Annotated in this window: 100 protein-coding genes and 11 tRNA genes (2 of these 111 only partly in view); 37 read left to right on the top strand and 74 right to left on the bottom strand. The window is 66.8% G+C overall.

The window, feature by feature from the left end; genetic code table 11:
• On the bottom strand, positions 1-2024 hold the 5' portion of the coding sequence (rnr, locus tag QLQ85_RS18175) for a ribonuclease R (protein ID WP_282740285.1). Its footprint begins 379 nt before the window's first position; the window shows 2024 of its 2403 coding nt (coding positions 1-2024); its start codon is at positions 2022-2024; the stop codon falls past the left edge of the window.
• Between the two features lie 236 nt (positions 2025-2260).
• On the opposite strand from rnr, the gene QLQ85_RS18170 reads away from it, so the two are divergent.
• From QLQ85_RS18170 to QLQ85_RS18160, 3 genes are all read left to right on the top strand, one after another.
• A tRNA-Leu gene (locus tag QLQ85_RS18170) sits at positions 2261-2347 on the top strand.
• A 67-nt stretch (positions 2348-2414) separates the two neighbouring features.
• Positions 2415-2501, top strand: a tRNA-Leu gene (locus QLQ85_RS18165).
• A 60-nt stretch (positions 2502-2561) separates the two neighbouring features.
• Positions 2562-2648 (top strand) — tRNA-Leu (locus tag QLQ85_RS18160).
• A 132-nt stretch (positions 2649-2780) separates the two neighbouring features.
• On the opposite strand, the gene QLQ85_RS18155 is transcribed toward QLQ85_RS18160, so the two are convergent.
• The 3 genes from QLQ85_RS18155 to QLQ85_RS18145 form a co-directional block, all read right to left on the bottom strand.
• A complete protein-coding gene (locus QLQ85_RS18155; RefSeq protein WP_282722990.1) occupies positions 2781-3650 on the bottom strand; it encodes a DNA/RNA non-specific endonuclease in 870 nt (289 codons plus the stop codon).
• Positions 3651-3735: 85 nt separating this feature from the next.
• The gene (locus QLQ85_RS18150) at positions 3736-4011 is read right to left on the bottom strand and encodes an Lrp/AsnC family transcriptional regulator (protein WP_102627374.1); all 276 of its coding nucleotides are present in this window, start codon (positions 4009-4011) and stop codon (positions 3736-3738) included.
• Positions 4012-4111: 100 nt separating this feature from the next.
• Positions 4112-4573, bottom strand: coding sequence for a methylated-DNA--[protein]-cysteine S-methyltransferase (locus QLQ85_RS18145; protein ID WP_282740284.1), 462 nt, complete (start codon positions 4571-4573; stop codon positions 4112-4114).
• A gap of 233 nt (positions 4574-4806) precedes the next feature.
• Between QLQ85_RS18145 and QLQ85_RS18140 the strand changes: the two genes are divergently transcribed.
• On the top strand, positions 4807-5121 hold the full coding sequence (locus QLQ85_RS18140) for a high-potential iron-sulfur protein (protein WP_282722992.1): 315 nt from the start codon (positions 4807-4809) through the stop codon (positions 5119-5121).
• A gap of 90 nt (positions 5122-5211) precedes the next feature.
• On the opposite strand, the gene QLQ85_RS18135 is transcribed toward QLQ85_RS18140, so the two are convergent.
• The 4 genes from QLQ85_RS18135 to QLQ85_RS18120 all read right to left on the bottom strand — a co-directional run bounded on the left by QLQ85_RS18135 (position 5212) and on the right by QLQ85_RS18120 (position 12304).
• Positions 5212-6771: a SpoVR family protein gene (locus tag QLQ85_RS18135; RefSeq protein WP_282740283.1), complete on the bottom strand. Its 1560-nt coding sequence runs from the start codon at positions 6769-6771 to the stop codon at positions 5212-5214.
• 18 nt (positions 6772-6789) lie between these two features.
• Complete coding sequence (locus QLQ85_RS18130; RefSeq protein ID WP_282740282.1) at positions 6790-8073, bottom strand: YeaH/YhbH family protein; 1284 nt, start codon at positions 8071-8073, stop codon at positions 6790-6792.
• A gap of 30 nt (positions 8074-8103) precedes the next feature.
• A complete protein-coding gene (locus QLQ85_RS18125) occupies positions 8104-10026 on the bottom strand; it encodes a PrkA family serine protein kinase (RefSeq protein ID WP_282722995.1) in 1923 nt (640 codons plus the stop codon).
• A gap of 265 nt (positions 10027-10291) precedes the next feature.
• A complete protein-coding gene (locus QLQ85_RS18120; protein WP_282740281.1) occupies positions 10292-12304 on the bottom strand; it encodes an NADPH-dependent 2,4-dienoyl-CoA reductase in 2013 nt (670 codons plus the stop codon).
• Positions 12305-12410: 106 nt separating this feature from the next.
• On the opposite strand from QLQ85_RS18120, the gene QLQ85_RS18115 reads away from it, so the two are divergent.
• A complete protein-coding gene (locus QLQ85_RS18115) occupies positions 12411-13340 on the top strand; it encodes an alpha/beta fold hydrolase (RefSeq protein ID WP_282740280.1) in 930 nt (309 codons plus the stop codon).
• Between the two features lie 46 nt (positions 13341-13386).
• On the opposite strand, the gene QLQ85_RS18110 is transcribed toward QLQ85_RS18115, so the two are convergent.
• The 6 genes from QLQ85_RS18110 to QLQ85_RS18085 all read right to left on the bottom strand — a co-directional run bounded on the left by QLQ85_RS18110 (position 13387) and on the right by QLQ85_RS18085 (position 14744).
• Positions 13387-13463: transfer RNA gene (locus tag QLQ85_RS18110), tRNA-Asp, on the bottom strand.
• Positions 13464-13466: 3 nt separating this feature from the next.
• A tRNA-Val gene (locus QLQ85_RS18105) sits at positions 13467-13543 on the bottom strand.
• Positions 13544-13583: 40 nt separating this feature from the next.
• Positions 13584-13660 (bottom strand) — tRNA-Asp (locus tag QLQ85_RS18100).
• Between the two features lie 28 nt (positions 13661-13688).
• Positions 13689-13765 (bottom strand) — tRNA-Asp (locus QLQ85_RS18095).
• A 41-nt stretch (positions 13766-13806) separates the two neighbouring features.
• A tRNA-Val gene (locus QLQ85_RS18090) sits at positions 13807-13882 on the bottom strand.
• Between the two features lie 139 nt (positions 13883-14021).
• Positions 14022-14744 (bottom strand): alpha/beta family hydrolase, encoded by a 723-nt coding sequence (locus QLQ85_RS18085; RefSeq protein WP_282740279.1) that lies wholly within the window; start codon positions 14742-14744, stop codon positions 14022-14024.
• Between the two features lie 164 nt (positions 14745-14908).
• Between QLQ85_RS18085 and ccoN the strand changes: the two genes are divergently transcribed.
• The 11 genes from ccoN (at position 14909) to fnr (ending at position 25989) form a co-directional block, all read left to right on the top strand.
• Positions 14909-16333: a cytochrome-c oxidase, cbb3-type subunit I gene (gene ccoN / locus QLQ85_RS18080; RefSeq protein ID WP_282740278.1), complete on the top strand. Its 1425-nt coding sequence runs from the start codon at positions 14909-14911 to the stop codon at positions 16331-16333.
• Between the two features lie 22 nt (positions 16334-16355).
• Positions 16356-16964: a cytochrome-c oxidase, cbb3-type subunit II gene (gene ccoO, locus QLQ85_RS18075; protein WP_240568677.1), complete on the top strand. Its 609-nt coding sequence runs from the start codon at positions 16356-16358 to the stop codon at positions 16962-16964.
• A 1-nt stretch (position 16965) separates the two neighbouring features.
• Positions 16966-17193: a cbb3-type cytochrome oxidase subunit 3 gene (locus QLQ85_RS18070; RefSeq protein ID WP_282723000.1), complete on the top strand. Its 228-nt coding sequence runs from the start codon at positions 16966-16968 to the stop codon at positions 17191-17193.
• Positions 17190-18119 (top strand): cytochrome-c oxidase, cbb3-type subunit III, encoded by a 930-nt coding sequence (ccoP, locus tag QLQ85_RS18065; RefSeq protein ID WP_282723001.1) that lies wholly within the window; start codon positions 17190-17192, stop codon positions 18117-18119. The genes QLQ85_RS18070 and ccoP overlap by 4 nt, the downstream gene beginning before the upstream one ends.
• Before the next feature lie 126 nt (positions 18120-18245).
• Positions 18246-19685, top strand: coding sequence for a cytochrome c oxidase accessory protein CcoG (gene ccoG, locus QLQ85_RS18060; protein WP_282740277.1), 1440 nt, complete (start codon positions 18246-18248; stop codon positions 19683-19685).
• Between the two features lie 2 nt (positions 19686-19687).
• Entirely contained in the window at positions 19688-20203 is a 516-nt protein-coding gene (locus tag QLQ85_RS18055; protein ID WP_282740276.1) for a FixH family protein, read from the top strand.
• A gap of 37 nt (positions 20204-20240) precedes the next feature.
• Complete coding sequence (locus QLQ85_RS18050) at positions 20241-22703, top strand: heavy metal translocating P-type ATPase (protein WP_282740275.1); 2463 nt, start codon at positions 20241-20243, stop codon at positions 22701-22703.
• A complete protein-coding gene (gene ccoS / locus QLQ85_RS18045) occupies positions 22700-22933 on the top strand; it encodes a cbb3-type cytochrome oxidase assembly protein CcoS (protein WP_282740274.1) in 234 nt (77 codons plus the stop codon). Before QLQ85_RS18050 ends, ccoS begins: the two co-directional genes overlap by 4 nt.
• Positions 22933-23631 carry a sulfite exporter TauE/SafE family protein gene (locus tag QLQ85_RS18040; RefSeq protein ID WP_282723006.1) on the top strand — a complete coding sequence of 233 codons (699 nt, stop codon included), beginning with the start codon at positions 22933-22935 and terminating at the stop codon, positions 23629-23631. The genes ccoS and QLQ85_RS18040 overlap by 1 nt, the downstream gene beginning before the upstream one ends.
• Positions 23632-23728: 97 nt before the next feature.
• Complete coding sequence (gene hemN / locus QLQ85_RS18035) at positions 23729-25144, top strand: oxygen-independent coproporphyrinogen III oxidase (protein WP_282740273.1); 1416 nt, start codon at positions 23729-23731, stop codon at positions 25142-25144.
• Between the two features lie 101 nt (positions 25145-25245).
• Positions 25246-25989 (top strand): fumarate/nitrate reduction transcriptional regulator Fnr, encoded by a 744-nt coding sequence (gene fnr / locus QLQ85_RS18030; RefSeq protein ID WP_282740272.1) that lies wholly within the window; start codon positions 25246-25248, stop codon positions 25987-25989.
• A gap of 339 nt (positions 25990-26328) precedes the next feature.
• Here fnr and ttcA read toward each other — a convergent pair whose 3' ends face one another.
• From ttcA to QLQ85_RS18015, 3 genes are all read right to left on the bottom strand, one after another.
• Positions 26329-27231: a tRNA 2-thiocytidine(32) synthetase TtcA gene (gene ttcA / locus QLQ85_RS18025; protein WP_282740271.1), complete on the bottom strand. Its 903-nt coding sequence runs from the start codon at positions 27229-27231 to the stop codon at positions 26329-26331.
• 138 nt (positions 27232-27369) lie between these two features.
• Positions 27370-27996 (bottom strand): 3'-5' exonuclease, encoded by a 627-nt coding sequence (locus tag QLQ85_RS18020; RefSeq protein ID WP_282740270.1) that lies wholly within the window; start codon positions 27994-27996, stop codon positions 27370-27372.
• Between the two features lie 48 nt (positions 27997-28044).
• Entirely contained in the window at positions 28045-29868 is a 1824-nt protein-coding gene (locus tag QLQ85_RS18015) for a DUF294 nucleotidyltransferase-like domain-containing protein (protein ID WP_282740269.1), read from the bottom strand.
• A 523-nt stretch (positions 29869-30391) separates the two neighbouring features.
• Between QLQ85_RS18015 and QLQ85_RS18010 the strand changes: the two genes are divergently transcribed.
• The 4 genes from QLQ85_RS18010 (at position 30392) to QLQ85_RS17995 (ending at position 37162) form a co-directional block, all read left to right on the top strand.
• Positions 30392-30652: a DUF4212 domain-containing protein gene (locus tag QLQ85_RS18010; protein WP_282723012.1), complete on the top strand. Its 261-nt coding sequence runs from the start codon at positions 30392-30394 to the stop codon at positions 30650-30652.
• 6 nt (positions 30653-30658) lie between these two features.
• Entirely contained in the window at positions 30659-32455 is a 1797-nt protein-coding gene (locus QLQ85_RS18005; RefSeq protein WP_282740268.1) for a sodium:solute symporter family protein, read from the top strand.
• Positions 32456-32552: 97 nt separating this feature from the next.
• Positions 32553-33068 carry a hypothetical protein gene (locus QLQ85_RS18000; RefSeq protein ID WP_282723014.1) on the top strand — a complete coding sequence of 172 codons (516 nt, stop codon included), beginning with the start codon at positions 32553-32555 and terminating at the stop codon, positions 33066-33068.
• A 143-nt stretch (positions 33069-33211) separates the two neighbouring features.
• Positions 33212-37162 (top strand): hybrid sensor histidine kinase/response regulator, encoded by a 3951-nt coding sequence (locus QLQ85_RS17995; protein WP_282740267.1) that lies wholly within the window; start codon positions 33212-33214, stop codon positions 37160-37162.
• A gap of 314 nt (positions 37163-37476) precedes the next feature.
• Here the strand turns inward: QLQ85_RS17995 and QLQ85_RS17990 are convergent, their stop codons facing one another.
• From QLQ85_RS17990 to QLQ85_RS17980, 3 genes are all read right to left on the bottom strand, one after another.
• Positions 37477-38139, bottom strand: a complete 663-nt coding sequence (locus QLQ85_RS17990; RefSeq protein WP_102627400.1) for a LuxR C-terminal-related transcriptional regulator — start codon at positions 38137-38139, stop codon at positions 37477-37479.
• A gap of 225 nt (positions 38140-38364) precedes the next feature.
• Entirely contained in the window at positions 38365-40314 is a 1950-nt protein-coding gene (acs, locus tag QLQ85_RS17985) for an acetate--CoA ligase (protein ID WP_282740266.1), read from the bottom strand.
• 154 nt (positions 40315-40468) lie between these two features.
• Positions 40469-41029: a SprT family zinc-dependent metalloprotease gene (locus tag QLQ85_RS17980; RefSeq protein ID WP_282740265.1), complete on the bottom strand. Its 561-nt coding sequence runs from the start codon at positions 41027-41029 to the stop codon at positions 40469-40471.
• 73 nt (positions 41030-41102) lie between these two features.
• Here QLQ85_RS17980 and QLQ85_RS17975 point away from each other — a divergent pair, with 73 nt between their 5' ends.
• Entirely contained in the window at positions 41103-41750 is a 648-nt protein-coding gene (locus tag QLQ85_RS17975) for a YecA/YgfB family protein (RefSeq protein WP_282740264.1), read from the top strand.
• Between the two features lie 23 nt (positions 41751-41773).
• Here the strand turns inward: QLQ85_RS17975 and QLQ85_RS17970 are convergent, their stop codons facing one another.
• The gene (locus tag QLQ85_RS17970) at positions 41774-42895 is read right to left on the bottom strand and encodes a phospholipase D-like domain-containing protein (RefSeq protein WP_282723019.1); all 1122 of its coding nucleotides are present in this window, start codon (positions 42893-42895) and stop codon (positions 41774-41776) included.
• Positions 42896-43023: 128 nt separating this feature from the next.
• On the opposite strand from QLQ85_RS17970, the gene plsB reads away from it, so the two are divergent.
• Positions 43024-45480, top strand: a complete 2457-nt coding sequence (gene plsB / locus QLQ85_RS17965; protein WP_282740263.1) for a glycerol-3-phosphate 1-O-acyltransferase PlsB — start codon at positions 43024-43026, stop codon at positions 45478-45480.
• 1 nt (position 45481) lies between these two features.
• On the opposite strand, the gene QLQ85_RS17960 is transcribed toward plsB, so the two are convergent.
• The 6 genes from QLQ85_RS17960 to ampD all read right to left on the bottom strand — a co-directional run bounded on the left by QLQ85_RS17960 (position 45482) and on the right by ampD (position 53605).
• Entirely contained in the window at positions 45482-46252 is a 771-nt protein-coding gene (locus QLQ85_RS17960; protein WP_282740262.1) for a class I SAM-dependent methyltransferase, read from the bottom strand.
• On the bottom strand, positions 46249-46953 hold the full coding sequence (gene tsaB / locus QLQ85_RS17955) for a tRNA (adenosine(37)-N6)-threonylcarbamoyltransferase complex dimerization subunit type 1 TsaB (RefSeq protein ID WP_282740261.1): 705 nt from the start codon (positions 46951-46953) through the stop codon (positions 46249-46251). The genes QLQ85_RS17960 and tsaB overlap by 4 nt, the downstream gene beginning before the upstream one ends.
• A gap of 107 nt (positions 46954-47060) precedes the next feature.
• Positions 47061-47717, bottom strand: coding sequence for an adenylate kinase (adk, locus tag QLQ85_RS17950; RefSeq protein WP_282740260.1), 657 nt, complete (start codon positions 47715-47717; stop codon positions 47061-47063).
• A gap of 249 nt (positions 47718-47966) precedes the next feature.
• Positions 47967-49943, bottom strand: coding sequence for a pyruvate dehydrogenase complex dihydrolipoyllysine-residue acetyltransferase (gene aceF, locus QLQ85_RS17945; protein WP_282740259.1), 1977 nt, complete (start codon positions 49941-49943; stop codon positions 47967-47969).
• 61 nt (positions 49944-50004) lie between these two features.
• Complete coding sequence (aceE, locus tag QLQ85_RS17940) at positions 50005-52677, bottom strand: pyruvate dehydrogenase (acetyl-transferring), homodimeric type (RefSeq protein ID WP_282740258.1); 2673 nt, start codon at positions 52675-52677, stop codon at positions 50005-50007.
• Positions 52678-53008: 331 nt separating this feature from the next.
• Complete coding sequence (gene ampD, locus QLQ85_RS17935; protein ID WP_282740257.1) at positions 53009-53605, bottom strand: 1,6-anhydro-N-acetylmuramyl-L-alanine amidase AmpD; 597 nt, start codon at positions 53603-53605, stop codon at positions 53009-53011.
• 87 nt (positions 53606-53692) lie between these two features.
• On the opposite strand from ampD, the gene nadC reads away from it, so the two are divergent.
• Complete coding sequence (nadC, locus tag QLQ85_RS17930) at positions 53693-54568, top strand: carboxylating nicotinate-nucleotide diphosphorylase (protein WP_282740256.1); 876 nt, start codon at positions 53693-53695, stop codon at positions 54566-54568.
• A 2-nt stretch (positions 54569-54570) separates the two neighbouring features.
• Here the strand turns inward: nadC and QLQ85_RS17925 are convergent, their stop codons facing one another.
• A complete protein-coding gene (locus QLQ85_RS17925; RefSeq protein WP_282740255.1) occupies positions 54571-55116 on the bottom strand; it encodes a GNAT family N-acetyltransferase in 546 nt (181 codons plus the stop codon).
• Positions 55117-55244: 128 nt separating this feature from the next.
• Between QLQ85_RS17925 and tsaA the strand changes: the two genes are divergently transcribed.
• Positions 55245-55991, top strand: coding sequence for a tRNA (N6-threonylcarbamoyladenosine(37)-N6)-methyltransferase TrmO (gene tsaA / locus QLQ85_RS17920; protein ID WP_282740254.1), 747 nt, complete (start codon positions 55245-55247; stop codon positions 55989-55991).
• 60 nt (positions 55992-56051) lie between these two features.
• Here the strand turns inward: tsaA and purC are convergent, their stop codons facing one another.
• Genes purC through dapA form a run of 4 tightly spaced genes read right to left on the bottom strand, consistent with a single transcriptional unit; the run spans position 56052 to position 59511 of the window.
• Positions 56052-56765, bottom strand: coding sequence for a phosphoribosylaminoimidazolesuccinocarboxamide synthase (purC, locus tag QLQ85_RS17915; RefSeq protein ID WP_282740253.1), 714 nt, complete (start codon positions 56763-56765; stop codon positions 56052-56054).
• Between the two features lie 41 nt (positions 56766-56806).
• On the bottom strand, positions 56807-57610 hold the full coding sequence (locus tag QLQ85_RS17910) for an MBL fold metallo-hydrolase (protein ID WP_407650409.1): 804 nt from the start codon (positions 57608-57610) through the stop codon (positions 56807-56809).
• Positions 57610-58578, bottom strand: coding sequence for a lipoprotein, NlpB (locus QLQ85_RS17905; RefSeq protein ID WP_282740251.1), 969 nt, complete (start codon positions 58576-58578; stop codon positions 57610-57612). Before QLQ85_RS17905 ends, QLQ85_RS17910 begins: the two co-directional genes overlap by 1 nt.
• Before the next feature lie 48 nt (positions 58579-58626).
• The gene (dapA, locus tag QLQ85_RS17900; RefSeq protein WP_102627416.1) at positions 58627-59511 is read right to left on the bottom strand and encodes a 4-hydroxy-tetrahydrodipicolinate synthase; all 885 of its coding nucleotides are present in this window, start codon (positions 59509-59511) and stop codon (positions 58627-58629) included.
• A 206-nt stretch (positions 59512-59717) separates the two neighbouring features.
• On the opposite strand from dapA, the gene QLQ85_RS17895 reads away from it, so the two are divergent.
• Positions 59718-60194: a peroxiredoxin gene (locus QLQ85_RS17895; RefSeq protein WP_282740250.1), complete on the top strand. Its 477-nt coding sequence runs from the start codon at positions 59718-59720 to the stop codon at positions 60192-60194.
• A 36-nt stretch (positions 60195-60230) separates the two neighbouring features.
• Here QLQ85_RS17895 and QLQ85_RS17890 read toward each other — a convergent pair whose 3' ends face one another.
• Entirely contained in the window at positions 60231-61331 is a 1101-nt protein-coding gene (locus tag QLQ85_RS17890; RefSeq protein WP_282740249.1) for an AI-2E family transporter, read from the bottom strand.
• On the bottom strand, positions 61328-61576 hold the full coding sequence (locus QLQ85_RS17885; protein ID WP_282740248.1) for a sulfurtransferase TusA family protein: 249 nt from the start codon (positions 61574-61576) through the stop codon (positions 61328-61330). Before QLQ85_RS17885 ends, QLQ85_RS17890 begins: the two co-directional genes overlap by 4 nt.
• Positions 61577-61728: 152 nt before the next feature.
• Between QLQ85_RS17885 and QLQ85_RS17880 the strand changes: the two genes are divergently transcribed.
• Positions 61729-63195 carry a M48 family metalloprotease gene (locus QLQ85_RS17880; RefSeq protein WP_407650407.1) on the top strand — a complete coding sequence of 489 codons (1467 nt, stop codon included), beginning with the start codon at positions 61729-61731 and terminating at the stop codon, positions 63193-63195.
• Positions 63196-63353: 158 nt separating this feature from the next.
• Here QLQ85_RS17880 and nadA read toward each other — a convergent pair whose 3' ends face one another.
• Positions 63354-64382 carry a quinolinate synthase NadA gene (gene nadA / locus QLQ85_RS17875; RefSeq protein ID WP_407650406.1) on the bottom strand — a complete coding sequence of 343 codons (1029 nt, stop codon included), beginning with the start codon at positions 64380-64382 and terminating at the stop codon, positions 63354-63356.
• Positions 64383-64968: 586 nt separating this feature from the next.
• On the opposite strand from nadA, the gene QLQ85_RS17870 reads away from it, so the two are divergent.
• Both QLQ85_RS17870 and QLQ85_RS17865 read left to right on the top strand, forming a co-directional pair.
• Positions 64969-65187 carry a glycine zipper 2TM domain-containing protein gene (locus QLQ85_RS17870; protein WP_282740244.1) on the top strand — a complete coding sequence of 73 codons (219 nt, stop codon included), beginning with the start codon at positions 64969-64971 and terminating at the stop codon, positions 65185-65187.
• A 196-nt stretch (positions 65188-65383) separates the two neighbouring features.
• Entirely contained in the window at positions 65384-65629 is a 246-nt protein-coding gene (locus QLQ85_RS17865; RefSeq protein ID WP_282740243.1) for a hypothetical protein, read from the top strand.
• Positions 65630-65671: 42 nt separating this feature from the next.
• Here the strand turns inward: QLQ85_RS17865 and QLQ85_RS17860 are convergent, their stop codons facing one another.
• Entirely contained in the window at positions 65672-66394 is a 723-nt protein-coding gene (locus QLQ85_RS17860; RefSeq protein ID WP_282740242.1) for a Crp/Fnr family transcriptional regulator, read from the bottom strand.
• A gap of 213 nt (positions 66395-66607) precedes the next feature.
• A complete protein-coding gene (locus QLQ85_RS17855) occupies positions 66608-67327 on the bottom strand; it encodes a Crp/Fnr family transcriptional regulator (RefSeq protein ID WP_282740241.1) in 720 nt (239 codons plus the stop codon).
• Between the two features lie 385 nt (positions 67328-67712).
• Here QLQ85_RS17855 and QLQ85_RS17850 point away from each other — a divergent pair, with 385 nt between their 5' ends.
• Together QLQ85_RS17850 and QLQ85_RS17845 are read left to right on the top strand one after the other, a co-directional pair.
• Positions 67713-68828 (top strand): diguanylate cyclase domain-containing protein, encoded by a 1116-nt coding sequence (locus QLQ85_RS17850; protein ID WP_282740240.1) that lies wholly within the window; start codon positions 67713-67715, stop codon positions 68826-68828.
• A gap of 370 nt (positions 68829-69198) precedes the next feature.
• Positions 69199-70530 (top strand): peptidoglycan-binding protein, encoded by a 1332-nt coding sequence (locus tag QLQ85_RS17845; RefSeq protein ID WP_282740239.1) that lies wholly within the window; start codon positions 69199-69201, stop codon positions 70528-70530.
• 72 nt (positions 70531-70602) lie between these two features.
• Here the strand turns inward: QLQ85_RS17845 and QLQ85_RS17840 are convergent.
• The 6 genes from QLQ85_RS17840 to QLQ85_RS17815 all read right to left on the bottom strand — a co-directional run bounded on the left by QLQ85_RS17840 (position 70603) and on the right by QLQ85_RS17815 (position 75396).
• Positions 70603-70678, bottom strand: a tRNA-Lys gene (locus QLQ85_RS17840).
• A gap of 30 nt (positions 70679-70708) precedes the next feature.
• Positions 70709-70784, bottom strand: a tRNA-Lys gene (locus QLQ85_RS17835).
• Positions 70785-70862: 78 nt separating this feature from the next.
• A complete protein-coding gene (gene rluB / locus QLQ85_RS17830) occupies positions 70863-71720 on the bottom strand; it encodes a 23S rRNA pseudouridine(2605) synthase RluB (RefSeq protein ID WP_282740238.1) in 858 nt (285 codons plus the stop codon).
• Complete coding sequence (gene scpB / locus QLQ85_RS17825) at positions 71717-72580, bottom strand: SMC-Scp complex subunit ScpB (RefSeq protein ID WP_282740237.1); 864 nt, start codon at positions 72578-72580, stop codon at positions 71717-71719. Before scpB ends, rluB begins: the two co-directional genes overlap by 4 nt.
• The gene (locus tag QLQ85_RS17820) at positions 72577-73506 is read right to left on the bottom strand and encodes a segregation and condensation protein A (RefSeq protein WP_407650405.1); all 930 of its coding nucleotides are present in this window, start codon (positions 73504-73506) and stop codon (positions 72577-72579) included. The genes scpB and QLQ85_RS17820 overlap by 4 nt, the downstream gene beginning before the upstream one ends.
• Before the next feature lie 75 nt (positions 73507-73581).
• On the bottom strand, positions 73582-75396 hold the full coding sequence (locus tag QLQ85_RS17815) for a DEAD/DEAH box helicase (RefSeq protein ID WP_282740481.1): 1815 nt from the start codon (positions 75394-75396) through the stop codon (positions 73582-73584).
• A 371-nt stretch (positions 75397-75767) separates the two neighbouring features.
• On the opposite strand from QLQ85_RS17815, the gene QLQ85_RS17810 reads away from it, so the two are divergent.
• Positions 75768-76313: a hypothetical protein gene (locus QLQ85_RS17810; RefSeq protein WP_282723065.1), complete on the top strand. Its 546-nt coding sequence runs from the start codon at positions 75768-75770 to the stop codon at positions 76311-76313.
• 84 nt (positions 76314-76397) lie between these two features.
• Here the strand turns inward: QLQ85_RS17810 and purL are convergent, their stop codons facing one another.
• Positions 76398-80375 (bottom strand): phosphoribosylformylglycinamidine synthase, encoded by a 3978-nt coding sequence (gene purL / locus QLQ85_RS17805; protein WP_282740235.1) that lies wholly within the window; start codon positions 80373-80375, stop codon positions 76398-76400.
• Positions 80376-80534: 159 nt separating this feature from the next.
• On the opposite strand from purL, the gene mltF reads away from it, so the two are divergent.
• Positions 80535-81998, top strand: coding sequence for a membrane-bound lytic murein transglycosylase MltF (mltF, locus tag QLQ85_RS17800; protein WP_282740234.1), 1464 nt, complete (start codon positions 80535-80537; stop codon positions 81996-81998).
• A gap of 6 nt (positions 81999-82004) precedes the next feature.
• Here the strand turns inward: mltF and tadA are convergent, their stop codons facing one another.
• On the bottom strand, positions 82005-82475 hold the full coding sequence (tadA, locus tag QLQ85_RS17795; protein ID WP_102627447.1) for a tRNA adenosine(34) deaminase TadA: 471 nt from the start codon (positions 82473-82475) through the stop codon (positions 82005-82007).
• 92 nt (positions 82476-82567) lie between these two features.
• Between tadA and QLQ85_RS17790 the strand changes: the two genes are divergently transcribed.
• Both QLQ85_RS17790 and QLQ85_RS17785 read left to right on the top strand, forming a co-directional pair.
• The gene (locus QLQ85_RS17790; protein ID WP_282740233.1) at positions 82568-83377 is read left to right on the top strand and encodes an acyl-CoA thioesterase; all 810 of its coding nucleotides are present in this window, start codon (positions 82568-82570) and stop codon (positions 83375-83377) included.
• A gap of 62 nt (positions 83378-83439) precedes the next feature.
• Positions 83440-83515, top strand: a tRNA-Thr gene (locus QLQ85_RS17785).
• Between the two features lie 65 nt (positions 83516-83580).
• Here QLQ85_RS17785 and QLQ85_RS17780 read toward each other — a convergent pair.
• The 3 genes from QLQ85_RS17780 to QLQ85_RS17770 form a co-directional block, all read right to left on the bottom strand.
• Complete coding sequence (locus QLQ85_RS17780; RefSeq protein ID WP_282740232.1) at positions 83581-84456, bottom strand: bifunctional nuclease domain-containing protein; 876 nt, start codon at positions 84454-84456, stop codon at positions 83581-83583.
• A 178-nt stretch (positions 84457-84634) separates the two neighbouring features.
• Positions 84635-85912 carry a Y-family DNA polymerase gene (locus QLQ85_RS17775; protein ID WP_282740231.1) on the bottom strand — a complete coding sequence of 426 codons (1278 nt, stop codon included), beginning with the start codon at positions 85910-85912 and terminating at the stop codon, positions 84635-84637.
• Complete coding sequence (locus QLQ85_RS17770) at positions 85909-86361, bottom strand: LexA family protein (protein ID WP_326521387.1); 453 nt, start codon at positions 86359-86361, stop codon at positions 85909-85911. Before QLQ85_RS17770 ends, QLQ85_RS17775 begins: the two co-directional genes overlap by 4 nt.
• Before the next feature lie 157 nt (positions 86362-86518).
• Between QLQ85_RS17770 and QLQ85_RS17765 the strand changes: the two genes are divergently transcribed.
• Positions 86519-87799 carry an MgtC/SapB family protein gene (locus QLQ85_RS17765; protein WP_282740230.1) on the top strand — a complete coding sequence of 427 codons (1281 nt, stop codon included), beginning with the start codon at positions 86519-86521 and terminating at the stop codon, positions 87797-87799.
• 14 nt (positions 87800-87813) lie between these two features.
• Here QLQ85_RS17765 and QLQ85_RS17760 read toward each other — a convergent pair whose 3' ends face one another.
• On the bottom strand, positions 87814-89067 hold the full coding sequence (locus QLQ85_RS17760; protein WP_282740229.1) for an RNA polymerase sigma factor: 1254 nt from the start codon (positions 89065-89067) through the stop codon (positions 87814-87816).
• Complete coding sequence (locus QLQ85_RS17755) at positions 89067-89426, bottom strand: YciI family protein (protein ID WP_102627456.1); 360 nt, start codon at positions 89424-89426, stop codon at positions 89067-89069. Before QLQ85_RS17755 ends, QLQ85_RS17760 begins: the two co-directional genes overlap by 1 nt.
• A gap of 172 nt (positions 89427-89598) precedes the next feature.
• Between QLQ85_RS17755 and QLQ85_RS17750 the strand changes: the two genes are divergently transcribed.
• Positions 89599-90006: a YciI family protein gene (locus QLQ85_RS17750; RefSeq protein ID WP_282740228.1), complete on the top strand. Its 408-nt coding sequence runs from the start codon at positions 89599-89601 to the stop codon at positions 90004-90006.
• A gap of 21 nt (positions 90007-90027) precedes the next feature.
• On the opposite strand, the gene QLQ85_RS17745 is transcribed toward QLQ85_RS17750, so the two are convergent.
• The 15 genes from QLQ85_RS17745 to QLQ85_RS17675 form a co-directional block, all read right to left on the bottom strand.
• Positions 90028-90507 (bottom strand): SRPBCC family protein, encoded by a 480-nt coding sequence (locus tag QLQ85_RS17745; RefSeq protein ID WP_282740226.1) that lies wholly within the window; start codon positions 90505-90507, stop codon positions 90028-90030.
• 34 nt (positions 90508-90541) lie between these two features.
• A complete protein-coding gene (locus tag QLQ85_RS17740) occupies positions 90542-91165 on the bottom strand; it encodes a LolA family protein (protein WP_282740225.1) in 624 nt (207 codons plus the stop codon).
• Between the two features lie 78 nt (positions 91166-91243).
• Positions 91244-92293: an EscU/YscU/HrcU family type III secretion system export apparatus switch protein gene (locus tag QLQ85_RS17735; protein ID WP_282740224.1), complete on the bottom strand. Its 1050-nt coding sequence runs from the start codon at positions 92291-92293 to the stop codon at positions 91244-91246.
• A 27-nt stretch (positions 92294-92320) separates the two neighbouring features.
• Entirely contained in the window at positions 92321-93139 is an 819-nt protein-coding gene (gene sctT, locus QLQ85_RS17730; RefSeq protein WP_282740223.1) for a type III secretion system export apparatus subunit SctT, read from the bottom strand.
• A gap of 7 nt (positions 93140-93146) precedes the next feature.
• Positions 93147-93416, bottom strand: a complete 270-nt coding sequence (gene sctS / locus QLQ85_RS17725; protein ID WP_282723076.1) for a type III secretion system export apparatus subunit SctS — start codon at positions 93414-93416, stop codon at positions 93147-93149.
• Between the two features lie 9 nt (positions 93417-93425).
• On the bottom strand, positions 93426-94082 hold the full coding sequence (gene sctR / locus QLQ85_RS17720) for a type III secretion system export apparatus subunit SctR (protein WP_282740222.1): 657 nt from the start codon (positions 94080-94082) through the stop codon (positions 93426-93428).
• Entirely contained in the window at positions 94075-95187 is a 1113-nt protein-coding gene (gene sctQ, locus QLQ85_RS17715; RefSeq protein WP_282740221.1) for a type III secretion system cytoplasmic ring protein SctQ, read from the bottom strand. Before sctQ ends, sctR begins: the two co-directional genes overlap by 8 nt.
• On the bottom strand, positions 95187-95663 hold the full coding sequence (locus QLQ85_RS17710) for a hypothetical protein (RefSeq protein WP_282740220.1): 477 nt from the start codon (positions 95661-95663) through the stop codon (positions 95187-95189). Before QLQ85_RS17710 ends, sctQ begins: the two co-directional genes overlap by 1 nt.
• Entirely contained in the window at positions 95660-96997 is a 1338-nt protein-coding gene (locus QLQ85_RS17705) for a FliI/YscN family ATPase (RefSeq protein ID WP_282740219.1), read from the bottom strand. The genes QLQ85_RS17710 and QLQ85_RS17705 overlap by 4 nt, the downstream gene beginning before the upstream one ends.
• Positions 96994-97590 (bottom strand): type III secretion system stator protein SctL, encoded by a 597-nt coding sequence (sctL, locus tag QLQ85_RS17700; protein WP_282723081.1) that lies wholly within the window; start codon positions 97588-97590, stop codon positions 96994-96996. The genes QLQ85_RS17705 and sctL overlap by 4 nt, the downstream gene beginning before the upstream one ends.
• Positions 97547-98266, bottom strand: a complete 720-nt coding sequence (locus QLQ85_RS17695; RefSeq protein ID WP_282740218.1) for a hypothetical protein — start codon at positions 98264-98266, stop codon at positions 97547-97549. The genes sctL and QLQ85_RS17695 overlap by 44 nt, the downstream gene beginning before the upstream one ends.
• The gene (gene sctJ, locus QLQ85_RS17690) at positions 98263-99063 is read right to left on the bottom strand and encodes a type III secretion system inner membrane ring lipoprotein SctJ (protein WP_282740217.1); all 801 of its coding nucleotides are present in this window, start codon (positions 99061-99063) and stop codon (positions 98263-98265) included. Before sctJ ends, QLQ85_RS17695 begins: the two co-directional genes overlap by 4 nt.
• 3 nt (positions 99064-99066) lie before the next feature.
• Positions 99067-99483 carry a hypothetical protein gene (locus QLQ85_RS17685; protein WP_282740215.1) on the bottom strand — a complete coding sequence of 139 codons (417 nt, stop codon included), beginning with the start codon at positions 99481-99483 and terminating at the stop codon, positions 99067-99069.
• 78 nt (positions 99484-99561) lie between these two features.
• Complete coding sequence (locus tag QLQ85_RS17680) at positions 99562-99744, bottom strand: hypothetical protein (protein WP_282740214.1); 183 nt, start codon at positions 99742-99744, stop codon at positions 99562-99564.
• Between the two features lie 24 nt (positions 99745-99768).
• Positions 99769-100386, bottom strand: a complete 618-nt coding sequence (locus tag QLQ85_RS17675) for a hypothetical protein (protein ID WP_282740212.1) — start codon at positions 100384-100386, stop codon at positions 99769-99771.
• Positions 100387-100750: 364 nt separating this feature from the next.
• Here QLQ85_RS17675 and QLQ85_RS17670 point away from each other — a divergent pair, with 364 nt between their 5' ends.
• Positions 100751-101437 (top strand): tetratricopeptide repeat protein, encoded by a 687-nt coding sequence (locus QLQ85_RS17670; protein WP_282740211.1) that lies wholly within the window; start codon positions 100751-100753, stop codon positions 101435-101437.
• Positions 101438-101492: 55 nt separating this feature from the next.
• On the opposite strand, the gene QLQ85_RS17665 is transcribed toward QLQ85_RS17670, so the two are convergent.
• The 9 genes from QLQ85_RS17665 to QLQ85_RS17625 all read right to left on the bottom strand — a co-directional run.
• Positions 101493-101921: a hypothetical protein gene (locus QLQ85_RS17665; protein ID WP_282740210.1), complete on the bottom strand. Its 429-nt coding sequence runs from the start codon at positions 101919-101921 to the stop codon at positions 101493-101495.
• A gap of 17 nt (positions 101922-101938) precedes the next feature.
• The gene (locus tag QLQ85_RS17660; RefSeq protein ID WP_282740209.1) at positions 101939-103300 is read right to left on the bottom strand and encodes a type II and III secretion system protein family protein; all 1362 of its coding nucleotides are present in this window, start codon (positions 103298-103300) and stop codon (positions 101939-101941) included.
• 47 nt (positions 103301-103347) lie between these two features.
• Complete coding sequence (gene sctV, locus QLQ85_RS17655) at positions 103348-105528, bottom strand: type III secretion system export apparatus subunit SctV (RefSeq protein ID WP_282740208.1); 2181 nt, start codon at positions 105526-105528, stop codon at positions 103348-103350.
• A complete protein-coding gene (locus QLQ85_RS17650) occupies positions 105525-105857 on the bottom strand; it encodes a tetratricopeptide repeat protein (protein WP_282740207.1) in 333 nt (110 codons plus the stop codon). The genes sctV and QLQ85_RS17650 overlap by 4 nt, the downstream gene beginning before the upstream one ends.
• Positions 105857-106252, bottom strand: coding sequence for a hypothetical protein (locus QLQ85_RS17645; protein WP_282740206.1), 396 nt, complete (start codon positions 106250-106252; stop codon positions 105857-105859). The genes QLQ85_RS17650 and QLQ85_RS17645 overlap by 1 nt, the downstream gene beginning before the upstream one ends.
• 13 nt (positions 106253-106265) lie before the next feature.
• On the bottom strand, positions 106266-107504 hold the full coding sequence (locus tag QLQ85_RS17640; protein WP_282740205.1) for a SctD/MshK family protein: 1239 nt from the start codon (positions 107502-107504) through the stop codon (positions 106266-106268).
• A 169-nt stretch (positions 107505-107673) separates the two neighbouring features.
• Positions 107674-107871, bottom strand: coding sequence for a hypothetical protein (locus tag QLQ85_RS17635; protein WP_282723094.1), 198 nt, complete (start codon positions 107869-107871; stop codon positions 107674-107676).
• Between the two features lie 420 nt (positions 107872-108291).
• Complete coding sequence (locus QLQ85_RS17630) at positions 108292-109860, bottom strand: SAM-dependent methyltransferase (RefSeq protein WP_282740203.1); 1569 nt, start codon at positions 109858-109860, stop codon at positions 108292-108294.
• A 30-nt stretch (positions 109861-109890) separates the two neighbouring features.
• Positions 109891-113641 carry the 3' end of a scabin-related ADP-ribosyltransferase gene (locus QLQ85_RS17625; RefSeq protein WP_282740202.1) on the bottom strand. The gene runs 4139 nt beyond the window's last position, so only the last 3751 of its 7890 coding nucleotides appear in the window; its start codon lies off the right edge, out of view; its stop codon occupies positions 109891-109893.

Genomic DNA, 113641 nt, shown 5'->3' with positions numbered 1-113641 from the left:
TGAGTCACCGAGGCGATGGTGCCATCGTAGACCTCACCCAGCTTGTCGGACATGAACTCGCACTTGAGCCAGTCCTCGACGTCGCGGGTGGCGTCGTCGGCGCGCCGCTCAGTCATCGAGCTGTGTTCGCCGAGTTCGAGCATCTGCTCGAAGGTGTAGGGGCACCACTTGCTGGGCGGCTCGACCTTGGCACCCTCGGCTCGCAGCACCGTATTGGTCTGGCGCGGGCCGCGGATCACCGAACGGATCGCCCGGTGCACCAGCAGGTCCGGGTAGCGACGGATCGGCGAGGTGAAGTGGGCGTAGGCCGGATAGGCCAGGCCGAAGTGCCCCTCGTTGTGGGGCGAATAGACCGCCTGGCTCATGGAACGCAGCATCACCGTCTGGATGATGTCGGCATCCGGGCGCCCCTTGATGGTCTCGGCCAGCGCCTGGTAGTCCTGCGGCGTCGGCTCGTCGCCCCCGCCCACCGACAGCCCCAGCTCGGCGAGAAACAGCCGCAGCTTGTCGAGGCGCTCCGGCGAGGGGCGCTCGTGGATGCGATAGAGCGCCGGCAGGTCGTGCTTGTCGAGGAAGCGGGCGGTGGCCACGTTGGCCGCCAGCATGCACTCCTCGATGATCTTGTGGGCGTCGTTGCGCGAGCGCGGCACGATCTTCTCGATCTTGCGCTCGTCGTTGAAGACGATCGCCGTCTCGGTGGTCTCGAAGTCGATGGCACCGCGTGCGACACGCGCCTCGCGCAGCAGCCGGTAGAGGGCATGCAGGTTCTGCAGTGACGGCACCAGTTCGCGATACTCCTCGCGCAGGGCCGCCCCCGCTTCGCCGTCATCGTCGAGGATGGCGGCGACCTTGTTGTAGGTCAGCCGCGCCTGGGAGCGGAACACCCCCTCGTAGAAACGGTAGCGGCTGATGGTGCCGGTCTGGGAGATGTTCATCTCGCAGACCAGCGCCAGGCGATCGACGTCGGGATTGAGCGAACAGAGCCCGTTGGAGAGCAGCTCCGGCAGCATCGGCACCACCTGTCCCGGGAAGTAGACCGAGTTGCCGCGGGTGATCGCCTCCTGGTCGAGAGCGCTGCCGGGGCGCACATAATGGGAGACGTCGGCAATGGCCACCAGCAGCTTCCAGCTGCCCGACTTGGTCTTCCAGGCGCAGACGGCATCGTCGAAGTCCTTGGCGGTCTCGTCGTCGATGGTCACCAGCGGGACATCGCGCAGGTCGATGCGGTGCTGCTTGTCGCCCTCGGCGACCTCGGCGGACATGCTGGCGATCTGGTCATGGACCTCCGGCGGGAACTCCGCGGGAATCTCGTAGCTGCGGATGGCGATATCGATCTCCATCCCCGGATCCATGCGCTCGCCGAGCACCTCGACCACCTCGCCCACCGGCTGCACCCGGGTCTCGGGCTGCTGGACGATCTTCGCCGAGATCACCTGGCCGTCCTTCGCCCCGCCGCAGGCGCTGTGGGGGATGATCACCTCCTGGGTGATGCGCGGGTTCTCGGGAATCAGCACCCCGAACTCCGGGGTGTTCTCTCGATAGACGCCGACGATGGTCTGGGTGTTGTGCGAGAGCACCTCGGCGATGGTCGCCTCGTCGCGACCACGGCGGTCACGTCCACTGATGCGCGCCAGCACGTAGTCACCGTGGAAGACCCGTCGCATCTGCCGGGGCGGCAGCACCAGGTCGGGCTTCTTGCCGTCCTCGCGCAGCAGGAAGCCGAAGCCGTCGCGGTGCCCCAGCACCTTGCCCTTGACCAGGTCGAGCTTGTCGATCAGCGCGTAGGCCCCTCGGCGGTTACGCAGCACCTGGCCGTCGCGCTCCATCGCCGCCAGCCGCCGTCGCACCGCCTCCTGAAGGTCCTCGTCGTCGAGGCCCAGCAGGCGGCTCATGTTCTCGTGGGTGATCGGCTTGCCGTACTCCTCCAGCCGGGCGAGCAGATACTGGCGGCTGGGGGCGGGGTTGTCGTACTTGTGGGCCTCGCGGCTGGCGTGGGGGTCGTCGCTGAGCGTCCAGTGGGTCATGCAGAAGGCATCCTTGACAGCATCGGGAGCAGCGTCCTCGAGAAGGCGCTGGAGAAGCGCCGCGGGCATGAGGTCTTGCGATTGAGGTCTATTGTCATGGCCGCAGTATAGCGCCGCCGGCGACACGACCCAACCTCGGCCGCACATTCGCGCCCGTCCCGGCTGCCTGTATTTCGTCGGCGGCGGTCCTGGCGCTATTGCATTGGCCGAGAAATCCGGTACCATACGCCTCGCCTGCCCAGATGGCGGAATTGGTAGACGCGCTAGCTTCAGGTGCTAGTGTCCTTACGGACGTGGAGGTTCAAGTCCTCTTCTGGGCACCATCGATACCCTGCGGGGTATCCGGGAGTTCGCTCCCAGGCTCTTTGTCAGCTCGAGACGCTCGTGTTCGCCCAGGTGGCGGAATTGGTAGACGCGCTAGCTTCAGGTGCTAGTGTCCTTACGGACGTGGAGGTTCAAGTCCTCTCCTGGGCACCATCACCCGATGCGCCGATAGGCGTACAGTGATGGCCGCGAACACGACGTGATGCATGATGCGCCCAGGTGGCGGAATTGGTAGACGCGCTAGCTTCAGGTGCTAGTATCCTTACGGATGTGGAGGTTCAAGTCCTCTCCTGGGCACCACTTCTTCAGTGCCCGCGTCGTGCAGAGCAGCGAAGTCGCATCCCTAGCGGATGCCATGAGATGCAACGAAGAGAACCGCGACCCGATCGCGGTTTTTTTGTGCCCGCTCCCCGGGCGCTTGCCGGCAGACACTCACTGGAACCTGCCCGGCAACCTCGCCACCTCGTCGAGCCCCCACCCCTCGGTCACCACCTCGCCCTCCAGTGCGTCGGCGGCCTCTTCGGACAAACGGGGAAAGAAGTTCAGCCCGGTGCGCGCCTCCACCTCGTCGATACTCACCAGATAGTCGTCGAGCGGCTCATTGCCGCCCACCTCCTGGGGCATGATGAAGGCCAGCGCCCTGGGCGACTCGGCCGGCACCACGATGATCTTGTAGAAGGCCTCGGGAATCTCCACCAGCCCCGCCCGGTTGAAGACGTTGTCGAGAAAGCGCTCGGGAAACACCGGCCCGGTGATCACCTGCACCACCCCGAAGCGCGGCACGAAGTGATCGATCACCACCTCCTCGAGGCGTTGCCACAGGCGACGGTTGAGGTCCGGGCGCTGGGGCGACATGTTGCTCATGTAGAAGGTGTCACGCTGCGCCTCGCGGCCATGCACCACGGCGATGGCATAGTTCGGCGCCAGGTGGCCTCGATCGTAGCCGCTGCCGAAATAGCTGTCGGTGGTGATGGGCCAGAGGGCGCGCCAGTCGCCCCGGAAGTCGGGACGCGATCCGGCCCGCGGTTCCTCCACCGCATGCAGCAGATAGCTGACCCACAGCGGGTTGACCCGCACGTCGGACCAGCCGACCAGGAAGCCCTCGTTGCGCAGCACGCGATGCAGGGTCAATGGCGAGGGAGTCTCCCAGCTCGGCACCCCCATCCAACTGAGCCGGTCGCGGTAGTCACGCTCCTGGGCATACCAGAGGCCGCTGCCGACCACCACGAACAGCAGGCTGATGCCAAAGCGACGCACCTGGCGGCGCCAGCGGGAACGAACGGGAATTCGGCGGCGAGTCATCCTTGAGCGTGTCGCATCCAGTCGGTGAGCGTCGGGCGCGCGCCCCGACATCACACCGGGGAGCGGGAGTGCATGACAACGGAGACTACCAGCCCAGCGAGAACATGGTCTCCAGATCGTGGCGCGAGTGCACCTGCATGGCATTGAGGGTCTCGGTATCGCGGATCCCCTCGACGGCATTGAGGCGCTCGGTGACCAGCTCGGCGAGGCTCTCGAAATCACGGGTACGGGCGATCGCCACCAGGTCATAGCGGCCACAGGTGGAATAGACCTCGCTGATCCCCTCGACATCGGCCAGCCGCTCGGCCACCGACTTGACCTGCCCCTTCTCGGTGTTGATCAGAATCACGGCATTCTGCATCGGGCACTCCCCTGCTCAAGAATGGCTTTCCCGACGACCGGGACGCCGCCGGAACTGGCGCGAGTATAGCAGGGCGGCACAGCGGGCAGCACCCACCCTCTCACGCCACCCCCTCCAGGGTCAGCAACCGGCGCTTGAGGGCCGGCCCGCCGCTATAGCCACCGAGCCCGTCGGCGGCCACCACCCGGTGACACGGGATCAGCAGTGGCAGCGGGTTGGCGCCACTGGCCGCCCCGATGGCGCGCGCCGCCCCCTCGCGACCGAGTCGTCGGGCCAGGTCGCCGTAGGTGCGGGTCTCGCCGTAGGGAATGCGCAGCAGCGCCGCCCAGACCTGGCGCTGGAACTCGCTGCCGCCCGGCGCCAGGGTCAGGCTGAAGTGGCGACGCCGGCCAGCCAGATAGGCCAGCAGCTGTTCGCGTGCCTCCATGAGGGCGGCATCGCCGCAGTCTGCCTCCGCCGGATCGGGGGTCTCCTCGGCGGCCAGCACCAGCCGGTGCAGGCCGTCGTCATCACCGCACAGCAGGATCTCGCCGAGCGGGGAGTCAAAGCGGGTAAAGATCATGGCGGCTCCTCCGAATGGGCAGTGGCGCGACCGAGTGCCGCACTGACCCGGCTCGGTTCGCGTCGCGTCTGGCACTCCCCTACCATAGAACAGTCGAACTCCGGCGTGCAGTTTCTGTCGGAGCTAGGGGTAACCAATACCCGCAACAGAGGTGGCCAACCACCCGCAAGGACACGGGCAGCGCCAAGCCGCCCGATCGTGACGACCCTCTACCGTGATGACAAGGAGATACCATGGCCAAGCATAGCCGCCGTGATTTCATGCGCCACAGCCTGCTGGGTATAGCCGCCCTGCCGCTGGGTGCCGGAATCCTGTCCAGATCCGCCTTCGCCCAGGACCTGCCGCGTCTCGACCCCGCCTCCGATCAGGCCCAGGCCCTGAACTACGTAGAGGACGCCAGCGAAGCCAGCGATCACCCGGCCTACGAGGAGGGCGAGACCTGCGACAACTGCATGTTCTTCCAGGCCGACAACGAGGGCTGCCAACTGTTCCCGCAGAACAGCGTCGAACCCGGCGGCTGGTGTCAATCCTGGACCGCCCAGGGCTGATCCCCCGCAGGGCGCCGCCCTGCCTGCCGAGACGAGACCCGCGCCAGGAGCGCGGGTCTCGTCGTTCCCGACGCCGGATTCTGGCGGCGTCTACTCCTGACGCGCCTCGTCGGGCAAGGGCCACTGGTAGCGACGGACCACTTCATCGCCCTCCACCGACTCAAGCTTCACCGGAAAGCCCCACAGCTGGTGCAGGTGGCGGATCACCGGATAGACGCTGCGGGCCAGCGGCCGGCGGCTATCCTGGACATGGCGCAGGGTCAGCGAGCGGTCGCCACGGATATCCGCCGAATAGATCTGGATGTTGGGTTCACGCACCGAGAGCGCATACTGGGTGGCCAGGGAGTCGCGAATCCGTCGATAGCCCCGCTCGTCATGGATCGCCGCCACCTCCAGCATCTCCTCCTGATCGTCGTCCACCACCATGAACAGCTTGAGGTCACGAATCACCTTGGGCGACAGGAACTGCTGGATGAAGGACTCGTCCTTGAAGTTGCGCATGGCGAAATCCAGGGTCTCGCGCCAGTCACTGCCCGCCGTGTCGGGGAACCACTCGCGATCCTCGGCGGTAGGGGCCTCGCAGAGTCGCTTGAGGTCGGAGAAGATGGCAAAGCCCAGCGCGTAGGGATTGATGCCGCCATAGTAGGGGCTGTCGAAGGCAGGCTGACTGACCACCGCGGTATGGGACTGCAGGAACTCCAGGATCAGCCCCTCATCCACCAGGCCCTCTTCATAGAGCCGGTTCATCAGGGTGTAGTGCCAGAAGGTCGCCCAGCCCTCGTTCATCACCTGGGTCTGGCGCTGGGGATAGAAGTACTGGGCCAGCTTGCGCACGATGCGTACCACCTCCCGCTGCCATGGCGCCAGCAGCGGGGCATTCTTCTCGATGAAGTAGAGCAGGTTCTCCTGGGGCTCGGCAGGATACCGCCCCCCCTCATGCAGCCCCAGGGGGTCATCCTCCTCATCGGCACCGCCGGCCAGCGCCTCGGGCATCTCCCGTCCGGGGATGGTCCGCCACAGGGTATTGACCTGGGCCTGCAGGTACTCCTCGCGCTCCTTCTGTCGCTGCGCCTCCTCGGCGGCGGAGATCGGCGAAGGACGCTTGTAGCGATCGACCCCGTAGTTCTGCAGCGCATGGCAGGCATCGAGCAACTGCTCGACCGCGGTCACCCCGTGGCGCTCCTCGCACTCGGCGATGTATTTCCGGGCGAATACCAGGTAGTCGATGATCGAGGAGGCGTCGGTCCAGGTGCGGAACAGGTAGTTGCCCTTGAAGAAGGAGTTGTGGCCGTAGCAGGCGTGGGCCATCACCAGCACCTGCATCATCAGGGTGTTCTCCTCCATCAGGTAGGCGATGCAGGGGTCGGAATTGATCACCAGTTCGTAGGCCAGCCCCATCTGGCCACGCCGGTAGGCCTGCTCAACCGCCAGGAACTGCTTGCCGAACGACCAGTGGTGATAGCCCACCGGCATGCCCACGCTGGCATAGGCATCCATCATCTGCTCGGTGGTGATGATCTCGATCTGGTTGGGATAGGTGTCGAGCCGGTACTCGTCGGCCAGTCGTGCGATCTCGTGCTCGAAATCGGTCAGGATCTCGAAGCTCCAGTCGGAGCCGGTGGCGATCGGCTTGCGTCGGGTCAGGGTCATGGTGCCTCCTTGGCCGTCTCACTGAACGACACGGCGCCGAAACAGCTCGCGGAACACCGGGTAGATGTCGCCGGCCTCGACGATCTGCCGCATGGCGAAACGCTCGGGGAACTCGTCGGCCACGCTCTCGTACTCCTCCCATAACGCCTGATGGGCGTGGGGAGTGATCTCCACGTAAGTGAAGTACTGCAGCCGCGGCATCAGGGTCTTCATCAGCAGGTCACGGCAGGTGACCGAGTCGTCGTCCCAGTTGTCACCGTCCGAGGCCTGGGCCACGTAGAGGTTCCACTGCCCGGGGGGGTAGCGCTTGGCAATGATCTCGTCGACCAGGGTCAGGGCACTGGAGACGATGGTGCCGCCGGTCTCCCGGGAATAGAAGAACTCCTCCTCGTCGACCTCCTTGGCGGCGGTATGGTGGCGCACGAAGACCAGCTCGACCTTCTCGTAGTTGCGCTCGAGAAACAGGTAGAGCAGCAGGAAGAAACGCTTGGCGATGTCCTTGTGGGCCTGGGTCATGGAACCCGAGACGTCCATCACACAGAACATGACCGCCTTGCTCGAGGGCTGCGGCTGATTGATCAGGTTGTTGTAGCGCAGGTCGTAGGTATCGATGAAGGGCACCGACTCCAGGCGCTTCTCGAGGCGCTCGATCTCGGTCTTGAGTTCATTGATCCGCGCCGGGTTGCGCAGCACCGGATCCTTGGACTCCTCCTCTTCCAGCGCCTCCCGGGCTTCGCGCAGGGCACGCCGAATGGGCGCCCGCATGGCGATGCGCCGGGCATACGCCTCGCGCATGGAGCGCACGATATTGATCCTCGCAGGAACGCCATCGCGTGACACGCCCGCCCGTACCGGCCGCACCTCGTCGAGATCCACCAGGGACTTGCGCTCCAGATGCGGCAGTTCGAGGCCGTCGAAGACGAAGTCGAGGAACTCCTCGCGCGAGAGGGTAAAGGCGAACTCGTCCATGCCCTCGCCCTGGTTCGAGGCGCCCCCCTCGCCGGCGCCGCCGCCTCCACCGCCCCCGCCGGGACGGCGCAGCCGGTCACCCTCGACGAACTCCTTGTTCCCGGGCGTGACGATGGTGCGCTTGCCCCCCGGGCCGTGCTGGAACACCGGCTCGGAGATGTCCCGGGCGGGAATCGATACCTTCTCGCCACGCTCCATGTCGGTGATCGAGCGGCGGTTCACCGCCTCCTCCACCGAGCGCTTGATATGGGTACGATAGCGATCGAGGAAGCGCTGTCGGTTGACCGCGCTCTTGTGCTTGGCATTGGCACGGCGATCGATGAAATAGGTCATGTGACCTCCCGGCTTGTGGCCGTCACCTCGTCATTGCGACTTGCGCACCCGCAGGTACCACTCGGAGAGCAGGCGCACCTGCTTCTCGGTGTAACCGCGGTCGACCATCCGCGCCACGAAATCCTCGTGCTTCTTCTGATCCGCTGTCGAGGCCTTGGCGTTGAAGGAGATCACCGGCAGCAGTTCCTCGGTATTGGCGAACATCTTCTGCTCGATCACCCCCTTGAGCTTCTCGTAGGACTGCCAGCTGGGGTTCATGCCGTTGTTCTGGGCGCGCGCCCGCAGCACGAAGTTCACCACCTCGTGGCGGAAGTCCTTGGGATTGGAGATGCCGGCCGGCTTTTCGATCTTCTCCAACTCCTCGTTGAGGGACTGGCGGTTGAGGAACTCGCCGGTCTCGGGATCGCGGTACTCCTGATCCTGGATCCAGAAGTCGGCATAGGTGACGTAGCGATCGAAGATGTTCTGGCCGTACTCGGAGTAGGACTCCAGGTAGGCAGTCTGGATCTCCTTGCCGATGAAGTCCACATAGCGCGGCGCCAGGAACTCCTTGATGAAGCGCAGGTAGCGCTCGAAGGTCTCCTTGGGCAACTGCTCCTGCTCCAGGCGCTGCTCGAGGACGTAGAGCAGGTGCACCGGGTTCGCGGCGATCTCGTGGTTGTCGAAGTTGAACACCTTGGAGAGGATCTTGAAGGCGAAGCGCGTCGACAGGCCGTCCATGCCCTCATCGACCCCGGCGGCGTCGCGGTACTCCTGGATCGACTTGGCCTTGGGATCGGTGTCCTTGAGGTTCTCGCCGTCGTAGACGCGCATCTTGGAGTAGATGCTGGAGTTCTCCGGCTCCTTGAGCCTCGACAGCACCGAGAACTGCGCCAGCATGCGCAGCGTGTCAGGCGCGCAGGGCGCCTCGGCCAGCGAGGAGTGCTCGAGGAGCTTCCTGTAGATGTTGATCTCCTCGGTGACCCGCAGGCAGTAGGGCACCTTGACGATGTACACCCGGTCGAGGAAGGCCTCGTTGTTGCGGTTGTTGCGGAAGGCCTGCCACTCGCTCTCGTTGGAGTGGGCCAGCACGATACCCTCGAAGGGGATCGCCCCCATGCCCTCGGTGGGGTTGTAGTTGCCCTCCTGGGTAGCGGTGAGCAGCGGATGCAGCACCTTGATCGGCGCCTTGAACATCTCGATGAACTCCATCAGCCCCTGGTTGGCCTTGCACAAGCCGCCGGAGAAGCTGTAGGCATCCGGGTCGTCCTGGGAATGGAGCTCGAGCTGGCGGATGTCCACCTTGCCGACCAGCGAGGAGATGTCCTGGTTGTTCTCGTCACCCGGCTCGGTCTTGGAGATGGCGATCTGGTTGAGGCGCGAGGGGTAGAGGCGCACCACCCGGAACTGGGAGATGTCACCGCCGTACTCCTTGAGGCGCTTGGCCGCCCAGGGCGACATCACGCTCTTGAGGTAGCGCGGCGGGATGCCGTACTCCTTCTCGAGCAGCTCACCATCCTCCTCCGGCGAGAACAGTCCCAGCGGCGACTCATAGACCGGCGAACCCTTGATGGCATAGAAAGGCACCTTCTCCATCAGCAGCTTGAGCCTCTCGGCCAACGACGACTTGCCGCCCCCCACCGGCCCCAGCAGGTAGAGGATCTGCTTGCGCTCCTCCAGCCCCTGGGCGGCGTGGCGGAAGTAGGCCACGATCTGCTCGATGGCCTCCTCCATGCCGTAGAACTCGGAAAACGCCGGATAGCGGCGGATCACCTTGTTGGAGAAGATCCTCGAGAGCCGCGAATCCTTGGCGGTGTCGATCACCTCTGGCTCGCCGATGGCCTCCAGCATCCGTTCCGCCGCACTGGCATAGGCCACAGGCTCCTGGCGACAGAGTTCCAGATACTCCTGCAGGGACAGCTCTTCCTGCTGGACACGAGAGAAGCGATTCTGCACATGATCGAAGATACTCATCGATGCCTCCTGTATGCCCGGTTCCCCGGCCGCTCGATTGGGTGAGCCCGCCGGAGTGGGTATCCATCAGCGTAGACACCATCAGCGGATAACGGTTTGCCGATCAAATCAACGCACGGAGCCCTATCCCTTATGAACCCGGCAGAAGTGCCCGGTTCGCGAAAGAAATGTGCAGTTTTAAACGTTGAGAGAACGCTACCCGCCGGCAGGCCTCGGCGGGCAGTGCAGAGGATAGGCGATCAGGCCCGAGGTAGTCCGACGATGATCACAACCGGGCCGCCAGCCGTGTCCCCTGATCGATGGCACGCTTGGCATCGAGTTCGGCAGCCTCATCGGCACCACCGATCACGTGCGCCTCCACCCCCGCCGCCTGCAACGGGTCGACCAGCTCTCGCACCGACTCCTGGCCGGCACAGACCACGATGCTGTCCACCTCGAGACACCGTGGCTCGCCATCGATGCGGATGTGCAACCCCTCGTCGTCGATGCCGACGTACTCGCAGCCGGCCAGCGCCTCGACACCACGGTGGCGCAGCGACGCCCGGTGCACCCAGCCGGTGGACTTGCCGAGCCCCTTGCCGGGCTTGGAGGCCTTGCGCTGCAGCAGGATGACCTGGCGTGGTGTCTCGGGCCGGCTCGGCGCCTTGAGCCCGCCACGGCTACCCACCGCCAGGTCCACCCCCCACTCGTCGCACCAGGCATCGCGGTCGAGCGCGGGATGGCCCACATGGGTCAGCAGCTCCGCCACGTCGAAACCGATGCCCCCGGCACCGATGACCGCCACCCGCCGTCCGACCCGCTCCGGGTGGGTGATCGCCACGGGGTAGCTCATCACCCTGGGGTGGTCGATGCCCGGCAACTCGAGGCGCCGCGGGCGCACGCCGGTGGCCAGCACCACCACATCGAACTCACGCAGGGCATAGAGATCCGCCTCGCTGTTCAGGCGCACCCGCACACCGTGCTTCTCCAGCATTACCTTATAATAGCGCAGGGTCTCGTCGAACTCCTCCTTGCCGGGGATGCGGCGCGCATGGTTGAACTGGCCGCCCAGCTCGGCGTCGCGCTCGAACAGGGTGACCCGGTGGCCGCGGCTCGCCGCGGTGACCGCCGTGGCCAGGCCCGCCGGCCCCCCACCCACCACGGCGATCTCCCTCGGCGACTCGGCCGGCGAGATGACCAGCTCGGTCTCGTGGCAGGCCCGTGGATTGACCAGGCAGGAGGAGATCCGGCCCTGGAAGGTGTGATCCAGGCAGGCCTGGTTGCAGGCGATGCAGGTATTGATCTCTTCGGCGCGCCCGGCGGCGGCCTTGGTCAGCCAGGCCGGGTCGGCGAGGAAGGGCCGCGCCATGGAGACCATGTCGGCATGCCCCTCGGCCAGCACCCGCTCGGCTACCTCCGGCATGTTGATGCGGTTGGTGGTGATCAGCGGAATCGACAGCTCGGCCTTCATGCGCCGGGTCACCTCGGTGAAGGCGGCCCGGGGCACGCTGGTGACGATGGTCGGCACCCGCGCCTCGTGCCAGCCGATGCCGGTGTTGATCAGGTCGGCGCCGGCGGCCTCGATGGCACGCCCCAGGGCGACGACCTCGTCGAAGGTGCTGCCCTCCTCCACCAGGTCGAGCATCGACAGGCGAAAGATGATCAGGAAGTCGTCCCCCATCGCCGCACGCAGGCGGCGCACGATCTCGACCGGAAAGCGGATGCGGTTCGCGAAACCGCCACCCCAATCGTCGTCGCGATGGTTGGTGCGCGGGCAGACGAACTGGTTGATCAGATAGCCTTCGGAGCCCATCACCTCGACCCCGTCGTAACCGGCCTCGCGGGCCAGGGTGGCGCAGCGCACATAGTCGTCGATCTGGGCCTCGACCTCCGCGGAGGAGAGCGCCCGGGGCATGAAGGGGTTGATCGGCGCCTGGATCGCCGAGGGGGCCACCAGCTTCGGGGTATAGGCATAGCGGCCGGCATGCAGGATCTGCAGGCAGAGCCGTCCACCCTCTCGGTGCACGGCCTCCACCACCTCGCGGTGCTCCGCCACCTGCTCGGGGTGCTGCAGGGTCGACGCTCCCTCGAAGACCGCCCCCTCGGGATTGGGCGCGATGCCGCCGGTGACGATCAGGCCGACGCCCTCCCGGGCGCGCTCGGCATAGAAGGCCGCCAACCGCGCGAAGCCGCCAGGCGCCTCCTCGAGGTTGGTGTGCATGGAGCCCATCAGCACCCGATTGGGCAGCGTCAGGTGGCCGACCTCGAGCGGTCGGAACAGGTAGGGGTAGGATGTCACGGTCTCGGGCCTCGCTTGCGGCAAGATTCAAACAACTGTATGACTGTCGCCATCAGAGTGCAACGACAGCGCCCAACAGACAATCCCGACCAAGGCCCAAGACCCCATGTCCGCGACACCCGAACGCCGGGAGGTACCGCTCTCCCGCGGCGCCATCCACCTGACCCGCTTCCGCTCCCTCGGCGCGACCCGCGGCGCCGTGCTCTGCTGGCACGGCGCCATCGAGTCGGGGCGCATCTTCCACAGCCGCTCGGGCAGGGGCCTCGCCCCCTGGCTGGCTCGACAGGGCTTCGATGTCTTCGTCGCCGACCAGCGTGGGCGGGGCCAGGCACCGCCGCGACCCACACGGGGTATCGACCTCGACCAGACCGATGTCATCGTCGAGGAATTTCCCGCTGCCGTCGAGGCCTGTCTCGCACTGGCCGGCACGTCCCGCCTGCATCTGGTCACCCACTCCTGGGGCGGGGTGCTGGCGGCGTCGAGCCTGGCGCGCTTTCCGGCGCTGCGCGAGCGCATCGACCGCCAGGCCTTCTTCGGCACCAAGCGCAGCGTGCGCAGCTGGTCGCTCCAGCGGCTGCTCTACGTGGACCTGATCTGGAAGGGGCTGGCGCCGGTGGCCTGTCGGCTGTGGGGGTACCTGCCGGCCCGGGCCCTGCACTGGGGCAGCGACGACGAATACGCCGGCAGCCATCGCCAGGGGGCCGACTGGGTGCGCCCCCGTCCCTGGGTCGACACCCGGGACGGCTTCGACTACGCCGCGGCGCTGGCCAATGGTGGCCTGCCGCCCACCCTGCACCTGGCCGGCCGGGCCGATCGGGCCCTGGGGCATCCGGACGACGTCGCCCGCTTCGCCACCGAGTGCGGCCCTCACGAGCAGCGCCTGGTGCTGCTGGGCCAGGGCCGGGGGGCCTCCCGCGGCCTGTCGCGCGACTATGGCCACCTGGACATGCTGACCCACCCCGCGGCGGCCCGGGAGGTCTTCCCGCTGGTCGTCGAGTGGTTCGAGCAGGGACGGGGAGGACCGGCGAAGGCCTGAAACGAAAGAACCCCGAGCCTCTGGCTCAGGGTTCGGGAATTCGTGATGGCGGACCGGACGGGACTCGAACCCGCGACCTCCGGCGTGACAGGCCGGCATTCTAACCGACTGAACTACCGGTCCGCATGGTGGGTGATACCGGACTCGAACCAGTGACCCCCAGCATGTGAGGCTGGTGCTCTAACCAACTGAGCTAATCACCCACGAACATCGATACTGCTTGTTGCGACTGCCAGGCCATCGTGGCGGACCGGACGGGACTCGAACCCGCGACCTCCGGCGTGACAGGCCGGCATTCTAACCGACTGAACTACCGGTCCACAAGATGACTCGCAGCTCGGAAGACGATGGCGGACCGGACGGGACTCGAACCCGCGACCTCCGGCGTGACAGGCCGGCATTCTAACCGACTGAACTACCGGTCCGCAGCGTACTTCCAACGTGATCGGGCCATTACCCGGGGCAATGGTGGGTGGTACAGGGTTCGAACCTGTGACCCCCAGCTTGTAAGGCTGGTGCTCTCCCGGCTGAGCTAACCACCCCCGGTCACGTGGCGCTGCATTCTACAGGGGCACCGCCCAATGTCAACGCTTTTTGCATCCCCGTGGCACCGCCCCGTTCACCACATAACCGCCGCCCTTTCATCGACTTGCCGGCATCGCCCGCGCCCCGGGGGGAGGGTCATGCCTGCCCGGCCATGAAGGCGGCGATCACCCCGGCCGCCTCGGCGATCAGCTGCCCCTGATCCCGCCCCGATGCGCGCCGCGGCTTCCAGTCGTGATCGCCATCCTCGAGCCAGTGCACCCTGGCCACCTCGGGCAGGGCATGACCGGCAAGCTCCTTTCGGGTACCGAAGGGGTCACGACTGCCCTGCACCACCAGGGTCGGACAGGCGAGCAGCGGCCAGTGGGCCAGGCGCAGGCTCTCGGGTCGGCGGGGGGGATGGAAGGGATAGCCGCAGAGCACCAGCCCGACCGCCTGGTCGCGCGCCGCGAACAGGCTAGCGGCCCGCCCGCCCATGGACTTGCCGCCGAGCCAGAGGGGAGCGAGTTCCGGATGCGACACGGTGTCGCACCAGTGGGCCAGCTCGTCGACCAGGAGGTCGATGCGGGGAGGGGGACGGCGGCGCGCCTCGCGGCGCATGCGCTGCATGTAACCGAACTCGATGGCCAGGGTCTGGACGCCCTCCTCGGCCAGTGCCTCGCGCAGCGCCACCATCAGGGCCGAGTCCTGCCCAGCCCCCGCCCCATGGGCGATCAACAGGCGCCCAACGCGAGCCTCGCCACGGACTTCGAGGGGGCCGAGCCCCTCGACCAGCCAGCCTCCACGATCACCCGACAGCAGGCGATCACGAAGCCGGCTCGGGGAGATACTGGCTTCGACTTGACAAAAATAATTCGACACTCGAGACCCTCGCGAGTTCATGAATTGGCACGTGCATGTGTTCAGGTTGATGCGGGCCTGCGCTAGAATTCCGGCTGGATCTTGACCTGCATCATCCTGCGGGAGGCCGACCCGGGGCAGAATGCCGCGGGGCAACCCAATACCGCATTCGATGGGAACCTGACATGAGCACAGCACTTGAACACCCGACCTACAACTACAAGGTAGTTCGGCAGTTCGCGATCATGACGGTGGTGTGGGGCATCGTGGGCATGACCCTCGGTGTCATCCTCGCCGCACAGCTGGTATGGCCGCAACTCAACCTGGGACTGCCGTGGACGAGCTTCGGCCGCCTGCGCCCCCTCCACACCAACGCCGTGATCTTCGCGTTCGGCGGTTCGGCACTGTTCGCCACCTCCTACTACGTGGTGCAGCGCACCTGCCAGACGCGGCTGTTCTCGGACAAGCTCGCGGCCTTCACCTTCTGGGGCTGGCAAGCGGTGATCCTGGCGGCCGTGGTGACCCTGCCCATGGGCTACACCGAGGTCAAGGAGTACGCCGAGCTCGAGTGGCCGATCGATATCCTGATCGCGGTGGTGTGGATCAGCTATGCCATCGTCTTCCTCGGCACCATCAAGCTGCGCAGGACCTCGCATATCTACGTGGCCAACTGGTTCTTCGCCGCCTTCATCCTCACCGTGGCGGTGCTGCACATCGTCAACAGTGCGGCCATTCCCGTCTCCGCGATGTACTCCATCTCCCTCTATTCCGGGGCCATCGATGCCATGGTGCAGTGGTGGTACGGCCACAACGCGGTGGGCTTCTTCCTGACCGCCGGCTTCCTGGGGATGATGTACTACTTCGTGCCCAAGCAGGCCGAGCGCCCTGTCTACTCCTACCGTCTGTCCATCGTCCACTTCTGGGCGCTGATCATGGTCTACATGTGGGCCGGCCCGCACCACCTGCACTACACCGCGCTGCCCAACTGGGCCCAGTCGCTGGGCATGATCATGTCGATCATCCTGCTGGCCCCCTCCTGGGGCGGCATGATCAACGGCATGATGACCCTCTCCGGGGCCTGGCACAAACTGCGCACCGACCCGACCCTGCGCTTCCTGGTGGTCGCCCTCTCCTTCTACGGCATGTCGACCTTCGAGGGCCCGATGATGGCGGTGAAGACCGTCAACGCCCTCTCCCACTATACCGACTGGACCATCGGCCATGTGCATGCCGGGGCACTCGGCTGGGTGGCGATGATCACCATCGGCTCCTTGTACCACCTGATTCCGCGCCTGTTCGGCCGCACCGAGATGTACTCCGTGGGCATGATCGCCGTGCACTTCTGGCTGGCGACCATCGGCACCGTGCTCTACATCGCCGCCATGTGGGTCAACGGCATCCTGCAGGGCCTGATGTGGCGTGCCGTCAACCCCGACGGCACCCTGATGTACACCTTCGTCGAGTCTGTCGAGGCCAGCGGCCCCGGCTACATCGTGCGCCTGATCGGCGGCCTGTGCTGGGTCACCGGTATGCTGATCATGGCCTACAACGTCACCATGACGGTCAAGCGCAGCGACACCGCGCGTCAGCCGATTCCGCAGACCGCCTGAGCCAACAGGGAAACCGTCACCAATGAGACACGAGATCGTCGAAAAGAACGTCGGCCTGCTCGCCGTACTGGTCCTGGTGGTGATCAGTTTCGGCGGCCTCGCCGAGGTCGTGCCGCTGTTCTTCCAGAAGCAGACGACCGAACCCGTCGAGGGGCTGCGCCCGCTCTCCGCCCTGGAACTGGAGGGGCGCGACATCTATCGCCGCGAGGGCTGCGTCGGCTGCCACTCGCAGATGATCCGCCCCTTCCGTGCCGAGACCGAGCGCTACGGCCACTACAGCGTGGCCGGCGAGTCGGTCTACGAGCACAACTTCCTGTGGGGTTCCAAGCGCACCGGGCCGGACCTGGCACGCGTCGGCGGCCGCTACAGCGATGACTGGCACCGCGCCCACATGTACAACCCGCGTGACGTCGTGCCGGAATCGATCATGCCGGCCTACCCCTGGCTGTTCGAGAACACCCTCGATGGGCGCGCCACGCCGCGCAAGATGGAGACCCTGCGCAGCCTCGGCGTCCCCTACACCGACGAGCAGATCGAGAACGCTACCAGCGAAGTCCGCGGCCAGCAGGAGATCACCGCCCTGGTCGCCTACCTGCAGCAGCTGGGCACCGTGCTCGAGGGCACGCGCTGACATGGATACCGGGACCTTTCGCGGCATCATCACCGGGCTGCTGATCCTGGCCTTCATCGGCATCACCGTCTGGGCCTACTCCAGGCGCCGCAAGCCGGATTTCGACGAGGCGGCCAACCTGCCCTTCGCCGACGATGATGAACAACCGACCCGTGACAAGCGCCTCTCGCCGGAACAGCGGACGAACGAGGCCGATTCCCGAGAAGACAAGGGAGACAGGAACGCATGAACAATCTTTGGGATGACTCCCTTTCAGGCTTCTGGAGCGCCTGGATCATCGTCATCACGCTGGGCTCCATCGGGCTGGCCTTCTGGCTGCTCTATGCCAACCGCCGCACCGACAAGACTCCCGACGCCGAGGGCAATGTCGAGACCACCGGCCACGCCGCCGACGGCATCGAGGAGTACGACAACCCGCTGCCACGTTGGTGGTTCCAGCTCTATGTCGGCACCGTGATCTTCGCGCTGGGCTACCTGTTGCTCTACCCGGGGCTGGGCAACTTCGCCGGCGTCCTGGGCTGGACCCAGGAAGGCCAGTGGGAGGAGGAAGTGGCACGTGCCGAGGAGCGCTTCACGCCGATCTTCGCCCAGTACGAGGAAGTCCCGATTCCCGAACTGGCCGAAGACGCCGAGGCGATGCAGGTGGCCGAGCGCATCTTCCTGAACAACTGCGCGGTGTGTCACGGGTCCAATGCCCGGGGCGGCTACGGCTTCCCCAACCTGACCGACGACGACTGGCTCTACGGCGGGGAACCAGAGCAGATCCTGACCACCCTGCACCAGGGACGCAACGGCCTGATGCCGTCCTGGCAGCAGCTCGGCGAGGAGAACATCGAGAACCTCACCCAGCATGTGCTGTCACTCTCTGGACTGGAGCATGATGCCGAGCGCGCCGAGAGCGGTGCGGCGACCTTCGCCTCGGTGTGCGCCGCCTGCCACATGCCCGACGGCACCGGCAACCAGGCCCTGGGGGCGCCCAACCTGACCAACGACACCTGGCTCTACCAGGCCCCGGGGCAGAGTGTGGCCGACGCGGTGCGTCAGACCCTGCGCAACGGCCGCAACGGCCACATGCCGGCCCAGGCGGCCTATATCGGCGAGGAGCGGGTCCACCTGGTCGCCGCCTATGTCTACAGCCTGCGCCTCCAGGACTGAGGCGGCCCGCACTGGACGGACAGGGTGCGGCCGCGGGTCGCACCCTGTCTCGTTGGGTCGAGGGATCGATACAATGAACCGCGCTCGTTCCTGCCCTCCTCCCGTCGAGCCCTCCGTGAGCCTGCCATGAGCGACAAGATACCGACGACAGACGTCACCCCGACCCCGGTCGGCCATCATGCGCCCGGGGAAACCGTCACCCAGGAGATGTACGCCAGCCGGCGCCACATCTACGTGCGCGAGATCAAGGGGCTCTTCCAGCGCCTCCGTCGCGGTGCCAACTGGGGGCTGATGCTGCTCTTCTTCGGCCTGCCCTGGCTGCAGTGGGGGGATCGCCCGGCGGTCTGGTTCGACCTGCCGGGGCGCGAATTCCATATCTTCGCCGCCACCTTCTACCCCCAGGAGTTCATGCTGCTCTCCTGGCTGCTGATCATCTGCGCCTTCGGCCTGTTCCTCATCACCGTCTTCGCCGGCCGCGTCTGGTGCGGTTACACCTGCCCCCAGAGCGTCTGGACCTTCCTGTTCATCTGGTTCGAGCATCGCCTGGAGGGGCCGCGCAACCGACGCATCAAGCTCGACAAGGCAGCGATGACCCTCGACAAGGCCTGGCGCAAGGGGACCAAACACGCCATCTGGCTGGCCATCGCCCTGGCGACCGGGATCACCTTCGTCGGCTACTTCACGCCGATCCGCGATCTGGTGATCGAGTTGCCGACCCTCGAGGCCCATGGCTGGTCCTACTTCTGGGTCGGCTTCTTCCTGGTCTTCACCTACCTCAACGCCGGCTGGCTGCGCGAGCAGGTGTGCATCTACATGTGCCCCTACGCCCGCTTCCAGTCGGTGATGTTCGACGCCGACACCCTGATCGTCTCCTACGACGAGGCCCGCGGCGAGCCCCGCGGCTCACGCAAGAAGAGCCTCAGCCATCAGCAGGCGCGGGAAGCCGGTCACGGCGACTGCATCGACTGCGACCTCTGCGTACAGGTCTGCCCCACCGGCATCGACATCCGTGACGGCCTGCAGTACGAGTGCATCACCTGTGCCGCCTGCATCGACGCCTGCGACAGCGTGATGGACAAGATGGGCTACCCGCGCGGCCTGATCCGCTACACCACCGAGAACGCCCTGGAGGGCAAGCCGAGTCGTATCCTGCGGCCGCGCCTGCTCGGCTACCTGGCGGCACTGCTGGTGATGGTCGGAGCCTTCGCCTGGGCACTGTCCGAGCGCATGCCGCTGGACTTCGAGGTCGAGCGCGAGCGCAACCAGCTGTTCCAGATGACCCGCGAGGGGCGGGTCAGCAATACCTACACGCTGACCATCCGCAACCTCGACCGTGAGGATCATGCCTATCGCCTGGAGGTCAGCGGCCTGCCCGGCCTCGAGCTGGATACCGACAGTATCCGCGTGCCCGCCGGCGAATCGCGCCAGGCCGTGGCGAGCATCACCGCCGCCCCGGACGTCATCGAGCTGCCGAGCCACGATATCCAGCTGCACCTCGAAGCCGAGGGCGACGAGCGCATCCGCCTGACGCGCGACACACGCTTCATCGGACAGATCCGGAGATAACCGTGCAAGCCCATCCCGTGACCCCCTGGTACAAGCAGTTCTGGCCCTGGTTCCTGATCGGCCTGCTGCTGTCGGCGATCACCGTCAGCACCACCTTTGCGGTGCTCTCGGTGCGCTCCTTCGACGGCATGGTGCAGGAGGACTACTACGAACACGGCAAGGCCATCAACATGGTACTGGCCAAGCAGCAGCGCGCCGCCGACCTGGGTCTGGAGGCCCGGCTGCGCATCGACCCCCTCACCAGCGACGTGGTGCTCGACCTGGAGGGCGACACCCGACCCGAGCGGCTGGTGCTCAAGCTGATCTTCCCCACCGAGGACGATCGCGACCAGGAGTTCATGCTCGAGCACGTGCGTGAGGGCCGCTACCTGGCTCAGGCGCCGGACAACCTGCGCTATCGCTGGTACCTGCAGCTACAGCCTGCCGGAGACGACCCGGAGTGGCGCCTGGTCGGTGAGGCACGCTTCCCCGACGAGGGGAGCATCGCCCTGACCCCGGGACGCCCGGCGGCCGAATGACCGCTACCCAGCCCGGGGCCACCACCCCGACCGCCCCATGACCGTAGAAGCCACCGCCGGCCGCGACTGCTACCACTGCGGCAACCAGGTACCCGCCGGGGCCCCCTGGTCGATCACCCTCGACGACCGGGCTCGGTCACTGTGCTGCCCCGGCTGCGAGGCGGTGGCCCATGCCATCGTCGACGGCGGACTCGCAAGCTACTACCGCTTCCGCACCGAACTCCCGGAGCGCCCCGATGACCGCCAGGCGATCAGGGCCGAGACCTGGGCGGTGTTCGATGATCCCGGCCTGCAACGCCAGTTCGTGCACCCCGAGGCCGACGGCGGGCGCGTCCACGCCACCCTGGCGGTGGACGGCATCACCTGTGCCGCCTGTGCCTGGCTGATCGAGCACCGGCTCAACGCCCTGGAGGGCATCGACACCAGCGCGGTGAACCTCACCCACCACCGGGTCCGGGTGAGCTGGGACCCGCAGCGGGTCAAGCTGTCGCGGATCCTCGCCGAGATGGCCGCGATCGGCTATCAGGCCCAGCCCTACGAGCCCGACGAGGCCCAGAGCCGCCTGCAGCGGGAAGAGCGCATGAACGTGCGCCGGCTGATCGTCGCCGCCGTGGGCATGGCCCAGGTGATGATGTTCTCGATCCCCATCTACGTGTCCGCGCCCGGCGAGATCAGTGACGACTTCCTCGCCCTCTTCCACTGGCTCTCCTTCGCCCTGGCCACCCCGGTGGTGTTCTTCTCGGCGCGTCCCTTCTTCCGCAATGCCGCGCGCGACCTGCGCACCCGGGTGCTCGGCATGGACGTGCCGGTGTCGATCGCCATCGGCGGCGCCTACCTCGCCAGCGGCTATGCGGTGCTCTCCGGCACCGGCGAGGTGTACTTCGATTCGGTGGCCATGTTCACCTGTTTCCTGCTCTTCGGCCGCTACGTGGAGGCCCGCGCCCGGCGCCGCAGCGGCCACAGCGGCAATGCCATGTCCGGCGCCCTGCCGCTCTCGGCGATTCGCCTCACCGACGGGGGCGAGGAGCGCATCCTGCCGGCCAGCGAGCTCGCCCCCGGCGACCGGGTACTGGTCAAGCCCGGCCATGGTGTGCCCGCCGACGGCGTGATCGAGGACGGCGAGTCGAGCCTCGACGAATCGATGCTCACCGGCGAGTACCTGCCGGTGACGCGCCGCCCGGGGGAGACCGTCACCGGCGGTAGCCAGAACATCGAGAGCCCGCTGGTGGTACGCGTCACCCACGCCGGGCGCGAGACCCGAGTCGCCGGCATCGTCGACCTCACCGACCGCGCCTTCGCCAGCCGTCCACGGCTCGCCCAGATGGCCGCCCGCATGTCGCACCTCTTCGTGCTGCGGCTGCTGCTGGTGACCGCCGGTGTCGCCACCGTCTGGTGGTTCATCGATCCGTCGCGGATGCTCTGGGTCACGCTCTCGGTGCTGGTGGTGACCTGTCCATGCGCCCTGGCGCTCGCCACCCCCACGGCGCTGACCGCCGGCCACGGCCAGCTGCGCCGCCGCGGTGTGCTGGTGACCCGCGCCAATGCCATCGAGGCGCTCTCCCAACTCGACCGGGTGATCCTCGACAAGACCGGCACCCTGACCACCGGCCGCATGGCGCTGGTGGAGACCCGCCCGCTCGGGGACCTCGACGAGGCACGCGCCCGGGCGCTGGCCGCGGCCCTGGAGGCGAGCTCGGAGCACCCTATCGCCCGCGCCTTCCATCCGCACCGCGACGCCACGGTGCGCGCCCGGAACGTGGTCAGCCGCACCGGCCAGGGCCTGGAGGGCGAGATCGAGGAACGCCCCTGGCGGCTCGGCAAACCCGATTTCGCCGCGCCGACACAGGCTCCGGGCCCGCCGGGCGAGGGGCAGTGGCTGCTGCTCGCCGAGGCGGGCGAGCCACGCGCCTGGTTCATGCTGCAGGATCACGTGCGCGAGGATGCGGCCGACACCGTCACCGCCCTTCAGGCGCTGGGGCTGCAGGTGGAGCTGCTCTCCGGCGATACCCCCGAGGCGGTGGGCCGGCTCGCCGCGCGGCTCGGCATCGCCACCTGGCAGGCCTCGGCCAGCCCGGAGGACAAGCTCGCGCGCATCCGCGCCCTGCAGGCCGGGGGCGAGCAGGTGGCCATGGTCGGCGACGGCATCAACGACGTGCCGGTGCTGGCCGGGGCCGACGTGGCCATCGCCATGAACGGCGCCACCGACCTGGCCCGCACCAGCGCCGACGCCGTCTTGCTCAGCCCGCGGCTGACGCGTATCGTCGAGGCGATCGAGATCAGTCGGGCCACCCGCCGGATCATGCGCCAGAACATGATCTGGTCGGTGTGCTACAACGTCTCGGCGCTGCCACTGGCGGCCATCGGCATCGTGCCGCCCTGGGTCGCCGCACTCGGCATGTCGGCCAGCTCCCTGGTGGTGGTGGGCAATGCCCTGCGACTCAACCGCTTCCGCTCGGCCGTCACGCCATTCGTCCCGACGCCCCGGCTGGTGAACGCATGAGCATCCTCTACCTGCTGATTCCACTGTCGCTGATCCTGCTGGGGCTGGCCGTGTGGGCCTTCTTCTGGGCGGTCAAGCATGACCAGTTCGAGGATCTCGAGGGCCCCGCCCATCGCATCCTCTTCGACGAGGACGAGAACGATCTTCTCCCCGAAGAACGCGAGCGCCGGCGACGGTCGCGTGGCGAGGTCGACGACGTTCCCGCTGACCGGGAGGAGCCGCCGCGCTGATGGATCCCACCGGCCTGGGTCTACCGCCCCTGCTGGCGGCCTTCGTCTTCGGCCTGCTCGGCGGCGCCCACTGCATCGGCATGTGCGGCGGTATCATGAGTGCCCTGACCTTCGCCGTCCCCCCCAGCATGCGCTCCCCGGCCCGACTCTCCGGGCTACTGCTCGGCTACAACCTCGGGCGCATCGCCAGCTACATGGTCGCCGGTGCACTGGCGGCCGGGCTCGGCACCCTGGTCGCGATCACCCCGGTCACCCGCCTGGTGCTGCAGGGGCTGGCCGCCGTGATGTTGATCCTGATGGCGCTCTATATCGCCGACTGGTGGAAGGGGCTGCTCAGGGTGGAGGCCGTGGGCAAGCGGCTGTGGCGCCACCTGGAACCCGTGGGGCGGCGGCTGATGCCGGTGGTGAGGGTCCCCCAGGCGGTGGCACTGGGGGCCGTCTGGGGCTGGCTGCCGTGCGGGCTGGTCTACTCGATGCTCGCCTGGAGCCTGGCGACCGCGGCCCCGCACCATGGCGCCCTGCTGATGGGCGCCTTCGGCCTGGGTACCCTGCCGGCGCTGCTGGCCACCGGGCTGGCGGCACGCCAGCTCGGCGGCCTGATCCGCCACCGCGCCACCCGCACCCTGGCCGCGGCATCGATCATCGCCTTCGCCCTGTGGCAGCTCTGGATGCTGCTGCCCGCTGGCGGCCACGCCTGACCCCGCCCGACGAATTCGCCCCCGCTTGACGCAGCTCAACACGGCCCCGGGCCGGCCCCACTACCATCGAAGCATATCCATCATCCGGAGTGTCGCCATGACCGCTCACGTGAAGCGCGAAGGCCCAGAGGATTCCGCCCGGCTCGCCTGGGACATGGCACTGCTGCGCCGCTACGACACCCGCGGCCCACGTTACACCTCCTACCCCACGGCTCGCGGCTTCCATGAGGGCTTCGGGCCCGACGACTTCAGCGCGGCTCTCGCGCGCAGCAACGACCAGGGCCAACCGCTGTCGCTCTACATTCATGTACCGTTCTGCCGCAACGGCTGTTTCTATTGCACCCGCAACAAGATCGTCACCAGGGACACACGGCGGGCCGAAGCCTATCTGTCGCGCCTCGATCGGGAGATGGTACTCAGCTCCCGCCACCTCGATGCCTCGCGGGAGATCCAGCAGCTGTACTGGGGCGGCGGCACCCCGACCTTCCTCGCCCTCGACCAGATGAGCGACCTCATCGACCGCCTCGATGCCCGCTTCGGGCTCTCGGGCTCGAGGGAGCGTGACTATGCCATCGAGATCGATCCACGGGAGGCCAATGTCTTCACCCTGCGCCATCTGCAGGCCCTTGGCTTCAACCGCCTGAGCCTCGGTGTCCAGGACCTGGACCTCAGGGTGCAGCGGGCCATCAACCGGGTTCAGCCCCGGGTGCTCACCGAATCGTTGATCGACGAAGCCGACCGTCTCGGCTTTCGCTCGCTCAACCTCGACCTGATCGTCGGCCTGCCGCTGCAGACCCGCGACAGCTTCGCCGAGACCCTGGCGCAGGTGATCGCCATGGCCCCGGCCCGACTCTCGGTCTTCAACTACGTCCACCGGCCCGAGCGCTTCACGTCCCAGCGCCGCATCCATGTCGAGGACCTGCCCGATTCCGAGGAGACGCTGGCGATGCTGCAAGCCACCCTCGAGATGCTGTCCTCGGCAGGCTATGTGCACATCGGCATGGACCACTTCGCCCGCCCCGACGACAGCCTGGCGATAGCCCAACGCCAGGGCACCCTCACGCGCACCTTCCAGGGCTACTCCAGCCATGCCCCGTGTGACCTGGTCGGACTCGGCGTCTCGGCGATCAGCCGGGTCGATGACGTCTATGCCCAGAATCCCGCGGCACTCGCCGCCTACGAGAGGGCGCTGGACGCCGGCCACCTGGCCACCGCCCGAGGGCGGCGCCTGACGTTCGACGACCGCCTCCGGCGACACGCCATCGAACGACTGGTGTGCGACATGGCGCTCGACCTCGAGGCACTGGGCCGCACCTTCGGGGTCGATGCCGAGACCTACCTGGCCGACACCTTGATCCGGCTCGAGGTGGCCGAACGCGACGGCCTGGTGACCCGGGTGGGCCCCCGGCTCCTCGTCACGCCGATCGGCCGGCTACTGATCCAGCACCTCGCCATGGCCTTCGACGCCCACGCGCCGCCGCCCCTGGCGACGAGCGACTCCCGTATCGCGTGAGGGACTACCTCCAATGGCGGGAGGCTACCTCCAAAGGGATGCTTTGCCGGCCTGGGGTAATCCTCCATAATGGCGACAGAGTCACCATCATGGAGGAGAGCATGCCTGATACCGCGACCGGCGGGCGGCGTTCCCTGCTGCACGAGACCCGCTGCCAGACCTGCAGCCTCAGCTCGCTCTGCCTGCCGCTGGCGCTCGAGCTCCAGGACATGGACCAGTTCGATGCCATCATCCGGCGCCGCGCCCCCCTGAAGAAGGGCGAGACACTGTTCCGCCAGGACAGCGCCTTCACCAGTGTCTACGCCGTGCGCTCGGGCAGCCTCAAGCAGGTCACCACCGAGGGCAGCGGCGAGGACCAGCTGACCAACTTCTACCTGCCCAGCGAACTGGTGGGCCTCGATGGCATCGACGAGGAGCGCTATCCCGGCACGGTGGTGGCGCTCGAGACCACCACCGTGTGCGAGATTCCCTTCGACCGCCTCGACGCCCTCTCCGAGGAGCTTCCGGAGCTGCGCGCCCAGCTCTACCGCAGCATGAGCAAGGAGATGCGCGACGATCGCCGCATGATGCGGCTGCTGTCGCGCAAGACCGCCGACCAGCGACTGGCGACCTTCTTCGCCGGCCTCTCGGATCGTTTCCGCCGCCGCGGCTATTCGCCCTACAGCTTCCGACTCTCCATGTCCCGGGCCGACATCGGCAACTACCTGGGGCTGGCGGTGGAGACGGTGAGCCGCATCCTCGGCCGCTTCCAGACGCAGGGCCTGGTGGCCGTCTCCGGCCGCGAGGTCAATATCCTCGACCTGGCGGCGCTGACCAAGGTCGCCGAGGAGGAAGGCGCCCGCTAGCGCCGAGCCATAAGCAGCCCCCCCCGCTGGAATACCACATCCAGCGGAGGTTTCTGTTGGACAGCAGGGGCAAAGAGTCGCGGCTTACCCGGCGACAGGCCTGCGCGGAGGCGCTGTGAACCCTTCCCTGGGCGCTACATTTGCCCTGCTGCGCTCTCGCATCCTGCTCCGCTTGCAGGACCGGTGTTGGCCATCCATGGCCAACCCGTTCGGCGGGAAGAACATCCACTGGATGTTCTTCGTATTTCCGCCTCACCCCTGGCAAATGACCTCCGCGTCGGCCTGTCCCCGGCGCCGCTCGCGTGGTGGGAACGGGTCCGCCATCCCTTCTTTCGGCACCTACAACTCGTTGAGGATATCGATGCGGTCGGCCTGCCGCCGGGCCTGTTTCTCCTCCAGGCCGGCGAAGTCGAACAGCTCGCGGTCGGCGAGCTGCGAGGGCGCCACGTTGGTCACCGCCTTGAACATGCTCTCGAGCCGGCCGGAGTGCCTGGCCTCCCATTCGGCGAGCATCTCCTTGACCACCTGGCGCTGCAGGTTGGGCTGCGAGCCGCAGAGATTGCAGGGGATGATCGGGAAGTCCATCAGCCGCGCGAACTCGGCGATGTCCGCCTCCCGGCAATAGGCCAGCGGACGGATGACGATGTTCCGGCCATCGTCGGAGAGCAGCTTGGGCGGCATCGCCTTGAGGCTGCCGCCGAAGAACAGGTTGAGGAACAGCGTCTCGAGGATGTCCTCGCGATGGTGGCCCAGGGCGATCTTGGTGGCACCGATCTCCTCGGCGAAGCCGTAGAGCGAGCCGCGACGCAGCCGCGAACAGAGCGCACAGGTGGTCTTGCCCTCGGGGGTCTTCTCCTTGACCACCGAATAGGTGTCGCGCTCGAGGATGTGGTACTCCACCCCGATGCCGTCCAGGTACTCGGGCAATACATGCTCGGGAAAACCGGGTTGCTTCTGGTCGAGGTTGACCGCCACCAGCGAGAAGTTGACCGGGGCATTGCGCTGCAGGCTGCGCAGGACCTCGAGCATGGTGTAGCTGTCCTTGCCGCCGGACAGGCAGACCATCACCCGATCGCCTTCGCGGATCATCTCGAAATCGATGATGGCATTGCCCACCTGGCGTCGCAGGCGCTTCTGCAGCTTGTTGAACTCGCGCTTGCCCTTCCCATCGAGGGGTGTGGCGTCGTCTTCCGTGACAGGAACGTCAGCGGGGCTAGGGTCGAAGATCACGGCATCTTGCATGGTCGGGGCACTGCCAGAGCGGCTGGAAATGACGGGTGCCTATCCTACCACCGCCGCCGCCAGCTGGCGACGGGACGGTATGGCGTCGACGGCCCGGGGGAAGCACATACCCTGGGTGACCCTGGAAACGAGCCGGCCTCACGAGCTCCGCTTCGCCAGCATGGCACCCCGCTCCAGGCGCAGGTACATGAGTGCCGTGGTCACCGCATCGCCCAGGGCGGTGTGGCGCCCCATCACCGGCACCCCCAGGGCGCCGGCCACCTGCTCGAAGCGCAGGCCGGGCTCGATCTCGGGGTGGCTGCGGCGTAGCTGCCGGACATAGGTATGCGCCACGTCGATGCCGGCATTGGGCAGGTCGAAACCGAAGCGTGGTCGCAGCTCCCGGTTGATGATCGACAGGTCGAAGTCCAGGCACCAGCCCACCAGCGGCCGGTTGCCGATGAATTCCAGGAAGCGGCTCAGCGCCGTCTCGATGCTCTCGCCACCTTCCAGGTCGATGCCACGCAGGCCATGGATGCATATCGAGTCTCCGCTCAACGAGGCGGGACGCTGCAGGCGCAGGTCCAGCGATTCGCTGGCCAGCACCCGGTCGCCGCGGATCTTCACCGCGGCCAGCGATACCAGCTCGGCACTGCGGGTATCGAGCCCGGTGGTCTCGCTGTCGATGGCCACCAGCTCGTCACCGGTGTAGGGCTGGAACAGCCAGGCGTAGTAGCCGTCGGCCTGGCGGCGCCGATCGGCGGCCCGGCGCAGTACCTTGAGCATGGGTTGACCTCCTGTAGGTAGTGTCGATCCCTGAAAGAACGCCCCGTATCACGAATATTCCAGGTGAAAGCGGTGCGACAGACGCTGCTTGAAATCCTTGACGATATGCAGCGCCTCGCGAAGCAGGTCGCGCTCCAGCGACGAGAGCTCCTGGACCACCACCCGGTCGGGCTTCTTGCCCTTGTCGCCCTCACCGCCCAGGCGTGCCAGTTGCTGCTCGAGGCGCAACTGGGTGAACAGCGACAGCGCCTCGCCCAGGTCCTCGGCGAAGCGAGCCTCCAGGCGGCCGTCCTCGGCCAGCGCCTCCAGGCGCTCCAGGGTCGAGGTGACGTGGATGCCTCGTTCCAGCGCCATGGCGCGCACCCCGTGGACGATGGGAAAGATGCCGCCCTTCTTGATGTCGATGCCGTGCTGGGGCTTCTTCAACGAGCCGAACAGGGTCAGCGGGGTGGAGAAACGCAACGCCGGGCGGGCAAAGTAGGAGAGCAGGATCTCGTCCCGGGAGCAGCGTTCGAACAACTCCTCGCGGACCTGTTCGAGCAACACCGGATTGCCCGCCACCGCGTGGGAGTCGAGCATGATGGCGAGCTTCATCAGGCTGTCGCCATCACGACTGGTCGCCCAACGGGCGATGCGGCCGCGCCACTGGGTCACGCTGCCGACCCACTCCGGGTTGGAGACCATGATATTGCCCGGGCAGGGCGGATAGCCGAGCTCGATCAGGGTCTCGGTGAACCGCTGCATCTGCTCGGCGCAGTCGGGCCAATCGAGGTCATCGGCCAGGATCAGGCCATTGTCCTGGTCGGTCTTGAGAATCTGCTCCCCGCGCCCCTCGCTGCCCATCACCATCAGGCAGCTGTCGCGGCGATGGGGCTCGTCGATCAAAAAGCCCCAGGCCTTGTTCATGATGCGACCGTTCAGGGCCGCCAGCAGGCCCATGGCGAAGCGCAGCTTGACCCCCTGGGCCATCAGCGCCCTCACCAGCTCCGGGGTGCGCCGGCTGGCCGCGGCCAACGCCTCGAGGCTGTCCGCCTGTTCCACCTGCAGGCTGACGACATAGCTGCGGCTGGAGAAGTAGCTGAGCACGTCGGTCAGCTCCACCACGCCGCAGGGCACGTCCTGCTCCATGACGACCACCCGCTCGACCTGGTGGCGGGTCATCACCACCAGCACCTCGAACAGGTACTGGTCAGGGGTCACCGTCACCAGCTCGAAGTGGGCGACCGCCTGCACCGGACTGTCCTGCGCGCGACCTTCCAGCACCAGGGCGTTGAGCAGATCGGTCTTGGTGACCATGCCCGCCCCCTGGTCGCCGTTGACCAGCAGGCTGTCGGCGTGACTGTCATGCAGGGTGGCCACCGCCTCGGCGATGGTCGAGGCCGGCCCCACGCAGAGCGGCTCGCGCATGCACTCGCTGACCCTGGCCAGCATGAAGCCGGCCATGGTCACGCCGCCCTCGGCGCGCTGCTCGGTCAACAGGCGAGCCTTGTGGGCCAGGGTCTGGCGAAAGAACTCGGCGAACGGCGGGTAGTCGTCGCACAGTTGCAGGAACAGCGCCTTCGGCAGCAGGTAACAGAGGCTCTCCTGCTCGGCACGGAAGCGATAGCGGCTCTTGCCGTTGAGGATGCTGATGGCGCCGAACAGGTCGCCTTGGGTGTAGTGGCCGATGCGCTCACGCGCGCTGGGGAGGGTCGTGTCCAGTTCCGCGACCTCGCCCTTGTGGATGATGAAGACGAACTCTCCGGGCTGACCGGTTTCGAGAATGATCTCGTCACGGTCGAAGTAGGCCAGGTCGACGCCACTGCGAACGCGCTCGCGTCCTTCATCATCCAGAAAGGTGAATGGCGGTTGAGAGAGATCGACATCGACCATGGGGCTGTCCTCGTTAGGCGGCTGTCTCACCCCGCAGGTTCATAAGCACATGACAGCCACGGTGGCTTCAAGATAGCAAAGTGGCGATTCAAGAAAGAACCTAGACAATCGTCCTATCCTTACCGACTTAGACCAACGTCATAACGGACACATGATTAGACTATCGTCCCATGCATGACCGGCTAGACCATCGTCCTATGCTCGCCTTGCGGGATTCGAAAACAACAGAGCGATTACAACGTAACTACTTGTTTTATAATTAAAAAAAACGACACCCTTCCATCGGTATTTTTTCATGATACCAAAGTCTGGGATTTATTTTTCCCACTCATTGCCCAGTATCAACCATGAGTCATGCAGGGTAATCGCACGTCGACAATCCTTGCCGTCCACAGGCAGGCAACGTCCTCGCACGGGACAACCTTCCGATGGATAGTCGTTGTATACGTGCGATTGACCTGATGGGTCTTGGGATCGATCGGTGCAACTTCTCACCCCCCAATAACAAGTGGAGAGCAACACCATGGCAGATGAGAAATCCAATGCCGCGACTTACTGGAAGGCGAATGTCCGCCTGATTACCGGTTGCCTGATTGTCTGGGCGCTGGTGTCCTACGGCTTCGCGATCCTGCTGCGCCCCCTGTTGTCGGGCATCCCCATCGGTGGTACGGACCTGGGGTTCTGGTTCGCCCAGCAGGGATCCATCCTGACCTTCATCGGCCTCATTTTCTTCTATGCCTGGAGAATGAACCGGCTGGATAAACAGTTTGGCCTCGGGGAGTAAGCCAGCATGAGTCAGTTTGCCATCAACCTGCTGTTCGTGGGCGCCTCCTTCGCCCTCTATATCGGTATCGCGGTCTGGGCCCGTGCCGGTTCGACCAAGGACTTCTACGTCGCCGGTGGCGGCGTGCACCCGATCACCAACGGCATGGCGACCGCCGCTGACTGGATGTCCGCGGCCTCCTTCATCTCCATGGCGGGCCTGCTCGCCTCGGGTGGTTACGCCAACTCCTCCTTCCTCATGGGTTGGACGGGCGGCTACGTCATCCTGGCGATGCTGCTGGCACCCTACCTGCGCAAGTTCGGCAAGTTCACCGTGCCCGACTTCATCGGTGACCGCTTCTACAGCAATACCGCCCGCCTGGTGGCCGTGGTCTGCCTGGTGGTGGCCTCCGTCACCTACGTCATCGGCCAGATGACCGGCGCCGGCGTGGCCTTCTCCCGCTTCCTGGAAGTCAGCAACACCTGGGGCATCTGGATCGCCGCCTTCATCGTCTTCCTCTACGCGGTATTCGGTGGCATGAAGGGCATCACCTACACCCAGGTGGCCCAGTACGTGGTGCTGATCATCGCCTACACCATCCCCGCCGTCTTCATCGCCCTGCAGCTGACCGGCAACCCCATCCCCATGTTCGGCATGTTCAGCGTGCACAACGAATCCGGCATGCCGCTGCTGGCCAAGCTCAGTGAAGTGCTGGTCGAACTGGGCTTCCGGGACTACGCCGCCGACGTGGACAACAAGCTCAACATGGTGCTGTTCACCCTGTCGCTGATGGTGGGTACCGCGGGCCTGCCCCACGTGATCATCCGCTTCTTCACCGTGCCCCGGGTGGCCGATGCGCGCTGGTCCGCCGGCTGGGCCCTGGTGTTCATCGCCCTGCTCTACCTGACCGCGCCGGCGGTGGCCTCCATGGCACGCCTGAACCTGCTGACCACCGTCTATCCGGAGGCGAGTGGCCAGGTGGAGAACTACGAGGAGGCGATGGGCGACGCCCTGCTCTACGCGGAGCGGCCCGAGTGGGTGCGGACCTGGGAAGAGACCGGGCTGATCACCTTCGACGACCTCAACGACGACGGCCGCATCCAGCTCTACAACGACGGCAACGAGGCCTTCGCGCCAACCGCCGCAGAGCGTGGCTGGGAAGGCAACGAACTGACCGTCAACAACGACATCCTGGTATTGGCCAATCCGGAAATCGCCAACCTGCCCGGATGGGTCATCGGCCTGATCGCCGCCGGGGGCATCGCCGCGGCACTCTCCACCGCTGCGGGGCTGTTGCTGGCGATCTCCTCGGCCATCAGCCATGACCTGATCAAGACCACCATCAACCCCAACATCACCGAGAAGGGCGAGATGCTGGCGGCCCGCATCTCCATGGGCGGGGCCATCCTGCTGGCCACCTACCTGGGCCTGAACCCGCCCGGCTTCGCGGCCCAGACGGTGGCCCTGGCCTTCGGTATCGCGGGTGCCTCGCTGTTCCCGGCCCTGATGATGGGTATCTTCTCCAAGCGGGTGAACAACAAGGGCGCGGTTGCCGGCATGCTGGCCGGCCTGATCGCCACCCTGCTGTATATCTTCACCTACCTTGGCTGGTTGTTCATTCCCGACACCAACATGCTGCCGAACACGCCGGACAACTGGATCCTCGGCATCTCGCCGCTCTCCTTCGGTGCGATCGGCGCGATGATCAACTTCGCCGTGGCCTTCGCCGTCTCCAGTGCGACCGAAGAACCTCCGCAGGAGATCCAGGACCTGGTCGAGAGCGTTCGCTTCCCGAAAGGCGCTGGCGCTGCGATTGACCACTAAGCCATAATGGGTTCCTGACGCAGCGAGCCTGCGTCATGGAACCAAACCGGATCGGGCTTCCATGGGGAAGCCCGATTTCTTTGAGGAAGGTCGATTTATGTTATGGCATTTGATTGGCGCGATCTTTGCTGGTTTGGGCGCTGCGGGGATCGGCCTGATATTACGCTTCATCAGCGGCAAGCGACTGCCGCGCTGGATCATTCCCGTCTGTGCCGGCCTCGGCATGCTGGGGTACCAGATCCACTACGAGTACTCCTGGTTCAGCCAGAAACAGGGCCAGCTGCCCGAGTCGGCCCGGGTCGTCTCCATCGAGAAGGGCGGGGCCTTCTGGCGGCCCTGGACCTACGCCTTCCCCATGACCACGGCGTTCAGTGTCGTGGACCGGGACAACCTGGTGCCGAGGCAGGTGGAAGACCACCGACTGGTCGAATTCATCCTCTATCGCTTCGAGAGACAGTACGTGGACCAGGTGACACACCAGGCCTGGCTGATGAACTGCACCACCCGGTCCCAACTGCCCCTGGTCGGTGAGGAGCGCCGGCCACGCTTCGCCGAACTGAGCAGCGTCGACGCCGACGCCCCGCTGTTCCAGGCGGTATGCGCCGACGCCTGATGCCGGCCCCTCACCGTTTCGGCTGCCGAGCGGAGACTACGCTTAGCCACCGCTAGCCATGCGGCTTGGGGCTCCAGCAGCTCCCGGCTGCCCTCCCGGGCGGCATTGCCCTAGAATGGGCGCACAGAGAGGGGAGAGTGCGCATGTTCGCTGGCTGGCTGCTGATCGCCGTTTCGTTGCTCTATATCGCCGTGCTGTTCGCCATCGCCTGGCGGGGCGATCGGCATGCCCGCGAGCACGGCGCCAGCCGGCGCCGCCCGGTAGTCTACAGCCTGGCGCTGGCCATCTACTGCACCTCCTGGACCTTCTACGGCGCCGTCGGCCAGGCGGCCACCGCCGGCTGGTCCTTCGCCAGCATCTACGTCGGGCCGATCCTGACGTTCCTGCTGTTCTGGCCGGTGCTGGCCAAGATGATCCGCGTCGCCAAGCACCAGAACGTCACCTCGATCGCCGACTTCATCGCCTCGCGCTACGGCAAGACCCAATCCCTGGCGGCCTTCGCCAGCCTGGTGGCGCTGATCGGCACCCTGCCCTACATCGCCCTGCAGTTGAAGGCGGTATCCACCTCCTTCGCCGTGCTCACCGATGCCGCCGACATCACCCGCACCCCGCTGTTCGGTGACACCGCCTTCTACGTAGCGCTGGTGATGGCGGCCTTCGCCATCCTCTTCGGCACTCGCCACACCGATGCCACCGAGCACCACGAGGGGCTGATCCACGCCGTGGCCTTCGAGTCGCTGGTCAAGCTGATCGCCTTCCTGGTGCTCGGGGCCTACGTCACCTGGGGCATGTTCGATGGCCTCGGCGACCTGCTGGGACGGGCCGAGACCCAACTCGAGCTGCAGCGTCAGCTCGCCCAGCAGGACTTCGGCCAGAGCTTCTGGGCCCAGACCCTGCTCGCCATGCTGGCCATCCTCTGCCTGCCCCGCCAGTTCCACGTGGCGGTGGTGGAGAATACCCACCGCGACGATGCCACCAAGGCGCGCTGGCTCTTCCCGCTCTACCTGGTGGCCTTCGCCTTCTTCGTGTTGCCGCTGGCCGCCGCCGGCCTGACGATGTTCGCCGACAGCGGCATCGAGCCGGATACCTATGTACTGGCGCTGCCCATGGCCGCCAACAACGAGTGGCTGACCCTGCTCACCTTCATCGGCGGCTTCTCGGCGGCCACCGGCATGGTGATCGTCGCCGCCGTGGCGGTGTCGATCATGATCTCCAACGAGATCGTGATCCCGGCGCTGTTCCGTCTGCGCTGGTTCGACACCAAGGCACGCGACTACGGCCGCCTGGTGCTGCGCGCGCGGCGCATCACCATCGCCGCGATCCTGGCCATGGCCTACGGCTTCTACCAGTTGATCGGCGAATTCACCTCGCTCGCCTCCATCGGCATGCTCTCGTTCGCGGCTGCCGCCCAGTTCGCCCCGGCGCTGATCGGCGGGCTCTACTGGAAGCGCGGCAACCGCCTCGGGGTGATCGTCGGCATGAACGTCGGCTTCGCCATCTGGGCCTACAGCCTGCTGATGCCGGCGATGATCTCCGCCGGCGTGCTGCCGGCGCACTGGCTCGCCGGCGGACCGCTCGGCATCGCCTGGCTCACGCCCACCTCGCTGTTCGGCCTCAACGTCGGCGACAGCTTCACCCACGGCGTCATGCTCTCGCTCGGCATCAACCTGTTCTGCTACATCTTCGTCTCGCAGATGACGCCCCAGCGGGTAGTCGAGCGCATCCAGGCCTCGCTGTTCGTCGACAGCGTCGAGACCCGCCAGACCTCGGTGAATCGCCCCTGGACCGGCGCCACCACCGTCGGCGACCTCAAGGTGCTGTGCGAGCGCTTTCTCGGGGCCGGCCAGGTGAGCCGTGCCTTCGACGACTACGCCCGGCGCACCGGCAAGACGCTGGACGACAGCACCCGCGCCTCCATCGACGTGATCCAGTTCACCGAGCGCTTCCTGGCCTCGGTGCTCGGTGCCTCCTCGGCGCGCATCGTGGTCAACTCGGCGCTGCAGGGCCGCGGCATCGGCATCTCGGACGTGATCTCCATCGTCGACGAGGCCTCCCAGGTACTGGAGTTCAACCGCGCCCTGCTGCAGGCCACCATCGAGAACATCAATCAGGGCATCAGCGTGGTCGACCAGAACCTGCGGCTGGTGGTGTGGAACCAGCGTTACCTGGAGCTGTTCCGCTTCCCCGACCACCTGATCCGGGTCGGCGCCCCCATCGACCGTATCTTTCGCTACAACGCCCACAACGGCGAGTACGGCCCCGGCGACCCGGAGGAGCACGTGCAGCTGTTGCTCGACAACATCCGCGAGGGCCAGCCCCATCGCTACGTGCGCTATCGCCAGGACGGCAGCGTGCTCGAGGTCCAGGGTAACCCCATGCCCGGTGGCGGCTTCGTCTATACCTACCAGGACATCACCCAGCAGAAGCGCATCGAGGAGGCGCTGATCCGCTCGGAGAACAACATCCGCATCTACACCGACAACGTGCCGGCGCTGATCGCCTACTTCGACAAGGAGTGCCGCTATCTCTTCACCAACCGCGCCTACGAGCAGGCCTTCGGCATCGACCGCAATGCGGTGATCGGCAAGCACATCGAGCAGGTGATCTCCCCGGAGATGGCCCGCGATCGGGCCCCCTGGATCGAACGCGCCCTGGCCGGCGAGCGGGTCAGTTTCGAGGTCTCGCTGGCCCTGCCCGAGGGAACCCGCCACATGCTGGTCACCTACACGCCGCACTTCGGCGACAGCGGCGCGATCCTCGGCTTCTTCTCGCTCTACCAGGACATCACCGAGCGGCGCCTCGCGGAGATCGCCCTCAAGGAGACCAACGAGACCCTGGAGGAGCGGGTCCGCGAGCGGACCCAGGCGCTCTCCGAGGCCAACGCCGCCCTGCGCCAGGAGAACCGGGTGCGCGCCGAGGCGGAGCTGGCCCTGCGCCAGGCCAAGCAGCTTGCCGAAGATGCCAACGCCTCCAAGACCCGCTTCCTGGCCGCTGCCAGCCACGACCTGCTGCAGCCGCTCAACGCCGCGCGGCTGTTCACCTCGGCGCTTTCCCAGGAGATGGATGCGGTGGACATGCGGCGCACCATCGGCCATATCGACAACTCGCTGCAGGCCGCCGAGGAGTTGCTCGGCACCCTGCTCGACATCTCCAAGCTCGACGCCGGGGCCCTGACGCCGCGGCGCAACCACTTCGCCCTGGCCGATGTCTTCCGCCCGCTGCGCGCCGAGTTCGAGGTGATGGCCGAGGAGCGTGGCCTCGACCTGGTGGTGGTACCGACCCGCGCCTGGGTCGACAGCGACCCCCAGATGCTGCGCCGCATCGTGCAGAACTTCCTCTCGAACGCCATCCGCTATACCCAGGAGGGGCGCGTGCTGCTGGGGTGTCGCCGCCACGCCGACCGCCTCGCCATCGAGGTGTGGGACTCGGGCCCGGGGATCCCCGAATCCAAGCAGGCCGAGATCTTCCAGGAGTTCCGCCGCCTCGACCAGGCCTCGCGACACAAGGAGAGCGAGAAGGGCCTCGGCCTGGGCCTCTCCATCGCCGACCGCATGAGCCGGGTACTCGACCACCCCATCAGGGTGCGCTCACGGGAAGGTGCCGGCACCATGTTCTCGGTCAGCGTGCCGGTGGTGGCGGCGCGCAGCGAGGCCGAGCAGGCCGAGGAGGCCACCCCCAGGCGCGCCGGCAACAAGCTCGCCGGTACCCGGGTGTTGTGCATCGACAACGAGTCGCTGATCCTCGAGGGCATGAAGGCGATGCTCTCGGGGTGGGGCTGCGAGGTGTTCACCGCCACCACCATCGGTGGCGCCAAGTCGGTGCTGCGCCATCTCGACGGCGACCCGGATGCCATTCTCGCCGACTACCACCTGGACAACGAGGTCACCGGCCTGATGGCCCTGGAGGCCCTGGGCGAGCGGCTGGAGGGTGCGATACCGGGCATCGTGATCACCGCCGACCGCACCGAGGAGGTGGCCGAGGAGATCAAGCGCAGCGGCTACCAGCTGCTGCTCAAGCCGGTGCGCCCCGCGGCCCTGCGCGCCCTGCTCACCCGCACCCTGCAGGCGAGCCGGGCGGCGAGGCAGGAGGGGTAGCGCGCTGCGCGCGAGCTGGGAGCTGGGAGCTGGGAGCTGGGAGCTGGGAGCCAAATGGTAGCGGGCGACGGCCGACGCAAGCGGCGCCGGGGACAGGCCGGAGCGGGGGTCATTCTTCATGGATGAAGAATGTAGCGCCCAGGGAGGGGTTCACAGCGCCCCCGCGAAGGCCTGTCGCCGGGGAAGCCGCGATTTCGGACTCCCCGACAAGAGGCCAGGCATTATGGTCTAACCGTGGGCTGCCACCATCAGGAGGCCTTCGGCCTCCATTCGCCCAGCAGAGCTGGGCTCCTACAGGCTGCCCGAAGTGCGGCTCAGGACTCGACCTTGGGCGGCTCGACCTCGAGCTTCTGGGCGGCGATCACTGCCTGGGTGCGGGAGTGCACCCCGAGCTTGCGCAGGATGGCGGTGACATGAGCCTTGATGGTCGCCTCGGAGACGTTGAGCTCATAGGCGATCTGCTTGTTGAGCAGGCCCTCGGTGAGCATGTTGAGCACCCGGAACTGCTGCGGGGTCAGCGAGGCGATCGCCTCGGCGAAGCGGGTCTCCTCCTCGTCGGACTCACCCATGGCCGCGGCGAGCTCCGCCGGCAACCACACCTCGCCGTCGAGGATCTCACCCACCGCTTCGGCGATCAGCGCAAGCGACGACGACTTGGGAATGAACCCCGAGGCGCCGTAGTCGATGGCACGGCGCACCACATGGGGCTCGTCGCTGCCGGAGACCACCGCCACCGGGATGTCCGGGGTCTGGCCGCGCAACTGAATGAGACCAGAAAACCCATGCGCCCCCGGCATATGCAGGTCGAGCAGGATCAGGTCGGCATCCGGATGACGGGTCACCACCTCGGTGGTGGCCTCCATGGTGTCCGACTCGACGATCTCGGCCTGGGGCGCCAGCTGCCGCAGTGCCTGGGTCAGGGCCGCACGGAACAGCGGATGGTCATCGGCGACGATGAATTTCTGGGCAAAGGCCATGGATTCTCCTCCGGTTCCTCGAGCAGCGGGCCGACGGCCGCCATACTGGGCTCTTCTATCGATGACGGCATGTTACCCCATGCGGGAAGGCTTTCCCAAGCGCTCGACGAGGGTTGTCGACAAACGGCGTCAACGAACACGAAAAAGCCGACCACGGGGGCCGGCAGAAAAGGGGCAGGCGGGGCGCCGATGGGCGAGGGGCGCCCCTGTCGACGGTCCCTGCCGTCAGCGATTGACGCGGTGCTCGATCAGCTCGTCGACCACCGACGGGTCGGCCAGGGTGCTGGTGTCACCCAGGCCATCGCACTCGTTGGCGGCGATCTTGCGCAGGATACGGCGCATGATCTTGCCCGAACGGGTCTTGGGCAGGCTCGGGGCCCACTGGATGACGTCCGGCGAGGCAATCGGCCCGATGTCCTTGCGTACCCACTGGGTCAGCTCCTTCTTGAGCGCGTCGGAGGGCTCCACGCCATCGGTCAGGGTGACGTAGATGTAGATGCCCTGGCCCTTGATATCGTGGGGGAAGCCGACCACCGCGGCCTCGGCCACGGCATCGTGCGCGACCAGCGAGGACTCGATCTCGGCGGTGCCCATGCGGTGGCCGGAGACGTTGAGCACGTCGTCGACGCGGCCGGTGATCCAGTAGTAGCCGTCCTCGTCGCGACGGCAGCCGTCGCCGGTGAAGTACATGCCCTGGTAGGTGGAGAAGTAGGTCTGGACGAAGCGCTCGTGGTCGCCCCAGATCGAGCGCGCCTGGCCGGGCCAGGAGTCCAGGATCACCAGGTTGCCCTCGGTGGCTCCCTTCAGCTCGTTACCCTCGCTGTCGACCAGCGCCGGCACCACGCCGAAGAACGGTAGGGTCGCCGAGCCCGGCTTGAGGTCCATGGCGCCCGGCAACGGCGAGATCATGATGCCGCCGGTCTCGGTCTGCCACCAGGTATCGACGATCGGGCACTGCGAGTTGCCGATCACCCGGTAGAACCACTCCCAGGCCTCGGGATTGATCGGCTCGCCCACCGAGCCGAGCAGGCGCAGGCTGTCGCGCCGGCTCGAGGCCATGACATCATCGCCATGGGCCATCAGCGCGCGGATGGCGGTCGGCGCGGTGTAGAGGGTATTGACCCTGTGCTTGTCGACGATCTCGCCCATGCGGCCATGGGTCGGATAGCTCGGCACCCCCTCGAACATCAGGGTGATGGCACCGTTCGCCAAGGGCCCGTAGACGATGTAGCTGTGGCCGGTGACCCAGCCCACGTCGGCGGTGCACCAGTAGACCTCGCCATCCTGATAGTCGAAGACGTACTGGTGGGTCAGGCTGGCGTAGGTGAGGTACCCCCCGGTGGTATGCTTGAGCCCCTTGGGCGCGCCGGTGGAGCCGGAGGTGTAGAGGATGAACAGCGGATCCTCGGCGTTCATCTCCTCGGCCGGGCAGTCGGTGGGCTGGCGATCGACCAGATCCTGATACCAGACGTCGCGGCCGTCCTGCCAGTCGATCTCGCCACCGGTGCGCTTGACCACCAGCACCTTCTCGCAGACCTCGGTGCCCGGGCGGGTCAGGGCCGCATCGACGTTATCCTTCAGCGGCACCTGCTTGCCGCCACGCACCGACTCGTCGGCGGTGATCACCAGCCTGGAATCGGCGCCGACGACACGTTGGGCCAGGGCATCCGGCGAGAAGCCGCCGAACACCACCGAGTGGACGGCGCCGATGCGCGCGCAGGCCAGCATGGCCACGGCCGCCTCGGGGATCATCGGCATATAGAGGGTCACCACGTCGCCCTTGCTGACACCCAGCTCCTTGAGGCCATTGGCCAGCTGACAGGTGTGCTCGTAGAGCTCGCGGTAGGTGACGTGCCGGGAATCGGCGGGGTCGTCGCCTTCCCAGATGATGGCGGTCTGGTCGCCGCGGGTCGCCAGGTGGCGGTCGAGACAGTTGGCACTAGCGTTGAGGGTGCCGTCCTCGAACCAGCGAATGTCCACGTTGTGCGAATCGAAGCTCGTATGCTTGATCTTCGTCGGCGCCTTGATCCAGTCGAGACGCTTCGCCTGCTCGGCCCAGAACCCTTCCGGATCATCCAGCGACTGCTGATACATGGCCTGGTACTTGGCCTTGTCGGCATGGGCATTGGCGGCGAAGTCGTCGCGTACCGGATGGACTTTCTGCTGTTCGGTCATGGAATTGCCTCTTCCGGGAGATGCACCCTGGTTAACGTCGCCGGCCGCATCGTCGGGCGAGCCGGCACCTGAAAGGTGACACCAGCATATACCGCTGGCCACGGCCTTCCCTTTAGACATTGGTAGCAACATTTTTCCTTTTTAGCACAACGACTTACGAACCATTTTCGGGCATGGCGAGGCCGTGATAGACCAAGGTCTGAGCACAGTGACGGCAGCGGTAGCGATGCCCCCGGCGGGCCAGGGCGTGGCGGCGGGCGGTGAAGCCATGCTCGCGACAAGCGCAGCGGTAGCGATGCGGTGCGGGACTCGCCCGGTGGGTGTCGAAGCGGTGGGTGGTGCGGGGCTCGAGGCCGAACAGCCGACGCATCACCGTCTGCCACTCGCGGCCATGGGGCCGGGCCAGGTGACCATCGTCGAGGTGCTGCACCAGCCAGTGGGCCATCTCGTGGGGCACCACCTCGACCAGGAAGGCCTCGCGGTTCTCGGCCAGCAGCACCGGGTTGAAACGCAGCCCGCCGCGGCCGAAATGGGCCTGGCCGGCGGATTTGCCGCGCAGGTCGCACCATACCCGGGGGCGCGGCAGCCCGGGGTGCACCTCACGGCACAGCCGCCAGGCGGCCTCGACCCGTTGGTGCAGGGCGGCCAGCAGCGCCTCGTCGTCGAGGGCGGCCAGCCGGTCGGGGTCGGGATGGGGCAGCACGGGGGTCTTCATGGGATGCTAGAATGACGCGCCAGCCACGGGGCGGCAAGCCACGCGACACCCCTGCCACACAGCGAGATGCCCGATGTCCGATACTCCCCAGCCTCAGCCGCTGCTCGATGACGACGACCTCGACCTGCTCGACGACTTCCTCGATTCGGAACGCGTCGACGCCGAGGCCCTGGACCTGATCGGTGCCCACGGCTTCCTGGTGGCACTGGCCGTGGCGCCCAGCGACGTGCCCCCCGCCAGTTGGGTCGCCGAGCTCTTCCACGGCGAGCCGGCCTTCGCCGACGACGCCGAGCGCGAGACCATCCTCGGACTGCTGGAAGCGCTCAGGCGCAACGCCATTGCCGCCCTGGAGCAGGGCCTGCTGCCGGAACTGCCCTTCGAGCTCGTTCTCGACGGCCTGGCACCCGAGGAGACGCCGATCGGCGACTGGTGTGCCGGCTTCATGGAAGGGGTCTTCCTCGACGAGGCGGCCTGGTTCGAGGAGGACGAGGAGACTGCCGCCACCCTGCTGCTGCCCTTCATGGCACTGTCGGGTCTGTTCGACGAGGAGCCGGACATGGCCGAGTTCACCGCCGACACCGCGCGGCTCGAGGCCCTGGTCGCCCAGTTGCCGGAGCTGGTGCTGGATCTCTATCTGCACTACCGCGTGCCGCCGGAAACCCCCAAGCCTACCCCGCGCAAGAAGAAGCCCGTCGGTCGCGGCGGCAAACGCAAGCGGTAAGCTGCTGGCCCGGCGAAGCCGGGCTACCTCAGTCGCGTCAGCAGCCCGTCCAGGCTGCCGAACAGCCACTCCTTGAGGCGCTGCCAGCGGGGGCGCCGGGACCACTCCTCCCGGCGGATCTCGCGGCTGGTGGCGAAGTTGCGCTCGAACAGTTCGGCCACTTCCTCGGCGAAGCGGCGGTCATCCACCTCCTGGTTGGCCTCCAGGTTCCAGTGCAGGCTCCAGTGATCGAAATTGCACGAGCCGATGCTCGCCCAGTGATCGGCGAGCGAGAACTTGGCGTGGATGAAGGTGGGCTGGAACTCGTAGATGCGCACCCCGGCCTTGAGCAGGCGACCGTAGAAGCGCTGGCCGGCGTAGCGGATGCCGGGATGGTCGTGCAGCTCGCCGGGCAACAACAGGCGCACGTCGACCCCGCGGCGGGCCGCCCGCGCCAGCCGCAGGCGCAGGCTGAAGGTGGGCACGAAATAGGGCGTGCAGATCCATATGCGCCGCCGTGCCGACGACACCTGGCGTTGCAGCGAATGGCGGATCGCCTGGTAGCGATAGCCCTGGCCCCAGACCACCCGCCCGCGCATGCCCCGGTAGTCCTCGTGGGGCGACACGTCCAGGCGCAGGTTGTGCACCAGATCAGGCTGGCCGCTGCCCCGGGTCAGCGGCGAATCCCACAGACGGCAGAACAACCGTACCCAGTCGGCCACCACCGGCCCCTCGATGCGCACCGCCACCTCGTACCAGGCGTCGAGGAACTCGTCGACCGCACCGAAGCCGCCGGTATAGGCTACCCGACCGTCCACCACCAGCAGCTTGCGGTGGTCGCGGGTCAGGTTGCGGGTCAGCGAATGGAAGCCCAGGGGGTTGAAGAAGCGCAGCGCCACCCCGCCCGCCTCGAGGCGCGCCCGGTCGTCACCGGAGAGCCCCATGGCGCCGTAGCCGTCGAGCATCAGCATCACCGTCACGCCGCGCTCGGTGGCCTTGAGCAGGGCATCGACCAAGGCCGAGGCCAGGCGGCCGGATTCCATCAGGTAGAGCTCGATCAGTATCGACTCGCGCGCCCCCTGAACCGCCTCGAACATGGCCGGCAGGAAGTGCGCCGATTCCGGCAGCAGCTGGAAGTGATTGCCGTCTCTCCACATGCCGTGCATGGCCGCGTCCCTGTGCGATTCTCCACCGCATTGACGCACGTTTGCCGGACCAGGAAAAGCCGCAGCCCTGACCGACCGGTCCGTGATGGCTATACTGGCCACCTCGTCTCATCAGCCAAGGCAATCGGATGGCCTTCATACGCACGCTGTTGTCCCCCTTGCGCGCGCCGCTGCGACGGCTGATCGCCGGTTGGGTGGAGCTGCGCCTGATCGAGCCCGCCACCGATGAGCTCGACCTGGACCCGACGCTGCCGGTGCTCTATGTCCTGCCCCATCCGGCCCTCTCGGATGCCCTGCTGCTCGAGTCGCTCTGTCGCGCCCACGGCCTGCCCTCGGCCGCCGGCCGGCGCCACGTGGGCGAGATCACCCTGCCGGCCTGCCTCGCCCTGCCCTCTCCCGGCCGGCGCCTGTGGCGACGCACCTCACGGCTCGAGGCCCCCTTCCTGGGGTTGCTCGAGCAGCGTCGCGAGCACCCCGAGCACGAAGTGCAACTGGTACCGGTCAGCATCTTCTGGGGCCGGGCCCCGGGCAAACGGTTCGGTTTCTGGAAGATGCTGGCCGCCGACAGCTGGCAGTTCACCGGCCGCCTGCGCCGGGCGCTCTCGGTGCTGGTCAACGGCAAGAACGTGGAGCTGCACTTCGGCGCCCCGCTCAAGCTCGGCGACCTGCTCGACGCGCGCGGTGCGACCCTCGCCAACCGCAAGACGGCCAGGCTGCTGCGCGTGCACTTCCGCCGCCTGCGTACCCGGGTACTGGGGCCGGATCTCTCCCACCGTCGTATCCTGATCGAAGGCGTGTCGCGCAGCCCCGAAGTGTGCCAGGTGATCGCCGAGCAGGCCGCGAGCGAGCACCGCTCGCCCGCCCGCCTGCAGCAGCGTGCCCGGCGCTACGGGCGCGAGATCGCCTCGAACATGGCCTACCCGGTACTGCGCTTCATGGACGGCCTGCTCAAGCGGCTCTGGAACCGGCTCTACGCCGGCGTGGACGTCCACGGCCTGGAACGGGTCAAGGCGCTGGCCGGCGACCATACCCTGGTCTACGTACCCTGCCACCGCAGCCATATCGACTACCTGCTGCTCTCCTACGTGCTCTACCGGGATGGCCTGATGCCACCGCACATCGCCGCCGGCCGCAACCTCGACATGCCGCTGATCGGCCCGCTGCTGCGCCGTGGCGGCGCCTTCTTCCTGCGCCGCAGCTTCCGCGACAACCGACTCTATGCGGCGGTGTTCAACGAATACCTGCACCGGCTGCTCTCCCGCGGCCACCCGCTGGAATACTTCATCGAGGGCGGGCGCTCGCGCAGCGGGCGCATGCTCGCCGCCCGCCCCGGCATGCTGGCCATGACCCTGCGCTCCTATCTGCGCAGCGCCGCCGGCAGCGGCCAGCAGCGGCTCGCCTTCGTGCCGGTCTATATCGGCTACGAGCGGATCATCGAGAATGCCAGTTACCAGCGCGAGCTGCGCGGCGGCAAGAAGCGCAAGGAGAGCCCGCTGGCGCTGCTACGCGTGCTCGGCCAGCTGCGCCAGCCCTTCGGCCGGGTGACGGTGAACGTCGGCGAGCCCCTCACCCTGGCCGCCTATCTGGACCGGGAAGTCGGCGACTGGCGTCAGGCCCTGGGCGAGGAGCGCCCCGCCTGGCTCACGCCGCTGATACCCCGGCTCGGCGAGGAGCTGTGTCGGCGCATCAACGCCGCCGCGGCCCTCAACCCGGTCAACCTGGTGGCCCTGGTGCTGCTGGCCACCCCCCACCATGCCATCGAGGTCAGCCTGCTCGAGCGCCAGCTCGCCCTGCTCGCCGACCTGCAGCGGCGCCGTCCCGGCGGCGTCCATGCCAGCCTCCCGGCGGGCACTCCCAGCGACTGGATCGACCAGGTGGTGGCCCTCGGCATGGTCGAACGGCGCCCCCATCCCCAGGGCGACCTCCTGCTCGCCGATGCCGGCCAGGCCGGCCTGCTGGCCTGGTATCGCAACAATGTGATGCACCTCTTCGCCCTGGCCGGGCTCGTCGCCTTCGCCTTTCGCCACCGGCCGACCCACCGCCTGGAAGCCCTGGAGGCACTGCTCGCCCCCTGCTGGCCGATACTGGCCCGGGAGCTGGTCGTCGAGCCACCGGCCTCGCTGCGTGAAGGAGTGACCGAGATGCTCGACCTGCTGGTCGACCAGGGACTGCTGGAACGCACCGAGGAGGGGTGGCATTGCCCCGAGGAACCCCTCGAGGCCGGCGAACGGCTGCGTCTGCTCGGCCAGCTGATGCAGCCCTCGCTGGAACGCGGCTACCTGCTGCTGGCGGTACTGCTCGACGCCGGCCCGGGCGAGCTGGTCGCCGAGGCGCTGGCCGAGCGCAGCCGTCAGCTGGCCGAGCGGCTGGCCCTGCTCTCGGGACTCGATGCCCCGGAGTTCTTCGATACCCGGCTGTTCGCCAGCCTGGTGGAGAGCCTGGAGCGAGAGGGCTGGCTGTGGCGCGAGGGGGAGCGGCTGATGTTCGACGAGCGGCTGCGACGGGCCGCCCAGCGCTCGCGCGAGCTGTTCGACCCGGCGCTGCGCCACCGGCTGCAGCTGATCACCCGCCGCCCCAGCGAGTGACTCAGGCGGCGGTCAAGGCCCGATGGACATAGAGATCGTAGCGACTGGTCTTGCCCTCGATGACGTGCCGGGGAGCGGGCCCCGCGATGGGCGGCGCCTTGCGCGGTCGCTTGACCACCACCCGGTGCGTGGCCACGTCCAGCGCCGCCTCCAGCAGCCGTGGGGCGTCGCTGTCGTCGCCGGCCAGCACCCTGAAGAGCCGCATCTCCTTCTTGACCAGGGACGACTTGTCGCGGTGGGGAAACATCGGATCGAGGTGGACCACCTGGGGGGCCACGCCACTGGTCGCCACCAGGGCATCGAGCTCCCGCGTGGCGTCGCCGCGGGCCAGTTGCATGCGGGCGGCGACCTCGGCGGTCTCGGGGTCCGCCAGGGCGCGGGCCACGCCATCCTCGAGCAGGGCGAAGATCGCCGCCACCCGCTCCACCAGCAGCACCTCGGCCCCGAGGCTCGCCAGCACGAAGGCGTCCCGCCCCAGTCCCGCGGTGGCATCCACCACCGACGGCGTCACGCCCTTGCCCAGGCCGCAGGCTCGCGCGATCAGCTGGCCACGTCCGCCGCCGAAGCGACGCCGATGGGCCGCCCGGCCGGCGACGAAGTCCACCGCCAGCGGGTTGCCGTAGCGCCGGGGATCGCCGGCCAAGACCAGGCGTCCGTCGCGAATCTCCAGGGACAATTCGGCCTCCCCCGCCTCGCCCAGGGGCAGCCCGAGCCGGGCCGCCAGTTCCGCCAGGCCCGCGCCGCCCACCACCAGGGGCGGACGCTCGTTCATCGCGCCTTCTTCCAGGCCACTTGGTCACGCAGATAGACCGGCTGGACCTCGTGAGGCGGGCGGGCCTCGCCGTCCTCGAAGGCCCGCGCCGCCAGCAGCACCATGTCGGCGGCGTCGGCCTCCACGTCGGGCAGGTGCTGACCGATACCGGCCTGTACCTCGGCGGGCATGGCGTCCCACAGCCCCCAGCCGGACCCGACCCCCACCCAATCGTGATCCGCGTGGCCCGCCGGCAGGCGCAGCCGCGCCGGCGGCATCACCGCCTCCTCGGCGAGCGGCTCGGGGACACCGTCTCGGCACTGCCAGGCGGCCACGTAGATCTCCCCCATGCGGGCGTCCAGGGCGGTGACCAGGTAGCGGAAGTGGTGGCGACGATGGCCACCCAGGGCCAGGGCGGCGAGCGTCGAGACGCCGATCAACGGGCGATCGAGGCCATAGGCCAGCCCCTGGGCGGCACCGGCGGCGATACGCAGCCCGGTGAAGGAGCCGGGGCCATGGCCGTAGGCCACGGCATCCAGCGCCGACGGCGCGAGGCCGGCCTCGGCGAGCACCTCGTCGACCAGGGGCAGCAACCGCCGGGTGTGCTCCCGGGGGGCCAGTTCGAAGCGGGAGAGGAGTTCGTCATCGGCCCCCTCGCGACGGCGCAGCAGGGCGACGGAACAGGCGCTCGAGGAGGCATCCAGGGCCAGCAGGATCGACATGGGGCTCGGCCATCACAGCGAAATGGGCAGCCATTATACGTGGCCTGGCCAGAAACGACGATGGCCCGCTTAAGCGGGCCATCGAGCGTGACAGGGCGTGAAAGGTATCAGCCCTCCAGGGCCTCGAGCACCTGACTGGTGATGGCGTCGACGCTGCCGACGCCCTCGACGCGGTGGTAGGCCGGGGCGGCCTCCGGGTCCTGCTCCGCCCAGGCCTGGTAGTAGTCCACCAGCGGTGCGGTCTGCTCGTGGTAGACCGCCAGGCGGTTGCGCACGGTGGACTCGCGATCGTCGTCGCGCTGGATCAGCGGCTCGCCGGTGACGTCGTCCTTGCCGGGCTCCTTGGGCGGATTGTACTCGACGTGGTAGACGCGGCCGGAGCCCGGGTGCACGCGACGACCGGCCAGGCGCTTGACGATCTCCTCGTCCTCGACGGCGATCTCCAGCACATGGTCGAGCTTGACGCCCGCGTCCTTCATGGCGTCGGCCTGGGGGATGGTGCGCGGGAAACCGTCGAACAGGAAGCCGTTCTCGCAGTCCGGCTGGGCGATGCGCTCCTTGACCAGGGCGATGATGATGTCGTCGGACACCAGGCCACCACTGGTCATGATCTCCTTGACCTTGAGCCCCAGCTCACTGCCTTCCTTGACCGCGGCACGCAGCATGTCGCCGGTGGAGATCTGCGGAATCTTGAACCGCTCGCAGATGAACTGGGCCTGGGTGCCCTTTCCGGCACCCGGGGCGCCCAACAGGATCAAACGCATGTTCTTGTACCTCGGTAGGTAAGTGGTCGTCACAAGCGAAAAAATGGATGGGAAGGAACGATAACCGTGGCATCGTCCGTAGACAAGCGACGCGACCCGAATGTTGTAGAAAAAGAAGCGAAAACCGGTTGCAGATCAATCCACTGTCAGCCGAATAACACTTTGGTCTTCCCTGCGTCATCGTGCCCGTTCGGCGCTACAAACAACGACGGCGCCTCATGGCGCCGTCGTCGATCCACCGCCCGGGAATTACAGCAGCAGGCGGCGGATATCGGTCAGTAGCTGACCGAGCAGGGCGGTGAAGCGCGCCGCATCGGCGCCATTGACCGCCCGGTGGTCGTAGGAGAGGCACAGCGGCATCATCAGCCGCGGCTCGAAGGCCTTGCCGTCCCACACCGGCTTCATCTGCGCCTTGGAGATGCCGAGGATGGCGACCTCCGGGGCGTTGACGATCGGGGTGAAGGCGGTGCCGCCGATGGAGCCCAGGCTGGAGATGGTGAAGCAGCCGCCGGTCATCTCCTCGCGCTTGAGCTTCTTCGACTGGGCCTTCTTGGCCAGTTCCACGGACTCCTTGGCCAGCTCGATCAGCGACTTCCTGTCGGCGTCGCGGATCACCGGCACCATCAGGCCGTCCGGGGTGTCCACGGCAATGCCGATGTGGACGTACTTCTTGTGCACCACCGTCTCGCCATCGCTCTTCAGGCTGACGTTGAACTGCGGGTACTGGCGCAGGGCGAAGGCGCACGCCTTGATCAGGAAGGGCAGCGGCGTGAGCTTGGCGCCCTGGGCCTCGGCCTCGGCCTTCATCGACTTGCGGAAGGCCTCGAGCTCGGTGATGTCCGCCTCGTCGAACTGGGTGACGTGGGGCAAGTTGACCCAGCTGCGATGCAGGTTGGTGGCGCCCATCTTCATCAGGCGGCCCATGGGCTTCTCTTCCACCTCACCGAACTGGCTGAAGTCCTGGTCCGGGATCGGCGGGATGCCGGAACCGCCGGCGGCCGCCGGGGCAGCGGCAGACGTCTGGGCCTTGCCGGCGATCACCTGCTTGACGTAGGCGTGGACGTCCTCCTTCAGCACCCGCTCCTTCGGGCCGCTGGGCCTGACCAGCCCCAGGTCAACACCCAGCTCGCGGGCCAGCATGCGCACCGCCGGGCCGGCATGGACCAGCTTGCCGTCGCGGGGTTTGTGGGCCGCCATCTGGGCTTCCGGGCTCGGCGTGCCGGCCGGGGTCGGTGCCGGCTTGTCGGCCTTCGGCGCCTCGGCCTTCTGCTCCGTCTTCTTGGCAGCCGCCTTGGGCGCAGGCTTGCTGCCCGCCACCTCGATATAGCCGATCAGGTCGCCCTCGGAGACGGTGTCGCCCTCCTTGACGGTCAGCTCGACCAACTTGCCCTTGTAGGGGCTCGGCACGTCCATGGAGGCCTTGTCGGACTCCAGGGTGATCAGCGGATCTTCCTCGTCGACCTCGTCGCCCACGGTCGCGGCGATCTCGATCACCGGCACGTCACTGGAGCCGGAGAGGTCCGGTATGCGGATCTCCTTGCGCTCGGGCTCGCCGCCGGCGACCTCCTCTTCCTCGGCCGGAGCTTCCTCGGGCTCGGCGGCCTGGGCCGGCTCGGCGGGCGCCTCGGCGTCATCGCCGCCCTCTCCGGCGACCTCCATGGTACCGATGACATCGCCCTCGGAGACCGTATCGCCCTCCTTGACGGTCAGGCTGACCAGCTTGCCGGCATGGGGGCTGGGCACGTCCATGGAGGCCTTGTCGGACTCCAGGGTGATCAGGGTGTCCTCTTCGGCGACCTCGTCGCCCTCGGCCACCGCCACCTCGATGATCTCCACGTCGGAGGAACCACCCAGGTCGGGTACCTTGATCTCCACGGTGCGTTTGCCGCCACCGCTCGCCGGCTTCGCCGGGGGCTTCTCCGCGGCGGGTTCGGGCGCCTTCTCGGGGGCCGGTGACGCCGGCTCCTCGGCCGCACCACCATCGGCACCCGCCGGCTCCAGCTCGACGATGTCGTCGCCCTCGGAGACGGTATCGCCCTCCTTGACCAACACCTTGATGACCTTGCCACCCTTCGGCGCCGGCACATCCATGGAGGCCTTGTCGGACTCCAGGGTGATCAGGGTATCCTCGGCGTCGATCACGTCGCCTTCCGACACCGCGATCTCGATGATTTCCACATCGGTATCGCCACCGATGTCGGGAACTTTGATGATTTCGCTACTCAAGGTCGCGCTCCTTCCAAATCGTGCCTGGAACAGGCGGGCCGGGGGCCCGCCAGCCACCTGATCAACTGGTCAGCGGATTGGGCTTGTTGGGATCGATGCCGTACTTCGTGAACGCCTCGCCCACCACCTTGCGGTCGAGTTCACCGCGGTCGGCCAGTGCCTTGAGCGCGGCCACGGTGACGAAGTAGCGATCGACCTCGAAGAAGTAACGCAGCTTCTCGCGGGTGTCGGAGCGGCCGTAACCGTCGGTCCCCAGTACATGGTAGTCGGTCGGCACCCAGGCTCGAACCTGGTCGGCGAACAGACGCATGTAGTCGGTGGACGCGATGGCCGGCCCCTGGCGGCCCTCCAGGCAGCGGGTGACATGCGGCTTGGCCGGCTCGGCGTCCGGATTCAGGAACGCCTCACGCTCCAGACCCAGCGCCTCGCGACGCAGCTCGTTGAAGCTGGTCACGCTCCAGATGTCGGCGCCAACCCCCCAGTCGGCGGCGAGCAACTCGGCGGCCGCTTCGACCTCGCGCAGGATGGTGCCGGAGCCCATCAGCTGGACGCGCCCCTTGTCGCCCCGGGTCTCGCGCAGCAGGTACATGCCCTTGATGATGTCCTCGGCGGGCACCGTCTCGAGCACGGGATGCTCGTAGTTCTCGTTCATCACCGCCAGGTAGTAGAAGCAGTTCTCCTTGTCGGCGAACATGCGCTTCAGGCCGTCCTGGACGATCACGGCGACCTCGTGGGCATAGGTCGGGTCGTAGCTGCGGCAGTTGGGGATGGTCGACGCCTGGATGTGGCTGTGGCCATCCTGGTGCTGCAGGCCCTCGCCGTTGAGGGTGGTGCGACCGGCGGTGCCGCCGACCAGGAAGCCCCTCGCCTGCAGGTCGCCGGCGGCCCAGGCCAGGTCGCCGATACGCTGGAAGCCGAACATCGAGTAGTAGATGTAGAACGGCAACAGCGTCAGGTTGTTGTTGCTGTAGGAGGTGGCCGCGGCGATCCACGCCGACATGGCACCCGCCTCGGAGATGCCCTCCTCGAGGATCTGGCCCTGCTTGTCCTCGCGGTAGAACATGATCTGGCCCTTGTCGACGGGCTCGTACTTCTGGCCTTCCGAGGTGTAGATCCCCAACTGACGGAACATGCCCTCCATGCCGAAGGTGCGGGCCTCGTCGGGGATGATCGGCACCACCTGCTTGCCGATCTTCTTGTCCTTGACCAGGCCGTTGAGGATACGCACGAAGGCCATGGTGGTGGAAACCTCGCGCCCCTTGGAACCGCCGGTCTGGGAGGCGAAGATCTTGTCGTCGAGGTCGGGGATCGGCAGCGCCTCGAAGTCGCTGCGGCGCTGGGGCAGGTAGCCGCCCAGGCGCTCGCGCTGCAGGTGCATGTACTTGAGCTCCGGGGAGTCGTCCTCGGGCTTGTAGTACGGCACCTCCTTGAGCTGCTCGTCGGTCAGCGGAATGCCGAAGCGGTCGCGGAACTTGCGCAGCGCCTCGTATTCCATGGTCTTGACCTGGTGGGCCTCGTTGGCCGCCTCACCGTCACCGCCGCCCATGCCGTAGCCCTTGACGGTGTGCGCCAGGATCACGGTGGGCTTGCCGTTGCTGGTGTTGACCGCCTGCTGGTAGGCCGCATAGACCTTGAACGGGTCGTGTCCGCCGCGGTTCAGCTTCCAGATGTCCTCGTCGGACATGTCCTTGACCAGCTCGGCGGTTTCCGGGTACTTGCCGAAGAAGTGCTCCCGGGTATAGGCGCCGCCGTTGGCCTTGTAGTTCTGGTATTCGCCGTCGACCGCCTCGTCCATGCGCTTCTGCAGGATGCCCTTCTTGTCCTTCTCGAACAGCGGGTCCCACAGGCGGCCCCAGACCACCTTGAGCACGTTCCAGCCGGCACCGCGGAACACGCCCTCGAGCTCGTCCATGATGCGCGAGTTGCCGCGTACCGGACCGTCGAGGCGCTGCAGGTTGCAGTTGATGACGAAGATCAGGTTGTCGAGGTTCTCGCGGCCGGCCAGCGAGATGGCGCCCAGGGATTCCGGCTCGTCGCATTCGCCGTCGCCCATGAAGCACCAGATCTTGCGGTCCTGCATGTCCTTGAGCTCGCGGGAGTCAAGGTACTTCATCACGTGGGCCTGGTAGATCGCCTGGATGGGGCCGAGGCCCATGGAGACGGTGGGGAACTGCCAGAAGTCCGGCATCAGCCAGGGGTGCGGATAGGACGAGAGACCATCGCCGTCGACTTCCTGGCGATACTTGTCCATCTGCTGCTCGGTCAGGCGACCTTCCAGGTAGGCACGGGCATAGACGCCCGGCGCCACATGGCCCTGGATATAGACCAGGTCACCCTCGAAATCGCCGTTCGGGGCCCGGAAGAAGTGGTTGAAGCCCACGTCGTAGAGGGTGGCCGCCGACATGAAGCTGGCGATATGACCACCGAGACCGGGGTTGGCCCGGTTGTTGCGAATCACCTGGGCGATGGCGTTGTAGCGGATCAGCGAGCGGATGCGCCGCTCCATGAAGAGATCGCCCGGCATCGGCGCCTCGCGATGCACCGGAATGGTGTTGCGATGCGGGGTGGTCACCGAGAAGGGCACCTGCATGCCATCCCGGCGCAGGCGGTCGGCCAGGCGGGTCAGCAGGTACTGGGCACGTTCCTCGCCCTCGCGATCCAGCACCGATTCCAGGGAATCCAACCATTCCGCGGACTCGATCGGATCGAGATCCTCTCTTGTCTCCAGACTCATAGACGTCTCTCCGAATGACGATGGGGGGTGTCGGTTGCCCCGCAACGCTGGGGCAGGGGTGCAATCTCTTTTGGAGATGCCGTGCACGCCGCATGTCGGGTGATGTAGTAGTTTTACAAGACGGCTCGGCATACCCGCCGCTGGTGCGGGAGAAGATACCGTAATCGTCCCGCCCTGCCAATTCAAGAAGAAATGGAAATATTTTTCACAAAATGATCATTGCGCCGTAACACAAGGGATTACGTACGCGTCATGGCCACGAACTCGACCAAGGTCAAGGGCTTGTAACCGAACTACCGTATGAATCAAGCGTGCCATTCAGCGTGATCGCTCACGTCCATCTTCCGCCCCGAACTGCGTAGTCTTTCCAACATTGCGAGCCCAGCAGTTGGCGAAAGTAGGCCCAGTCGAAGGCCGGGCCCGGATCGCTCTTGCGTAGCGGCGCCACCCGGGCATGGCTGGTGATGCGTCGTCCGGTCAGTGCCGGATAGGTGGTCAGCAGCGCGGCGGTGGTCGCCGCCAGTGCCCGGTACTGGGCGAGCGTATAGGGCGTGATCTCGTCGCCCTCCAGTTCGATGCCGATGGAGAAGTCGTTGAGGGCGGTTCGCGGCCAGCCCTCGTCGCACCAGTGCGACCGGCCGGCGTGCCAGGCCCGCGCCTCGAAGGGCACGAACTGCACGCACTCGCCGTCACGCCGGATCAGCAGGTGCGCCGAAACGCGCAGGTCGACGATGGCGGCGAAGTAGGGGTGCGCCTCGGGGTCGAGGCGATTGGTGAACAGGCGTTCGATGTGCTCGCCGCCGAACTGCCCTGGCGGCAGGCTGATGGAGTGCAGCACCAGCAGCGAGACCTCGCCCTCGGGGCGTGCATCCTGGTTGGGCGACGGCACCCGCCGCGCGCCTGACAGCCATCCCGCATCGATCGGCATCGCCTTCCCCTGACGTCTTCCGTGTGGATTCTCTATAATGGACGCCTCGAACGCTCATCGCACCCCCTGGAGAGTGACAGGCCCGCCATGCATAATCAGGACGCCCCTCTTTATCACCAAAAGCTCGGCGAAGAGATCCGCGACGCCGCCGCCCGGCTGCTGGCCGAGGATGTCGGCCCCGGTGATATCACCGCCGAGCTGATCCCCGACCGCCAGCGGGCGACGGCCCGGGTCATTACCCGCGAGACCGCCGTGCTGTGTGGCGTCGCCTGGGTCGATGAGCTGTTCCGACGCCTCGATGCCAGCGTCACGCTGCGCTGGAATGCCGCCGACGGCGACCGGCTCGAGGCAGGCCAGGCCTTTCTCGAACTCGAGGGCCCGGCCCGCAGCCTGCTGACCGGCGAACGCGCGGCGCTCAACCTGCTGCAGACCCTCTCGGCCACGGCCACCCGCACCCGCCACTATGTGGACCTGCTCGCCGGCACCGGGGTGCGCCTGCTGGATACCCGCAAGACCCTGCCCGGCCTGCGCCTGGCACAGAAGTATGCGGTGACCTGCGGTGGTGGCCACAACCACCGCATCGGCCTCTATGACGCCTTCCTGATCAAGGAAAACCATATCGCCGCCTGCGGCGGCATCGCCGCGGCGGTGCGGGAAGCCCGCAACATCGCTCGCGACCTGCCGGTGGAAGTCGAGGTGGAGACCTTCGACGAGCTCGATCAGGCCCTCGCGGCCGGCGCCGACATCGTGATGCTCGACAACTTCTCGCTCGACGACATGCGCGAGGCGGTGAAGCGCAATGCGGGGCGCGCCACGCTGGAGGCCTCCGGCAACGTCGACGAGACCACCCTGCGCACGATCGCCGAGACCGGCGTCGACTGCATCTCCAGCGGCGCCCTGACCAAGGACCTCAAGGCCATCGACCTGTCAATGCGGCTGATCGAGCAAGGCAACGCCGGCTGACCTCAGGTCTCCACGGCGACCAGGGATTTCTCCAGGCGGTGACGGCACAGCCGCTCACCGCCGCGCTCCACCCACTCCTCACCGAGATCCCGCCAGCCCCGGCGCATCAATCCGCCGACCAGTACCAGGCTGGCGTCGATGCGGGCCCGCCCCACCCCGTGCTCGAGCAGCAACCGCTCGGCATGCACCAGCAGGGTCGAGCCGATGCCGCGACGGGCCAGCGACGGCCAGACATAGAGCGTCACGATGCGCCCCCGGGGAATATCGAGCTCGAGAAACCCGACGCAACGACCGTCGCAGGTCGCCACCAGAGTGGTGAAGAGCGCCTGGCGTGCCGCCCAGGCGCAGGCTTCCCGGGGCAATGCCGCCGCCCAGGCCTCGCGCTCGGCCAACCCGTAGTGGGCCGTGGCTCCCTGCATCACGGCGTGATGGAAGACCTCGGCCTGGTCGGCGGCGTCCTTGGCCAGGGCGCCACGGTAGAGGATCCGCGGTGCCCGCGGTGCCTGCCCGGCACCCGCTGCCCCGTGCTCGGTGGTGATCTGGCTCATCGGTGTCTGCCCTGCGATGGGTCGGGGATCGAAAGTGGCACGCCCGGTGCCGAGCCGCAGCCTACACAAGCCGGGCCTCGCGGCCAATCCCCCTCGCCCCGACGCCGGCGAGCGGGCATAATCCCGACATGATCGCGACGCCCTCCTCCCCCGCTGCCCCCGGCTTCGCGATGACCCCGATCGGCGTCATCGAGAGCGACTACCCGGACAAGTTCGGCATTCCCCGCCAGCCGGGGCTGGCCCCGGCCGCGCGCGCCAGCCTGGCGCTGACGCCGCCCCACGACGACCCGCTGGCGGTGAGGGGGCTGGAAACGTTCAGCCACCTCTGGCTCACCTTCGTGTTTCATCAAAGTCCTGAGCGCTGGACGCCCCTGGTACGCCCCCCGCGGCTCGGCGGCAACGCCAGGGTCGGGGTCTTCGCCAGCCGCAGCACCCACCGCCCCAACCGCCTGGGGCTCTCGCTGGTGGAGCTGGTCGAGATCGACACCCGCCGCGGGGTACGCCTGGTGCTGGGCGGGTGCGACCTGGTCAGCGGCACCCCGGTGCTCGACATCAAGCCCTACCTGCCGTGGGCGGAAGCCCGCCCCGAGGCCCGCGCCGGCTTCGCCCCCGAGGCCCCGCCCCTGCTGCCGGTGACCTTCGCGCCCGAGGTCGAGGCGACCCTGGCGAAGCGCGCCGACGGCGCTTCGCTGCGCGCCCTGATCCACCAGGTGCTGGCCCAGGACCCCCGCCCCGCCTATCACCGGCGCACGCTCGGTGGCGATGACGCCCGGGTCTATGGCGTGCGGCTGCGCGACGTGGATGTGCGCTTTCGTGCCGAGGCCGATCCGGCGGGGGACGTCCGACTGCGGGTCGTGGAGATCGTCCCGGCATGAACCGCGCCAAAACGACGAAGGGCCCGGCTGGGGCCCTTCGCGTCGAGACGAGAGACGATATCAGCCAAAATCGACACCGATGCGCCGCCCCACCTCCTCGTAAGCCTCGATCACCCCGCCCAGGCCCTGGCGGAAGCGATCCTTGTCGAGCTTCTCGCGGGTCGCGGCGTCCCACAGGCGACAGCCGTCCGGCGAGAACTCGTCGCCGAGCACGATCTCGCCCTTGAACAGGCCGAATTCCAGCTTGTAGTCGACGAGCAGCAGGCCACCCTCGGCGAACAGCGCCTTGAGCACCTCGTTGACCCTGAAGGTCAGCGCCTTCATCTCGGCCAGCTGCTCGGGCGTGGCCCAGCCGAAGGTCTCGGCCAGCGACTCGTTGATCATCGGGTCGTGGAGGGCATCGTTCTTGAGGAACAGCTCGAAGGTGGGCGGGGTGAGCTCACTGCCCTCCTCCACGCCGAGGCGCTTGACCAGGCCGCCGGCGGCGATGTTGCGCACCACGCACTCCACCGGGATCATCTCGAGCTTCTTGACCAGGCTCTCGGTGTCGGAGAGCAGGCCGTCGAAATGGGTGGGAATGCCGGCCGCCTGGAGCTTGGCCATGATGAAGGCATTGAACCGGTTGTTGACCATCCCCTTGCGCGCCAGCGACTCCATGCGTTCGCCGTCGAAGGCGCTGGTGTCGTCGCGGAAGTGCAGGACCAGACGGTCCGGGTCGTCGGTGGCGAAGACCGACTTGGCCTTGCCGGCATAGAGTTCTTGACGCTTTTCCATGGGAGCCTCCACAGGCTGCGAATACGAGAGAGTATGGGAAATCAACCGATGGCCTGCCACGCCAGGCCGGTGTCCTGGGCGGCGATCATCAGCCGTGATTCGTCGCCATCGAGCAGCGGCACCAGGGCCTCCAGCGCCAGCTCGGGGCGGTTGTTGTGTTCGGAGAGGTGCGAGCAGACGATGCGCTGCAGGCGATCGAGCCCCAGCCGCGCCAGCAGTGCCGCTGCCTGGGCGTTGGCCAGGTGGCCCCAGTCGCCGCCCACCCGCCGCTTGAGTCGCGGCGGGTAGGGGCCCTCGGCGAGCATGCGCACATCGTGGTTGCACTCCAGCACCAGGGCGTCGCAGCCGGCGAAGGCCCTGGCCACATGGTCGGTGGGGTGACCCAGGTCGGTGAGCACGCCGAGGCTACGCCCCCCGGCATGGAAACGGAACTGCACCGGTTCGCGGGCGTCGTGGGGCACGGTGACCGGGTCGATGGTGAGTCCCTTGATGGCAAAGCGGGCCTGGGGGGTGACCCAGTGATGGCCGGGCAACTCGCCGAGGCGCCCCGAACTCCAGGTACCGGGGGTCAGGTACACCGGCACCCCGTGGCGGCGAGCCAGGGGGCCGACCCCGCGCACGTGGTCACCATGCTCGTGGGTCACCAGCACCGCGTCGAGCTGGCGCGGATGCAGGCCGAAGCCGGCCAGCCGGCGCTCGGTCTCGCGCAGCCCGAAGCCGCAATCGACCAGCAGGTGGGTCTCGCCGTCGCTGACCAGGGTCGCGTTGCCCTTGCTGCCGCTGCCCAGGGAGGCGAAGCGCAGCGTACCGACGGGTGGGCGTGACTCGGCCACCCGGGTCACCATCAGCGCAGCAGGCCCGACACCCGCTCGAGCAGCTCGCGCTGGTCCTCGGGGGTGAAGGCGCGCTCGCTGGCGTTCTCGGCCCGCAGCACGGTCCGGTCGGGGCCCGCGGACTCCAGCACCAGGCGGATCTGCTGGGACATCTGGCGCACGTCGGGGCTGAAGACGATCTGCAGCGGGTTACGATTGCGCTCGGCTTGGGTCATGTAGCTGATCAGGAAGTCGTGGGCGGCGGGATCGCTGTCGAGCAGCTCACGGCGCTCCTCCACGGTGAAGTCCAGCTGCAGCTGGTGGCTGAGCTCGGCCCAGGTGCGATCGATATCCAGCGGAATGGCCACCACCCAGTCGTCGCCCCGCTGCTCGAGGCGCAGGCGCTCCTCACCGGCCAGGCGCTGGGCGGCCAGCGACGACGAGCTTGCCGAGGCGCTGCGTGCGCCGAAGTACTGCTCCATCTCCTCGAGACAGGCCGCCACCGGATTCCCGCCCTGGTCGCAACGCACCTCGCTGTCACCTGCGCGCAATCCCTGACGCACGCTGAGGCGCGCCCGGGAGGTCTCGAGCACGCCGCGCGAGGAGTCGCTGGCGGTCACCTGCAGGCCACGGGTACGGGCGAAGTCCTCGAGCTGGGGCCAGACCGTACCGGGATCGGCACCGACCACCAGCCAGCTGTCGCGGCCGATGCTGCGACGCTCGACGAAGTCACGCTCGGTGGCACGCCCGGCCGCCAGCGGCTGCGGGCTCGGGGCCTCGAAGCCATCGCCAGGTGCCCGAAAGTCGCTTGCCGCTTCGGGTACCGGCATGGCATCACGATAGCGGTTGGGGTTGCGGGTGTCAGGCAGGATCAGCGGCGAGCTGCCGCTGGCATCCGCGTAGTCGATGTTGCGGTCGTGGTAGTAGCCTTCACGGGCGCAACCGGCCGTGGCCAGGGCGATGGCCGCCACCAGCGGCATCCATTTCAGCGCAGAGTTCATGCGTCCACCTTGCATCAGGTTGTCCAGGTTCCGGCGCCCGAGCACCGGTCAGTCGTCGATCAGGCCGGCCAGCTGCAGGGCCTCGCCGATGGTGGAGTGATACTTCTCGGACAGCCATGTCAGTGGCAGACGAATGCCGGGCTCGATCAGGCCCATGCGGTGCAGCGCCCACTTGACGGGGATGGGGTTCGACTCGATGCCGAGGTTGGTGTGCAGGGGCATCAGCCGGGTGTTGATCTGGTGCGCCTTGTCGGCGTCACCGGCCACGGCCGCGGCGCACAGCTCGTGCATCGCCCGGGGCGCGACGTTGGCGGTCACCGAGATGTCGCCATGGCCCCCCATCAGCATGAAGTCGCAGGCCGTCCCGTCGTCGCCGGAGTAGAGCATGAAGTCGCTGCCCTTGAGGCGGGCGATCAGGTCCTCGGCCCGTTCCAGGTTGCCGGTGGCATCCTTGAGCCCGATGATGTTGTCGACCTCGGCCAGGCGCAGCACCGTCTCGTTGTAGAGATCGGAGCAGGTACGTCCCGGCACGTTGTAGAGAATCACCGGTAACTTGCTGCCCTCGGCCACCGCCTTGAAGTGCTGGTAGAGGCCTTCCTGGGTCGGCTTGTTGTAGTAGGGACACACCGACAGGCAGTAGTCGGCTCCCACCTCGCCAGCGTAGCGGGCCAGCTCGACGGCCTCGGAGGTGGCGTTGGCCCCGGTGCCGGCGATCACCGGTATGCGCCCGTCGACCTCCTCCACCACGGCACGAATCACATCGAAGTGCTCGGCGAAGGACATGGTGGTGGGCTCGCCGGTAGTGCCGGCGGCGACGATGCCGTCGGTACCGTTCTCGAGGTGGAAGTTCACCAGGCGGCGCAGCGCCTCCCAATCGATGTCGCCATTGACCTTCATCGGCGTCGCCAGGGCGACGATACTGCCAGTGATCATCCTCACATTCCTCTCGATGCTACTACGCGATACGACTGCTGCGTCTGCCCCTCGAATGCGGGGACACGCCTCGGACAATGGCACCAACGCCAGGGGGTAGATGGTACTCAGGCGATCAAAGCCTGTACAGCACGGGCAGGCGAGACTTTACAGCACGCCCGTGGTTGCGTGTAATCGGGAGCCCCCATCGGCAGAAGGAGCCTTCCATGAGCGTCAGCATCGGCCAGCCCGTGCCCGACTTCAGCGCCAGCGCCACCGGCGACACCCGCGTGAACCTCTCCGACCTACAAGGCCGGCAGGTGGTGGTCTACTTCTATCCCAAGGCCAGTACCCCCGGCTGTACCACCGAGGGCGGCGACTTCCGCGACCGCAAGGGCGCCTTCGATGCCGCCAACACCATGATCCTCGGCGTCTCCCGCGACGGCCTCCGCGCCCAGGAGAACTTCAAGGCCAAGCAGGGCTTCAACTTCGAGCTGATCTCCGACCAGGACGAAACCGTCTGCCGGCTGTTCGATGTCATCAAGCTCAAGAAGCTCTACGGCAAGGAACACCTCGGCATCGCGCGCAGCACCTTCCTGATCGATGCCGAGGGCAGGCTCGCCCGGGAGTGGCGCGGGGTCAAGGTACCCGGCCACGCCGAGGAGGTGCTCGACGCCGCCCGGGAGCTGAACGCCGCCTCCTGAGCCCTCTCTCACCGCCCGCACGCCGGGCGGTGGTGCTCACTCCTCGGCCAGGGATTCCACCGCCTCATTCTTCTGCCGCTTCTTGATGCCCCGCGGCCAGGCGTAGACTAGCGCCTTGAGCAGGGTCGCCAGCGGAATGGCGAAGAAGACCCCCCAGAAGCCCCAGATTCCGCCGAAGAAGAGTATCGCCAGGATGATCGACACCGGATGTATATTGACCGCCTCCGAGAACAGGATCGGCGACAGGACGTTGCCGTCCAGCGCCTGGATGACGCCGTAGGCGAGTACCACGTAGAGGAATTCGTCGGTCATGCCGAAGTGGAAGCCGGCCACCGCCGCCACCGGCAGGGTGGCCACGGCGGCACCGATATAGGGCACCAGCACCGAGAAGCCCACCATCACCGCCAGCAGCGCCGAATAGGGCAGCCCAAAGAAGGCGAAGGTCAGGAAGGCCACGGTGCCGACGATGATGATCTCGATGAACTTGCCACGTACGTAGTTGGCGATCTGGTCGTCCATCTCCTGCCAGATCCGCGTCATCAGGGTACGCTGCTGGGGCAGCAGCGACACCATGAAGGCCACCAGGGTGTCGCGATCCTTGAGCATGAAGAACACCAGGATCGGCACCAGGATAAGGTAGACGATCAGGGCGATGACATTGCCCAGCGAGGCCAGCGACAGCGTCAGCGCCCGCTGGCCGAACTGCGTCATCTCACGCCCGGCCACGCCGATCCAGCTCTGGATCTGGTCCGGCGTCACCAGGTTAGGATAGCGCTCCTGGAGGTCGTCCAGCAGCTGCTGGCCGCTGGCGAACATGCGCGGCGCCTCCTGCACCAGGCTGACGAGCTGGTTCCAGATCAGCGGCAGCAGGATGAAGGCCATCGCCATCAGCATGCCGAGGAAGCCGAGGAACACCAGGATCACCGCCAGCAGGTGCGGCACTCCACGACGCTCCAGCCAACTCACCGCCCCCTGCAGCAGGAAGGCGATCACCAGGGCGATGAAGAAGGGCGCCAGCATGCGCCCGAACCAGATCACCGCGGCGAACCCCAGCACCAGCACCACCAGCAGGATCACCGCCTCCTCGTCGGAGAAGTAGTGGTCGATCCAACTCTTGAAGACGGCGCGCAGGGTCATGCGGCAGGCTCCCCGCCCTTGCGAATCCAGTAGTGGAAGACGTCGCCGCGCTCTTCCCTGGCCGGCATTTCGTGGATGCTCTGCGCGATGAAGGTCTCGAAGTCACGCCAGGAGCCGGCATCGGTGGCCATCACCTCGAGCAGTTGGCCAGGCTCGAGGCGCGCCAGCGCCTGCTTGGCCTTGAGCAGTGGCAGGGGGCAGGGAAGACCGCGGGCGTCGAGCACGTCATCGGGTTGCACAGCCATGTTGTCTCCCGGGAGAATGCGTTCAGGGCATGCCGGGCACCAGGCAGGCGCCGCTCGACATGAAAACCCTTGAGATTTAAAGGCACTTTACAGGCCGAATCAATGTCGGAGGGAAACTCCCGCCGTCTGCCCTGCCGCAAAAGAGGATGGCCATGCCCCGGATTGCCACAACCTGCCTCGCCGCCTGTGCGCTGAGCCTGGCGCTGGCTCAGCCGACCTCCGCTCAGTGGATCGATGACCAGTCGAGCGGCGACTACGGCCTGCCCAGCCTGACCAGCAGCGACAGCCAGGCGATCAGCGGCGAGGAGACACGGCTGGGCCGCGCCTGGCTCAGACAGTTCCGCGCCCGGGCACCCGGCTGGGACGACCCCATCGCCCAGGAGTACGTGGAGGGGCTGGTCACCCAACTGCTGCCCCACAGCGGCCTGGTGGACACCAATACCCTCGTCACCCTGGTCGATAGCCGCATGCTCAACGCCTTCGCCGTGCCGGGCGGCGTGGTCGGCGTCAATGCCGGCCTGTTCGCCTTCGCCGACGAGGAGGCCGCGCTGATCTCGGTACTGGCCCACGAGCTCGGCCACCTCTCGCAGCGCCACTATGCACGTGGCCAGGCCCGCGCCGAGCAGACCCAGATCCCGGCCATGGCCGCCATGCTGGCCGGCATGCTGATCGCCGCCAGCGGTGGAGGCGATGCCGGCATCGGCGTGGCGATGGGCTCGCAGGCGGCCTTCATCCAGGACCAGCTCGCCTACTCCCGACGCTTCGAACGGGAGGCCGACCGCATCGGCCTGCAGGCCATGGCCCAGGCCGGTTACGACCCCCAGGCCATGGTGCGCATGTTCCGCGCCATGCAACGCATGGCCAACTTGCAGGGTGGCAACCCGCCGGAATTCCTGATGACCCACCCGGTGACCGAGTCTCGCCTCAGCGATACCCAGGATCGCGCCAGCCAACTCCGGGTCGACAGGCCCCGCGACGAGGACCTCCAGTACTCGCTGGTCAGGGCCAGGGCGCTGCTGACGATTCACCAACGCGACCCGCAGCAGGCCGCCACACGCCTCGCCCAGGGAGAGACTCCCGAGAGTGCCCGGCGCTACCTGGCGGCGCTGATCGACGCCGAGCGGGGCAACGTGGATACCGCCCTGCGCGAGCTGGATGCCCTGGCCCGGGAGTGGCCCGACCTGGCGCTACTCCCCGCCTCGGCCGCCGAGGTGGCTTTCAAGGCCGGCCGCTACGATGACGCCATCGAGCGCAGCCGGCGCCAGTTGCGCTTGATGCCCGGCCATGTGCCCACGACCCGGCTGCTCGGCGAAGCGCTGTTGCAGCGCGACCCCGATGAGGCGTGGCGGGTGCTGCGCGAGCTGTCCGAGCGCCGCCCCGAGGATCCCCAGGTATTCACCCTGCTGGCCGAGGCCGCCGGGCGCAGTGATCGCGAGGCCTGGGGGCACCTGGCCCGCGCCGAGCAAATGCAGCTCACCGGGCGCATCGACAGCGCCATCCGCCAGCTCGGCGTGGCCAAGGGGGTCGCCGAACGCGACGGCGACACCACCGCCGCCAGCCGCATCGAACAGCGCCGCAAGGACTTCCTCGGCTACCGGGAAACGCTGGAGAAGTTCTGACAGCTGGAAGCTGGAAGCTGGAAGCTGGAAGCTGGAAGCTGGAAGCTGGAAGTCAGGATGGTCGCGCGTTAGCCACGCCAAGGGGCAGGCAAGCGATTCAGCCGGGACGCCGACGCAAGCGAGCCGTGCCTGCGCCGAGCGTAACGCCGGGGCGTGACTTACTTCTTGAAATTGAGCATCCGCTCCAGCGGCTTGAGCGCGGCCCGACGCAGCTCGTCGTCGACGACGATCTCGCCGCTGCCATGGCGCAGGGCGCCGGCCAGGTTGTCCAGGGCGTTCATCGCCATCCACGGGCAGTGCGCGCAGCTCTTGCAGGTCGCGCCGTTGCCGGCAGTGGGCGCCTCGAACAGGGTCTTGCCCGGCACCGCCTGCTGCATCTTGAAGAAGATGCCGCGGTCGGTGGCCACGATCAGCTTGTCGTTGGGCAGCTCCTTCGCCGCCTTGATCAGCTGCGAGGTGGAACCCGCCACGTCGGCCAGGCCGACCACCGCCGCCGGCGACTCGGGATGCACCAGCACCGCGGCCTCCGGATAGAGCGCCTTGAGGTCCTCGACGCCCTTGGCCTTGAACTCCTCATGGACGATACAGGCACCGTCCCACAGCAGCATGTCGGCGCCGGTCTTGTGCTGGATGTAGCCGCCCAGGTGCTTGTCGGGGGCCCACAGGATCTTCTCGCCGCGGGACTGCAGGTGCTCGATCACCTCCACGGCGATCGACGAGGTCACCACCCAGTCGGCGCGGGCCTTCACCGCCGCCGAGGTGTTGGCATAGACCACCACGGTACGATCGGGATGGGCATCGCAGAAGGCGCCGAACTCGTCGGCCGGGCACCCCAGGTCCAGCGAGCAGGTCGCCTCCAGGGTCGGCATCAGCACGCGCTTCTCCGGCGAGAGGATCTTGGCCGTCTCGCCCATGAAGCGCACCCCGGCCACCACCAGGGTCTCGGCCTCGTGGCGGGCGCCGAAGCGGGCCATCTCCAGGGAATCGGCCACGCAGCCGCCGGTCTCCTCGGCCAGCTGTTGGATGGCATCGTCGGTGTAGTAGTGCGCCACCAGGACGGCATTGTTGGCCTCGAGGAGTCGCTTGATCTCGTCGACGCGGGCCTCGTCCTCGGCGGGAATCCGGGTGGGGCAGTAGGCGCGTGCCAGGTGCTCGCGCACCTCCACACGGGAAGTCATGATCGTCATCGTGTCTACCACTGCGACTGGCAGGGGCTCCCCCTGCGATTCACCAGGTACCGCCGCTCGCGCGCTCCGCGCGGGGCGATACGCCAGGGGCCGACCCTTGCGTCTTTCGCCACGGTCGACCCGAACCCTTATTCTAGACCAGAACGCTGGGGTATTGACCACCCCCGGCCAGAAAAGCGTCATGTAAACAGGATGGGGGCACCCACCGGCGGGATCAAGGGGCACTCCCCCCTTCCACGACTGCATTCAAGAAATGCAACTGTTGAGAGGAAAAATAGGCCTGCTGCATCACGCCGCCTGATTCACACAGCGACTTCCCCAACGGCAACGTCACTCGCTTCAGATGGGGCAGCAGCCGCACCAGTTCGTCCTCCGGCAATGGCGCCAGCAGCTGGCTCCCAGGGTCATCCTGTGGTGCCGACAACCCAAGCCCTCCCTTGTTCTCCAGCGGCGGGGGCTATGTGCGCCACCAAACGGATGACACTCTCGTTCTGCCTTATGCTGAGGGTGGCGGTCCGTCGTAGCCGCACCGCTCCCAAGGTAACTCCCGCTGCGAGCAGGACCTCTTAACCCGAGTGACACCACCATGAAACACATCAAACATCTAATACTCGGCACTGCCTTTTTCTTGGCACTGCTGTCACTCGCCGCCTGCTCCGGCATGTCGGCACAGGACAGGAGCACCGTGGTGGGTGCAGGCGTGGGGGCCGTTGGTGGCTCAGTACTCACCGGCGGCTCCGCTGTCGGCACCGTGGGAGGCGCGGCGGTGGGCGGCGTGATAGGCCACGAGGTCAGTAAACCGTGATCTTTCGCCAGGTGCGGTCAGCGAACAGCCACTGCAGCCCCCTGATGGGTTCTCCATGTCGCCGCGCGGGCAGTAGCGTTGGCGGCATCGGTGGCGTCAGTGTGTTAACGCACCGACGGCGGCCTGGCGGTCCGCTAGAGTCGTGCTACCGATGCTTCACGACAGCGTGAAGGCCGGACAGTGACACGAGGTCGCCATGCCATCCCCCATCCAGTACGCCAACCCTCCCACGACTGCATTCAAAAACTTCACGCGCCTGCCCGACCGCGAGCCGGGCAAACAGCAGCACGGCTATCCCTTCAAGCCGGAACGCTTGCCCGAAGCACCACTTGCGACACTTCCCGGCGAGGGGCTCGACGAGCCGGCCAGGCGCACCGCCGGAGGCGACGATGACCTGATGAGCCAGGACATCAACGCGATCGGCCCCGAGATGCCGTCATGACGTCCCGGCTGGCGCGGCCTTCCCAGGGCGCACCAGCCGATTTCATGGTGCCTCCCCTTCGATGATGACCCGACGGTAGATGCGTCGGTCGGAGACATAGCAGCCACAAGAGGCCTCGATCAGACCCGCCCGGTCCAGCACCGTGATGTCCCCACGGTGATAGCGGATCAACCGGCGCGTCTGAAGCGCCATGGCGGCCAGGGTAATGCCGGCACGGCGCACCCCCAGCATCATGGCCAGGAACTCGTGGGTGAGATGCAGCTGATCCGAGTGCGCACGATCCTGGGTCATCAACAGCCAGCGAGCCAGACGGGCCTCGACCTGATGAAAGTGGGTACATGCCGCCACCCGGGACAGCTGGTGCATCAGCACATAGAGATAGCGCCTCAGCAGCGCCTGAAGCGCAGGGCTCTGCTCCAGGTGACGGCCAAAGGCAGCCGCCGGCATGCGCAGTGCCGGCCCGGCGCCCTGCACCAGGGCGTGCCAGGGCGACTCATCGAGCCCCAGGATCAAGGGCATCCCGTACATGCCTTCACTGCCGACCATCGCCACTTCCAGCCGGTCCCCGTCACTCAGGTTGGCAATCAGGGAAATGAAGCTGTTGAGGGGAAAATAGACATGCGAGATCCGCCCGCCGGACTCGGCGAGCACCTCACCGAACACCAGCTCGACGGCCTCGCAGTCGGTAAGGAAAGATGCCCTGTCCTGACGCGGCAAGCTGTCGATAAGGTGGTTGGTCACCGGGCCGGGAGTAGAAGGCTTCATGTGCACGCTCCTGGTGGAAAACCGGCAGTCGGCACATGGCAAGAAATCACTAGGCTCCGACGTCGACGGCAGCCAGGGGATGATCGGGCAATCACCGATAAGCCGCTAAGCGAATACTGGCATGTCCATCATTATGCCGTCGGTGCGCCAGGATACACACCCAGGACACGCCCTGCTCGAGAACCCTACCGGTCCGCGCGGGAAATGGTCCCTTCACCCGGGGCGATGATAGCTCAGCAGGCGATCGTACTCCTTCTTGACGACCGCATAGCATTCACAGACCCGCGCTTCCAGGCCAGGCCTGTCCAGGATGCTGATATGCCCGCGATGGTAGGCAATCAGGCCGGCCCTCTGCAGCTTGCCGGCCGACTCGGTGACGCCCTCGCGACGAACGCCAAGCATATTGGCGATCAGTTCCTGGGTCATGACCAGCTCGTTGGTCGGCAAGCGATCCAGACTCAGCAACAGCCAGCGACACAGCTGCTGATCCAGGCTGTGATGCCGGTTGCATACCGCCGTCTGGGCCATCTGGGTGATCAGGGCCTGGGTGTAACGCAATAACAAGTGCTGAAGCGTTGACGCGCGATCGAATTCGTCCTTCAGCAGCTGCCCCTTGAGGCGATAGGCGCTGCCAGCACTCTGCACGATAGCACGGCTCGGTGTGGTTTCGCCGCCCATGAACAGCGAGATACCGACGATACCCTCGGCACCGACAACGGCAATTTCTGTCGAATCACCATCTTCCATGACGCACAGTAGCGATACGATGGAATCCGTCGGGAAATAGACATGGCGCATTACCTTTCCCGACTCGACCAGCGAATCCCCCAGCGTCAGCTCGACCCGCTCGAGGTGGGGCGCCAAGCGCTGGTATTCATCCTTCGGCAGGGCCGCCAGCAAGTGATTCTGACGAGGGTCATGTTGCAGGGCCATGACTGACACTCCCATATCGAGCAAGCCACCCCCGACCACAGGGTACGAAGAGCGGACTCATCCGGAGGTTCTCGCCGGACTCCCCCACCCACCGACACAGGCGCAGGAACCGAAGCACATGCTGTGTACGCTAGCGCACGGAAGCGACGCCGTCACGCCACTACGCTCGCGGGATACCGACCAAGCCCCAGGGCTCAGGTCAGGCAGTGCCGTCCCACCGGGGCTCACGCGCAGGCGGAACAGGAAACCGACTCATGGAAGTGCCAACGTTTCTGATGATCGCGTCTCCTGTCTCAGCGACGCGAGCGCCGCAGCGGGCCACGCCGCTCTTGCCCCACCCCTGGGCGTGCGGCCCATGGGTAATGCGCGTTCCCGGGCCGAGTGCATGAAAGACGATGCGATGCTGCAGGGCAGCGCCTGGACGCCGCTCCCTTCCGCCTCCTTATGCAGCGAGGAGCCGGTGCGGCAAGATCACACCCAGATCCACGCCACGAGACGGGACGTCGCAGCCGCCCTGGATGCCGAGACGGCATGGGCTCGGGTGGCCCTCAACGCCATTGGCGATGCCGTCCTGACCATCGACCTCCACGGTACGATCACCTACATGAACCGAGTGGCTGAAACCCTGACAGGCTGGTCGGAACCGGAGGCGATCGGCAAGCCACTGTCCCGCGTGTTCCATCGTGTCGATGGCAAGACACATAACACGACCATCACCCCAGGGCAGCGCGCCATCGAGGAGAACAAAACGGTAGGCCTCGCCCTGGATTGCGTGCTCGTCCGCAAGGATGGCAGCAGGCTCGAGATCGAGGATTCAGCGACGCCCATCCATGACCGGGAAGGTCGAGTCACCGGCGCCGTGATCGTGTTCCACGACGCCTCTCGGTCACAGGTCATGCTGGAGAGGATGGCCTACCTGGCGCAGCATGATGCGCTCACCGGCCTGCCCAATCGTGCCCTGCTGACGGAACGGCTCTCGCGAGCCATTGGCCTGGCCCGACGACACCGACACCTGGTCGCCCTGCTCTATCTCGACCTTGATGCCTTCAAGCCCATCAATGATTCGCTCGGCCATGCCTTGGGTGACAGCCTGCTCCAGGCGGTTGCGAGCCGTCTTCAGGACTGCATGCGCGACATCGACACCGTCTGCCGTCAGGGTGGCGACGAATTCGTGATCCTGCTTGCCGAGATCAGGCAAGCCGAAGATGCCACCAGGGTCGCGGAAAAACTGCTTGCCGTCCTGGGCAGACCGTACCGTATCCATGGTCATGAACTCCTCATCACGCTCAGCATCGGCATCAGCCTCTACCCGGATGATGCCGACGATGTCGACACCCTCATGCACAACGCCGACACGGCCATGTACCACACCAAGCGAAATGGCCGAAATGGGCATCAGTGCTTCACGGTCGAGATGAACACCCTGCCCATTCAACGAAGGCGGATCGAACCAGGCCTGTATCGGCCCCTCCGGCCGTCGCAATTCTTTTTCGACTTCTAGCCGAAGATCGTTCCACCAGGCATCAGGACGTGAGGGCCATGTACGCCAGCGCACAGATGGGAGGCCACCCATGGCATATCCTCAACATGGGTGTGGCAAGGGAACGGCCGTTACAGGGAGTTACACCACGCGTCGCACGGACTGCGACGCCATCATGACACGAACCATCCCGCAGCATCCTGAACAGGATAATGCGCCGCAGAGGAAAGCTTCATGAACAACATCGTCTATATCGTCGGCGCAATTGTCATCGTGTTGGTGATTCTCTCCGTTCTCGGTCTTCGTTGAGACAGGCGACGAGAGAAGTGGATTGGCAAGACAGCACGGTGAAGCCGGCAGGCCGAAGACCCCGTTCACTGGAGACGCCCCCGTGACCATCATCAAGGGATTCGTGTTCCTGCTCGTTCTGTTCGGTCACATCGCGCTGGCCGGTGCCGATTACCGCTACACCGACGCCCTGCAGAGCTACGAGCGGCAGGAGCACCGCCAGGCCTTGCAGATGTTCGATCGGCTTGCCACCACCGGCGACGCCGACGCCCAGTACATGCTGGGGCAAATGCACGAAGCCGGCCAAGGGACGCCCCAGGACTTCGTGGAGGCGCACAAGTGGTACAACCTGGCCGCGGCTCGCGGCCACCGCCATGCCGCCGCGGCGCGCGATGCAGTGGCGGCGCGGATGACCGCGCAACAGATCAGCGAGGCCCAACAGACAGCCCGTACCTGGCAGCCGAGGGCGACACCGTCAGGGGTAGCGCCCGAACCATCGCCTCCCGTCGAGAGTCTGTCCGGCCGACAGCTGGTGGCCGAAGTCCAGCGTGAACTCAACCGGCTCGGCTACGAAGCCGGCCCGGTGGATGGCCTGATGGGAACTCGCAGCCGAAATGCGATTCGCGATTACCAGGGCACGGTGGGCCTGGCCCAGGATGGTCAACCGACGACGGCACTGCTGGCTCGATTACGGCAGACGGGCCGGGAGCCGGCGGCCACGGTGCCCCCCGAACCGGAGCCGACACCGGCAGGACGGGTCGCCCTGGACGACGCCTTCAGCGACGGCGATTTCCGTCGCAACCCACCCTGGACCGTGCTCAGCGGACGCTTCGACATCGATGATGGCGGGTTGCGCAGCATCGTGGAGAAACCGCAGGTGACCACCCCCGCCTCACCGTCGCTTCGCCCGGAGCGACCGGAGGAGATCGGCCTGGCGATGCTCCAGTTGATCCTCGAGCAGGCCGGCGGGCTGACGCCAGACGCGGCATCGCCGGAGGCGGCGGAGGTCGAGTTCGGGGACGCGGCCCGGATTTTCGTCCATGCTCCGGTCGACAACGCCTTCAGACTGGAGCTGGAACTGGCCTCCTACCAGCGGCCGGGCAGCCTGGAACTGGGGCTGTTCCAGGGCAACCAGCCCGGTGGAGGCTACCGCCTGGTCTACAACCCCGGCTCACGGCCCGGGCTCAGCCTGGTACGGGTGACGGCCGATGGGGGCGAGGTGATCGCCAGCAGCGAGGGCACGCTCGACCTCGAGGATGGCCGTTTCCATATGCTGAACTGGACCCGCGACGAGAGCGGGAACATGCAAGTCTGGGTGGATGGCCGGCGTGTGCTGCAGGCACACGACCTGCGCCTGCGCCAAGGCTTCCAGGGCTTCGTGCTGGTGAATCATGGTGGCGATTACAACCTGCGCCGGGTACGGCTGGAACATTAGGGAAACAATCAACCGGCCCCATAACGACAAAGCGCCCTCGCTTTTTGAAGCGAGGGCGCTTTGTTGGCAATCTGGTGGGTCGTGTAGGATTCGAACCTACGACCAATTGGTTAAAAGCCAACTGCTCTACCAACTGAGCTAACGACCCGGTGCTTGCGGACAAGCATACAGGTTCGGATGGTGGGTCGTGTAGGATTCGAACCTACGACCAATTGGTTAAAAGCCAACTGCTCTACCAACTGAGCTAACGACCCGCCCGAACGGGTGCAGATACTACTCACCCAGCCCCCTGAAAGCAAGCGCTTTTTTGCCTTTGGTCGCAGGTATCGCCCTCAGCGGCTGCGGTGGCCCTTCGGCTTGCGCATCGCCTGTACCGGCCGGCGCTTGTGCTTGTCGCGGCTCCAGCGATTCTTCTCGTCCGGGGTCAGCTCCGGCACCTTGCGCGGCGCCAGGCCGGCCTGAACCGCCAGGTCGTCGATCTCGTCCTGGGTCAGCTCCGTCCACTCGCCGGCCTTGGCCCGCTTGTCGAGGAAGATGTTGCCATAGCGCACCCGCTTGAGGCGGCTGACGGTGAGCCCCTGGGACTCCCACAGGCGACGCACCTCGCGATTGCGGCCCTCCATGATCACCACATGGAACCAGGTATTGATGCCCTCGCCACCGAACTCCTGGACGTCGGTGAAGCGTGCCGGACCGTCGTCGAGCATCACCCCCTCGACCATGGCCACGATCTGCTCCCTGCCCACCTCGCCCATGACGCGCACGGCGTATTCGCGCTCCACCTGGGTGGAGGGGTGCATCAGCCGGTTGGCCAGCTCGCCATCGGTGGTGAACAGCAGCAGGCCACTGGTGTTGATGTCGAGACGGCCGATGGCGATCCAACGTTCGCCCTTGAGGCGCGGCAGGCGGTCGAAGACAGTACGCCGTCCTTCCGGGTCCTTGCGGGTACAGAGCTCGCCCTCGGGCTTGTTGTACATGATCACCCGGCGCGGCACCTCCTCGGCGCCTCGCAGGGTCACCGGGCGGTCGTCGACGCTGACCCGGTCGCGCATCTCGATACGATCGCCCAGGGTCGCGACCTTGCCGTTGACCTTGACCCGGCCATCGGCGATGGCGGTCTCCATCTCGCGGCGCGAGCCCAGCCCGGCGCGGGCCAGGACCTTCTGCAGTTTTTCGCTGGTGTTGCTCATCGGTCGTCTGTCTCACTGGATGTGGATTCCGTGCCCGGGGCAGCGTCATCATCGACGCGGCCCCGGGCACGATCGGACAGGCGGGCCTCGAGATCGGCGAAGCTCAACCCGGTCCGCTCTGACGCCGTCCCGGCGTGGTCATCGTCGGCCGTCCCGGCCGTCGGTTCGACGGCCTCGGCGGCGGCATCGGCCGCCTCGAGGCCCTCGTGATTCGTGTCGTCATCCGCCGCATGCCCCTCGCCCTCGTCGAGGGGGGCATCGGCCTGGGCCAACAACGCCTCCTGGGGCGGCGGCGGCGTGTCCTCCTCCAGGACCGGCTCGTCGAACTCCTTGAGCTCGTGCATCGGTGGCAGCTCGTCGAGGGTCTTGAGGCCGAAGTCGTCGAGGAAGCTGCGGGTGGTGGCATAGACCGCCGGCCGCCCCGGCACGTCGCGGTGCCCCACCACGCGGATCCAGCCGCGCTCGAGCAGAGTGCGCATGATCGAGCCGCTCACCGTGACCCCGCGCACCTCCTCGATGTCGCCGCGGGTCACCGGCTGGCGGTAGGCGATCAGCGCCAGGGTCTCGAGCAGCGCCCGGGAATAGCGCTGGGGCCGCTCGTCCCACAGCCGCGACACCCACGCCGAGAGCCGTGGGCGGATACGCAGCTGGTAGCCCGAGGCGGTCTCGATCAGTTCCATGGCGCCGCGTTCGTGGCGAATGCCGAGCCGCTCCAGCGCCTCGCGCAGGGCGCGTCGCGGCGGGCGCTCGTGATCGTCGAAGAGTGCCTCCAGCCGGTCGAGGCCCAGCGGCTCCCCGGCGGCCAGCAGCGCCGCCTCGAGGATCTCGTCCAGGGCATCGGGAAATTCCATGGCGGTCATGCCGGCGCGCCCCCGTCATCGTCCACGAAGGGGCTCTCGCCGCCCGCGTCATCCTCCGCCGCGAAGACGTCCTCCTCGTCCGCCGCCAGCGCCGCCCGGGCCCGCACATGGATCGGTGACAGCGGAGCGTTCTGCACGATCTCGATCATCGCCTCCTTGGCCAGCTCGAGGATCGCCATGAAGGTCACCACCACCCCGGCCCGGCCCTCCTCCAGGGTGAACAGCGCCTCGAAAGGGGTGAAGTGCTCGTGGTTCAGCCGCTCCATGATCCGCAGCATCCGCTCGCGGGTCGAGAGCACCTCGCGGCTGATCTGGTGCGCCTGGTTGAGCTCGGCACGACGCAGGATGCCGGCCAGCGCGCCGAGCAGCTCGTCGAGGGCGACATCGGGGTGGATCACCCGGGCCTCCAGCGGCGGCAGCACGGCCCGCGCCGGGAACCAGTCGCGTCCCAGGCGCGGCAGCTCGGCCAGCGCCTCGGCGGCGTTCTTGAGCTGTTCGTACTCCTGCAGGCGGCGGATCAGCTCGGCGCGCGGGTCCTCCTCGTCGTCGTCGCCGCCCTCCTTCGGCGGGCGCGGCAACAGGGTGCGCGACTTGATCTCGGCGAGCATCGCCGCCATCAGCAGGTACTCCCCGGCCAGTTCGATCTCCATCGCCTTCATCAGCTCCACGTACTCGATGTACTGGCGGGTGATGGCGGCCACGTCGATGGCCAGGATGTCGAGGTTCTGGCGGCGGATCAGGTAGAGCAGCAGGTCGAGCGGCCCCTCGAAGGCCTCGAGGAAGACCCGCAGCGCCTCCGGCGGAATGTAGAGGTCCTCCGGCAGCTCGGTGATCGGCTCGTCGAACAGCCGTCCCAGCGCCACGGCCTGCTCGGCGGCCGGCGGCGCGGCACTCTGGGGCGCTGCTGTCTGGGACGTTTCGCTCACGCGGGGCCTGGCCTCTCGACGAATCGGCGGATGATCGATCCGTCAGTTTATCAACTCCTCGCCATCGGGGGTAATTCAGCCGGCCTCGGCCGCTCTTCTATGGCGACCGGTGTAGTCGAAGAGCTTCTCGCGCACCTGCCAGTGGCGGCCCACCTGGCGGCCCACCACGAAGTCCGGGGCACGCAGCCGCCGCTCCCCCTCGATCACCGCCTCGGCCGTGGTGGGCTGCCAGCGCGAACCCGGCGCATGCAGGTGCTCGCGCAGGAAGACCGCGGCGAAGGCGCGCCGCTGGGCCGGCGTCTCGAGGGCGAACCACTCGGCGAGCGTGGCGCCGTCCTCGTCGTGATAGGTCACCTTCAGGCGGGGCAGGCCGCGGCCGTTGGTGGTCGCCTCGAGCTGCATGCCGCTGACCCGCAGCACTCGGGCGTCCTTCAGGCGCAGCGCCTCCCGCAGCTTGTCGTCGGCGTCGACCAGCAGCGTCTGGCAGCCGTGGCAGCGTCGGGCGGCGATATCGTTCTCGGCGCCGCACTGGTCACAGACCTTGAAGCGGTAGCGAAAGTCGCACTGGTGCGTTTTACAGGCGCCCGACGCGTCGTCAACGAGTCCCTGGCAGCGGCGGCCGAAGTGCTCGATGACGAGCTCCCCCTCGCGTCGCCCCCAGAACAGGTTGGCGTGGCCGCAGGTGGGGCACGCGACCTGCACCGGCTCGGTGTCGCCGTCGGGCCTGGGGCCGCCCACCTCGGGGGCGTAGAGGTCCCAGGGGTTGCCGGCATAGTCGAGGATCAGGCAGTCGGTCTTGCCCGGGGCGAGGCGCAGGCCACGGCCGATGATCTGCTGGTAGAGGCTCACCGACTCGGTGGGCCGCAGGATGGCGATCAGGTCCACATGGGGGGCGTCGAAGCCGGTGGTCAACACCGCCACGTTGACAAGGTACTTGAGCCGCTGTGCCTTGAAGGCGGCGATCAGTGCCTCGCGCTCGGCGGAGGGCGTCGCCCCGGTGACCAGCGCCGCCTCGTGCTCTGGCAGGTAGCCGAGGACCTCCTCGGCGTGAGCCACGGTGGCGGCGAACAGCATCACGCCCCGGCGCTCGCGGGCACGCTCGACCACCTCGGCGATGATGCCCGGCGTGGCACGGTGGCCCGCCACCACCCGGTTGAGCTCCTCCTCGCGGAACAGTCCGCCGTCGGACGAGGGCACGAGCCGCGAGAAGTCGTAGCGCATCTCTTGTCCGTCCTTGAAAAGGGCGGCATCGATACGCGTCGGTGTCGCCAGGTAGCCCTGCTTGACCATCAGCCGCAGCGGTTGCTCGAAGACGCAGTCGCGGAAGAAGCAATCGTCGTCGCCCCGTACCATGCCGTGGTGGTGGCGATGGTAGATGAAGCCCTGGCCCAGCCGATAGGGCGTCGCGGTCAACCCCAGCACCTTGAGGCGCGGATTGCAGGCGTGCAGGTGGTCGATCACCCGACGGTAGCTCGCGTCCTGGTCCAGGGCGACCCGATGACACTCGTCGATCACCAGCAGGGTGAAATCCCTGTCGTCGAAGCGCTCCAGATTGCGCACCACCGACTGCACCGAGCCGAACACCACCTGGCGGGCCGCCTCCTTGCGGCCCAGGCCGGCGCTGAAGATATCGGCCTCGAGCCCGTAGGCCAGGTACTTGGCGTGGTTCTGTTCGACCAGCTCGCGCACGTGGGCCAGTACCAGCACCCGGCCCCGGGCCAGGCGCGCCAGCTCGGCGATCACCAGCGACTTGCCGCTGCCGGTGGGCAGCACCACCACCGCCGGGTCGTCGGAGCCGCGGAAGTGCGCCACCACCCGTCCGACCGCCTCCCGTTGGTAGGGACGCAAGGCGGGCGGCGACGGGGGCGTGGCGACGGACTCGGCGGGCATGGCGGAACCGGGATAGCGAGGAAACGCCGCCATCTTACCCGCCACCACCGCCCCCGTCAGGGGGCAGACGCGTGGCCGACGGCCGGCAGCATTCCTGTCTCGCTGATGAAGGGCCTTCGCCTTGAAGAACTTTCATCTGGAAACCCCGGCACCTGGACTATAGTGAGCTGACCGCCAGGTATCAGACCAATGTCTAGGCGTGATGGTGATACTCATCACGTGAGCCTGATACTTCTCATCACATAGGTATGAGATCGCCGATCAACCGGACGTTGATCGCCGACGGGCATCACCCACCGGCCGGTCGCCCTTGTTCCGCATGCGGCTGTCGGAAGACTCGATGTCACTCCTTCCTGCGAGAGGACACCGCCATGCCGACGATATCCACCCGAAGTCCCACGCCTCCCCCGCTATCCACCTGCCGCAACATCTGGCGTGTCGATCAGCTGCTGGCCCTTGCCGGCACCCACGAGCTGGCCGAGCTCACTCGCTACCGCCGCCTCGCCTTCAGCTTCCTGACCTTCAACACCGCGATCAGCCGCGTCTTGGCTGGCCTGGGTATCGAATGCGAGATGCGCCTGAAGGAGCTGGCTCACATCGCCCAGCGGCTGGAACTGCTGTACCCGCTATCGAGCAGCGACCGCTATTACGCCATGCTGCACGCCCAGTTGAGAAAGAAGGACACCGATCCCTACCATTTCATCGGCAGCGAGGGCATGGCCATCGAAGCCCTGTCCCAGGCAATGATGGACGCCGAGGCGTCACGCCGCTTCTATGAGCAGTTGCTCGGGGCCAGCCCCGCCACCCTTCACTCCCTGCTGGCCACCATCGTCCAGCAGAAACAGGCCGAGCTTGGCGTACTCAGCGAGAGATTGACCGACGGCGATGGCCTCACCCAGCCCGCCGCGCTGTGTTAGCCCCAGAGCTCCCCTGAACGACAAACGACAAGAGGCGACCCAGGGTCGCCTCTTGTCGTTCAGGCTATCACTGCTGCCGAAGGATCACCCCAGCCAGACCCGGGCGTTGCGGAACAACCGCACCCAGGCCCCATCCCGGGTCCACTCCGCCGGTCGCCAGGAGTTGGTCACCGCACGTACCACCCGTTCCGGGTGGGGCATCATGATGGTCACCCGCCCATCCGGCGTGGTCAGGCCGGTGATGCCGGAGGGCGAGCCATTGGGGTTGGCCGGATAGCGAGTGGTCACCTGGCCGTAGTTGTCGACGTAGCGCAGGGCCACCTGGCCACTGCCCTGCATGCTGCGCAGGTGGGCACTGTCGCGGAACTCGGCGCGCCCCTCGCCGTGGGCCACGGCGATGGGCAGGCGTGAGCCCTCCATCCCGGCCAGCAGGATCGACGGGCTCTCCTCTACCTGCACCATGGCCACGCGGGCCTCGAACTGCTCGGACTCGTTGCGCACGAAGCGCGGCCAGCTCTCGGCGCCGGGGATCAGCTCCTTGAGCTGGGCGAGCATCTGGCAACCGTTGCATACGCCGAGCGCGAAGCTGTCGTCGCGGCCGAAGAAGGCCGCGAACTGCTCCCGGGCCCGGGCGTTGAACAGTACCGACTTGGCCCAGCCGCCGCCGGCCCCCAGCACATCGCCGTAGGAGAAACCGCCACAGGCCACCAGCCCCTGGAAGCGCGCCAGCGACACCCGCCCCTCCAGGATGTCGCTCATGTGCACGTCGACCGCCTCGAAGCCGGCGTGGTCGAAGGCCCAGGCCATCTCGAGCTGGCCGTTGACGCCCTGCTCGCGCAGCACCGCCACCGTCGGGCGGGTACGGTTGACGAACGGCGCGGCGATATCCTCGTCCACCTCGAAGGTCGGGCTCGCCGAGAGGCCGGGGTCGCGGTCGTCGAGCAAGCCGTCGAACTCGCTCTTGGCACAATCGGCATTGTCACGCAGCGCCTGCATCCGGTAGCTGGTCTCGGCCCAGGTGCGCTGGGTGAGCAGCCGGGTGGTCTCGAGCAGCGGCTCCTCGAACAGGGTCACGCGTACCTGGTCGTCGTAACGCGGGCGGGCGATGACGCCGCAGGTCTCGATACCCGCCGCGGCGAACTGGGCCAGCACCTCCTCGGTGTGCCGGCGGTTGGCCTGGATCACCGCCCCGAGCTCCTCGGCGAACAGCGCATCGACCGCCTCGTAAGGTTCGTCGATCAACCAGTCGAGCTTGATCTCGAGGCCGGCGTGAGCGGCGAAGGCCATCTCCAGCAGGGTCACCAGCAGGCCGCCGTCACTGCGGTCGTGGTAGGCGAGCAGCTTGCCCTCGGCGTTGAGGCCCTGGATCACGGCGAAGAACGCCTTGAGGTCCTCCGGGTCGTCCAGGTCGGGGCACTCGTTGCCCACCTGGCCATAGACCTGGGCCAGGGCCGAACCGCCCAGGCGGTTGCGGCCACCACCGAGGTCGATCAGGATCAGGTCGGACTCATCCTGCTCCAGGTTGATCTGCGGGGTCAGGGTCTGGAGCGCATCGGTCACCGGGGCGAAGCCGGTCACCACCAGCGACAGCGGCGAGGTGACGCTCTTCTCATCGGCCTCGCCCGCCCCGTCGCCAGAGCCCTTCCGCTCCCGCCAGGCGGTGCGCATCGACATGGAGTCCTTGCCCACCGGAATGGCAATCCCGAGCGCCGGACAAAGCTCCATGCCCACCGCATGCACGGCGTCATAGAGGGCCTGGTTCTCGCCCGGATGATCGGCTGCGCTCATCCAGTTGGCGGAGAGCTTGATGTCGCCGAGCTTGTCGATGGGAGCCGCGGCCAGGTTGGTGATCGCCTCGGCCACCGCCAGCCGAGCGCTGGCAGCGGGGTCGATCAATGCCACCGGCGGGCGCTCGCCCATCGCCATGGCCTCGCCGGCGTGGGTGTCGAAGCTGGCCGTGGTCACGGCGACGTCGGCCACCGGCACCTGCCAGGGGCCGACCATCTGGTCGCGTGCCACCTGGCCGGTGATCGAGCGGTCGCCGATCGTGATCAGGAACCCCTTCGACGCCACGGCGGGCAGTCGCAGCACCCGGTCCATGGCCTCGCGCAGGTCGAGGTTGTCGAGCATCACCCCCGGCAACTCGTTCGCTTCGCGGGTGAACTCCCGCTGCATCTTCGGCGGCTTGCCGAACAGCACGCTCATCGGCAAGTCGACGGGCTTGCTGTCGAAGTGGCCGTCGCGCACTTCGAGACGGTGCGCCTCGAGCGCCTCGCCGACCACCGCATAGGGGCACCGCTCGCGGCGGCACAGCGCATCGAAGGTCTCGAGATCCTCCGGCGCCACCGCCAGCACATAGCGCTCCTGGGCCTCGTTGCACCAGATCTCCAGCGGGCTCATGCCCGGCTCGGCGTTGGGCACGGCGCGCAGCTCGAACCGTCCGCCGCGCTCGCCGTCCTTGACCAGTTCCGGCAGGGCGTTGGAGAGCCCGCCGGCGCCCACGTCGTGGATGAAGCGGATCGGGTTGGCCTCGCCCAGCGACCAGCAGCGGTCGATCACCTCCTGGGCGCGCCGCTCGATCTCGGGGTTGCCGCGCTGCACCGAGGCAAAGTCAAGATCGGCACTCGACGTCCCCGAGGCCATGGAGGAGGCCGCCCCGCCGCCCAGGCCGATCAGCATCGCCGGCCCACCCATCACGATCAGCTTGCCGCCCACCGGGATCTCGCCCTTCTGCACATGGCCGTCGCGAATGTTGCCGTAGCCGCCGGCGATCATGATCGGCTTGTGGAAGCCGCGGCGCTCGATGCCGTCCGCCCCCAGGGCGTCCTGCTCGTAGCTACGGAAGTAGCCGGCGAGGTTGGGTCGGCCGAACTCGTTGTTGAAGGCGGCTCCGCCGATGGGGCCATCGAGCATGATCGCCAGTGCCGACTGCATGCGCTCCGGCTTGCCGTAGTCGAAGGCTTCCCAGGGCTGCACGAACTCGGGAATGCGCAGGTTGGAGACGGTGAAGCCGGTCAGGCCCGCCTTGGGCTTGCCGCCGATGCCGGTGGCACCCTCGTCGCGGATCTCGCCGCCGGCACCGGTGGCCGCCCCGGGGTGAGGCGCGATGGCGGTGGGATGGTTGTGGGTCTCGACCTTCATCAGGATCTGGATCGACTCCTGCGAGGTACCGTAGACGGCCTTCTCGGCGGCCTTGCCGGTGAGCGGTGCGGCGAAGAAGCGCCCCGCTTCACAGCCCCGGATCACCGCAGCATTGTCGCTGTAGGCCGAGAGAATGTTCTCGGGCGAGGCCTGGTGGGTGTTCTTGATCATCTTGAACAGCGAGTGGCTCTGCGCCTCGCCGTCGATCACCCAGTCGGCGTTGAAGATCTTGTGGCGACAGTGCTCGGAGTTGGCCTGGGCGAACATCATCAGCTCGACGTCCGCGGGGTTGCGGCCGAGATCCCGGAAGGCATCGACCAGGTAGTCGATCTCGTCCTCGGCCAGCGCCAGGCCGAGCTCGACATTGGCGGTTGCCAGCGCTTCCCGCCCCCCTTCGAGGATGTCGACGCTGCCCAACGGTGCCGGCTCATGGTGAGCGAAGAGGCGGGCGGCATCGGAGGCGTCGACCAGCACCGTCTCGGTCATGCGATCGTGCAGGGTGGCCACGATCCGGTCGAAGACCTTCTCCGACAACATGCCCTTGAGCCTGACCCGGTAGGCGATACCACGCTCGATCCGTCGGATCTGGGCCAGACCGCAGTTGTGGGCGATGTCGGTGGCCTTGGAAGACCAGGGCGACTGGGTGCCGATGCGCGGTACCACCAGGAACAGCTGCCCATCCCGGTGAGCATCGGAACCGACGACCGGCGGCTCGACACTGGCGCCCTCGTCCCTGGCCCCGTAGTCCAGCAACCGCTCCAGCACGGCCAGGTCGTCGCCGGCCAGTTCACCGTCGTGGTCGACGAAATGCACATAGTCGGCGTGCAGCGACTCGACGTCGGCAACGGTGTCGCGCAGGGCGGCCAGCAGCTTGGCATGACGGAAAGCGGAGAGGGCGGGCGCGCCTCGCAGTTCGAGCATGTCTTGGAGCCTCTGAAACGGATATCTATCGGGGGGCCGCGGCCTGCGGCAACGAGCGCACATGATACTGGAAAGCGAGGGTGGCGAGAAATCGCACGGATGACAGCGTGTCCCCTGCTGGTTATGGTAACGGGTCCCCCGTCGTCATCCAGCATCCGCATGCCTGCAGCCCTGTTCGACCACTTCCGACGCTTCCGGCGCGGCTACGCCGCCCTGGTCATCGCGCTGACCCTGGGTCTCCTGCCGGAGCACCCCGGAGTCCCCGATGGCCGGCATCTGGACGAGATACTGGCGCGCGACTTCCTCAGCGTGCACACCCGCAACACCCCGACCACCTACTACGAGGGGCGACAGGGCCCTACCGGCTTCGAGTACGAGCTGATGCGACGCTTCGTCGATCACCTCGGCGTCAGCCTGACCCTGGATGCCAGTCACAACATCCCGGAGGTGCTCGAGACGGTCCGGCGTGACGGCGATCTGGGGGCCGCCGCCCTGCCGCTGGACCCGACCCTGGACGGCGTGATCTTCAGCCGGCCGATCCTCGACCTGCAGCCACTGCTGGTCTACCGCCGGGGACTGCCGCCGGTGAAGCGCCTCGACGATCTGGATGGCCTGGCGATCGCCACCCTGGGCGGTTCCGGTACCGACCTGGTGCTTCGCGAACTGCAGGCCGAGCACCCCGGGCTGAGTTGGCGGGAATCCATCGACCTGGAGGTGGCCGAACTGCTCGGCCTGGTCGAGAACGGCACCCTGGACGCCGCGGTGGTATTCGACCACCAGTTCCGTCTCAACCGGCTGTTCTTCCCCGGCGTGGAGCGGGGCTTCGAACTCGGCGAGCCGCTCTCCATGGCCTGGACCTTCCCCGCCGGACGCGGCCTGGGGCTGGTCGAGAAGGCCAACCGCTTCCTCGAGACACTGCGGATGGAGGGCGAGCTGGATCAGCTGGTGGCCCGCTACTTCGGTCACGACGACTATCTGGAGTACGTCGGCGCCCGCACCTTCATCACCCATGTGAACGAGCGCCTGCCGGGGTACGCCGAGCTGTTCCGCGACGCTGCGAGGGACACTCACTTCGACTGGAAGCTGCTGGCCGCGCTGGGCTATCAGGAGTCCCACTGGGACCCGGAGGCCACCTCCCCCACCGGGGTGCGCGGCTTGATGATGCTGACCCTGCCCACCGCCGGCGAGCTGGACGTCGACGACCGCCTCGACCCGGAGCAGAGCATCGCCGGCGGGGCCCGCTACCTGCGCAGCCTGAAGGACCGCCTGCCCGAGTCGATCACCGGCGACGACCGGCTGTTCATGGCCATGGCCGCCTACAACGTGGGGCTCGGGCATCTCTACGACGCCCGTGACATCGCCGAGCTGCGCGGCGGCGACCCGGATCGCTGGGCCGACGTCCGCGAGGCACTGCCGCTGCTGCAGGAACGGGAGTGGCACAGCAAGACCCGGCACGGCTATGCCCGCGGCGGCGAGCCGGTGATCTACGTGCGCAACATCCGTCGCTACCACGAGATTCTCGCCTACATGGACCGCAGCCAGCAGCAGTTCCATCGCCTCAATGCCCGGCTGCCCGACGCCCAGGAGAGCAGCATGTTCGAACTCGTCCCCCCGGTCATGTAGCGCGGATCAGCCGGCCTCCTCGCCTTCCCGCCGGGCAGCGAAGAACCCCCTGAGCAGCCGCGTGGCGCGTGCCGCCAGCACCCCGCCCTCCACCTCGACCCGGTGGTTGTGCCAGGGCTGGGCGAAGAGATTGGCCTTCGACTCGACCATGCCGGTGCGTGGCTCGGCGGCACCGTAGACCACCCGTGCCAGCCGCGCATGGATGATCGCCCCGGTGCACATCAGACAGGGCTCGAGGGTCACGTAGAGGGTGCAACCGTCGAGCCGGTAATTGCCGAGCCGCGCCCCTGCGTCGCGCAGGGCGCGGATCTCGGCGTGGGCACTGGGGTCATGGCCGGAGACCGGGGCATTGTAGCCGGCACCGACGATTTCGCCGGCGGCGTCCACCACCACCGCGCCCACCGGCACCTCCCCGGCGGCGAGCCCCGCGCGGGCCTGATCGAGAGCCCGGTGCATGTAGAATTCGTCACTGCGCATCGGCATCGACTCCGGTAGACTGAACGCCATGAAACGATCGTATGACAGCGCCGGCCTCATGCCATGCCGGCGGCTCCTGGAGGATAGCGACAATGTCTGACGCCCTGAATGCCCTGGTGGACCTGCTCGGCCTGGAGGCTCTCGAAGAGAACCTGTTCCGCGGCACCAGCCAGGATCTCGGCCTGCCCCAGCTGTTCGGCGGCCAGGTACTGGGGCAGGCCCTGTCGGCCGCCAGCCAGACCGTCGACCCGGCGCGGCGCGCCCACTCGCTGCACGGTTACTTCCTGCGCCCGGGCGACGCCCATCGCCCGGTAGTCTATCAGGTCGATGCAGTACGCGACGGCGGCAGCTTCACCACTCGCCGGGTCACCGCCATCCAGAAGGGGCGACCGATCTTCTTCTGCAGCGCCTCCTTTCATGGCGAGGAGGCAGGCTTCGCCCACCAGCCGACGATTCCCGAGGTACCCTTTCCCGAGTCACTGGAAAACTCCGATGCCCGGCTCGAACGCTTCCCCGGCCACCCCATCGAGTTCCTTCACCTCGGTGACGAGGCCGAACCGGGCCAGCCCGCCCGCAAGCGGCTCTGGTTCCGCCTGGCCGGCGAGCTGCCCGACGACCCGGCGCTCCATCGCTGCCTGCTCGCCTACAGTTCCGACTTCAATCTGCTGACCACGGCACTGGTGCCCCACGGGATCACCTTCGGTGATCCGGCGCTGCAGATCGCCAGCCTCGACCACGCCCTGTGGTTCCACCACGACGTCAAGCTCAACGACTGGCTGCTCTACGACATGGACAGCCCCTGGGCCGGCGGTGCCCGTGGCTTTGCCCGCGGCAGCATCTACGACCGCCGGGGTCGACTGGTCGCCTCCACGGCCCAGGAGGGGCTGACGCGGCGGCGTTGAGGCACTGTCCTCTTCCCGCCACTGGCAATGCCCCGGGGTTGTCACTATCATCGCCAACGAATGCCGGTGTAGCTCAGTCGGTAGAGCAACGCACTCGTAATGCGTAGGTCGTAGGTTCGACTCCTATCACCGGCACCAGAAGACACCACGAGACAGCCGCCCGGCAGATGCCGCGCGGCTGTCTTCGTCTGCACGGGGCGCGCTCAGGTCTCGATGCCCGGGGTGGCCGGCTCGCGGCGGCGTGGACGGGGGTCCGGCACATCGGTGGAGAGTTCGAGCTCGTGCTCCTCGCCTTCCTGCCAGTAGCGCAGCCGGGCATCCTCATCCTCGGGAGTGTCGCGAACCAGCTCGAGAAAGTGCATCGGGGACTCCGGCGTCTCGCCGTTCACCTCGAGCAGCATCGATCCCGGGGCCATGCCGCCTGCCTGAGCCGGGCCGCTGACGTCGCTGACCAGCAGGCCGGCCTCGTCCGGCAGCCCGAGGGCCTCGCGCAGGTCGTCGTCGAGAGGCGCGACCGTGATGCCCAGTGCCACCACCACCTGGTCGTCGAACCCTTCGTATTCGATCTCGCGTGCGGCTTCCAGCACCTGGGGGGCGACGTGGATGCTCGCCCCGGTGGTGAGGGCCAGGGCGATGGCATCGCTGGGCCGGCTGTCGATGCGCACCAGATCGTCACGCCCCGCCAGACGCAGCTCGAGCATGCCGAGGAAGGTGTTGTCGACGATGGCGTCGACATAGACCCGCTCCAGGCTCACCTCGATGCCAGCGAGCACGTCGCCGAGCAGCTCGTGGGTCATCGGTCGACGGGGCCGATCGCCGCTCAAGCCTCGCAGGATGGCGCCGGCCTCCACCGGGCCGATGAAGATCGGGATCACTTCCCGGGCACCCGGCTCGCGCAGCAACACCACCGGCACGCCACCGAACCCGGCAATGCCGACGGTGGCGACCTCCACCTCGACCATGGTGTCCGGTTCGGCGGCGAGTTCCCGTGCGGCCGCCTGCCCCCAGGCAACCAGCAGCACGACGAGCAACGACAGCACCAGGAGGCGCCGGAGCGACGGCAGAAAGGTGGGGGACATGGGCGCCTCGCAACCGCCGGCCCCGACGGTTGGGCAAGATCGTGCCGGCGGCAGAGTGAATGCCCTCTCAGCATGGCAGCCTCGTCGCCGCTGCGCCATTCGGGGGGCAGGCAGCGTCACGCCGGCCGCGGGACGGCCCGGAACGTCGCGGGTCGACCGCCCTGCCCCCGCACGCTGCTCAGCCGGTCTTGACCCTCATCAATTCGTCCCAGCGGGTGGTATAGCGCGGAGTGCGACGCTCGCAGCGCAGCGCCCAGGGGCTGTCCTGCCGGGGCAGGCCGAAGCGCACGGTATCGCGCCCCATCTCGCGGTTGAGGCGGTCCACCGTGGCCATCAGGCGCTGGCTACGGCCGCGTGCAGCCTCGCTCTGCGCCTCTTCCAGCAGCGAAAGCTGGCGCGCCTGCCCACTCACCAGGTCGAGCAGCATGACGCCACATTTCTGGTAGCGATACCCCTCGCGAAGGATCGCCGCGAGTCCACGGCCGGCGGCCTCGAGCAGGTCGCGGCTATCGGCGGAGGGCCGTGCCAGCGGCACCACCACGCTGTTGCGGTACTGGGGAGCGCCCACCGGGAAGGGGCTGGTGCGCAGGAACACCTGGACGGCCCGGGCCAGGCTCCCCTGGCGACGCAGCTTCTCGGCCGCCCGGGCGGCGTGCTGGCGCACCGCTGCCTGCAGGTCGCTCGGCTCGCCGGTCAGGCGCCCGAAGGAGCGCGACACCAGGATCCGCTGGCGCGGTTCGGCCAGATCCTCGATGTCGATGGCCGGATGGCCATGCAGCTCCCAGACCAGGCGTTCCATCACCACCGAGAAGGCGCGGCGAATGCGTCCGGGATCCGCCTGGCGTAGCTGCCAGGCCGTGTCGATGCCCATCAGCGCCAGCCGTTCACCGGTGCGGCGCGCCACGCCCCACAGCTCGTCCACCGGCAACCGTTCGAGGACCCGACGGGTCACGTCGCTGTCGGCCTCGAGCGGGCAGACGCCCTCGAAGGCCGGCTGCCGCTTGGCGAGTCGATTGGCCACCTTGGCCAGCACCCGGGTCGGCGCCACGCCCACGCAGACCGGCAAACCGGTGTCGCGGCGCACCGTCTCGCGCAGCCGCTGGCCATGGGCCTCGAGGGTAGCCGGCTCGACACCGGCGAAGTTCAGGAAGCTCTCGTCGATGGAATACACCTCCACGTCCGGCGAGAACTCGGCGAGGATCGCATTCACCCGCCGCGACATGTCGCCGTAGAGCGCGTAATTGCTCGAGAGCAGCACCGCCTGGCGCCGAATGGCCGGCGGCAGCAGGTGCCTCGGCGCCCCCATGGCAACGCCCAGCGCCTTGAGCTCCCGGGAGCGCGCCACCACGCAGCCATCGTTGTTGGAGAGCACCCCCACCGGCAGCCCCTCGAGGCGCGGGGCGAAGGCGCGTTCGCAGCTGACATAGAAATCGTTGACGTCGACCAGGGCGATCACGGCGCCGTCCCCGGCAGGGCGTGGACCACATGGGTCACCACGCCCCACACCTGGCACTCGCGCCCCTCCAGCGGGATCGGCGCGAACCGCGGATTGCTGGCCATCAGCACGGTGCGTGCCCCGAGGCGAGCCAGCCGCTTGACAGTGGGCTCGCCGTCCACGGCGATGACGACGACCCGCCCGGGCAGCGGCTCGAGGCTGCGGTCCACCACCAGCAGGTCACCGTCATGGATGCCGTCGCCGAGCATGGAGTCGCCCTCGGCGCGCACGAAGTAGGTCGAGGCCGGCCGGCGTACCACATGGGCATGCAGGTCGATCTCGACGTCCAGGTGGTCATCCGCGGGGCTGGGAAAGCCGGCTCGTACCCGGCAGCCCATCAGCGGCTGCGCCCCGCTACCGGCGGCGGAGGCGGCACAGCCGACAGCGAACACCCGAGAAGCGAACGACATGGGCACCTCCCCGATAACTGTAATTTCGTACAGTATTCAGCAGAACGCCCTCCGTGGCAAATCATGACCGGCCCGCCCCGGCAACGTTGAAGAGCAGGAATACACCCTCCATGCTGGAGAGACTGCCGCTCTCCCGGGCATCGGGAACCGACACCCCATGGACGACGTCGCCAGCCAGTTCATCACCGCCAACGAGACCGCCCTCCGACTGGCGGTGGCGCTGCTGCTGGGGGCGCTGATCGGCCTCGAGCGGGGCTGGGTGGCACGGGAACAGAAGTCCGGCGAACGCATCGCCGGCATCCGTACCCATGCCCTGGTGGGGCTACTCGGCGGCATCGCCGCGCTGCTCGCCGAACGGCTCATCGCCTGGGCCTTCCCGCTGCTGTTCCTGGCCGTGGCGGCCATCGGCCTGGTGGCCTGGCGGGCCCGGGTGAGCGAATACCGCGACTACAGCATCACCGGCCTGATCGGGCTGCTGCTCACCTTCTGCTTCGGTGCCATCGCGGTGGCCATCGACCTGACCCTGGCCACCGCCTGTGCCGTGATCACCGCGGTGATCCTCGACAACAAGCGCGAGATCCACGGCCTGCTGGGCAAGCTGCAGGCCCACGAGCTCGACGCCGGCCTCAAGCTGCTGCTGATCACCGTGGTGATGCTGCCGCTACTGCCCAACCAGGGGATGGGGCCGGGCGAGGCCCTCAATCCCTACCAGATCTGGTGGATGGTGGTGCTGATCGCCTCGATCTCCTTCGTCGGTTACTTCGCCATTCGCGTCGGCGGCCCCGAGAAGGGCATCCTCTTCACCGGCCTGTTCGCCGGGCTCAGCTCCTCCACCGCCCTGACCCTGCACTTCGCCCGCCAGTCGCGCCACAACCAGGAGGTCCAGGCGATGCTGGCCGCCGGCATCCTGCTCGCCTGCGGCACCATGTTCCCGCGCATCCTGATCTACGCCGCGGTGGTCAGCCCCGGCCTGTTGCCTCGACTGCTGCTGCCGGTCACGGTGATGGGTGTGCTGCTCTATGCCCCGGCGCTCTACCTCTGGCGCACCCGGCATCGAGTACTCAAGCTCGACCGACCGGCGCTGATCCAGAACCCGCTGGAGCTGCGCACGGCACTGCTGTTCGGCGCCCTGCTGGCGCTGATCATGCTGCTCGGCGAGTGGCTCAGGGAGTGGCTGGGCGAGGCCGGCATCTACCTGCTGGCCGCCACCTCCGGGTTGGCCGACGTCGACGCCATCACCCTGTCGCTGACCCGCATGTCGCTGGGCCGCATCGACCCCTCCACCGCGGTGCTGGGCATCGTCATCGCCGCCGCGGTGAACAACCTGGTGAAGGCCGGCCTCGCGGCCGGTTTCGGCACCCGCCGGCTCGGCCAGCGGGTCGCCCTGCCGATGCTCGCCTCAATGCTGGCGGGGCTGGTACTGGCCTGGCTGGTCTGAGCCGGCGAGCGAGCTCAATCCCGCAGGCGTTCGATCTCGGCCAGACGCCGCTCGAGGAAGCGCCGCTCCGCCGTCTGGGTCACCAGGCCCAGGGCCTCGCGGTACTGCGCGGCGGCCTCGCCGTATCGGCCCAGCCGACGCAGCAGGTCGGCCCGGGTCGCCGGCAGCAGGTGATAGCCGGGCAGGTGGATCTGCTCGAGCAGGCCAAGGCCCGTCTCCAGGCCGTCCGCCATGGCGATGGCCACGGCGCGGTTGAGCGCCACCACCGGGGTGGGCTGGAGGCCGTGGAGCAGGCTGTAGAGTGCCGCGATGCGTCGCCAGTCGGTCTCGGCCGCCGTGGGCGCCTGGGCATGCAGGGCGGCGATCGCCGCCTGGACCGTGTAAGGCCCGGCCAGCAGGGAACGCGCGTCCGGCGCGCGACCGCGCAGGGCCAGCTCGACCTGGGCGACGCCCTCGTCGATCGCCTCCCGGTCCCAGCGCACGCGGTCCTGGTCCTCGAGCAGCACGATGTCACCGGCGGCATCGGTACGCGTCTCGCGCCGGGCGTCATGCAGCAGCATCAGCGCCAGCAGCCCACGGGCCTCGCGTTCGGCGGGCAGCAGGCCGACCAGCAGGCGGCCGAGGCGAATCGCCTCATGGCACAGCTCGACGCGTATCAGTCGGTGGCCGTAGCTGGCGACATAGCCCTCGTTGAAGATCAGGTAGATCACCGCCAGCACCGCCTCCAGGCGCTCGGCCAGGTCGCCGTCGCCCGGTACCTCGAAGGGAATGCCCGCGTCGCGGATCTTGGCCTTGGCACGCACCAGCCGCTGGGCCAGGGTGGGCACCGGCACCATGAAGGCCCGGGCGATCTCTTCGGTGGTGAGCCCGCCCAGGGTACGCAGCGTCAGCGCCACCTGGGCGGGCCGGGACAGGGCGGGATGGCAGCAGGTGAAGATCAGCCGCAGGCTGTCCAGCGGCTCGGGATCGTCGGTATCCGCCGCCGACTCGAGCAGCAGCGCCAGGTGGGTCGTGAGCTCGCCCTGCTTGCGCTCGCGCATCTGCCGGTGGCGCAGCTGGTCGACGGCCTTGTGGCGGGCGGTGGCCGCCAGCCAGGAGACCGGGGTCGGCGGCACGCCTTCGGCCGGCCACTGCACCATGGCGGCCTCGAAAGCCGCCTGCAGGGCATCCTCGGCCAGCGCGAAATCGCCGAAGCGGCGGATCAGGCCGGCGAGCAGGCGGCCATACTCACGCCGATAGAGGGCGGCCAGGTCCAGCTGCGCGCCCATCACATGCGATAGGCCGGGTCCACCGGCCGCACTTCGACCGCGCCCCCCACCCGCAGCGGGGGAATGCGCCGGGCCAGGGCCAGGGCCTCGTCCAGGTCTCGACACTCCACCACGTGGAAGCCCCCCAGCTGTTCGCGGGCCTCGGCGAAGGGGCCGTCGAGGGTCACCACCTTGCCGTCCTGCTCGCGCAGGGTGGTGGAGGTGGCCACCGACTGCAGCCGTGCCCCGCCCCGATAGTGGCCGCTGGTGACCATCTCCTGGATCAGCGCATGGTAGTCGTCCATCACCTCATCGCGTGATGCCTCGGGCAGCGCCTCCCACAGTGCCTCGTCGATACAGCACATCAGCATGTATTGCATGTCGAAATCTCCTTGGTTGCCAAGCAGCCTAGGCGCTGCCTGCTCAAGGGTCGAGCGACTGCCGTGCGAATCGACAGCGCATCGAGGGCGCGGATGATGTCGATGGCCGCCCCGTTCGCTCGATCCATGGGGGCACCCCCTTTTTTACCAGCCACCCCTGAGGAGATACCACATGCGCTTCATGATCATCGTCAAGGCCAACCAGGACACCGAAGCCGGTGCCATGCCCGAGGAGAGCATGGTCGCCGCCATGGCCGACTACCACGAGGAGCTGGCCCGGGCCGGCGCCCTGATCGACGCCTCCGGGCTCCACCCCAGCACCAGGGGCTGGCGCATCCGCTACCGGGGCGACCAGCGGCTCGTCACCGACGGCCCCTTCGCCGAGGCGAAGGAGCTGATCGCCGGCTATACCCTGATCCAGGCCACCTCGCGGGAAGAGGCCCTCGAGTGGACGAAGCGCTTCCCCAATCCCGCCGGCCCCGGTGGCGATGCCGAGATCGAGGTGCGCCAGCTGTTCGAGCTGGAGGACTTCCCGCCCGGGGAGGCGATCCAGCGCTTCCGCCAGTTGGGCACGGTCTAGCCCGAACGGCCAAGCACCGCATCACCCACGGCTGGTCCCGAGCAGCCGCACATCGAGCCACCGGGCGAGCCCGGTGGCACCGTCCTGCATCACGGCATGATGGTTCCAGGCGAACAGCGGCCCCGCGACGGGGGCCACCAGGGCCATCCAGCGCCGGACGGGACGCACCCGCCATTCGTATCGCACCCGGGTGACGCGCCCCTCCTCGGTCAACTGCCAGCGGCCGCTACCCTGCACGTCGCCACTGGCGATTCCCTCGATCGACCGGCCCGGCCGGACGCGGGTGACGCGGATCTCGAAGCGCAGGCGATAGCCCAGGCGACTCTTCCAGGTGTAGCGATACCGCCGGCCGATGCCGCTGGCATCACCCGGCGCCAGCTCCTCCACCGAGCAGAGGCTCTCCCACCAGGCCGGCCAGCACGGCGAGTCGCTGATGGCCCGATACACCGCGTCGATCGGCGCCTCGAACCGCCAGGTGGTGACGAACCGGAATTCCGCCATGCTCGGGGTCCTTGCGTGCGCTCACGACCAGCGCTCAGGGCGAGAAGAAGGTCTCCGGCAGGTCGGGGTCGATGACGAGCTCCTCCAGCCGCACCCTCTCGATCACGCTCCCCAGCCGGTCGAAGCTGATGACCTTGAGCGGGAACAGGGTCTCGTCGTCGAGCCACAGCTCGTAACGGGCGACCTCGCCCACCCGATGCCCCTCCTCGCCCTGCACGACCAGATGCTGGCTGCGGCGACCATCGACCACGGCACCGCCCAGGTGATGCAGTTCCCCCTGCTGCTGCAGTCGCTGCACGTTGCGCAGCAGGGTGCCCACGTCCGACTCGTCCACCCGGTGTCCACGGGCGCTGCGTACCAGGGGGTTGAGAGGGCTGAGGGACAGGCCGGCACGCCGCTCGGGGGAGCCGAAGGGCCAGAGCCGGACCCGCCGGGTCTCGGGACTGTAGATCAGCACGGCCCCGCTGTAGGGCGTGACCATATCCATGCGGATGAACCCGGGGCGGCGATAGGTGTAGCGGATGACCTCCTCGCCACGCCGCCCCTCGCTGCGCACGGTCACCTGGTAGGCAGGCACCCGCTCGAAATGCGACAGGGCCACCGACAAGGGATCGGACTCCAGGCCGAGCGCGACCACCATCAACAGTTCCGGCAACATACCTCCCCTCCACCTGGCCAGGCGCTGACTCGCCTGCTCTCAGCTTAGCAGCACGCAGCCCCGCGGCATCGTCACGGGCTAGATGAGCCCGGCCGCAACCAGCACGTCGGCCACCGGCTGGAAGGTGTCGTCGGGGATCGCCTCGCCGTTGGCGGCGCGCCTGGCGATCCTCGCCGCCAGTTCGCGCTCGTCGGCCACCGGCACGCCGTGCCTGGCGGCGTCCTCGAGCATCGCCGTGGACTGCTCCGGATCCGCCTGGCAGGCCACCACGGGCACCGGCGTTTCCCCGCTCACGTAGCGCAGGCCCACCAGCCAGTCGCCGGCGCCGCCGAGCATGATCGATGCATGCTGTACGCCCGTGCGGGCAGAGCCGGCCTGCATGTCGCGGCGCCGCTTCTGACGCGCCCGGCGGATTTCCGGGTCGCCCTCCATGTCCTTGCGCTCGCGCTTGTACTCGGTCCGGGTCATGCGCTGATCGCGCCGGAACAGCCAGCGCTGCATCTGCACGTCGATCAAGCCGACGATGAGAAAGGCAACCAACGCGGTGATGATCAATGGCCGGAGCAGCGCCACGAGGATCCCCTCCACGCAGCCGAAGCCACAGCGGGGCGAATCCATCAGCGCCTGCAGCCCCAGCCGATAGACGACCACGAAGGCCACGGCCAGCGAGCCCATCTTGATCAGCGACTTGATGAATTCGATGATGCCGCGGGCCGAGAAGATGCGCTTGGCGCCTTCGGCCGGGTTGATGCGTTCGAATTTCGGCTTGACCGGATCGGCCGAGAACAGCATGCCGCGCATGATGACGATGTTGGTCAACACGACCGCCACGATGGTGATGACGATCAGCGGCAATACCGCGCGCACCACGATCTCCGAGCCCAGCTCCAGCAGGCGCGGCCACAGCGTGTCGAAGGGTTCGTGGTAGAGCCGGGTCGTGGTATTGATCAGGTTGCGCACCCGGTCCTCGATGTCACCGGCGGCGCTGGCGAGATAGAGCGTGCAGCCGAGCATGACCATGGCGGTGACCATGTCGGAGCTCTTGTCCACCTGCCCCTTCCGGCGCGCATCGCGCAGTTTCTTCTCGGATGGCGGCAGCGATTTCTCTTCGCTGGGCTTGTCGCTCATGACGGATGCCTCCTTTGTGCCGGGGGATCACGACCTCGTACGGATCAGCGCTTCGAGGCGCTGATAGTCGTCGCCCAACGCCCCCAGCTCTTCGAACATCAGCGGCACCAGGAACACGATGTAGAGCAGCATCAGAAAGGTGAACAGCAGGTTCTTGATCGCCAGCGACAGCGAGAATACGTGAAGGTTGGGTGCCATCCGCGCCAGGTAGGCAAGCATCAGATCGGCGACCAGGAGGGCGATGACCAGGGGCGCGACCATCAGCACCCCGACTCGCATCACCTGGTCCAGCAGGCCGAGCACGGCCAGCGCGGCCCGGGTTTCCAGCACCGGGACGAAGGTCTCCACCGGCCATAGCGCATAGCTGCGGTAGAAGCCATCGAGCATGACCATGAAGCCACCGGTCACGAAGAACAGCGCCACCAGCGTGACGACCAGCAGCGTGCTGGTGACGCCGGATTCGGTGCTGCCCATCGGATCGAGCAGTTGCCCCATGGTCGAGGCACGCTGCAGGTCGACCAGTTCGCCGGCGACCTCCGCCGCCCAGAACGGGATGCCGAACACCAGGCCGATGATCACGCCGATCAGCAGTTCCTTGATCAGGAGGGCGGCGATGGTGAAACTCGACGGAGAGTCCATCGACGATAGCGTGGCGAAGATCGGCACCATCATCGGCAGCGAGATGGTCACGGCGACGGCAGTGCGGATCAGGCCGGTCAGGCCGAGACGGTTGAACGCCGGGGTGATCAGGATCACGCCCATCGCCCGGGCCATGCCGATGGCCGCGGCGGCGAGCAGCGGATAGACCAGCTCGGTGAGAAAACGGACGATCTCGTCGAACACCATGCCGAACCTAACGCGACCAGACGGCGAAGTTGTCCAGCACCTGGTCGGTCAGGTTGACCAACTGGCCGGCCAGCAGCGGGCCCGCCACGATCAGCACCAGAAACACGACGATGACCTTGATCGACTGCGGCAGGGACTGGTCCTGGATCTGTGTCAGCGCCTGCAGCAGGCCGATGCCGAAGCCGATCACGATCGCCGCCAACAGCGCCGGTGCCGACAGCAGCAGCACCGTCCACAGGGCGTTGTTCATCAACGTGAGAAAGATGTCATCCGTCATCGGCTACTGCTACCCCCCATAGCTGAGAATCAGGCCATGCATCAGCCGCGACCAGCCGTCGACGGCGACGAACAGCAAGATCTTCAACGGCACCGAGATCAGCGGGGGGGCCACCATCACCATGCCCATCGCCATCAGCACATTGGCCACGATCAGGTCGATGACCAGAAACGGGATGTAGATGAGGAAGCCGATCTCGAAGGCGCGAGCGAGCTCGGAGGTGACGAAGGCCGGCATCAGTACCACCAGGTCGTCGCTCGCGAGGTTCTCGCGCGCCTGTTCCGACCAGATGTTCTGGGTGGCATCGATGAAGAAGGCGCGCTCGCGTTCGTTGGCATAGAGCGAGAGATAGTCCTGCAGCGGTTCGCCCAGCAACGCGCCGGTTGCCCGTATGTCCTCCACGTTCTCCAGCTCGCCGGTGTGACTCTCGAACTGGTAGACCATCTCGCCGACCAGGGGGGTGGTGATGTACACGGTCAGCACCAGGGCGATGCCGTACAGCACCAGGTTGGGCGGCGTCTGCTGGATGCCCAGCGCGTTGCGGATCAGAAACAGCACCACGGCGATCTTGAGGAACGAGGTCATGGTGACGACCGCCAGTGGCAACAGGCCCAGCGAGGCGACAACGATGATCATCCCGATCAGGTTGGGCTCGAAGTCACTCATCGCTGGACAGCCTCACGATCTGCACGCCCAGGCTGTCGCCGATCTCCACCAGCCGGCCGCGCCCCATGTGCCGGCCGTTGACCACGATATCCACGGCATTCTCCGCCGGCCGCGACAGCGGCAGCACGCTGCCCTGGTCCAGTTCGCGGAACTCGCCGAGGGAGAGTTCCAGGCGCCCCAGCTCGCACACCAGGCGTACCGGCAGGCGGTCCAGAGTCGCCCCATCCAGACGTGGCGGTGCCGGTTTCCGAGAGTCGTCTTCCATGTCGTCACTCCTCCTCTGGGGGTTGTCGTTGTTCGCGGGCACCGGAGACGTGTCGAGGACGCCGTCGTGCCAGGCGGCCGGCGGCACGGCCAGGTGAAGGCCACCGCGCTTCTCGGCCACCCGGATCATCAGGCGACCGGCAACCGCCAGCGTCGACTCCGGCCGCTCGAGCAGCACCACGTCGCCGGGCGCGAGGCTGCGCAGCTCGGCCAGCGTCAGGTCCTGATAGCCGGCGATCCATTGCAGCGGCAGCGGCAGCGCCGAGCAGGACTTCGGTGTGCCCGGGCAGTGCTCATCGAGCAGCGGCAATAGCGTCCGGGCGGTGGCGACACCCAGCGACAGCGACAGGCGACAGGTCTGGCCGTCGACCTCCAGGCGCAGCGGCAGACGAATGGGCAGCCCGGCCTCGGACTCGGGGGCATCGCCGAGCAACTGGATCGGCTGGCCCAGATGCCCCTCCAGGGGCTCGATCCACTCCAGCAGGGCGTACTCCAGCCACAGCGCCCGCTGGGCAGGCGTGCACTCCGACAGCGAGCGGTGCAGCGCCAGATGTGCCGTCAGCACCGCCAGGCTCTCGTGAGCAACGTGCAGCACGGCTGGCGCTTCACCGATGCTTGCCGCGATCGCCAGGGATGCCGGCTCAGCCCCCTTGTCGAGTCGCACCAGCACCTCACGCTCGCCAAGGGGCAGCGTTACCGCCACGCGAGGGCGATTCAGGGCGTTCAGCGTGTCGACGAGCTCCGGGTCCAGGCTCGGCAGCCGCAGGGGCACGGCGCCTGCCGGGAAATCCGCTGGGACATGCTGCCGCTCATCGCCGCGCGGCACCTCGAGCTCCACCATCAATGTCCTCCCCGGGGTGCGTCGTCCTCGATATCCAGTTCGTGGCGCCCTTCCGCGGCGATGTGGTCGGCACGGCGGTGGCGCTCCAGCAGGGAGCCAAGGGCTTGCCTGGCACGGGTCCGGCGGACCCACTCGCTGGCGCACCGCTCGCGTTCGGCGAGTTGCCGGCGATGCTCGAGGTCGGCGGCGCGTCGGGCCTCGGTCAATTCGGCCTGGCGCCGGTAGTGATCGTCGATGGCCTGCCGCGCCTGCTCCAGCTCCTGTGCCGACAGGGTCGTGCCCTGCATGGCGTCGAACCACTCGCGCTCGAGGCGATCGAAGTCGCTGCGCTCCCGGGCCAGGTCGCCGTCCAGGCTGTCGATGCACCGCGCCTCGGCCTGACAGCGGTGGTGCTGTTCCTGCAGGGCGGCCTGGGCCAGGCGTTCGCGCCGCTCGCGCAGCGTCATCAGTCGTTCGAGGCGCTGGCGGTCGCTCATGACAGGATCTCGCTCATGCGTCGCTGGGTCTCCTCGAAATCGCTGTGCTCCGTGCCGTCCTGGCGCAGGAAGGCTTCGATGGCGGCGCGCTTGCTGACCGCTTCGTCGGTGCGGGCATCGCTGCCTTCGCGGTATTCGCCGACCTGCAGCAACAGCTCGACGTCGCGGTAGCGCGCCAGCAGGTCGCGTATCCGGCTGGCTTGCTGGCGCTGTTCGCTCGAGGTGACGGTATCCATCAGACGGCTACGGCTGGCGAGCACGTCGATGGCCGGGAAGTGGTCGCGTCGGGCCAGGTCGGCGCTGAGCATGATGTGGCCGTCGAGGATGGCGCGGGTCTCCTCGGCCACCGGGTCGAGGGTGCCGTCACCCTCGGTGAGCACGGCATAGAGCGCCGTGATGCTGCCGGTGGCACCCGGCCCCGCGCGTTCGAGCAGGCGCGGCAGGGCAGCGAAGAACGAGGGCGGGTAGCCCCGCCGGGTCGGCGGCTCGCCGGCGGCCAGGCCGATCTCGCGCTGGGCGCGGGCAAAGCGGGTGATGCTGTCGACCAGCAGCAGGACGTCGCGCCCCTGGTCGCGAAAGTATTCCGCCACGCTGGTAGCGACCATGGCGGCCCGGGCCCGTTCGATGGCCGGGCGGTCGGAAGTGGCCACCACACAGACCGTGCGCTGCCGTGCCTTGGCATCCAGTTGCACGTCCAGCAGCTCGCGCACTTCGCGGCCACGCTCACCGATCAGCCCCAGCACGATGACATCCGCCTCGCTACCGCACACGATGGCGGACAGCAGCGACGACTTGCCGACCCCCGGTTCACCGAAGATCCCGACGCGCTGGCCCTTGGCCACGGTCATCAGTCCATCGATGGCGCGAATGCCCAACGCCAACGGGTGCTGGATCAATTGTCGCGACAACGGCATGGGCGGCTCGGCATGGACGGGATAGGCACTCAAGGCGCCGACGTCGACTCCCGGGGCGGCATCGACGAACGCCCCCAGCGGGCTGATCACCCGGCCGAGCAGCGCTTCCCCCACGGGCACCCCCTGGGGGCCGCCGGTGGCGATGACCTCGGCGCGAGTCGACATGCCCTGCAGATCGCCGATCGGCGACAGGATGGCGTCCTCGTCCTCGAAGCCGATCACCTCGGCGGCCACATGGCGGCCGCTCAGCGGGTCGCGCAGGTAGCACAGCTCGCCGATGCCGGTGCCACCGACGCTGGCATGCACCAGCAAGCCGCGGATGCGGCGTACGCGACCGTGCACCGGGCGCAGTTCGGCCTCGGCCAGGCGCTCGCCCAGGCGCGGCAGCAGCGAGTCGAAATCGATCTCGGGGGCGCTCATCGACGCGGCTCCGTCCTGGTCATCAGCGCACGGCGCAGGGCCGTCAACTGTGAGTCGAGCCCGACATCGACCACCGCGACCGGGCTGACCAGCAGGCACTGCCCGGGGCCTAACTGGGCGTCGCCCTCGACCCGATAGGCCGGGTCATCGGGCGCGTCCGGCACGGCGGCCAGCAGCGCTTCGACATCCGCCACCCGCTCGGCGGCGACGCGGACGGTCACGTTCATGTCATGGCGATACTCGCGCAGCGCCTGGCGCACGCAGCGGCCGATCAGTTCGGCATCGTCGAACTCGCCCAGGATGCGGCGCACCATCTGCAGGCAGAGCTCGGCCATCGATCGGTCGAGGCCGCCCAGGTAGCGCGTCACACGCTGCGTGGTCTGTGCCAGCAGTTCGGCCGCCTGGGCTTCGCCCTCGCGGCGCCCCTCCTCGAAACCATCGGCATAGGCAGTGGCCGTGGTACGGCGCGTCTCTACGTCGATCTCGCTGGCACGCGCCCTGGCGCGTTCGAGGAAGGCGTAGCCGTCTATCCATGCCTGCGCTTCGCCGTTACGCAGAATCGTCTTGCTCGGACGTGTCGGTAGCTCGTTCATGATGTGATTCCCTGGGCTCGATATCGGCGAGGATGGCCGCGGCACGGCGGGTAATGAGGACGCCCTGTGCATGAATTTCCGGCGGCATGCCGGCGTCACTCGTTTCCAGGTCGCAGGCCAGTCCCAGGCGTAGCCAGGCGATGAGCGCTGCCGGCTGGCTCGACAGCCATGCCGTGAAACAGGCCGAGCCATCGCGACGGACGGCATGGGCGAGCGCATCATCGTCGGCGAAGGTGGCGCCGGAGATCGCCAACTCCCGATTGGCCAGTGCGGCGGCAAAGGCGGCCTCGCCGAAACGCTCCTTGAGGGCCACCACCCGCGGTGCACGTATCTCGCGAACGAAGGCCATGGCGTGGCAGATCATGCCGCAGTAGTGCACCAAGGTGTCGCCGGCATCGGATGGCAGCCGCAGCAGTGTCAGATCGGACTCCCCTGGCGCGGGCAGCGACTCGGGAGGCGGCAAGTCATGCTGTCGGATCAACAACTGCATCAAGCGCCGCTGGAAGCGGGGATGACCTGCCAGGCTGTCCATGGTGGCGTCGTCGGCGATATCGCCCAGGCAGTCGCGCAGCCATCGCGGTGCGATGCAGTGTGCCGGTGAGTCGAGGAAGGCCGGCCGTCGGGGGCTGCTGCCGGCGGCTCGCTCAGGGTGCAAGAGACGAGAAGGGGAGCTCATGGCGGGGTTTCCAGTTCATAGGTATCCCGTCGGCGTCTTTGCCAGGCCATCCAGCCCAGGGCACCGGCCAGTCCCAGCACCAGTACGATGAGGATGCCGAAGATCCATCCGGCACGCCCCACACTCTTGGCCGGCATGGCGATGCCCAGAAAGGAGCTCGTCGACGGAGCGACGTCGATCCGGGATTCCAGCCTCATGGCGGCGACCGGCACCACCGAGACATTGTCGTAGGCGAGCCCGGAGATGCCATTGGCGACCAGCGTCTTGATCCGCGGGATCAAGGGGCCGACGTCGAGTTCCGGTGCATGACGAACGAACACCGATGCCGACGACGGCGTGCTGTTCTGGCGCATCAGGTCGTTCTCGGGCAATACCACGTGCACCCGGGCCGAGAGCACACCGTCGACCTGGGAGACCGTATGCGACAGCTCCTCGCTGAGCGCATAGATCATCTGGGCACGTTCCTGCACCGGTGATGACACCAGGCTGTTGTTCTCGAAGACCTCACCGAGGTTGGTGAACGTCTCCTCGGGCAGGCCGAGGCGGTCGAGGATCTCGACCGCCTCGGCGAAGCTGTCCTCGTCGACGGTGACGGTCATGCGCCCCTCATCCTCGGCCACCCGCTTGGCAGGAATGCCATGCCGCGCCAGGGTCGCCACCATGACGTTGGCCTCACGTTCGCTCAGGCCGGTATAGAGTTCGGCATCGCATGCCTGCAGCAGCAGGGCAGCGACGATGATCAGCAGCAGCCTGGCGGCCTGGGCGCGTGGCGCCCGGATCCGATCAGTAGAGAACAAGGCTCATTGTCCCCGCAGCAAGGTCGTGCAGGCTCCTGACACCTGGGAAGCACAGGACGAGATCAGTCGCGTCTCGACCGCATGATCGAACATCGCGCCGAACGATTCGATCATGCGTTCGAACTGGGGGTCCCCCAAGCCGCTGGCCTCCTCGCTGCGCACGCCTTCGCCATCGGCAATGGACGATGGTGCACCGGCGTCTCCGCCGACCCTGTCGGTGAAGTTCTGTATCCGTTCGATCGTGCCTTCCAGCTTGCTCATGAGGTTGCCGCCCAGCTCGGCAGGGGTCACGGCCTGCAGCGTCGAGCCGGAGGTGCTCGCCATGTGTTCGAACAGATTCTGCGAGGCCAGGGCCCCGAGATCGGGGCCACTGGCCGACGCCGGCATCGGGCCTGCGCCAATCGCTGTCGTGGGGGTCATCTCGCTCCCTCCCTCGCTGCCATCATGGAAAGTGCGGCGTCACCCGCTGGTTCTCACCGCACGCGGCCAGGCGACAATTCAGCCTTCGTCCTTGAGCATGTCGCCGGCGTAGTCCAACAGGTGCGATGCCGCCAAGGAGCCAACGGCCTCGCCGACGATCTCCGTCGCCCTGGCATTGTCGACCGCCGCATCGAAGGCCTGCTGATCGGCCCCCGAGGCGTCGTTGGGCCCCGGAGCACCGGTGGGTTCGATAGTCGCCATGTCAATCCTCCTTATGCAGTTCACTCATTCGGCGACCGAGGTTTCCGTCGCCGTTCCTCCCCGAAATACCCGGACCCCTGAAGGGCCTCTCGGAGCCGGTTGCCTCAGCCGCTCGACGTGGCGTGCCACACTGTCGATCCAGGGCTCGGGTCCCCAGGCCTGCAGCGTCGAGTCGCCGTTTATCAATCTTGCTCTCAGTGGGTTACCGATACGGGCGCGGTCGATCTCGTCCATCAGGCGCTGCGAATCGACACCCTCCAGGTCGAAGCGACGCTGGGTCATCTCCTGGCGGGTGGTGACATGCAACACACCGCCATCGAAGAACCAGGCCAGACCATTGGCGGCACTGATCTGCTCGAGAAATTCCTCGACACTTCCGGTGCGGATATCACCATGCACGCGCCCTCTTACCTCACGAGAAATCTCCACCGGCATGGACAGGTTGTGGCCCAGCTCCTTCAATACATCGCGAACATCCTGATCGATGATGACATAGCGATATTCACGCTCCTGCCACTCGTCACCGAGCCATCCCGTGTCATCGCTGGCTAACGCATCCGTTGGCCAGACGAAACTGCCGATGGCTGTCAGGATGATAAAACCGATGAGGCACCGCCATCTTTCGAGACGCCTGGGTGGCATCACGCCGGCCCAGGGAGCGCCCAAACCAGGCTCGGAATGAATACTGGATAACCGTCGCCCTACCGACCCATTTCCGATCCCGATATTTTCATCACCCGATGTATCAAGGAGAGAAACTTTCGCATAATATCGCGATGAATCATCACGCCATTGCTGCAGCCACCTCGCTGCATCATGCGCCGAACCTCTTGACGCAGCACAGGCATACCCGACTCGTCCTTGCCAGTGATTCCAAGGACCCCGAAGAGCCCGGAAGAAGGAGAACCCGACTGTGATACGCCCCCATTTACGCCTTTCTCTCCTGCTGTCCTGCGCGGCATTGGCTGCCTGCACGACCACCGGTCCGCGGGGAGAGGAAGCCCGGTTGCTCGGCCTGGCAGACGACATCAACCAGCGCGGCGACCATGCGACTGCCGCCGCCATGTACGAGCGAGCCCTGGAAATGTCGGATGACTCCCCCGACATCCACGTTCGGCTCGGCAAGGCACGACTCGCCGCCGGTAATGCGCAGGCCGCCAAGGCCGCGTTCCGTACTGCGCTCACTCTCGACATCGAGAACCCGGAGGCGCTGCTGGGACTGGGCACGACCCAACTCCAGCTCGGCGAAGTCGAGGGCGCAGCACGCAACCTGCAGAGGGCAGCTCCCGAACTCGATACCCGACAGGCATGGAGCCGACTGGGCGTCGCCCACGCCTTGCTGGGCCAGGGAGAGGCCGCGCAGCATGCCTTTTCGCGGGCCGTGGCCCTGGCCCCCCGGGATCCCGACACCCTCACCAACCTGGCACTGGCACACTCACTGACGGGCGACAGTGCCGAAGCCATCGCGTTGATGCAGCGGGTCAGTGATTCGCCACTGGCCGAGCAGCGCCACTTCCGCAACCTGATCCTGGTGCTGGTGCTGGCCCAGGACCTGGAGCTTGCGGCAAGCGCCACGATCCCCGACATGCCCGACGCGCTCCGCCAGTCGCTGATCGAGCGTGCCCAGCGCATCGGTGAAATCCCCGACCCTGTCGAGCGTGCCCGCGCCATGGGGCTGGCGATGGCCGAGTGACCCTCGCCGCCGGCGCCATCGGCGCCGGCCCCCAGGTGGCAGAGGCCCCAGGCGCTCACAGATCCCCCGAGGTGGCACTTCCGCCGGTGGCGCTGCGCGCCTCCGACTCGAGCTGATAGCGGCGACTGTTGGCCTGCTCACGCCCGCCCAGCCGTTCGCGGGCCGCCGCAGCGACCGGCGCCGCCGAGGCGGGGCCCATCTCGCGCCCCTGCAGCAGATCGTCGGGACGCTCGACCATGCGTTGCAGATTGAGATCGTTGGCACAACCGGATGGCAGGGTGACGATGCCGGTCTGGTCGGGTTGCACTCGACAGGTATTGGGGACGATCGCCAGGCGCTGGGCTGCGTCGCCATCCGCGGGATCCTCCGCGACCTGCCGGTAGCCCGTCTCCCAGGAGATCGGACCGAGCGACGATGCGCAGCCGCCTAGCAGCATCGACAGGGGGATGAGTCGCCACCAGGCCGTACGGCATGCATGCTTCATGTTCTTCACTCCCCCATTCATTGCAGATGAAACCCGAAGGGGTCGTCCCGCTCCACCTGGTAGGTGGTGCGAGTGTCGAGTCGGCCGTCGTCACCGGTGACCCTTGCCTGGTCCAGCGGCGTACGCGGTGTCGGCGCCGAGCTCGGCTCGACGATGTAGGGCGTGATCAGGATCACCAGTTCGGTTTCGTTGCGCTGGAAGCGCCGCGAGCGAAACAGGTTGCCGAGGATCGGGATGTCCCCCAGCCCGGGAATGCGTTCGACATTGTTGAAGGTGTCACGCTGGAACAGGCCGGCGATGGCGAAGGTCTGGCCGCTCCCCACCTCGACCAGGGTGTCGGCGCGGCGCACCTGCAGACCCGGCACGCTGAGGCCGCCGATCTCGACGCTGCTGCCGGTCAGGCTGCTCACCTCGGGACGTACCTGCAGGGAGATGCGGTCGTTGGGCAGCAGTGCCGGCGTGAACAGCAGCGAGACGCCAAATTGCTTGTACTCGATGCCGACCAGGTCGCGGCTGACCGGCACCGGGATGGGGATCTCGCCACCGGCCAGGAAACTGGCCGTCTCACCGGTGACGGCGGTGATATTGGGCTCGGCCAGGATCTGCAGCAGGTCGTTCTCCTGCAGCGCCTGGAGCAGGCCGTCGACGCTGTCGGCTCCCGCCCCGAGGGTGCCGAAGGTGTTGCCGGCCTGGGAGCCGGGGAAGACGCCGAGCGAAAAGGAACCGTTGTTGATCAGCGCGCTCCAGCTGACGCCATATTGCAGCAGTTCCTCGCGAGACACCTCGGCAAAGCGCACACGAAGGTTGATCTGGGTGCCACCCTCGTAGGTGGTATTGTCCAGTGTCCCGCCCTCCTCCGGTGCGTGACTCTCGAGGGTGGACTGCGTGGCGATGGCACTGGAGACATCCTGGCCCTCGCCTTCTGCCACCAGTTGATTGCCGGCCATGCGCAGGCGGATCGGGGCATCGGCACCCGCCCCGCGCAGCGCCTGCTGGGCAACCCGGGCACCGTCGCGCACCTGCAGACGCATCGAGGCCTGGGTGCGATCGTCGTCACTCAGCACGATCAGGTTGGTATCGCCCTGACTCTTGCCGAACAGGTAGAGGACGCCCTGCGACACGACCTGCACGTCGGCCACCTCGGGATCGGCCACGAAGACCGAGGCCGCCGCTTCGCGGAACCGCAAGATACGCCCCTGCCCGGTTTCCAGGGTCAGGCCCTGCTCGTCACCGGTATCGACATCCGTCTGGGCATGGCCGGGCAACGCCAGCAGCATCAGGAGGGGCGCCAGCAGCAGTGCCGCCAGGTGCGAGAGATGACGCTCCAGCGCCGCGTAGCCGAAAAGCGCTCTGGATATCGAGAAGGTTGCTGCCGTCACAGGGGCTGCTCCATGCACAGGGGGTGGATTGTCATTGATCGACACGCTCATTCGGCCTTGCCTTTGGGGGAACTCGTCGCTTCATTGGTGCCGGTGCGTGACGGCGCCTGCGGCAACCGCACCTGTGCCAGTGACTGCAGGTTGAATTCGGGCGCCACTTCCGGCCAGGCGATGACCGGCAGGTCCAGCTCATGGCGCTTCGACAATTGCTGCAGCGCCGGCCGTACGTCGGCGGAGGCGATCACGACGGGGGCCAAGTCATCGTCCAGCTTGTCCAGTCGCTGCTGAAACCACTGGCTCAGCGAGCGGGACAGCGTCACCGGGAGCCCCCCGCTCCGGGGGATGCCATCACCATCGCGTTGTGATGCGCGGATGGCCTCCTCGAGCTGGCGGGTCACCACCCAGGCCGGCAGCACACGATCCGCTCGCGCGAAACGATGGCAGATCTGACGAGCCAGGGCGGTACGGATGCGCTCGGCCAGGCGCGGCACGCTCTGCTCCTGCGGCCCCCAGGTCACCATCGCCTCCAGGATGGTGCGCAGTGCGCGCAGGGGGATGCCTTCATCCACCAGGCGACGCAGGATGTCCGACATCTTCTGCAGCGACACCACGCGTACCGCCTCCCCCACCAGTTCCGCATAGTCCTGCTCCATGCCTGACAGCAGGGCACGTGTCTCCTGGATGCCGATGAACTCGCCGGCGTAGCGGGCCAGGATGCGCTCCAGGCAGTGGCACAGCACCTGGTCGACCGTCCGGTAGCCGATGCCGGCCTCATCGAGGCGCTCGAGTTCCCGGCTGGCGACCCAGTGCCCGGGGCGGCGGCTCAACAGCGGCGCGTGACTGACAGATTCGACCCCGAGCAGCTCCAGGTGTACGGGATCGTCGTCGAGCAGGGTACGGTCGACGGGTATCTCGCCCTTCATGATCGGCACTTCGTCGAGCTCGATGCCGAAGTGATGCGCTTCCAGCGCCGCATCGACACGCAGGCCGACGCTCGGCATGTCGATGCCCAGGTCGTCACCCGCTCGGCGTCGTGCCTCGTCGAGCCCCTGGCGGAGAGTATCGAGTGCCAGCGCCTCGGCCAGCGACGTGGCCAGCGACAGCACCACCCGGTGCCGGGTCGCCGGGGCAGCCTCCGAAGTGGTACCGAGCTCCGATGATGCCGCCGCCGAGGGAGAAGAAGGCGTCTCTACCGTCGACTCCACCATCGAGGCGGTGTCCGGCATCATGTCCCCTGCGAGCCGGCGTTCACGACGACGAATCACCCAGGCGGCAAACCCGAGCCCTGCCGCCAGGCTCAGGAATACCGTGGAGGTGAACCCCGGGATGAAGGCGACGAAGAACAGGATCACGGCGGTCAATCCCAGTGCCCGTGAGTTCCTGCCGAGCTGGCCGACGATCTCGCTGCCGAGGTCGCCGCTGTGGTCGGAACTGACCCGCGTCACCACCGTGCCGGCGCCGACGGCGATCAACAGTGCCGGGATCTGGGCGATGAGCCCGTCCCCGACGGTCAGTAGCGAATAGGTGTTCACCGCCTCGCCAAACGACATGTCACGCTTGACCATGCCGATCGAAAGCCCGCCGACCAGGTTGACGCACAGGATCACCAGGCCCGCGATGGCATCGCCCTTGACGAACTTCATGGCGCCGTCCATGGCCCCGTATAGCTGGCTTTCCTGTTCCAGGCGCCTGCGCTTGGCATGCGCCTGAGCCTGGTCGATGTCGCCATTGCGCAGATCATTGTCGATGCTCATCTGCTTGCCCGGCATGGCGTCCAGGATGAAGCGGGCGGCCACCTCGGCGACGCGTTCCGCGCCCTTGGTGATCACCAGGAACTGGGCCACGGTGATGATCAGGAAGACCACCAGGCCGATCACCACCTCACCGGCAATGACGAAGTTGCCGAACGCCGCGACGATCTGACCCGCATCCCCCTCGAGCAGGATCAGCCGCGTGGTGGTGATCGACAGCGCCAGGCGAAACAGCGTAGCCAGCAGGATGATCGGTGGCAGCGACGAGTATTCGACCGGATGGGTGATATAGAACGCCACGATCAGGATCAGCAGGCTGAAACCGATGTTGAGGCCGATCAGGGCATCCACCAGGGCGGTCGGTAACGGGATGATCATCATGATGACCGCCAGCACGATGAAGATGGCGATCACCACGTCGCTGCGTTGCGCAGCACGTTGGGCGATGACGTTGAGCTTGGTGAAGGCGCCGTTCATGTGTCGCCCCGGCGCTGCAGGTACTCACGAAAGCAGTGCCGGGCATCGTCCTCGCGCCCCTCGGACCAGAGTGCCCGGCTCTGCAGCAGCATCAGCGTGGGCGAGGGACCTTGCAGTTGCTCGAGGCGGTCGATCGCATTGAGCGCACGCCGCGCGTCACCGACAGCGATGAAGGCCCGGGTCAGCGTATGCAGAATGCCCGGGTGGACAGGAGCGATGTGCGCGGCCAGCAGCAGCAACACGAGCCCACGCTTGTGGTCGCCACTCTTGGCATAGAGGTGCCCCAGCATATGCAGCAGATCTGCGGCATTACGATCGCTATCGTTCATCAATGGCTTCCCCCGGCCTCGGCATGGCGCTCCGCCCACTCCAGCCGCTGGGTGATCTCCTCGGTGAGTACCTGGGCGGCCATCTCGGCGATGTCGACGTCAGTGTCCATCCGTGGCAGTACGTTATCGACGACGTGCTGCAGCAGTTCGATGCTGCGTTCGTTGCTGTAGAGCGATGGATCGCTGGCGGTAGGCAGCGTCAACCGCTCGATCTGCTCGAGCAGCGAGCCGTGGTGCTGGCGGCGTGCCTGGCTGCTCTCCACGGCTCGAGCGAAATCGGCCTGGCGTTGCGGGTCGACGGGGCGGTTGCCACCGGTGTCATCGGCCCGCGCCACCGACTCCGGGCTCCCGCGGAGCCGGTGAGCGTCATTGGTCCGATCGGCAGTGACTTTCATCGAATCCATCCCGCTAGAGCGTCAGGGAAAATTCATCGTCGCCACGGCGCACCGTGACACGGTCGTCGCCGATCTCGGCGAGCACCCAACCCTCCTGCAGCGCGGCCCCTGGATAGAGTCGCTCCCCCCGGGCGTCGATGACGTAGGGGTTGTCACCGAACCACACCGCCTGGAACTGAAGGGCCGGGGCGTCGAGCGCCAGACCCGGCCGGGCATCGCTGATCAATACCTGGTGGCTGCCGTGGTGCTCGTCGAACCAGCGTTGCACGTCCCGCCAGGCATCGTATCTGTCCGGGGCGAACTCACCGGAAACGACCAGGTGGCTGCCGGCATCCCGCACCTGCAGGCTGTCGAGACCGGCCTCGGCCAGCCGTTGACTCAGTGCCTCGCCGGGAGACATGGAGGGTGTCATGAGCAACCGCGCGGCCTCGGCCGCCTGTGGGTGCAGGATGGCGGCGGAGTGCAGGGCATTGGGAGAAATGCTGGCGCCGGCCTTGCCGACACCGACGAATTGATAAATGCCGATGAGTGCCACCGCCATGCATAACGCCGTGACGGCCGCACTACGCTTGACGAAGGTACCAGGCACAGGGCGACGGCGAGGCATCAGGCGTTCACGCCAGCGCTTCGGAACCGGAATCTTGCTCCCCTGTTCGCGGATCCACAGGGATGCTGGAGCCAGACACCTACCGAGCCGGCGGACACCGGGGGAGACGAACCGCCTCACCCCCAGGAAAAGCGGGGAAAGCGCCCGATGAATGGCGCAAAGGCCGGGGGCAGCGAACCCGCCGATGGCTTGGAGCGCGGGGGGAACCCTCTGCCTGGCCACTTGCAGCACACCAGCGGCGGACTCTCCCGTGGCTTGGTAGCCACGTGTAGCGATTTCCTGGATGGCTTGCACGGCCGGCGGCAGGGACAGTTCCGGCCGGGAAAGCTGCAGCCTCGCCTCACCGATATCGAGCGTCACCGGCAGCGCGGTTCGCCAGCCGGTCCCCTGGGGGAGCCGCTTGCCATTGACCTCGATGTCATCCCCCACGGCCTCGATGGCGACCATGCGGGCATGGAAGCGCAGGGTGGCATGTTCGGCGACAACGGCATCGTCACTCAGCATCACGTCGGCATGCCGCGAGGACCCGATCCGACAGACCGGCTGTTCGATGGGAATGGCGACACCACGGTGGAGACCACGCGTGACCTCCAGTGTCGAGAAGACGTCGGTCGTCGGCAACAGGAAGGCGCTTATGGATGTCATGAATGCGGAGGCCATGGGACACCTGCCATCAGGAACTCATGCCGCCCACCCCCAAGGGCGAGTGGCCAGTGATAAAAGTATCTTGCGACCCTCGCCTGGGGTGTCGATGGTTGCCAACACCCCAGGCGTGATGAGGCGGGCGGTGACACCACCGCCCGCCCTGACAACGTCAGTTATTCGGCCGCGCCGACCTGGCGGTGTCGACCTCTGTGTTCCCCTCGGTCTTGGTCTTGCTGACCTCCATGGACTTCTTGGCGGCGTCTTCAAAGACTTTCTTCAGTTCGTTGACATCGATGCCGCCACCGCCGGCACCGTCCACCCCCTCTGCACCGTTTTCCTTCCTGGGCATCAGCTTGAAAAGGGCCATGGCATATCTCCTTTACTGGCCTGTGGAATTGGAATGGAAAATTATTCTGAATCTCTTGCCCCTATTCACAGACATTACAGCGACATCAGATCGCAGTTTCGCCAGCGGGGTTACCAACCTACGAGTTAATCATAGATAAGTAAAATGACAGTGCAATTTCCGCAGAAGAAAAACCCAGATAAAAATGTTACAAACAGAAACGCCTGGTTTTATATTGTTATTTGAGCACATCACTCATCACGCAGCGTTATGTAAAAACCCACCCATAACGCTCTCCAATAAATACAATCAGCCATCACCATCGTCACTATAACCCACTCCCATGCCGCTGCTGATTTTTAAACTTATCAGGCATGCCCTTTTCATGGACGCTTGGCCGGAGCTGGTCGGGAGATTTTTAAGGTAGCGGGCTCATTTCCCCTAGGCGTCGCTTGAAAACCAGGCATCGGCTCCGTGACGTTCGGCAAACGGAATTGCCACGCCACGGAGCAAGCGATCCTTCATCTCCGGCACCGACAGGGCGGTGACAACGATGTAAACATCGTGGCAGGCCCGAACCTTGAGGTTGCTGGGCCACCGGACATGACCATCATCGCCGACATGCCCACTGCTCAGCACCCTACACCGGTGCAGAGAAGACATGGCGGTGACCAGACCGCGCATACGGATGAAGTGAACATAATGGCCGGGAGGCAGGGCACCCTGGTTCGACGCCCTGTTCAAGGCCTTGATATCACCAAGATGATAGAGATGTGCACACCCCTCGGGAGGCACCATTGTTACCCGCGATATCAGGTTACTTGATCGTTGCTTCACTCCGTCATCGCCTGGCGTCTCGCGAGACTTTTCCTGGACCAGGGCAAAGAAATTGAAGTAGTCCTCCCCCAGTAGCCCCAAGGCCCTGCTGCGCTCCCGGGTATCGGCTTCCATCGCCAGAGCCTCCCTTAATCCGTTCGCCTCCAGAAAAGCGGGTTGCGTATATAGGCCCTTCGGGGCAGATGTCGTGGAAACGGGCTTCAGCCCGACACGCTCCCCGACTTTCGACAGCACGACAGGATCGACGTGAGATGTCATATCGACCGCACCGGGATATCGATACCCGATATTCAAGGGGTACTGCTCCCAGTCAAAGACGGTATAAGGTGCTTGCCTGATGACGCCCGGCCGTCCGTAGTCGAAAGTCAGCACATAGCCCTCATCGAGGGCCACCCCGAGCTCACGCATCCAATGCATGGCCCTGGCATTGACCGTCAACCGCTCGCCATCAGGCTGTGCAGCGATGGGGAACAGCTTGTTCAGGTCCAGGAGCACGGCGGCGAGAGCCGGACTCGGCGACCGCTCCTCTTCGCCGAAGTCCCCGTGGGAATCGACGGTGACGTAAATCTCCCTGATCTCGCCATCCCGAACCACGGCACGGTGCACCGGAAAGGCATCGGGGAGTTCGTTGGACAGCAACACGCCTCGTACCTTCCACAACGGCAGGCTGTCTGCGTTTGCGTGGACCCAGCGAACCCGTTTCCTTCCCGCCAGGGCTTCCCGCTGACGCATGATCAAAGCCCGGCTGCACTCCACGATCGTATAGCGAAGCGCGCCATGAAGCTCGACGTGGTCGGCCTGTAAGGTTTCGATGATATCGTGAGCCAGCGTACCATTGCCCGCCCCCATCTCGACCACATCGAAGCGCCGGGGATAGCCCATCGCCGCATGCATATCGACCAGCGCTTTCGCGATCGTACGGCCAAAGTAACGACTTCGCTCCGGTGCCGTGAGGAAATCGTCGCCACTGGTATTGCCGATCGAGACGACTCCCGAATTGTAATATCCCCCCTCCCCATCAAGTCCATAGAGAGAGCGGTCCATGAACTCGGCAAAGGGAATGCCCCCCCTCGTCCGGACATACTCGACCAGCGCACCGACAAACCGGGGGTCGAGCCGCAAGCCCAGTGCCGGATAGGGATTCGTTTCACGCCTGGCAACTCGTGAGTTCATCCGCCGAGCTTCCCGTCGATCTCGACAGCGCTACGCCAGTTCCCGCTTTGGCAGATAGACCCGGTCCCCCGGTTGCAGAGCACCGGGATCACCGATATGGCCCAGGTTGAGCTCCACCACTTCCGCGACATCGTGTCCCCGGCTGATGGCGATGCCTCCCAGCGACAGGTGTGACTCAACCTCGACCCAGTCATGGCCTCGGTGCTCAAGCTCCAGATTGAAACGGGCTCTCTCATTGCCACCAAGAGGTTCTAACATAGGGCCTTCATCTTCGTGGCCATTTTCATCATCACTCGGAGGCCCTACCATGGGTGCCTCATCCACTTCCTGGTCATTCTCTTCATCATTCGGAGGTTCTACCGTAGGTGCCTCATCCACTTCCTGATCATTCTCATCATCATTCGAAGGATCTACCGTAGGTGCCTCATCCACTTCTTGGTCATTCTCATCATCACTCGGAGGTTCTACCGTAGGAGCTTCATCCACATCAGGGTCATCTTCTTTTTCGTTTCTTGAGTTGCTCCAAGCCACTGCAGCAGATGACGCTGCAAAAAAACCTAATCCAATTCCGTAGGTAAGGGGCGTGGTAAGAGTTGGCTTCAGCTTCGACTCACTTTTCTGTGATGATGCTTCAGACTCACCATTCATCCTAGGCAATGTCGAATTTTCTTGAGGAAGTTTCGTCGAAGACGACGTTACTGGCCAAAGCTTCGTGATAATTGGCTTGACACCTTTCTGCCATGTAGCACTCCCCTGCACCCACAAGAGTGCCGACCCAGCAACAAACAGGCCTCCTCCAGCAGCTCCCGTGGCATCAACGAATGCACCATGATCTCCCCCCCTGAGGCTCGATGCTGTATAGGGAACACTTCCAGCGAAATATAACGGGAGTGCGACATCATCCGCGTAGGGTGCAAATGGCCTCCCTGTCGTAGCCTCAACGTAATTTTTAATTATATATGCCAAATGACCCGCGCTATAGGGAAGATTTATATCGACATTACTACCCTGCATCACTGCGTTCGCAGAGCCAGGAAGATTCACCGACAGCGTACAGAACTCCAGCCCACGAAGCACGCGACCCCAGAATTGATCCACCTTAGTGTGATTGGGAAGGCGCGATCTCGCAATCAAGCTGGCACCACGCGCCGCGAAGGCGATGGCATCCGCGAGCGGATGAGTGGAAAGGGAAGCACCCGCAGCACCAGCAACACCAAGAATTGAGCCGATAACCTTCTCAGATCGACTTTTCCTTTGAGGTGTCTCACTACTTCCTTGCGACCGATACTGCTGACTTTCAATAGTTGCTGGTGGCACTTGTTGTTCGGATGTGTTCTTCTGGGTCGTCTCCGAAAACTGTGTGATATGACTGGGCTTCTCGGCCGTTGGCGGTGACTGTGGATTATGCGCCGACAGTTTCGACGCCATACTCCATAGACCTTTGCCACTATAGAGGGCGAAGGGCAGGCCCTCGCCTCTGCGGAAGCGCTCGCGGATCTGGCTAGCCGACAACTCGCTGACCACCGCGTGGATCCGGCCATGGCGGTTGGCGACATTGACCTCCCGGCCGGCCGGCCACCGGAAGTGACCGCCATCGTCCACCACTCCACTACGAGGCACCGTCCCACGCTGCAGCGTGAAGGTACCGGTATCCAACTCGGGGGTGCGAATCAGGTGAACGTAATGCCCCGGCGGCAACGCGCCATCGTTCGATGCCCGATTCAGTGCCTCGATGTCCTCGAGGCGATAGACACGAGCACGGCCTTCGGTTTCCGGCGATAGCGACCGAACGCGCGGTGCCGCCTGGGTCGAGGATGCCTCGGTCAGCCGCTGCTGTGTCTCGACGGCGTGATCGGCCATTCGCGTCTGGGTGTCAATCGCCGGTCTGGCAAGCCGGGCCGCGATGGCTTCGATATGCTGAGGATTGATGCCGTCTCCTTGATCGGGCACGTGGCCTTCCGCGGCACCGCGGATCCACGGCATGAGCACCCTTTCGTCGGTTTCCGGGTCGCGGATCAGGATATGCGTCTTGTCCGCCACAACCGAAGAGTCGCCGCGCTCCGCCTGAGCCCCCTCCGGTTGCACGTAGATATGTTCTTCGGACTCGGGATAGGCCCCGTATACCCGATCCGCGATCGTCTCGCCCGTCGCTTCGCTGAAGTAGCGGCGAGGCCGGGCAGCCGGCACCGGAGAGGCACTGATCTCCCCGAAAGCGGGATTGCGCACGAACTCGCCGACGAAGTTGCCCTTTGGGTCCACCTGACGCCAGCCCAGCACCTCGTTCCATGAGATGCTGCCGTCGACGGCCATTTCGTTCTCTTGCCTTATGTGGTCGCTGACGGGATGCCCCAGGGCCTCGATTTCTCCGGGAACGTGGAGGCGCTTGTTACTCGGATTGAGGATGTAGACGAACGTGTGCCTCTGATCCTTCGCCGCCTTGGACACCTGCGAGACAAAGGCCTTGACGCCCTCGACCGAACCGCTGGTGCCGACGAAGCGGCCACGCGTATTGGCAAGCACATAGTTGCTTAGGCTGATGCCCTTGGGATCATCCACCCAGATCCCCGTCGGCTCACGGGGATGGAAGCCGCCCGCGGCCTCGATATCCTGTGGAGAGCGCGTATCCGCCCGGAAGACGTAGGGGCCCATATTGCCTCGCGACCTGCCGCCGTGAGGGGGATGGTTGGCCGCGGTAGGCGTGGGGGACTCCCCTCCTAAACTGGCCTGCAACGCTGCGGTATCGATGGCCTCCGAGCCGGCACGCATGTGCGCCGTCGGATAAAGCCTGGTCGTCGTGGAAAACTCCCCGGACGTACTCCAAGGGGTAGAAGTGCGGTTGAGTTCCGGTAAGGCGGGGGGCGCTTGCTCCCTCGCCCCCCCCTGATTCGGCCACGACGCCCGCAGCCCCTGGTACCCCATCCCGGTCCCGAAGATACCGCTGGCCACCCCCATGACTGCATCGTGCCGCTCGAGGCTCGACATCTCCTCCCAATGCGCAGCGATATTGTAGCTGGAGTAGCCCAGCAGCGGTGCACCGATCCCCATCGCCCCCACGTCCGCCCAGCGGGCCGCCGAGAAAGCCCCCCCCGGCTGCGAGAGCATCTGTGATGCCTGGTGGTATTCCGGCGCGTAGCGGGCATGATTCGGATCCAGTCGACGGGCGTTAAACGCCCCGATGCTGGTGCGTGCCGCCACCGTGCTGTCCACCCCGCGCGCCGTCATCGCGGCGAAGCGCAGCCCGCTCGACACCATCGGCAATACGGAAGTCGCCAGCATGGCGCCTTCCATCACGCCTTCCCCACTCGCCCAGGAGCGGCCATGCCGTTGCATGCTGGCCAGATTATCGATGCTGCGTGCGGCAAAGTAAGCCCCCCCTGCGAAGGCGATGGGAGCAGCGACCGGCGCCAGCAGCGGCACGAAGGCGGCTACCGTCGCGATGCTGGTGCCGATGCCGACTATCGGGTCCAGCCACTCTTCGGTGAAGCTCTTCTCGCGGGCCTGTTGCCATTCGTATTGGATGTCGCCGCTGATATCGGCGATCTCCGCGAGATTCTCCGGCACATAGACCTGGCCGTCCTCGGACAGGTAGTTGTTGTATTGGAAATCGGCGAAGTTGTGGTACCGGCTGCCGCTGTCATCGATGAGCCAGGGGTGGGTATCGTCTTCGCCCATCCGGAACAGGGCCGTGTCGTGGTAGGCACCATCTTCCTGGTACAGAATGGGGATGATCTCGACCTCATCTCCATCGTCACCGAGGTCCCGTATCTGATCGGCCACCGGG

Source organism: Halomonas kalidii (genome assembly GCF_030010475.1).
Lineage (GTDB): Bacteria > Pseudomonadota > Gammaproteobacteria > Pseudomonadales > Halomonadaceae > Halomonas > Halomonas heilongjiangensis.
Note: the sequence above shows the minus strand (reverse complement) of the source record. Positions and strands in the feature narration are given on the sequence as shown.

Coding starts and splice junctions, on each gene's coding strand:
- QLQ85_RS18155 (WP_282722990.1), bottom strand. CDS start 3,650: ATGACTCGCCGCCGAATTCCCGTTCGTTCCCGCTGGCGCCGCCAGGTG.
- QLQ85_RS18150 (WP_102627374.1), bottom strand. CDS start 4,011: ATGCAGAATGCCGTGATTCTGATCAACACCGAGAAGGGGCAGGTCAAG.
- QLQ85_RS18145 (WP_282740284.1), bottom strand. CDS start 4,573: ATGATCTTTACCCGCTTTGACTCCCCGCTCGGCGAGATCCTGCTGTGC.
- QLQ85_RS18140 (WP_282722992.1), top strand. CDS start 4,807: ATGGCCAAGCATAGCCGCCGTGATTTCATGCGCCACAGCCTGCTGGGT.
- QLQ85_RS18135 (WP_282740283.1), bottom strand. CDS start 6,771: ATGACCCTGACCCGACGCAAGCCGATCGCCACCGGCTCCGACTGGAGC.
- QLQ85_RS18130 (WP_282740282.1), bottom strand. CDS start 8,073: ATGACCTATTTCATCGATCGCCGTGCCAATGCCAAGCACAAGAGCGCG.
- QLQ85_RS18125 (WP_282722995.1), bottom strand. CDS start 10,026: ATGAGTATCTTCGATCATGTGCAGAATCGCTTCTCTCGTGTCCAGCAG.
- QLQ85_RS18115 (WP_282740280.1), top strand. CDS start 12,411: ATGTCCGCGACACCCGAACGCCGGGAGGTACCGCTCTCCCGCGGCGCC.
- ccoN (WP_282740278.1), top strand. CDS start 14,909: ATGAGCACAGCACTTGAACACCCGACCTACAACTACAAGGTAGTTCGG.
- ccoO (WP_240568677.1), top strand. CDS start 16,356: ATGAGACACGAGATCGTCGAAAAGAACGTCGGCCTGCTCGCCGTACTG.
- QLQ85_RS18070 (WP_282723000.1), top strand. CDS start 16,966: ATGGATACCGGGACCTTTCGCGGCATCATCACCGGGCTGCTGATCCTG.
- ccoP (WP_282723001.1), top strand. CDS start 17,190: ATGAACAATCTTTGGGATGACTCCCTTTCAGGCTTCTGGAGCGCCTGG.
- ccoG (WP_282740277.1), top strand. CDS start 18,246: ATGAGCGACAAGATACCGACGACAGACGTCACCCCGACCCCGGTCGGC.
- QLQ85_RS18050 (WP_282740275.1), top strand. CDS start 20,241: ATGACCGTAGAAGCCACCGCCGGCCGCGACTGCTACCACTGCGGCAAC.
- ccoS (WP_282740274.1), top strand. CDS start 22,700: ATGAGCATCCTCTACCTGCTGATTCCACTGTCGCTGATCCTGCTGGGG.
- QLQ85_RS18040 (WP_282723006.1), top strand. CDS start 22,933: ATGGATCCCACCGGCCTGGGTCTACCGCCCCTGCTGGCGGCCTTCGTC.
- hemN (WP_282740273.1), top strand. CDS start 23,729: ATGACCGCTCACGTGAAGCGCGAAGGCCCAGAGGATTCCGCCCGGCTC.
- fnr (WP_282740272.1), top strand. CDS start 25,246: ATGCCTGATACCGCGACCGGCGGGCGGCGTTCCCTGCTGCACGAGACC.
- ttcA (WP_282740271.1), bottom strand. CDS start 27,231: ATGCAAGATGCCGTGATCTTCGACCCTAGCCCCGCTGACGTTCCTGTC.
- QLQ85_RS18020 (WP_282740270.1), bottom strand. CDS start 27,996: ATGCTCAAGGTACTGCGCCGGGCCGCCGATCGGCGCCGCCAGGCCGAC.
- QLQ85_RS18015 (WP_282740269.1), bottom strand. CDS start 29,868: ATGGTCGATGTCGATCTCTCTCAACCGCCATTCACCTTTCTGGATGAT.
- QLQ85_RS18010 (WP_282723012.1), top strand. CDS start 30,392: ATGGCAGATGAGAAATCCAATGCCGCGACTTACTGGAAGGCGAATGTC.
- QLQ85_RS18005 (WP_282740268.1), top strand. CDS start 30,659: ATGAGTCAGTTTGCCATCAACCTGCTGTTCGTGGGCGCCTCCTTCGCC.
- QLQ85_RS18000 (WP_282723014.1), top strand. CDS start 32,553: ATGTTATGGCATTTGATTGGCGCGATCTTTGCTGGTTTGGGCGCTGCG.
- QLQ85_RS17995 (WP_282740267.1), top strand. CDS start 33,212: ATGTTCGCTGGCTGGCTGCTGATCGCCGTTTCGTTGCTCTATATCGCC.
- QLQ85_RS17990 (WP_102627400.1), bottom strand. CDS start 38,139: ATGGCCTTTGCCCAGAAATTCATCGTCGCCGATGACCATCCGCTGTTC.
- acs (WP_282740266.1), bottom strand. CDS start 40,314: ATGACCGAACAGCAGAAAGTCCATCCGGTACGCGACGACTTCGCCGCC.
- QLQ85_RS17980 (WP_282740265.1), bottom strand. CDS start 41,029: ATGAAGACCCCCGTGCTGCCCCATCCCGACCCCGACCGGCTGGCCGCC.
- QLQ85_RS17975 (WP_282740264.1), top strand. CDS start 41,103: ATGTCCGATACTCCCCAGCCTCAGCCGCTGCTCGATGACGACGACCTC.
- QLQ85_RS17970 (WP_282723019.1), bottom strand. CDS start 42,895: ATGCACGGCATGTGGAGAGACGGCAATCACTTCCAGCTGCTGCCGGAA.
- plsB (WP_282740263.1), top strand. CDS start 43,024: ATGGCCTTCATACGCACGCTGTTGTCCCCCTTGCGCGCGCCGCTGCGA.
- QLQ85_RS17960 (WP_282740262.1), bottom strand. CDS start 46,252: ATGAACGAGCGTCCGCCCCTGGTGGTGGGCGGCGCGGGCCTGGCGGAA.
- tsaB (WP_282740261.1), bottom strand. CDS start 46,953: ATGTCGATCCTGCTGGCCCTGGATGCCTCCTCGAGCGCCTGTTCCGTC.
- adk (WP_282740260.1), bottom strand. CDS start 47,717: ATGCGTTTGATCCTGTTGGGCGCCCCGGGTGCCGGAAAGGGCACCCAG.
- aceE (WP_282740258.1), bottom strand. CDS start 52,677: ATGAGTCTGGAGACAAGAGAGGATCTCGATCCGATCGAGTCCGCGGAA.
- ampD (WP_282740257.1), bottom strand. CDS start 53,605: ATGCCGATCGATGCGGGATGGCTGTCAGGCGCGCGGCGGGTGCCGTCG.
- nadC (WP_282740256.1), top strand. CDS start 53,693: ATGCATAATCAGGACGCCCCTCTTTATCACCAAAAGCTCGGCGAAGAG.
- QLQ85_RS17925 (WP_282740255.1), bottom strand. CDS start 55,116: ATGAGCCAGATCACCACCGAGCACGGGGCAGCGGGTGCCGGGCAGGCA.
- tsaA (WP_282740254.1), top strand. CDS start 55,245: ATGATCGCGACGCCCTCCTCCCCCGCTGCCCCCGGCTTCGCGATGACC.
- purC (WP_282740253.1), bottom strand. CDS start 56,765: ATGGAAAAGCGTCAAGAACTCTATGCCGGCAAGGCCAAGTCGGTCTTC.
- QLQ85_RS17910 (WP_407650409.1), bottom strand. CDS start 57,610: ATGGTGACCCGGGTGGCCGAGTCACGCCCACCCGTCGGTACGCTGCGC.
- QLQ85_RS17905 (WP_282740251.1), bottom strand. CDS start 58,578: ATGAACTCTGCGCTGAAATGGATGCCGCTGGTGGCGGCCATCGCCCTG.
- dapA (WP_102627416.1), bottom strand. CDS start 59,511: ATGATCACTGGCAGTATCGTCGCCCTGGCGACGCCGATGAAGGTCAAT.
- QLQ85_RS17895 (WP_282740250.1), top strand. CDS start 59,718: ATGAGCGTCAGCATCGGCCAGCCCGTGCCCGACTTCAGCGCCAGCGCC.
- QLQ85_RS17890 (WP_282740249.1), bottom strand. CDS start 61,331: ATGACCCTGCGCGCCGTCTTCAAGAGTTGGATCGACCACTACTTCTCC.
- QLQ85_RS17885 (WP_282740248.1), bottom strand. CDS start 61,576: ATGGCTGTGCAACCCGATGACGTGCTCGACGCCCGCGGTCTTCCCTGC.
- QLQ85_RS17880 (WP_407650407.1), top strand. CDS start 61,729: ATGCCCCGGATTGCCACAACCTGCCTCGCCGCCTGTGCGCTGAGCCTG.
- nadA (WP_407650406.1), bottom strand. CDS start 64,382: ATGACGATCATGACTTCCCGTGTGGAGGTGCGCGAGCACCTGGCACGC.
- QLQ85_RS17870 (WP_282740244.1), top strand. CDS start 64,969: ATGAAACACATCAAACATCTAATACTCGGCACTGCCTTTTTCTTGGCA.
- QLQ85_RS17865 (WP_282740243.1), top strand. CDS start 65,384: ATGCCATCCCCCATCCAGTACGCCAACCCTCCCACGACTGCATTCAAA.
- QLQ85_RS17860 (WP_282740242.1), bottom strand. CDS start 66,394: ATGAAGCCTTCTACTCCCGGCCCGGTGACCAACCACCTTATCGACAGC.
- QLQ85_RS17855 (WP_282740241.1), bottom strand. CDS start 67,327: ATGGCCCTGCAACATGACCCTCGTCAGAATCACTTGCTGGCGGCCCTG.
- QLQ85_RS17850 (WP_282740240.1), top strand. CDS start 67,713: ATGAAAGACGATGCGATGCTGCAGGGCAGCGCCTGGACGCCGCTCCCT.
- rluB (WP_282740238.1), bottom strand. CDS start 71,720: ATGAGCAACACCAGCGAAAAACTGCAGAAGGTCCTGGCCCGCGCCGGG.
- scpB (WP_282740237.1), bottom strand. CDS start 72,580: ATGACCGCCATGGAATTTCCCGATGCCCTGGACGAGATCCTCGAGGCG.
- QLQ85_RS17815 (WP_282740481.1), bottom strand. CDS start 75,396: ATGCCCGCCGAGTCCGTCGCCACGCCCCCGTCGCCGCCCGCCTTGCGT.
- QLQ85_RS17810 (WP_282723065.1), top strand. CDS start 75,768: ATGCCGACGATATCCACCCGAAGTCCCACGCCTCCCCCGCTATCCACC.
- purL (WP_282740235.1), bottom strand. CDS start 80,375: ATGCTCGAACTGCGAGGCGCGCCCGCCCTCTCCGCTTTCCGTCATGCC.
- mltF (WP_282740234.1), top strand. CDS start 80,535: ATGCCTGCAGCCCTGTTCGACCACTTCCGACGCTTCCGGCGCGGCTAC.
- tadA (WP_102627447.1), bottom strand. CDS start 82,475: ATGCGCAGTGACGAATTCTACATGCACCGGGCTCTCGATCAGGCCCGC.
- QLQ85_RS17790 (WP_282740233.1), top strand. CDS start 82,568: ATGTCTGACGCCCTGAATGCCCTGGTGGACCTGCTCGGCCTGGAGGCT.
- QLQ85_RS17780 (WP_282740232.1), bottom strand. CDS start 84,456: ATGTCCCCCACCTTTCTGCCGTCGCTCCGGCGCCTCCTGGTGCTGTCG.
- QLQ85_RS17770 (WP_326521387.1), bottom strand. CDS start 86,361: ATGTCGTTCGCTTCTCGGGTGTTCGCTGTCGGCTGTGCCGCCTCCGCC.
- QLQ85_RS17765 (WP_282740230.1), top strand. CDS start 86,519: ATGGACGACGTCGCCAGCCAGTTCATCACCGCCAACGAGACCGCCCTC.
- QLQ85_RS17760 (WP_282740229.1), bottom strand. CDS start 89,067: ATGGGCGCGCAGCTGGACCTGGCCGCCCTCTATCGGCGTGAGTATGGC.
- QLQ85_RS17755 (WP_102627456.1), bottom strand. CDS start 89,426: ATGCAATACATGCTGATGTGCTGTATCGACGAGGCACTGTGGGAGGCG.
- QLQ85_RS17750 (WP_282740228.1), top strand. CDS start 89,599: ATGCGCTTCATGATCATCGTCAAGGCCAACCAGGACACCGAAGCCGGT.
- QLQ85_RS17745 (WP_282740226.1), bottom strand. CDS start 90,507: ATGGCGGAATTCCGGTTCGTCACCACCTGGCGGTTCGAGGCGCCGATC.
- QLQ85_RS17740 (WP_282740225.1), bottom strand. CDS start 91,165: ATGTTGCCGGAACTGTTGATGGTGGTCGCGCTCGGCCTGGAGTCCGAT.
- QLQ85_RS17735 (WP_282740224.1), bottom strand. CDS start 92,293: ATGAGCGACAAGCCCAGCGAAGAGAAATCGCTGCCGCCATCCGAGAAG.
- sctT (WP_282740223.1), bottom strand. CDS start 93,139: ATGGTGTTCGACGAGATCGTCCGTTTTCTCACCGAGCTGGTCTATCCG.
- sctS (WP_282723076.1), bottom strand. CDS start 93,416: ATGACGGATGACATCTTTCTCACGTTGATGAACAACGCCCTGTGGACG.
- sctR (WP_282740222.1), bottom strand. CDS start 94,082: ATGAGTGACTTCGAGCCCAACCTGATCGGGATGATCATCGTTGTCGCC.
- sctQ (WP_282740221.1), bottom strand. CDS start 95,187: ATGGTGGAGCTCGAGGTGCCGCGCGGCGATGAGCGGCAGCATGTCCCA.
- QLQ85_RS17710 (WP_282740220.1), bottom strand. CDS start 95,663: ATGAGCGACCGCCAGCGCCTCGAACGACTGATGACGCTGCGCGAGCGG.
- QLQ85_RS17705 (WP_282740219.1), bottom strand. CDS start 96,997: ATGAGCGCCCCCGAGATCGATTTCGACTCGCTGCTGCCGCGCCTGGGC.
- sctL (WP_282723081.1), bottom strand. CDS start 97,590: ATGAACGAGCTACCGACACGTCCGAGCAAGACGATTCTGCGTAACGGC.
- QLQ85_RS17695 (WP_282740218.1), bottom strand. CDS start 98,266: ATGAGCTCCCCTTCTCGTCTCTTGCACCCTGAGCGAGCCGCCGGCAGC.
- QLQ85_RS17685 (WP_282740215.1), bottom strand. CDS start 99,483: ATGACCCCCACGACAGCGATTGGCGCAGGCCCGATGCCGGCGTCGGCC.
- QLQ85_RS17680 (WP_282740214.1), bottom strand. CDS start 99,744: ATGGCGACTATCGAACCCACCGGTGCTCCGGGGCCCAACGACGCCTCG.
- QLQ85_RS17675 (WP_282740212.1), bottom strand. CDS start 100,386: ATGCCACCCAGGCGTCTCGAAAGATGGCGGTGCCTCATCGGTTTTATC.
- QLQ85_RS17665 (WP_282740210.1), bottom strand. CDS start 101,921: ATGAAGCATGCATGCCGTACGGCCTGGTGGCGACTCATCCCCCTGTCG.
- sctV (WP_282740208.1), bottom strand. CDS start 105,528: ATGAACGGCGCCTTCACCAAGCTCAACGTCATCGCCCAACGTGCTGCG.
- QLQ85_RS17650 (WP_282740207.1), bottom strand. CDS start 105,857: ATGAACGATAGCGATCGTAATGCCGCAGATCTGCTGCATATGCTGGGG.
- QLQ85_RS17645 (WP_282740206.1), bottom strand. CDS start 106,252: ATGAAAGTCACTGCCGATCGGACCAATGACGCTCACCGGCTCCGCGGG.
- QLQ85_RS17640 (WP_282740205.1), bottom strand. CDS start 107,504: ATGACATCCATAAGCGCCTTCCTGTTGCCGACGACCGACGTCTTCTCG.
- QLQ85_RS17635 (WP_282723094.1), bottom strand. CDS start 107,871: ATGGCCCTTTTCAAGCTGATGCCCAGGAAGGAAAACGGTGCAGAGGGG.
- QLQ85_RS17630 (WP_282740203.1), bottom strand. CDS start 109,860: ATGAACTCACGAGTTGCCAGGCGTGAAACGAATCCCTATCCGGCACTG.